119 protein-coding genes, 1 tRNA gene, 1 pseudogene and 2 other annotated features (2 of these 123 cut by a window edge) are annotated in these 115,343 nt (G+C 30.7%); of the genes and pseudogenes, 29 read left to right on the top strand and 92 right to left on the bottom strand.

Going from position 1 to position 115,343, the window contains the following annotated elements; translation table 11 throughout:
- The 3 genes from OC535_RS02205 to OC535_RS02195 all read right to left on the bottom strand — a co-directional run.
- Positions 1 to 411, bottom strand: partial view of an RNA polymerase sigma factor gene (locus OC535_RS02205; protein ID WP_024720941.1) — the 5' portion only. Its footprint begins 69 nt before the window's first position; the window shows 411 of its 480 coding nt (coding positions 1–411); the start codon lies at positions 409 to 411; its stop codon lies beyond the left edge, outside the window.
- Between the two features lie 113 nt (positions 412 to 524).
- Positions 525 to 3,125 carry a cation-translocating P-type ATPase gene (locus tag OC535_RS02200; protein WP_498823040.1) on the bottom strand — a complete coding sequence of 867 codons (2,601 nt, stop codon included), beginning with the start codon at positions 3,123 to 3,125 and terminating at the stop codon, positions 525 to 527.
- 194 nt (positions 3,126 to 3,319) lie between these two features.
- Positions 3,320 to 4,186, bottom strand: coding sequence for a diacylglycerol/lipid kinase family protein (locus tag OC535_RS02195; protein ID WP_034595288.1), 867 nt, complete (start codon positions 4,184 to 4,186; stop codon positions 3,320 to 3,322).
- 136 nt (positions 4,187 to 4,322) lie between these two features.
- Between OC535_RS02195 and OC535_RS02190 the strand changes: the two genes are divergently transcribed.
- Together OC535_RS02190 and OC535_RS02185 are read left to right on the top strand one after the other, a co-directional pair.
- Positions 4,323 to 4,883 carry a hypothetical protein gene (locus OC535_RS02190; protein ID WP_227053324.1) on the top strand — a complete coding sequence of 187 codons (561 nt, stop codon included), beginning with the start codon at positions 4,323 to 4,325 and terminating at the stop codon, positions 4,881 to 4,883.
- 29 nt (positions 4,884 to 4,912) lie between these two features.
- Positions 4,913 to 4,987 (top strand) — tRNA-Arg (locus OC535_RS02185).
- A gap of 106 nt (positions 4,988 to 5,093) precedes the next feature.
- On the opposite strand, the gene OC535_RS02180 is transcribed toward OC535_RS02185, so the two are convergent.
- The 3 genes from OC535_RS02180 to OC535_RS02170 form a co-directional block, all read right to left on the bottom strand.
- Positions 5,094 to 5,258: a hypothetical protein gene (locus tag OC535_RS02180; protein WP_227053323.1), complete on the bottom strand. Its 165-nt coding sequence runs from the start codon at positions 5,256 to 5,258 to the stop codon at positions 5,094 to 5,096.
- 95 nt (positions 5,259 to 5,353) lie between these two features.
- Positions 5,354 to 5,929: a DUF2335 domain-containing protein gene (locus OC535_RS02175; protein WP_227053322.1), complete on the bottom strand. Its 576-nt coding sequence runs from the start codon at positions 5,927 to 5,929 to the stop codon at positions 5,354 to 5,356.
- On the bottom strand, positions 5,889 to 6,164 hold the full coding sequence (locus OC535_RS02170; RefSeq protein WP_227053321.1) for a hypothetical protein: 276 nt from the start codon (positions 6,162 to 6,164) through the stop codon (positions 5,889 to 5,891). The genes OC535_RS02175 and OC535_RS02170 overlap by 41 nt, the downstream gene beginning before the upstream one ends.
- A 181-nt stretch (positions 6,165 to 6,345) precedes the next feature.
- Between OC535_RS02170 and OC535_RS02165 the strand changes: the two genes are divergently transcribed.
- The 7 genes from OC535_RS02165 (at position 6,346) to OC535_RS02135 (ending at position 12,035) form a co-directional block, all read left to right on the top strand.
- Positions 6,346 to 6,507 (top strand): hypothetical protein, encoded by a 162-nt coding sequence (locus tag OC535_RS02165; RefSeq protein WP_227053320.1) that lies wholly within the window; start codon positions 6,346 to 6,348, stop codon positions 6,505 to 6,507.
- Positions 6,508 to 6,762: 255 nt separating this feature from the next.
- Positions 6,763 to 6,942 (top strand): hypothetical protein, encoded by a 180-nt coding sequence (locus tag OC535_RS02160; RefSeq protein ID WP_227053319.1) that lies wholly within the window; start codon positions 6,763 to 6,765, stop codon positions 6,940 to 6,942.
- A gap of 1,014 nt (positions 6,943 to 7,956) precedes the next feature.
- Complete coding sequence (locus OC535_RS02155; protein WP_498823039.1) at positions 7,957 to 8,916, top strand: ABC transporter permease; 960 nt, start codon at positions 7,957 to 7,959, stop codon at positions 8,914 to 8,916.
- Entirely contained in the window at positions 8,913 to 9,890 is a 978-nt protein-coding gene (locus OC535_RS02150) for an iron chelate uptake ABC transporter family permease subunit (protein WP_498823038.1), read from the top strand. The genes OC535_RS02155 and OC535_RS02150 overlap by 4 nt, the downstream gene beginning before the upstream one ends.
- 2 nt (positions 9,891 to 9,892) lie before the next feature.
- Positions 9,893 to 10,645 (top strand): iron ABC transporter ATP-binding protein, encoded by a 753-nt coding sequence (locus tag OC535_RS02145; protein ID WP_498823037.1) that lies wholly within the window; start codon positions 9,893 to 9,895, stop codon positions 10,643 to 10,645.
- Between the two features lie 15 nt (positions 10,646 to 10,660).
- Positions 10,661 to 11,704, top strand: coding sequence for a siderophore ABC transporter substrate-binding protein (locus tag OC535_RS02140; protein WP_227053316.1), 1,044 nt, complete (start codon positions 10,661 to 10,663; stop codon positions 11,702 to 11,704).
- A 7-nt stretch (positions 11,705 to 11,711) separates the two neighbouring features.
- Complete coding sequence (locus OC535_RS02135) at positions 11,712 to 12,035, top strand: hypothetical protein (RefSeq protein ID WP_227053315.1); 324 nt, start codon at positions 11,712 to 11,714, stop codon at positions 12,033 to 12,035.
- A gap of 68 nt (positions 12,036 to 12,103) precedes the next feature.
- Here OC535_RS02135 and OC535_RS02130 read toward each other — a convergent pair whose 3' ends face one another.
- The 6 genes and pseudogenes from OC535_RS02130 to thiC all read right to left on the bottom strand — a co-directional run bounded on the left by OC535_RS02130 (position 12,104) and on the right by thiC (position 17,696).
- A complete protein-coding gene (locus tag OC535_RS02130; RefSeq protein WP_024720951.1) occupies positions 12,104 to 12,397 on the bottom strand; it encodes a PTS sugar transporter subunit IIB in 294 nt (97 codons plus the stop codon).
- Between the two features lie 520 nt (positions 12,398 to 12,917).
- The gene (locus OC535_RS02125; RefSeq protein ID WP_024720952.1) at positions 12,918 to 13,742 is read right to left on the bottom strand and encodes an undecaprenyl-diphosphate phosphatase; all 825 of its coding nucleotides are present in this window, start codon (positions 13,740 to 13,742) and stop codon (positions 12,918 to 12,920) included.
- A 401-nt stretch (positions 13,743 to 14,143) separates the two neighbouring features.
- Complete coding sequence (gene thiD, locus OC535_RS02120) at positions 14,144 to 14,929, bottom strand: bifunctional hydroxymethylpyrimidine kinase/phosphomethylpyrimidine kinase (RefSeq protein ID WP_498823083.1); 786 nt, start codon at positions 14,927 to 14,929, stop codon at positions 14,144 to 14,146.
- Positions 14,930 to 14,974: 45 nt separating this feature from the next.
- A pseudogene (gene thiE, locus OC535_RS02115) lies at positions 14,975 to 15,571 on the bottom strand (thiamine phosphate synthase); the annotation flags it as partial.
- A complete protein-coding gene (thiM, locus tag OC535_RS02110) occupies positions 15,558 to 16,379 on the bottom strand; it encodes a hydroxyethylthiazole kinase (RefSeq protein WP_227053314.1) in 822 nt (273 codons plus the stop codon). The gene thiM and the pseudogene thiE, both read right to left, overlap by 14 nt.
- Positions 16,380 to 16,388: 9 nt before the next feature.
- A complete protein-coding gene (gene thiC, locus OC535_RS02105; RefSeq protein WP_227053313.1) occupies positions 16,389 to 17,696 on the bottom strand; it encodes a phosphomethylpyrimidine synthase ThiC in 1,308 nt (435 codons plus the stop codon).
- 311 nt (positions 17,697 to 18,007) lie between these two features.
- Between thiC and OC535_RS02100 the strand changes: the two genes are divergently transcribed.
- Complete coding sequence (locus OC535_RS02100; protein ID WP_498823036.1) at positions 18,008 to 19,270, top strand: ISNCY family transposase; 1,263 nt, start codon at positions 18,008 to 18,010, stop codon at positions 19,268 to 19,270.
- A 316-nt stretch (positions 19,271 to 19,586) separates the two neighbouring features.
- On the opposite strand, the gene OC535_RS02095 is transcribed toward OC535_RS02100, so the two are convergent.
- The 4 genes from OC535_RS02095 to OC535_RS02080 all read right to left on the bottom strand — a co-directional run bounded on the left by OC535_RS02095 (position 19,587) and on the right by OC535_RS02080 (position 29,282).
- Complete coding sequence (locus tag OC535_RS02095; protein ID WP_498823035.1) at positions 19,587 to 26,000, bottom strand: polysaccharide lyase family 8 super-sandwich domain-containing protein; 6,414 nt, start codon at positions 25,998 to 26,000, stop codon at positions 19,587 to 19,589.
- A 429-nt stretch (positions 26,001 to 26,429) separates the two neighbouring features.
- Positions 26,430 to 26,957, bottom strand: coding sequence for a histidine phosphatase family protein (locus OC535_RS02090; protein ID WP_024720956.1), 528 nt, complete (start codon positions 26,955 to 26,957; stop codon positions 26,430 to 26,432).
- 83 nt (positions 26,958 to 27,040) lie between these two features.
- On the bottom strand, positions 27,041 to 28,258 hold the full coding sequence (locus OC535_RS02085) for an iron-containing alcohol dehydrogenase (RefSeq protein WP_024720957.1): 1,218 nt from the start codon (positions 28,256 to 28,258) through the stop codon (positions 27,041 to 27,043).
- Positions 28,259 to 28,349: 91 nt separating this feature from the next.
- Complete coding sequence (locus OC535_RS02080; RefSeq protein ID WP_227052806.1) at positions 28,350 to 29,282, bottom strand: LysR family transcriptional regulator; 933 nt, start codon at positions 29,280 to 29,282, stop codon at positions 28,350 to 28,352.
- Positions 29,283 to 29,471: 189 nt separating this feature from the next.
- Between OC535_RS02080 and OC535_RS02075 the strand changes: the two genes are divergently transcribed.
- The 10 genes from OC535_RS02075 to OC535_RS02030 are packed head-to-tail and all read left to right on the top strand — an operon-like array spanning position 29,472 to position 37,375.
- Positions 29,472 to 29,963 (top strand): NADH-quinone oxidoreductase subunit NuoE family protein, encoded by a 492-nt coding sequence (locus OC535_RS02075; RefSeq protein ID WP_024720958.1) that lies wholly within the window; start codon positions 29,472 to 29,474, stop codon positions 29,961 to 29,963.
- A complete protein-coding gene (locus tag OC535_RS02070) occupies positions 29,957 to 30,310 on the top strand; it encodes a hypothetical protein (RefSeq protein WP_498823034.1) in 354 nt (117 codons plus the stop codon). Before OC535_RS02075 ends, OC535_RS02070 begins: the two co-directional genes overlap by 7 nt.
- Positions 30,307 to 30,714: an ATP-binding protein gene (locus OC535_RS02065; RefSeq protein WP_024720960.1), complete on the top strand. Its 408-nt coding sequence runs from the start codon at positions 30,307 to 30,309 to the stop codon at positions 30,712 to 30,714. The genes OC535_RS02070 and OC535_RS02065 overlap by 4 nt, the downstream gene beginning before the upstream one ends.
- Positions 30,711 to 31,871 (top strand): [Fe-Fe] hydrogenase large subunit C-terminal domain-containing protein, encoded by a 1,161-nt coding sequence (locus tag OC535_RS02060; protein WP_024720961.1) that lies wholly within the window; start codon positions 30,711 to 30,713, stop codon positions 31,869 to 31,871. The genes OC535_RS02065 and OC535_RS02060 overlap by 4 nt, the downstream gene beginning before the upstream one ends.
- Entirely contained in the window at positions 31,840 to 32,202 is a 363-nt protein-coding gene (locus OC535_RS02055) for an AraC family transcriptional regulator (RefSeq protein WP_498823033.1), read from the top strand. Before OC535_RS02060 ends, OC535_RS02055 begins: the two co-directional genes overlap by 32 nt.
- 1 nt (position 32,203) lies before the next feature.
- Positions 32,204 to 32,905, top strand: a complete 702-nt coding sequence (locus OC535_RS02050; RefSeq protein WP_498823032.1) for a PHP domain-containing protein — start codon at positions 32,204 to 32,206, stop codon at positions 32,903 to 32,905.
- Between the two features lie 2 nt (positions 32,906 to 32,907).
- The gene (locus tag OC535_RS02045) at positions 32,908 to 33,441 is read left to right on the top strand and encodes an ATP-binding protein (protein WP_498823031.1); all 534 of its coding nucleotides are present in this window, start codon (positions 32,908 to 32,910) and stop codon (positions 33,439 to 33,441) included.
- Entirely contained in the window at positions 33,438 to 33,806 is a 369-nt protein-coding gene (locus OC535_RS02040; RefSeq protein ID WP_024720964.1) for a (2Fe-2S) ferredoxin domain-containing protein, read from the top strand. Before OC535_RS02045 ends, OC535_RS02040 begins: the two co-directional genes overlap by 4 nt.
- A gap of 11 nt (positions 33,807 to 33,817) precedes the next feature.
- On the top strand, positions 33,818 to 35,617 hold the full coding sequence (locus tag OC535_RS02035) for an NADH-quinone oxidoreductase subunit NuoF (RefSeq protein WP_227052809.1): 1,800 nt from the start codon (positions 33,818 to 33,820) through the stop codon (positions 35,615 to 35,617).
- A 9-nt stretch (positions 35,618 to 35,626) separates the two neighbouring features.
- The gene (locus OC535_RS02030; protein WP_024720966.1) at positions 35,627 to 37,375 is read left to right on the top strand and encodes an NADH-dependent [FeFe] hydrogenase, group A6; all 1,749 of its coding nucleotides are present in this window, start codon (positions 35,627 to 35,629) and stop codon (positions 37,373 to 37,375) included.
- A gap of 63 nt (positions 37,376 to 37,438) precedes the next feature.
- Here the strand turns inward: OC535_RS02030 and OC535_RS02025 are convergent, their stop codons facing one another.
- Genes OC535_RS02025 through OC535_RS02010 form a run of 4 tightly spaced genes read right to left on the bottom strand, consistent with a single transcriptional unit; the run spans position 37,439 to position 39,995 of the window.
- Complete coding sequence (locus OC535_RS02025; RefSeq protein WP_498823030.1) at positions 37,439 to 38,128, bottom strand: hypothetical protein; 690 nt, start codon at positions 38,126 to 38,128, stop codon at positions 37,439 to 37,441.
- Between the two features lie 31 nt (positions 38,129 to 38,159).
- Entirely contained in the window at positions 38,160 to 38,690 is a 531-nt protein-coding gene (locus OC535_RS02020; RefSeq protein WP_024720968.1) for a DUF5662 family protein, read from the bottom strand.
- Positions 38,677 to 39,267, bottom strand: a complete 591-nt coding sequence (scpB, locus tag OC535_RS02015) for an SMC-Scp complex subunit ScpB (RefSeq protein WP_227052810.1) — start codon at positions 39,265 to 39,267, stop codon at positions 38,677 to 38,679. Before scpB ends, OC535_RS02020 begins: the two co-directional genes overlap by 14 nt.
- Positions 39,267 to 39,995 carry a segregation/condensation protein A gene (locus OC535_RS02010; RefSeq protein WP_227052811.1) on the bottom strand — a complete coding sequence of 243 codons (729 nt, stop codon included), beginning with the start codon at positions 39,993 to 39,995 and terminating at the stop codon, positions 39,267 to 39,269. The genes scpB and OC535_RS02010 overlap by 1 nt, the downstream gene beginning before the upstream one ends.
- Before the next feature lie 485 nt (positions 39,996 to 40,480).
- Between OC535_RS02010 and OC535_RS02005 the strand changes: the two genes are divergently transcribed.
- Complete coding sequence (locus OC535_RS02005) at positions 40,481 to 40,897, top strand: hypothetical protein (RefSeq protein ID WP_227052812.1); 417 nt, start codon at positions 40,481 to 40,483, stop codon at positions 40,895 to 40,897.
- Positions 40,898 to 40,916: 19 nt separating this feature from the next.
- Complete coding sequence (locus tag OC535_RS02000) at positions 40,917 to 41,312, top strand: hypothetical protein (protein WP_498823029.1); 396 nt, start codon at positions 40,917 to 40,919, stop codon at positions 41,310 to 41,312.
- Here OC535_RS02000 and OC535_RS01995 read toward each other — a convergent pair.
- The 3 genes from OC535_RS01995 to OC535_RS01985 form a co-directional block, all read right to left on the bottom strand.
- Positions 41,284 to 41,469 carry a hypothetical protein gene (locus OC535_RS01995; RefSeq protein ID WP_227052814.1) on the bottom strand — a complete coding sequence of 62 codons (186 nt, stop codon included), beginning with the start codon at positions 41,467 to 41,469 and terminating at the stop codon, positions 41,284 to 41,286. The genes OC535_RS02000 and OC535_RS01995 overlap by 29 nt on opposite strands.
- Before the next feature lie 65 nt (positions 41,470 to 41,534).
- Positions 41,535 to 41,750 carry a hypothetical protein gene (locus OC535_RS01990; RefSeq protein ID WP_227052815.1) on the bottom strand — a complete coding sequence of 72 codons (216 nt, stop codon included), beginning with the start codon at positions 41,748 to 41,750 and terminating at the stop codon, positions 41,535 to 41,537.
- A gap of 209 nt (positions 41,751 to 41,959) precedes the next feature.
- Positions 41,960 to 42,085, bottom strand: coding sequence for a hypothetical protein (locus OC535_RS01985; RefSeq protein ID WP_264467750.1), 126 nt, complete (start codon positions 42,083 to 42,085; stop codon positions 41,960 to 41,962).
- A 227-nt stretch (positions 42,086 to 42,312) separates the two neighbouring features.
- Here OC535_RS01985 and OC535_RS01980 point away from each other — a divergent pair, with 227 nt between their 5' ends.
- Both OC535_RS01980 and OC535_RS01975 read left to right on the top strand, forming a co-directional pair.
- Entirely contained in the window at positions 42,313 to 42,780 is a 468-nt protein-coding gene (locus OC535_RS01980; RefSeq protein ID WP_227052816.1) for a prolyl-tRNA synthetase associated domain-containing protein, read from the top strand.
- Between the two features lie 36 nt (positions 42,781 to 42,816).
- A complete protein-coding gene (locus OC535_RS01975) occupies positions 42,817 to 43,065 on the top strand; it encodes a hypothetical protein (protein WP_227052817.1) in 249 nt (82 codons plus the stop codon).
- A gap of 559 nt (positions 43,066 to 43,624) precedes the next feature.
- On the opposite strand, the gene OC535_RS01970 is transcribed toward OC535_RS01975, so the two are convergent.
- The 16 genes from OC535_RS01970 to OC535_RS01895 all read right to left on the bottom strand — a co-directional run bounded on the left by OC535_RS01970 (position 43,625) and on the right by OC535_RS01895 (position 61,111).
- Positions 43,625 to 44,902 (bottom strand): spore germination protein, encoded by a 1,278-nt coding sequence (locus OC535_RS01970; RefSeq protein ID WP_227052818.1) that lies wholly within the window; start codon positions 44,900 to 44,902, stop codon positions 43,625 to 43,627.
- On the bottom strand, positions 44,902 to 45,252 hold the full coding sequence (spoVAE, locus tag OC535_RS01965) for a stage V sporulation protein AE (protein ID WP_024720972.1): 351 nt from the start codon (positions 45,250 to 45,252) through the stop codon (positions 44,902 to 44,904). Before spoVAE ends, OC535_RS01970 begins: the two co-directional genes overlap by 1 nt.
- The gene (locus OC535_RS01960; RefSeq protein ID WP_024720973.1) at positions 45,252 to 46,256 is read right to left on the bottom strand and encodes a stage V sporulation protein AD; all 1,005 of its coding nucleotides are present in this window, start codon (positions 46,254 to 46,256) and stop codon (positions 45,252 to 45,254) included. Before OC535_RS01960 ends, spoVAE begins: the two co-directional genes overlap by 1 nt.
- Positions 46,234 to 46,677: a stage V sporulation protein AC gene (gene spoVAC, locus OC535_RS01955; RefSeq protein ID WP_024720974.1), complete on the bottom strand. Its 444-nt coding sequence runs from the start codon at positions 46,675 to 46,677 to the stop codon at positions 46,234 to 46,236. Before spoVAC ends, OC535_RS01960 begins: the two co-directional genes overlap by 23 nt.
- A gap of 70 nt (positions 46,678 to 46,747) precedes the next feature.
- The gene (locus OC535_RS01950) at positions 46,748 to 47,542 is read right to left on the bottom strand and encodes a folate family ECF transporter S component (RefSeq protein WP_024720975.1); all 795 of its coding nucleotides are present in this window, start codon (positions 47,540 to 47,542) and stop codon (positions 46,748 to 46,750) included.
- Between the two features lie 186 nt (positions 47,543 to 47,728).
- The gene (locus OC535_RS01945) at positions 47,729 to 49,342 is read right to left on the bottom strand and encodes a potassium/proton antiporter (RefSeq protein WP_498823028.1); all 1,614 of its coding nucleotides are present in this window, start codon (positions 49,340 to 49,342) and stop codon (positions 47,729 to 47,731) included.
- Positions 49,343 to 49,414: 72 nt separating this feature from the next.
- The gene (locus tag OC535_RS01940) at positions 49,415 to 51,079 is read right to left on the bottom strand and encodes a GNAT family N-acetyltransferase (protein WP_498823027.1); all 1,665 of its coding nucleotides are present in this window, start codon (positions 51,077 to 51,079) and stop codon (positions 49,415 to 49,417) included.
- A 55-nt stretch (positions 51,080 to 51,134) separates the two neighbouring features.
- Positions 51,135 to 51,461 (bottom strand): cyclic-di-AMP receptor, encoded by a 327-nt coding sequence (locus OC535_RS01935; protein WP_024720977.1) that lies wholly within the window; start codon positions 51,459 to 51,461, stop codon positions 51,135 to 51,137.
- Between the two features lie 69 nt (positions 51,462 to 51,530).
- Positions 51,531 to 52,709 (bottom strand): deoxyguanosinetriphosphate triphosphohydrolase family protein, encoded by a 1,179-nt coding sequence (locus OC535_RS01930; protein ID WP_227052821.1) that lies wholly within the window; start codon positions 52,707 to 52,709, stop codon positions 51,531 to 51,533.
- A 43-nt stretch (positions 52,710 to 52,752) separates the two neighbouring features.
- Positions 52,753 to 54,192, bottom strand: coding sequence for a TrkH family potassium uptake protein (locus OC535_RS01925; protein ID WP_227052822.1), 1,440 nt, complete (start codon positions 54,190 to 54,192; stop codon positions 52,753 to 52,755).
- 4 nt (positions 54,193 to 54,196) lie between these two features.
- Positions 54,197 to 55,558 carry a Trk system potassium transporter TrkA gene (gene trkA / locus OC535_RS01920; protein WP_498823026.1) on the bottom strand — a complete coding sequence of 454 codons (1,362 nt, stop codon included), beginning with the start codon at positions 55,556 to 55,558 and terminating at the stop codon, positions 54,197 to 54,199.
- A gap of 213 nt (positions 55,559 to 55,771) precedes the next feature.
- Positions 55,772 to 56,434 (bottom strand): potassium channel family protein, encoded by a 663-nt coding sequence (locus tag OC535_RS01915; RefSeq protein ID WP_227052824.1) that lies wholly within the window; start codon positions 56,432 to 56,434, stop codon positions 55,772 to 55,774.
- 10 nt (positions 56,435 to 56,444) lie between these two features.
- Positions 56,445 to 57,848: a TrkH family potassium uptake protein gene (locus OC535_RS01910; protein ID WP_498823025.1), complete on the bottom strand. Its 1,404-nt coding sequence runs from the start codon at positions 57,846 to 57,848 to the stop codon at positions 56,445 to 56,447.
- Positions 57,849 to 57,865: 17 nt separating this feature from the next.
- A complete protein-coding gene (locus OC535_RS01905) occupies positions 57,866 to 58,426 on the bottom strand; it encodes a manganese efflux pump MntP (protein WP_024720981.1) in 561 nt (186 codons plus the stop codon).
- Positions 58,414 to 59,997 (bottom strand): NAD(P)/FAD-dependent oxidoreductase, encoded by a 1,584-nt coding sequence (locus OC535_RS01900; protein ID WP_498823024.1) that lies wholly within the window; start codon positions 59,995 to 59,997, stop codon positions 58,414 to 58,416. Before OC535_RS01900 ends, OC535_RS01905 begins: the two co-directional genes overlap by 13 nt.
- Position 59,998: 1 nt before the next feature.
- Positions 59,999 to 61,111 carry an aminoacetone oxidase family FAD-binding enzyme gene (locus OC535_RS01895; RefSeq protein WP_227052827.1) on the bottom strand — a complete coding sequence of 371 codons (1,113 nt, stop codon included), beginning with the start codon at positions 61,109 to 61,111 and terminating at the stop codon, positions 59,999 to 60,001.
- Positions 61,112 to 61,312: 201 nt separating this feature from the next.
- Here OC535_RS01895 and OC535_RS01890 point away from each other — a divergent pair, with 201 nt between their 5' ends.
- Genes OC535_RS01890 through OC535_RS01880 form a run of 3 tightly spaced genes read left to right on the top strand, consistent with a single transcriptional unit; the run spans position 61,313 to position 63,178 of the window.
- Positions 61,313 to 62,047: a YebC/PmpR family DNA-binding transcriptional regulator gene (locus OC535_RS01890; protein ID WP_227052828.1), complete on the top strand. Its 735-nt coding sequence runs from the start codon at positions 61,313 to 61,315 to the stop codon at positions 62,045 to 62,047.
- 32 nt (positions 62,048 to 62,079) lie between these two features.
- Positions 62,080 to 62,757, top strand: a complete 678-nt coding sequence (locus OC535_RS01885; RefSeq protein WP_227052829.1) for an MBL fold metallo-hydrolase — start codon at positions 62,080 to 62,082, stop codon at positions 62,755 to 62,757.
- Complete coding sequence (locus OC535_RS01880; protein WP_024720986.1) at positions 62,747 to 63,178, top strand: acyl-CoA thioesterase; 432 nt, start codon at positions 62,747 to 62,749, stop codon at positions 63,176 to 63,178. Before OC535_RS01885 ends, OC535_RS01880 begins: the two co-directional genes overlap by 11 nt.
- 8 nt (positions 63,179 to 63,186) lie before the next feature.
- Here the strand turns inward: OC535_RS01880 and OC535_RS01875 are convergent, their stop codons facing one another.
- From OC535_RS01875 to OC535_RS01835, 9 genes are all read right to left on the bottom strand, one after another.
- Positions 63,187 to 63,555 (bottom strand): VOC family protein, encoded by a 369-nt coding sequence (locus tag OC535_RS01875; RefSeq protein ID WP_024720987.1) that lies wholly within the window; start codon positions 63,553 to 63,555, stop codon positions 63,187 to 63,189.
- An 11-nt stretch (positions 63,556 to 63,566) separates the two neighbouring features.
- Positions 63,567 to 64,688, bottom strand: coding sequence for an Ldh family oxidoreductase (locus OC535_RS01870; RefSeq protein ID WP_024720988.1), 1,122 nt, complete (start codon positions 64,686 to 64,688; stop codon positions 63,567 to 63,569).
- A gap of 118 nt (positions 64,689 to 64,806) precedes the next feature.
- Positions 64,807 to 65,742 (bottom strand): type I phosphomannose isomerase catalytic subunit, encoded by a 936-nt coding sequence (locus tag OC535_RS01865; protein WP_498823023.1) that lies wholly within the window; start codon positions 65,740 to 65,742, stop codon positions 64,807 to 64,809.
- Positions 65,720 to 66,193 (bottom strand): 2-thiouracil desulfurase family protein, encoded by a 474-nt coding sequence (locus OC535_RS01860; protein WP_498823022.1) that lies wholly within the window; start codon positions 66,191 to 66,193, stop codon positions 65,720 to 65,722. Before OC535_RS01860 ends, OC535_RS01865 begins: the two co-directional genes overlap by 23 nt.
- On the bottom strand, positions 66,177 to 66,830 hold the full coding sequence (locus tag OC535_RS01855) for an HAD family hydrolase (protein ID WP_024720991.1): 654 nt from the start codon (positions 66,828 to 66,830) through the stop codon (positions 66,177 to 66,179). The genes OC535_RS01860 and OC535_RS01855 overlap by 17 nt, the downstream gene beginning before the upstream one ends.
- A gap of 157 nt (positions 66,831 to 66,987) precedes the next feature.
- Positions 66,988 to 67,863, bottom strand: coding sequence for an SIR2 family NAD-dependent protein deacylase (locus OC535_RS01850; RefSeq protein ID WP_227052833.1), 876 nt, complete (start codon positions 67,861 to 67,863; stop codon positions 66,988 to 66,990).
- Entirely contained in the window at positions 67,814 to 68,584 is a 771-nt protein-coding gene (locus tag OC535_RS01845; RefSeq protein WP_498823021.1) for a protein-ADP-ribose hydrolase, read from the bottom strand. Before OC535_RS01845 ends, OC535_RS01850 begins: the two co-directional genes overlap by 50 nt.
- 57 nt (positions 68,585 to 68,641) lie before the next feature.
- Positions 68,642 to 69,271, bottom strand: a complete 630-nt coding sequence (locus OC535_RS01840; RefSeq protein ID WP_498823020.1) for an NAD(P)-dependent oxidoreductase — start codon at positions 69,269 to 69,271, stop codon at positions 68,642 to 68,644.
- A 193-nt stretch (positions 69,272 to 69,464) separates the two neighbouring features.
- Positions 69,465 to 69,908, bottom strand: coding sequence for an Rrf2 family transcriptional regulator (locus OC535_RS01835; protein ID WP_498823019.1), 444 nt, complete (start codon positions 69,906 to 69,908; stop codon positions 69,465 to 69,467).
- 312 nt (positions 69,909 to 70,220) lie between these two features.
- On the opposite strand from OC535_RS01835, the gene OC535_RS01830 reads away from it, so the two are divergent.
- On the top strand, positions 70,221 to 72,650 hold the full coding sequence (locus OC535_RS01830; RefSeq protein WP_498823018.1) for a YhgE/Pip family protein: 2,430 nt from the start codon (positions 70,221 to 70,223) through the stop codon (positions 72,648 to 72,650).
- A gap of 187 nt (positions 72,651 to 72,837) precedes the next feature.
- Here OC535_RS01830 and OC535_RS01825 read toward each other — a convergent pair whose 3' ends face one another.
- From OC535_RS01825 to OC535_RS01805, 5 genes are all read right to left on the bottom strand, one after another.
- Positions 72,838 to 73,707 (bottom strand): Rv1352/Rv1906c domain-containing protein, encoded by an 870-nt coding sequence (locus OC535_RS01825; protein WP_227052837.1) that lies wholly within the window; start codon positions 73,705 to 73,707, stop codon positions 72,838 to 72,840.
- 109 nt (positions 73,708 to 73,816) lie between these two features.
- Positions 73,817 to 74,179 (bottom strand): hypothetical protein, encoded by a 363-nt coding sequence (locus OC535_RS01820; RefSeq protein ID WP_498823017.1) that lies wholly within the window; start codon positions 74,177 to 74,179, stop codon positions 73,817 to 73,819.
- Positions 74,180 to 74,254: 75 nt separating this feature from the next.
- Positions 74,255 to 74,464 (bottom strand): hypothetical protein, encoded by a 210-nt coding sequence (locus tag OC535_RS01815; RefSeq protein WP_024720998.1) that lies wholly within the window; start codon positions 74,462 to 74,464, stop codon positions 74,255 to 74,257.
- 101 nt (positions 74,465 to 74,565) lie between these two features.
- Entirely contained in the window at positions 74,566 to 75,819 is a 1,254-nt protein-coding gene (locus tag OC535_RS01810) for a D-alanyl-D-alanine carboxypeptidase family protein (RefSeq protein ID WP_024720999.1), read from the bottom strand.
- Positions 75,812 to 76,708, bottom strand: a complete 897-nt coding sequence (locus OC535_RS01805; RefSeq protein ID WP_034595294.1) for an EamA family transporter — start codon at positions 76,706 to 76,708, stop codon at positions 75,812 to 75,814. Before OC535_RS01805 ends, OC535_RS01810 begins: the two co-directional genes overlap by 8 nt.
- Before the next feature lie 319 nt (positions 76,709 to 77,027).
- Here OC535_RS01805 and OC535_RS01800 point away from each other — a divergent pair, with 319 nt between their 5' ends.
- Positions 77,028 to 77,321, top strand: coding sequence for a transcriptional regulator (locus OC535_RS01800; RefSeq protein ID WP_024721001.1), 294 nt, complete (start codon positions 77,028 to 77,030; stop codon positions 77,319 to 77,321).
- Positions 77,322 to 77,431: 110 nt separating this feature from the next.
- Here the strand turns inward: OC535_RS01800 and OC535_RS01795 are convergent, their stop codons facing one another.
- The 39 genes from OC535_RS01795 to trpE all read right to left on the bottom strand — a co-directional run bounded on the left by OC535_RS01795 (position 77,432) and on the right by trpE (position 115,075).
- Positions 77,432 to 78,622 (bottom strand): ISL3 family transposase, encoded by a 1,191-nt coding sequence (locus OC535_RS01795; protein WP_498823016.1) that lies wholly within the window; start codon positions 78,620 to 78,622, stop codon positions 77,432 to 77,434.
- 159 nt (positions 78,623 to 78,781) lie between these two features.
- Complete coding sequence (gene ileS / locus OC535_RS01790) at positions 78,782 to 81,511, bottom strand: isoleucine--tRNA ligase (protein WP_498823015.1); 2,730 nt, start codon at positions 81,509 to 81,511, stop codon at positions 78,782 to 78,784.
- Between the two features lie 34 nt (positions 81,512 to 81,545).
- Positions 81,546 to 81,749: a binding site (T-box leader), on the bottom strand.
- The gene (locus tag OC535_RS01785) at positions 81,746 to 82,171 is read right to left on the bottom strand and encodes a DivIVA domain-containing protein (protein WP_024722647.1); all 426 of its coding nucleotides are present in this window, start codon (positions 82,169 to 82,171) and stop codon (positions 81,746 to 81,748) included. It overlaps the preceding feature by 4 nt.
- A gap of 12 nt (positions 82,172 to 82,183) precedes the next feature.
- A complete protein-coding gene (locus tag OC535_RS01780) occupies positions 82,184 to 82,942 on the bottom strand; it encodes a YlmH family RNA-binding protein (protein ID WP_498823014.1) in 759 nt (252 codons plus the stop codon).
- A gap of 28 nt (positions 82,943 to 82,970) precedes the next feature.
- Positions 82,971 to 83,405 carry a cell division protein SepF gene (locus OC535_RS01775; RefSeq protein WP_024722649.1) on the bottom strand — a complete coding sequence of 145 codons (435 nt, stop codon included), beginning with the start codon at positions 83,403 to 83,405 and terminating at the stop codon, positions 82,971 to 82,973.
- A gap of 168 nt (positions 83,406 to 83,573) precedes the next feature.
- The gene (locus OC535_RS01770; RefSeq protein ID WP_227052114.1) at positions 83,574 to 83,813 is read right to left on the bottom strand and encodes a YlmC/YmxH family sporulation protein; all 240 of its coding nucleotides are present in this window, start codon (positions 83,811 to 83,813) and stop codon (positions 83,574 to 83,576) included.
- A gap of 23 nt (positions 83,814 to 83,836) precedes the next feature.
- Positions 83,837 to 84,613, bottom strand: a complete 777-nt coding sequence (locus tag OC535_RS01765) for a SigB/SigF/SigG family RNA polymerase sigma factor (RefSeq protein WP_498823013.1) — start codon at positions 84,611 to 84,613, stop codon at positions 83,837 to 83,839.
- Between the two features lie 48 nt (positions 84,614 to 84,661).
- Entirely contained in the window at positions 84,662 to 85,354 is a 693-nt protein-coding gene (gene sigE / locus OC535_RS01760; protein ID WP_498823082.1) for an RNA polymerase sporulation sigma factor SigE, read from the bottom strand.
- Between the two features lie 2 nt (positions 85,355 to 85,356).
- Positions 85,357 to 86,094, bottom strand: a complete 738-nt coding sequence (locus tag OC535_RS01755) for a sigma-E processing peptidase SpoIIGA (RefSeq protein ID WP_024722652.1) — start codon at positions 86,092 to 86,094, stop codon at positions 85,357 to 85,359.
- A gap of 82 nt (positions 86,095 to 86,176) precedes the next feature.
- Entirely contained in the window at positions 86,177 to 86,953 is a 777-nt protein-coding gene (proC, locus tag OC535_RS01750) for a pyrroline-5-carboxylate reductase (RefSeq protein ID WP_024722653.1), read from the bottom strand.
- 46 nt (positions 86,954 to 86,999) lie between these two features.
- On the bottom strand, positions 87,000 to 88,097 hold the full coding sequence (gene ftsZ, locus OC535_RS01745; protein WP_498823081.1) for a cell division protein FtsZ: 1,098 nt from the start codon (positions 88,095 to 88,097) through the stop codon (positions 87,000 to 87,002).
- A gap of 23 nt (positions 88,098 to 88,120) precedes the next feature.
- Positions 88,121 to 89,380, bottom strand: a complete 1,260-nt coding sequence (gene ftsA, locus OC535_RS01740) for a cell division protein FtsA (RefSeq protein ID WP_024722655.1) — start codon at positions 89,378 to 89,380, stop codon at positions 88,121 to 88,123.
- Positions 89,381 to 89,466: 86 nt separating this feature from the next.
- The gene (locus tag OC535_RS01735; protein WP_024722656.1) at positions 89,467 to 90,228 is read right to left on the bottom strand and encodes an FtsQ-type POTRA domain-containing protein; all 762 of its coding nucleotides are present in this window, start codon (positions 90,226 to 90,228) and stop codon (positions 89,467 to 89,469) included.
- Between the two features lie 3 nt (positions 90,229 to 90,231).
- Complete coding sequence (murB, locus tag OC535_RS01730) at positions 90,232 to 91,146, bottom strand: UDP-N-acetylmuramate dehydrogenase (RefSeq protein WP_024722657.1); 915 nt, start codon at positions 91,144 to 91,146, stop codon at positions 90,232 to 90,234.
- 1 nt (position 91,147) lies between these two features.
- Positions 91,148 to 92,233 carry an undecaprenyldiphospho-muramoylpentapeptide beta-N-acetylglucosaminyltransferase gene (gene murG, locus OC535_RS01725; protein ID WP_227052122.1) on the bottom strand — a complete coding sequence of 362 codons (1,086 nt, stop codon included), beginning with the start codon at positions 92,231 to 92,233 and terminating at the stop codon, positions 91,148 to 91,150.
- Positions 92,234 to 92,261: 28 nt separating this feature from the next.
- Entirely contained in the window at positions 92,262 to 93,338 is a 1,077-nt protein-coding gene (gene ftsW, locus OC535_RS01720; RefSeq protein ID WP_227052125.1) for a putative lipid II flippase FtsW, read from the bottom strand.
- Between the two features lie 1,488 nt (positions 93,339 to 94,826).
- Positions 94,827 to 95,264, bottom strand: a complete 438-nt coding sequence (locus OC535_RS01715; RefSeq protein ID WP_227052126.1) for a cytidine deaminase family protein — start codon at positions 95,262 to 95,264, stop codon at positions 94,827 to 94,829.
- Between the two features lie 24 nt (positions 95,265 to 95,288).
- On the bottom strand, positions 95,289 to 96,230 hold the full coding sequence (locus OC535_RS01710; RefSeq protein WP_498823012.1) for an Ig-like domain-containing protein: 942 nt from the start codon (positions 96,228 to 96,230) through the stop codon (positions 95,289 to 95,291).
- A gap of 101 nt (positions 96,231 to 96,331) precedes the next feature.
- Positions 96,332 to 97,672: a UDP-N-acetylmuramoyl-L-alanine--D-glutamate ligase gene (murD, locus tag OC535_RS01705; protein WP_227052134.1), complete on the bottom strand. Its 1,341-nt coding sequence runs from the start codon at positions 97,670 to 97,672 to the stop codon at positions 96,332 to 96,334.
- 1 nt (position 97,673) lies between these two features.
- Positions 97,674 to 98,663 (bottom strand): phospho-N-acetylmuramoyl-pentapeptide-transferase, encoded by a 990-nt coding sequence (gene mraY / locus OC535_RS01700; protein ID WP_024722661.1) that lies wholly within the window; start codon positions 98,661 to 98,663, stop codon positions 97,674 to 97,676.
- A gap of 95 nt (positions 98,664 to 98,758) precedes the next feature.
- A complete protein-coding gene (locus OC535_RS01695) occupies positions 98,759 to 99,028 on the bottom strand; it encodes an HPr family phosphocarrier protein (protein ID WP_024722662.1) in 270 nt (89 codons plus the stop codon).
- A 74-nt stretch (positions 99,029 to 99,102) separates the two neighbouring features.
- Complete coding sequence (gene mnmM / locus OC535_RS01690; protein ID WP_024722663.1) at positions 99,103 to 99,627, bottom strand: tRNA 5-(aminomethyl)-2-thiouridylate-methyltransferase MnmM; 525 nt, start codon at positions 99,625 to 99,627, stop codon at positions 99,103 to 99,105.
- Between the two features lie 83 nt (positions 99,628 to 99,710).
- Entirely contained in the window at positions 99,711 to 100,358 is a 648-nt protein-coding gene (gene bioD, locus OC535_RS01685; protein ID WP_024722191.1) for a dethiobiotin synthase, read from the bottom strand.
- Positions 100,355 to 101,314, bottom strand: a complete 960-nt coding sequence (bioB, locus tag OC535_RS01680; RefSeq protein ID WP_498823011.1) for a biotin synthase BioB — start codon at positions 101,312 to 101,314, stop codon at positions 100,355 to 100,357. Before bioB ends, bioD begins: the two co-directional genes overlap by 4 nt.
- Positions 101,314 to 101,880, bottom strand: a complete 567-nt coding sequence (locus OC535_RS01675) for a biotin transporter BioY (protein ID WP_498823010.1) — start codon at positions 101,878 to 101,880, stop codon at positions 101,314 to 101,316. Before OC535_RS01675 ends, bioB begins: the two co-directional genes overlap by 1 nt.
- Positions 101,867 to 102,829 (bottom strand): biotin--[acetyl-CoA-carboxylase] ligase, encoded by a 963-nt coding sequence (locus tag OC535_RS01670; protein WP_498823009.1) that lies wholly within the window; start codon positions 102,827 to 102,829, stop codon positions 101,867 to 101,869. Before OC535_RS01670 ends, OC535_RS01675 begins: the two co-directional genes overlap by 14 nt.
- 1,169 nt (positions 102,830 to 103,998) lie before the next feature.
- Entirely contained in the window at positions 103,999 to 104,343 is a 345-nt protein-coding gene (locus OC535_RS01665) for a PadR family transcriptional regulator (protein WP_024722195.1), read from the bottom strand.
- A gap of 581 nt (positions 104,344 to 104,924) precedes the next feature.
- Positions 104,925 to 105,104: a hypothetical protein gene (locus tag OC535_RS01660; protein WP_024722198.1), complete on the bottom strand. Its 180-nt coding sequence runs from the start codon at positions 105,102 to 105,104 to the stop codon at positions 104,925 to 104,927.
- Positions 105,105 to 105,183: 79 nt separating this feature from the next.
- Positions 105,184 to 105,645 carry a hypothetical protein gene (locus OC535_RS01655; protein ID WP_227052143.1) on the bottom strand — a complete coding sequence of 154 codons (462 nt, stop codon included), beginning with the start codon at positions 105,643 to 105,645 and terminating at the stop codon, positions 105,184 to 105,186.
- A 391-nt stretch (positions 105,646 to 106,036) separates the two neighbouring features.
- A complete protein-coding gene (locus OC535_RS01650) occupies positions 106,037 to 107,359 on the bottom strand; it encodes an MATE family efflux transporter (RefSeq protein ID WP_498823008.1) in 1,323 nt (440 codons plus the stop codon).
- A 92-nt stretch (positions 107,360 to 107,451) separates the two neighbouring features.
- The gene (locus OC535_RS01645; protein WP_227052146.1) at positions 107,452 to 107,949 is read right to left on the bottom strand and encodes a DNA-deoxyinosine glycosylase; all 498 of its coding nucleotides are present in this window, start codon (positions 107,947 to 107,949) and stop codon (positions 107,452 to 107,454) included.
- A gap of 71 nt (positions 107,950 to 108,020) precedes the next feature.
- Positions 108,021 to 108,560 (bottom strand): flavodoxin family protein, encoded by a 540-nt coding sequence (locus tag OC535_RS01640; RefSeq protein ID WP_498823007.1) that lies wholly within the window; start codon positions 108,558 to 108,560, stop codon positions 108,021 to 108,023.
- A 145-nt stretch (positions 108,561 to 108,705) separates the two neighbouring features.
- On the bottom strand, positions 108,706 to 109,473 hold the full coding sequence (gene trpA, locus OC535_RS01635; RefSeq protein WP_227052152.1) for a tryptophan synthase subunit alpha: 768 nt from the start codon (positions 109,471 to 109,473) through the stop codon (positions 108,706 to 108,708).
- Positions 109,466 to 110,650: a tryptophan synthase subunit beta gene (trpB, locus tag OC535_RS01630; RefSeq protein ID WP_024722203.1), complete on the bottom strand. Its 1,185-nt coding sequence runs from the start codon at positions 110,648 to 110,650 to the stop codon at positions 109,466 to 109,468. Before trpB ends, trpA begins: the two co-directional genes overlap by 8 nt.
- Entirely contained in the window at positions 110,637 to 111,233 is a 597-nt protein-coding gene (locus tag OC535_RS01625; RefSeq protein WP_227052159.1) for a phosphoribosylanthranilate isomerase, read from the bottom strand. Before OC535_RS01625 ends, trpB begins: the two co-directional genes overlap by 14 nt.
- On the bottom strand, positions 111,223 to 112,023 hold the full coding sequence (gene trpC, locus OC535_RS01620; RefSeq protein WP_227052163.1) for an indole-3-glycerol phosphate synthase TrpC: 801 nt from the start codon (positions 112,021 to 112,023) through the stop codon (positions 111,223 to 111,225). Before trpC ends, OC535_RS01625 begins: the two co-directional genes overlap by 11 nt.
- A gap of 13 nt (positions 112,024 to 112,036) precedes the next feature.
- The gene (trpD, locus tag OC535_RS01615) at positions 112,037 to 113,044 is read right to left on the bottom strand and encodes an anthranilate phosphoribosyltransferase (protein ID WP_024722206.1); all 1,008 of its coding nucleotides are present in this window, start codon (positions 113,042 to 113,044) and stop codon (positions 112,037 to 112,039) included.
- On the bottom strand, positions 113,037 to 113,612 hold the full coding sequence (locus OC535_RS01610; RefSeq protein ID WP_498823006.1) for an anthranilate synthase component II: 576 nt from the start codon (positions 113,610 to 113,612) through the stop codon (positions 113,037 to 113,039). The genes trpD and OC535_RS01610 overlap by 8 nt, the downstream gene beginning before the upstream one ends.
- The gene (trpE, locus tag OC535_RS01605) at positions 113,609 to 115,075 is read right to left on the bottom strand and encodes an anthranilate synthase component I (protein ID WP_498823005.1); all 1,467 of its coding nucleotides are present in this window, start codon (positions 115,073 to 115,075) and stop codon (positions 113,609 to 113,611) included. Before trpE ends, OC535_RS01610 begins: the two co-directional genes overlap by 4 nt.
- 54 nt (positions 115,076 to 115,129) lie before the next feature.
- Positions 115,130 to 115,343, bottom strand: a binding site (T-box leader) (it continues 26 nt past the right edge of the window).

The raw sequence follows: 115,343 nt of genomic DNA, 5'->3' as shown, positions 1-115,343 counted from the left end.
TTTCATTTTAGCAATTTCCCTGATTTTATATCCTTCAATATAATAAAGATGAAATATTTCTTTTTCTTGATCTGTCAATTGCTGTATTTTTTCTTCGATGATCAACATTTGATCAAATTCATATTCTTTATATCCTTGTTTATTTAATATTTGATCATCATATTCAAGCTCCTGCTTATTTTGTTTTAATCTATTATAAGTACAGTTTCTAGCAATCGTTGACAAATATGATTTCATATTCGTTTGAATTTTATTTTGATTCTTCCAGAAAAGATAAAATGTATCAGCAATAATTTCTTCTATATCATGATAAGATAAGCTATCTCCAGCCATATTATAAATAACGGTAAATACATAATGACTGTATTCTTCAATAATCAAATCAATGTTTAATTCAACATTATTCTTCAAATTGATACCTCCTCTTTGAATCGATTCACTATATAGACAACAAATATATTATAAAGGTTACAAAAAAAAGAAAAGTTGTTTTCAACTTTTCTTAATCAACTTTTGTTGATTATTTAGCTATTTTTAATTTTTTTAATTATTTGAATAATTGGTAAATTAGCTAGTGCTAAACCGTAAACAATCATTAATTGTTCAATGTTTAATGTTTGAACTTTAAATACTGTTTGTAAAAATGGCATTGTAACAACTAAAGTAATCAGAATAAAACCAATCAAAAAAGCTCCTTGTAAAAATATATTATTGAAAAAACCTTTTTTAAAGATAACTGGTTTCTTTGACTTACAATTATAACCATGTACTAATCTTGATAAACAAAGCGTTGCAAAAGCCATGGTACTAGCTAATACGGTATTACCATCTTGATATCCAATCGTAAATGCCAGCATTGTCATTAAAGCAATCACAAAGCCCTCAATTCCCACATCAATTAAAAACTGTTTAGTTAAAATTGATTCATTCATCGGTCTTGGTTTTTCTTTCATAACTTCTTTACTGTGAGGTTCCAGTCCTAAAGCAATCGCTGGTAAACTATCAGTAAGTAAATTAATAAATAATAAATGTACTGGCGCAAACGGTACTGGTAAAGCCATGATCGAAGCATATAAAACAGCTAGGATCCCTCCAAAATTTCCTGACAATAAAAATTGAATTGCATCTTTAATATGACTATAAACATTTCGTCCATTTTCAATAGCTTTGACGATTGTTGCAAAATTATCATCGGTCAAAACCATCGCCGCAGCATCCTTAGATACTTCACTACCTGTGATTCCCATCGCAACACCAATATTTGCTTGTTTTAAAGCCGGAGCATCATTGACACCATCACCAGTCATCGCTACAATATTTCCTCTTTCCTGCCAGGCTTTAACAATTCGAATCTTATGTTCTGGTGAAACTCGCGCATAAACACGTTTATCTGCAACAAACTGTTTTAACTGTTCATCAGTTAAATAATCGATCATACTTCCCTCAACTGCTTGCGAATCATCAGTTAAAATTCCGATTCTTCTAGCAATAGCCATCGCTGTGATTTTATGATCACCAGTAATCATAATTGGAATAATTCCCGCTTGAATACATTCTTCAACTGCTTTAGCACTTTCTACTCGTGGCGGATCCATCATAGAAATTAGACCTAGGAAGATCAAATCATTTTCATCTTCAAGCATCAAAACTTTCTCTTGATCAAATTTACGATAAGTGATTGCTAAAACGCGCAATCCATTTTTAGAAAATTCCATATTCATGGCACTAATTTTCTTGATATCATCTTCAGTGATTTCTAAAATTTGACCATTTTTACGAATATATTTAACTCTTTTGATTAAAACATCAACTGCTCCTTTAGTAATCATTGTGTAACCATCTTTTAAAAGATGCAGAGTTGACATCATTTTACGATCACTATCAAAAGGTAATTCACTTAAGCGTGGATAAGCATCTCTAACTCGTTTAGCTGGTACATTTAAACTATCACTAAGATTGATCAGTGCTGTTTCCGTAGGATCACCTATTTCTTGACCATCAGTATTTGTAGAATCGTTACACAAAATACTTAAACGCATTAGATCTTTATGCAATGGATTAGAAGGATCAATATCTTTAGCTAAAATCCTTTTTTCTTCAATATAATAATCTTCGACTGTCATTTTATTTTGAGTTAAGGTTCCTGTTTTATCTGAACAAATAACAGAAACACTACCTAAGCCTTCTACGGCTTGCAGCTTACGAATAATCGCCCCTTCTTTAGCCATTTTTTGCGTTCCGAAAGACAGTACGATCGTTACGATCGAACTCAAAGCTTCAGGAATGGCGGCTACCGCTAATGCTATTGCAAACATAAAAGCGTTACCAATATTACCACCTTGTAAGATGTTTAAAACAAATAATAACGCACAAAATGCCATAATGATAATTGATAATTTTTTACCAAAATTATCTAAATTCATCTGTAAAGGTGTTTTTTTATCAGAAGTACTTTTTAATAATTGTGCAATTTTCCCTACCTCTGTTTCCATCGCTATTTTCGTAACTAAAAAACTACCACGACCATAAGTCACAAAACTTCCAGAATACACCATATTAACACGATCGCCTAAAGGTACTTCGCCTTCAATAACAGCTGTCGCTTTTTCTACTGCCAAACTTTCTCCAGTTAAAGCACTTTCATCAACCTTCATACTTTTATTTTCAATAATTCTTCCATCAGCCGGTATATAATCACCAGCTTCTAAGTAAACTTCATCCCCTATAGTTACCTCTTTACTAGGAATTTCGATAATTTTATTATTGCGTAACACTTTAGCATTAGGTGCTGATAATTCTTTAAGACTATCTAATGATTGATTTGCTTTCACAGTTTGGACTGTCCCCAAGACTGCATTGATTGTAATTACGATCAAAATTACTAAAGCACTTTCAAAATCTCCTAAAAAGCCAGACACTAAGGCTGCTATGACAAGTATAATGACTAAAAAATCTTGAAACTGCTCGATAAAAATCATCGGTATGCTTTTTGGTTTAGTTTCAATTAGTTCATTTAAACCATATTTTTCTTGATTTCTTTTGACTTGTTCATCATTGAGCGGTTTTAATGAGCCATTGATTTCTTTTCTAATTTCAGATATTGATTTGTTGTAATATGCTTTCATCTATTTCCCTCCTATTCGTATACAATAAAAGCGAGTCCCTTTATTGCATACTAAAAATGCAATAAAAGTCTCGCTATTTCATTACGTTCCGGATGACTAGATCATCGTATTGACGAAAGCGTAAACACTATGTGTTAGCTACTCCCTTTTATGTTCCTATATGATAACTAGATTGACAAAAAAAGTCAATCCTTTTATTTATATAATACAACTTTTAACGAATTCTTAACAATTTCTAAATGATAACAGCCTTTAGAATACCTTTCTCCATCGATATTAACATCCTGATTTGTTTTAATATCTAATACTTTTAACTTATTATGATAATATAACTTTCCTTTTTCCAACTGACCTGTAAATAATAAAAACAAATAGTATGGAATTGATCTTTTCTTTAAACTAGAAACTAAGTTAATATCGATCAAACCATCTTGAATATTAGCATTTTTACCTATTTTAAATCCACCGCCAAAATACTTACCATTGCAAAATGCCCCAACAATTAAACTTCCTTCATAAATCTTTTTTTCATTTTGATAAAGAGTCGTGGGATATAAACGATATTTTGACATTCTTCTAACTAAAACATTTGCATACTGCAAAGCTTTTGGTAAATATTTGATTCGGCGATAATTATGAACATTATTAGCTATATCACTATCAAAAGCACAGCAAAACACATTAATACAATAGATATCGTTAGCTTTGATCAAATCAATTGGCTGGGCCTTTAAATGTAATGACATTTCTAAAAGCTCATAGGGATCATTGGTATTAGCAATCGTCCGCATAAAATCATTTCCTGTTCCAGCAGGAATAATAACTAGTTCATTATCACTGCCAATCAATCCCTGAACAATTTCATGAACTATGCCATCTCCGCCAACTGCATAAATACGATGATTATACTTTTGATAGCTTTTTGCAATTTCTGTCGCATGGCGCGAATATTTTGTATATTTTATTTCATAGTCATATCCTTTCATCAAAGAATTGATCATCGCTTCTATTTTAGGACTTTGTGTATTTGGTTTTATTATAAAAATATGCTTTTGTTCCATAGAAATATCACCTTCTTCATTTTAACAAATTTCCCCTTATATAAGCTATATTTTATTAGTTATTTATCAGAATTTATTTAATTAAAAAAGCATAAATGTGAATTAAATCGTAATAATTTATTTAAGAGGTGATTAGATGATCTATATTATTAATATCATCCTTGGAGGAATATTTGTATATTGTGATATTTATCATATCGATAGTAATCTGATCAAATGGTTGATCAGTTTTAATTGTTTTATTTATCTAGTTATAAAAAAAGTTAGTCCACCTGCTATTTTAGCTAGTGCTTTAGCATTTATCGCTGATTATTTTTTGTTATTTACAAATCATTATTTAATTGGTATTAGTTTATTTATTATGGTTCAATTGACGTATATGTATCTGATAAAATATGCTAATTATTTTCCTTTTGTTTTTTTAGGTCTTATTTTAATAAACCCTTTAGTTAGTTTGGCACTTATATATTTAGGTTTTAGTTTATTGAATCTATATCATAGTTTTAAAATTTATAAAAAGCTTTTTATTGCTGTTTTTCTTTTATTATGTTGTGATATTATTATTGCGCTTGTATATCTAAAACTTATCGATTCTGTTTTTGCTATTATGATCTGGATCTTTTATCTGCCTAGTCAGTTATTTTATATTTATAGTCAAACTTTTTTTCAAAAATCTTTTTTTGATATTTATTTTTAGATTTAATAGTGTTATACTTATCGAGTACTGTCCTCATAGTGAAATGGATATCACGTAACCCTCCGGAGGTTAAGTTGTAGGTTCGATTCCTACTGAGGATGCCATACAAGCCAAAACCCGCTATCTAGAGCGGTTTTTTTATTAAAAAAATTGTCGTGCATAACTTTTTTTGTAAAACTATTTTATAATTTTAATTTACACTATCAATTTTCATAAAAGAAAACACCCATTAATTTGGGTGCTTTCTTTTATGATTCGGCTTAAGTTATCTTTTATCTGCTGTAGTTCTTCTACAGCTTTTTTAATGTCTTTTTCTTTCTTTAAATTTTCTACTGTCTTGTTTAGGTCATTAGAAATTTCTTTTAATCCCTTCATTTTTCTTCCCTCTTAAATTATTTTACTACAATATGGAGGTATATTTTGCCAAATTCATATAGACCTATAAGGATTATAAAAAGATATAAAAAAACCTAGCTTGATTGATCTAGGTCTTTATTATTTCTGTCTTCCATTTCTTTTTCTTTGCGTTCTCGCGCATCACTTTTCTGGCCATAAATAAATAATCCTGCAAGAGTTGCAATCGATCCAATAACAACAGAGAGACCTATTGCATCCTTATTCAATGCTATCAATATAAAACCACCAATGGTACAAACTAGCGCAATTATAAAGCCAAACCACTGTCCTCTTTTACTATTTTCAACATCTGATAATATAACAGATTTTTCGAGAGTTTGTCTATGCTCTAATTGTTTTTCGGCCATAGACAAAATTCTATCTGCCGCCCCTGGTAGAACACTTTCATATTGCTGAAAATCACTAGGATGTGGTATAGGACCTGAGTACGAAATGCTCATCATTTGTTCTACTAGAAGTTCTCTTTTTTCTTCTGGTAATTTATTAATCGTTTGAAGAACATTTTCCAGTTCATTATCTTTTCCTATAATCTCGTTATTTGGCTTACTTGTTTTCCTAGTTGGTTTTTTTGAAGAAGTTGACATTCGACTATCCCTTTGCTCTTGCAGATGTTTGTGTCTTGTATTCATCTAACGCCTCCCTCATGTCATCCCCTATAATTTTCCAATCTGACTCAAGGGCTTTTAAATCCGCTCTAGCCACAGATTTTGCAGAATTATGATAAAATCTAATAGTTTTTAAATTCGTTACATCCACAAATTTTGCAGAATTATAATAAACTCTGCCAGTGGCCCCAATATTTAAAACGCTACCTGCGCCTTTTAAAAAAGAAGGTCGAGCAAATAAAAAATTTCTTTTATTCATTTTTCAATCCTCCTTAATCCTATTATACCATACTGAGGTATTAAAAAATAATCTACCCCACACCTATTATATCATGAAATAGATTTTTTACAAATAATAAAAAAACTAGGGCATTAAGTGATATGATAACCTCCTAGTAGACAGTGTAAATAATTAAGCACTGATACGGGAGGTTTTTATATTGGGAAGAGTAGCTGAATATCCAAACAAAGTAAAATTAGAAATTGTAAAGTACTGTCTTGAACATGATTTAGATTATAAGACAACAGCTAAGGTATTTGAAACAACTTGCATAAAAACTAAAAAGTATGCACACAAAAATATATTTCTTAATCTTACCTAAAAAACATCCTAGTTACTGGGTGATCTTTATAATGTCTTGACCTTTTATTATATCTTGATTATGCCTAAAAGATGTGGGATGAATCCATCTAAGTAAACTTTTTTATTCAAAAAATTTCTCCTAATTTCAATTATATTTTCTTTAACTCTTCCACACTTATTCAACAATAAAATAATAGTATACTCCGCTCAATTTATGTAGATCTATGAGGATTATAAATATAAAAATTGTCAAAGATTTTATAAAGGTGATATTTTGAAAAATAGAAAACAAATAGAAGCGGTAAATAATTTAAAAAAATGTGATAGAATATTAAAAATACTACGTAACAGTAACATACCTAACAAAGACGAACAAATAGCCTTTTATGAACGTAAGAAGGTTAAACAGGAACAAATTTTGCGTAATTTAAAAAGATACAAAAAAAATAGGTGATTATAGCCTAGCTATATATTCGTTCTTGAAAAGCAACGTACAAACAGTTAGTCTTATTTCTAACAAAATACTCTTCAATATTTTTTTCATTGTCTTATATCATTTCTTCAATCGTCAATACCCCTACAAAAGTAATAATATTTCAATAATAACCTGTTATATTTTTATCTAACACTATCAATACAAAACCCAAATAATAAAGATTAACGCAATTATAAAACCAAATTATTGTTAAAAATTACTAGAATGCAATATAAGTGCCCATGATCTGATATGTTAAAAATGTTCTCTTTTCTTCTGATAATTCATTTATTGTTTAATAGCCATATTCTATTTCATTATCCTTTTCTATGACCTTATTACCTAAATCATTCACCTTTCTAACTTGCTTTTTTGTTTTGTTTATATTCTGTACTTCTAATATCTCTTGTACATCATTTCCTATAATTTTCCAATCTAAAGCTATAGCTATCAGCTTTAGTTATTGATTTTAACTGAATTACAAACATTGCTAGTAACCCTATTTATAATACTACTTACTTCTTTTAAAAAAGAAAATCGAAAAAATAAAAATCACTTTATTCATTTTTCACCCCTCCTTAATTTCTCATCTCATGCATTAAAAAATTCCTAATCTTACAATCGTATATCATGAAATGTATTTTTTCAAAATTATCAACAACTATAATTCTTTCTATTATATATATTTTATTAAAGACTTGCATATAATATACCAAAATTCATGCATAATTTGTTGCTTTTCAATGAATAGTAACAAATTTTTTATTTAATTAGATAAATAATGTTGACTTCTATAAATTTGTTATGCTACTATATTAGAGCAACGTGTAGTGCTTGGCATGTAAAACCAGTTTGCTGCAAACGTTGTTTTTTTGTTATTATAATGTTAGATTAATCTAACATTATAATGCTGACGCACTGCTGCTTCAACCAATAAGAGAGGAGGAATTTATCATTAAAAAATATTATTCAACAATATGCCTTTTTATCATATTGATCCTATTATCAGGAATATCATTATTTGTTGGTGTAATAGATTTAAATATTGGATCTGTTTTATCTGGTAATTTAGAACAATTAGAAATCTTCTTAATTTCACGGTTACCACGTTTACTTGCAATTTTATGTACTGGTATAGGAATGAGTGTTGCTGGATTGATCATGCAGCAATTATGTATGAATAAATTTGTTTCTCCAACTACAGGAGCAACAATTTCTTCAGCCCAATTCGGGATTTTATTAGCACTACTTTTTATGCCCGCTTCAACATTATGGTCAAGAGCATTTTTTGCATTTATATTCGCAATATTAGGAACATGTATTTTTGTCGGATTCATTCAAAGAATTCAATTTAAAGATGTCGTAATGGTACCTCTAGTAGGAATTATGTTTAGTAATGTTATTAATGGTATCACAAACTATTTTGCATATAAATACGAAATGACTCAAGCATTATCAACATGGTTAGTTGGACATTTTTCACTTGTTTTACGAGGGCGTTATGAAATTGTTTACTTAGTAGTTCCTTTGGTTATTATTGCTTTTATATATGCAAATCATTTTAATATCGTTGGTATGGGAAAAGATTTTTCAAAAAATCTAGGTGTCAATTACCACGTGATATTATTTTTAGGATTGATCATAGCAGCAACAATTACTGCAAGTATCGTAGTTATTGTTGGATCAATTTCATATATTGGCTTGATCGTTCCTAATTTGGTTGCAATGTTTAAAGGTGATAAAATTCGAGGCACAATGATTGATACAGCATTATTTGGTGCAATTTTTGTTTTAGTCTGTGATATGATAGGAAGAGTTATTATTTTCCCTTATGAACTTCCTATTGAACTAATTATTAGAATACTAGGAAGTATTCTCTTTATCTTCTTATTATTTTATCGTTTACAGCATGGTCGTAAAGCTATTCGCTTAAAAAAAGGAGGAACAAAATGAGATTTTCTTTAAACAAAATTCAGAAAAAAAAGTTTATTTGTTTAGGAATTCTAACTGTTCTTGCAATTATAGGATATTTGTTTATTGGCGTTAAGTTTTCAAATCCAAAACTTTTCATGTATTCTATGAAAATTCGTATTACTAAAGTCATTGTTATGATTATTGTCTCATTTTCAATTGGTGGTGCATCCATTGTTTTCCAATCAATTATCAATAATCGTATCGTTACCCCCTGTTTACTAGGAATGAATGCTTTATATTCTTTAATACATACAGCAATTATTTTTGTTGCTGGTTCAACAAGTCTTTTAGCAACCAATGCTAATTATTCATTTGCTGCTGATCTAATAATTATGGCACTTGTAGCAACCATAATTTATAGCTATTTATTTAAAAAGACAAAATATAATATTCTATATGTTTTATTGATTGGAACTGTATTAACTTCATTCTTTTCAAGTATTCAAACAACTTTGACACGAATAATGGATCCTAATGAATATGATAATTTACTGGCATCTTTAGTAGCAAGTTTTAACAATATCAATACTGAAATTATAATTTTTTCAATCATTCTATTAATCATTTTAATTTATTTTTTATGGAAGGATTTAAAATTACTAGATGTATTGACACTGGGAAAAGATCAAGCTATTAACTTAGGTGTCGATTACGACCGTAGTATCAAAAGATTGCTATTAGGTGTAACTCTATGTATTGCTATTGCAACAGCAATGGTTGGACCAATTTCATTTTTGGGATTAATTCTTGCCAATTTATCACGGCAATTATTTAAAACTTATCAGCATAGTCAATTAATTTTAGGGGCAACATTTTTCGGAATGTTCGTTCTTATTGGCGGACAAATAATCGTTGAACGGGTATATAGTTATGCTATCCCTGTAAGCGTCTTTATCTCAGTTGCCGGTGGTATTTATTTTCTTTATTTACTATTAACGAACAGGAGTGTATAAATTTGAAAATAAAAAAATTAACAAAAAAATACGATGGAAAAAAAGTAGTCGATGAAATAAGCTTTGATATTCCTAAAAAATGTGTTACATCTATGATTGGACCTAACGGTGCAGGAAAATCAACGATTTTAAATATGATTTCGCGTTTAATAGCAAGAGATAGTGGTGAAATTGAATTTCAAGGTAAAGATATTAAAGACTGGAAAAGTAAAGAGCTTTCTAAACGTTTAGCTATTTTAACACAGACAAATAATGTACAAATGAAATTAACAGTGCGAGAACTTGTATCATTTGGACGCTTCCCTTATTCAGGCAGTCATCTTACAAAGGAAGATGAAGAAATGATCGATCAAGCTATTAGTTATATGGAATTAGAAGAATTTGAAGATCAATTTATTGATGAATTATCAGGGGGACAACGTCAAAGAGCTTATATTGCAATGGTTATTGCTCAAGATACAGAATACATTTTATTTGACGAACCAACAAACAATCTTGATATTTACCATGCAACAAATATGATGAAAATTGTTCGAAGACTCTGTGATGATCTAGGAAAAACAATTATTCTTGTTCTTCATGAAATTAATTATGCAGCCTTTTATTCTGATTATATTTGTGCATTAAAAGATGCTAAGGTTGCAAAATTTGGAACAGTTAAAGAAGTAATTACTAAAGAAACACTGTCAAAAATATATAATGTAGATTTTGAAATTATGGAAATTGATGGAAAACCATTAACGATTTATTATTAAAATTTGGAGGAAAATATGAAAAAGTTATTATCATTAATTCTAGTATTAGTATTAGCAGTTGGAATAACTGGCTGCTCATCAAATAATGAAAAAGAAGAAGAAAAAGAAACTGTAACAATTACTGCATTAGACGGTAATAAAAAAGAATGTGAAGTTGAAGTCCCATACGATCCTGAAAGAATTGCTGTTTTAGATATGGCTGTTTTAGATATTTTAGATAATTTAGATCTAGGTGATCGTGTCGTTGGTTCATCTACAACATCTTTAGATTATTTACAAGATTATGTAAATAATGATGATATTGTAAATTTAGGAACAATCAAAGAAGCAGATATGGAAGCAGTTATGGAATGTGAACCAGATATTATTTTTATTGGTGGGCGTTTAAGTGCTTCTTATGATGATTTAAGTGAAATAGCTCCAGTTGTATTTTTAGCAACTGATACAGAAGCTGGACTAGTTAAAAGTGTAAGTAATAATGCCAAAATAATTGCTTCTATTTTTGGATTAGAAGATGAAGTAGATGAAAAAATCGATGTTTTCAATTCACGAATCGAAAAACTTGCTGAGTTTGCTGAAGGAAAAACAGCTTTACTTGGTATGACAACAAGTGGAAGTTTTAATTTATTAGGTAATGATGGTCGTTGTTCATTAATTCCTAATGAAATTGGATTTGAAAACATTGGTGCTGAAGCGGCAACTGCTGCCTCTAGTGAAAATAGTACTCGTGGCGGACGTGGCAATAGTAATAGTGATGGATCATCTGATAATTCAACATCTGGAACTACTCCAACTCATGGTAATGAAACATCATTTGAATTAGTTTTACAATTAAATCCTGATTATATCTTTGTTATGGATAGAGATGCTGCAATTGGTACTGATGGTGCTCAATTAGCAAAAGATATCATGGAAAATGAATTGGTTGCAAAAACAAATGCATATCAAAATAATCAAATCATCTACTTAGAACATCCAGCTGTTTGGTATACTGCTGAAGGTGGTATCACAGCATTAGATATGATGCTTAAAGATTTAGAATCTGCTTTAAATATCTAGTAAAAGTATGAAAGAAACACATTGTCCGATATGTCCTAGACAATGTGATTTATCAAAACCACATTGCCCTAGAGGAAAAACATATGCCAAAACTGGGGTTATCCCTCAAATGCCTAAACAACATGACAAACGACTGCATTTTAAACAGCGTGAACATCAGCTTATTATGAAATATTTACATCATGCTATAAAAGCAGCTGATAGCGGTCATATTACACAAAATATGACTGATGATATGTTTAATGTTTTTTCCAAAGAAGAGACAACAGAATTTTTAAAAATGTTAGAGAAATTATCAGATTACTGGATCGAACTTGCTCATAAAGAATAACCTCATCATAATGATGAGGTTATTTTATATCATACTATCAAATCAGCTATAGTTCTTATTTTTTATCATTATAACGAAAGAACATCATCTAAAACCTTTTTAGCATTAAAAGTTCTAAAATCTTCTTCACTAATAAGACTTACTGGCGTTCCTGGTACTGCTAGATCTTTAAATTTCTTTAATGAACCTGCTAGTTGTGGCGTTACTAAAATCAAATCAGCTTGTTCAATAGAATATTCAACTGCTGTTTGAGCCGCAGCCCAGACAATAATTTCCAAATCTCTTTTAGCTGCTTCATCCTTTAATGCTGATGCAAACATATTAGAAGTAACCCCTGCCATGCAGCATAATAAAATCTTCATAATCGCTATCTCTCCTTTCTGCCTACATTTCTTTTCAAACTATTAAGTATTGCAAGCTATTATTTTTGCTTTTTCCAAAAAAATTTCTTAATCAAAATAACTTATAAGCCGCAGCTTTGCTTGATTTTTATAAAGATATTATTAGCACAAGATATTTTTATCTTAAAAGTTAAACATCACGAATCTTATAACTATTAAAATAGAAATTTTTTCAGATCAACATTTTCCTTTACTCTTTTATCATTGTAACATAAATAAAGATATTTTATAATATGATCCCTTTATTATTTCTTAAATAATCGATTTCTTTAATATTTTGCTTTTATTGAAACATTATTATTTTTCTTACCTTCAGTAATTATTTTTCAATTTTATCAAGGTAATCTTTTTTACTTTCAGTATCATTATCTAAATACAAAATATCATAACCACACAATATCAACACCTCATCCTAAGTTATGCATAAAACGATTTTTTTAGCTAAAAAAATACACATATAAAATTTATATGTGTACTTTACTTAGAAAATCATAAAATAAATCAAAACAATAATTCCTAAAATAATTCGATACCAGCCAAACACTTTAAAATCATGTTTTTTAATATAACTCATTAAAAACTTGATCGTTATCATACTGACAACAAAAGCTACTAACATACCAATAATCAATAAAACTAATTCACTGGCAGTAAAAGCGAATCCAAATTTAACTAATTTTAATAAACTTGCTCCAAACATGACTGGTACTGCTAAAAAGAAAGTAAATTCAGCAGCTACTGTACGACTAACTCCAATCAACAAAGCTCCAACAATAGTTGCTCCAGAACGAGAAGTACCAGGAAAAATTGCTGCAATTAATTGAAATATTCCTATAATCAATGCTGTATTATAAGTTATTTCACTTAATGAATTGATTTTTGCTTTTTTTCCTTTATTATAATTTTCTATAATAATAAATAAAATCCCAAAAACAATTAAAGCAATAGCAACAGTTGGAGGATTATAAAATAATTCATTTAATTGATCATCAAATAATACCCCTACTACTGCCGCAGGAATACAAGCTGCAATTATTTTGAACCACATTGAAAATGTATCTTTTTTTATTTTCCAATTATTTTTATAATCAAACGGAAGTAACTTTTGCCAGTACAAAAACACAACAGCAAGTATTGCTCCTAATTGGATTACAACTAAAAACATCTCTAAAAAATCAGCACTAACATCTAATTTTATAAACTCATCCACCAAAATCATATGTCCAGTGCTACTAATTGGCAGCCATTCTGTAATCCCTTCTACCACACCTAAAATTATAACTTTGATTAATTCAATAATATTCATATTTGCCTCCATAAATTATTCTTAGGTATTATAACATTAACTATGATAAAAATCATTATTAAATTAATATATAATAAATTTTCTATACTTGGATATCGTTATCTTGATTAGACAAACCAATATTATCTTTTAACAAACAAAATAATACTAAATATCTGTATAATTGCAAATTATGATTCAAATTTTATCCCCTTAACTAACAAGGTAGGCTATTTTTCACAACCTACCTTGTCAATGACTTATTATTAAATCATCTCCGAATTTCAAGAAATTTAAAAACACCATCATACTTCATTATCTTATGTATACTTTCCATCAGCTATAAGAATTTTTACATCATTATACTCATTAATGTGCATTTTTTACCGCATCAATAACAAATATATATGCATTAGCAACAATCATTTATCTAATACCCAGCCATGATCCATTGGTCCCGAACCACTTCCTAGATCGAGCATCGCTGCTAATGCTTTTGATATATATTTTTTTGCTTTTTCTATAGATTTTTCTAAACTATCCCCTTTTGCTAAGTTTGCTGCTATTGCGCTTGATAAAGTACAACCGGTGCCATGAGTATTGAAATTATCGATCCGTTTTTCTTTAAACCATTGATAATGTCCTTTTTGATACAACAAATCATTAGCATCATTAATAGCATGACCACCTTTGATCAAAACTGCACAGCCGTATTTTTCACCAATTAAAGCAGCAGCTTCCACCATTTCCGGTTCGTTTTTAATTTTCATATCTGCTAAAATTTCTGCTTCAGGAATATTCGGTGTTAAAACAGTAGCCATAGGTAACAAATATTCTTTTAAAGTATCAATTGCTTCATCATCGATCAATTTAGCACCGCTGGTCGCTATCATAACGGGATCAATAACAATATTTCGAGCATTATACTCTTTTAACTTCTTTGCAATCGAAATAATCAAAGCTTGATTTGACACCATGCCAATTTTTACAGCTTCGGGATAAATATCTGTAAAAATGCTATCTAACTGTTGCTCTAAAAATTCATCTGATATCTCATAAATACCCGTAACACCAGTCGTATTTTGTGCTGTTAAAGCTGTTAAAGCGGACATAGCATAAACCCGATTTATCAGCATTGTTTTCACATCAGCCTGAATACCAGCACCACCACTGCTATCACTTCCCGCAATCGTTAAACAAGCCGGTATTGTTTGATGAACTAATCGACTGATCTTTTCTTTTAGTTTTTTTGCTGCTTCTTTTATATCATCTTGGGCAAAAATTGCACCAATCACAGCCACTCCATCTATCCCACTACCTGTTAATTGAATAATATTATCAGCATTAATACCGCCAATAGCTACAACAGGTATATCTATATTTGTACAAATTTCTTTTAAAGTTGTAAACGAAACCGCTGAAGCATCCTTTTTAGTATTAGTTGAAAAAACTGCACCTACACCTAAATAATCTGCACCATTTTCATAAGCTATTCTTGCTTCTTTTAAATCATGAACCGAAACACCAATGATCTTATCCTTACCTAAAATTTCTCTTGCTTTTTTCAATTCACAATCATCTTGTCCTATATGTACACCATCAGCATCAATTTCCTTAGCCAATTCAACATTATCGTTAATAATAAATGGTACATGATATTTTTGGCATAACGCTTTGATCTGCAATGCCTCATCTTTAAAAGTTTCATCGTCTAAATCTTTTTCTCTAAGCTGTAAAAATGTTGCTCCGCCTTTTAAAGCATCTTCTACCTGACTGGCAAGGGATCTATCTTTCAACCAGCTGCGATCAGTTACAGCATATAATAATAAATCCTGCTTATCTAATTTCATATTTTGCTCCTTTTGCTAAAACATCACCCGTCATGTGATAAACAGCATCAATGATTCGATTTCGATAAGTTGCATTCCCTTCATGATCTTGCATCTTTGTCTGGGCAATTTCACCAGCCAATCCCATTGCACATACAGCTGCTGCGGTTGCTTCTAAAATATGATCTTGATTAGCACAAATAAAAGCTGTTGTTAAAGCTGACAGCTGACAACCCGTCCCCGTTATAGCACTCATTTCTTTTGTTCCGTTTCTAATAACATAACAAGTTGTGCCATCACTAACTAAATCTATTGCTCCTGTCACCGCAACGACCGCTTGAACCTGCTGAGCATATTTTTTAACAAATGCAATACAATTATCTAAATTTTCTTCATTGACAGCATCCTCAACATTTGCATCAACGCCATGAACGCTTCCTTGACGATAAGCTAAAACTTTGATTTCAGAAATGTTTCCTCTAATAACACTAAAAGAAACATTATCGATCAATTCAAAAGCTGTCTTTGTTCTAAGCTGACTTGCTCCTACGCCAACTGGATCCAATAAAACCGGATGTAACAATTCATTTGCTTTCTGTCCCGCTTTTTTCATAGATAAGATCGTTCTAGAATTTAATGTTCCAATATTAATATTCAATCCTGTACAAATACTAGTAATTTCTGCTACTTCATTTTCATCATCTGCCATGATAGGACTTGCCCCACAAGCTAAGACCATATTTGCTACATCATTCACTGTTACATAATTCGTAATATTATGAATAAGTGGTTTTTTTATTCTGACATTATCTAACATTTCTTTAAACATAATTTTCTCCTATTCATCAAATATAGAAATATTTTCTCCATCTAATATTCTATTCATATTTTTTACTGCACAAAAATTCCCACACATACTGCAAGTATCTTCTTTTTCTGGTTTTGAAGATTGACGGTAGGCTATAGCTTTATCAGGATCGATTGCCAATGTAAACATTTTTTCCCAATCTAGTTTTTTTCTTGCTTCACTCATTTGATGATCAATATCCATCGCATGGGGAATTCCTTTAGCAATATCAGCTGCATGAGCCGCTATTTTACTAGCAATTATTCCTTCTTTAACATCATTTATATCAGGTAATCTTAAATGTTCTGCTGGTGTCACATAGCATAAAAATGAAGCACCATTGGCTGCTGCTACTGCCCCACCGATTGCACTGGTAATATGATCATAACCAGGTGCTATATCTGTTACGATTGGTCCCAAGACATAAAATGGAGCGCCATGACACAATGTTTTTTGAATTTCCATATTCGCTTGAATTTGATTAAGCGGCATATGTCCTGGCCCTTCAATCATGACTTGGACATTTTTCTGCCAAGCCCGTTTTGTCAACTCACCCAAAACAATTAATTCTTCAATTTGACTAGCATCACTGGCATCTTCGATACAGCCTGGTCGACAGGCATCACCCAAACTCAAAGTCACATCATATTGTTCACAAATATCTAAAATTTCATCAAAATATTCATAGAAAGGATTTTCTTTTCCTGTCATTTCCATCCAGGCAAAAATAATCGAACCGCCACGAGAAACAATATTCATTAAACGTTTATTTTCTTTAAAACGTTTAGCAGTATTTCGATTGATTCCACAATGAATCGTCATAAAATCTACACCATCTTGAGCATGCATTCTTACAATATCGATCCATTCTTTACTTGTAATCTGCATAAGTGGTTTATGATAATAAACTACAGCATCATAAATAGGTACTGTTCCTAGCATTGCTGGACATTTTTCGACTAAAAATTTTCTAAACTTTTGCGTATCCCCAAAAGAACTCAAATCCATAATGGCTTCTGCCCCCATCTTTACTGCCATATCTACTTTTTCATATTCCATCTCTAAATCAACTAAATCTCTTGAAGTTCCTAAATTCACATTGATTTTTGTTTTTAACATAGCTCCGATTCCATTAGGGCAAAGAGCATGATGAACTTTGTTGCATGGGATAATAACTTCTCCTAAAGCCATCTTTTCTCTTAATAACTCAATATCAAGGTTTTCTTTGGCAGCAACAATTTTCATTTCTGGTGTTATCATTCCTTTTCTCGCTGCATCCATCTGTGTTGTATAATTCAATTTCCGTCCTCCTTTAATAAAAAAACAGAGGCACCTGAAAGAACCTTCTGCAAACAATCAAAATTACTGTTTCCCTACGTTGGCATTATCCAAATCAGGTTATGGGTCTAAGTCTAAAGCTTACTCTCAGCAAATGCTCCCCGTTTATTTATTTAATTTTATTATAAGTCTTCTATTTATAAATGTCAAAAATATGCTATTTCTTTGTTAAAATTCAACGATTATGTCACCGCAAAATTCAGCGAAAATGTCACCAGTATTCTCTTTGTTAAAATTATCCTCTATCATGTTATATGAAGGAGGTTTTTTTATTGGACAAAAAAGAAATTGTTGATCTGTTGTCTAAAAAAATAAATGGTGATTTAAATATGTCTTATGATCAATTATCTATTCTTACTGGCTATTCTAGGCGTCAACTTATTCGTATTTCTAAATCATTAAAAGAAAAAGGTATAGATTCCACTTTGATTCACGGCAATAAAGGTTTGGCCGCCAATAACCGTGCTTCAAATACTGAAGTTGACTATATCGTCAATTTCAAAAAACTATACCCTAATATCACTATATCACAATTTAGAGATATTTATCTTGAAGATGTTATTTTCAATCCATCTAAAGAGCTTGATGTTCTAAAATATCAGCTTAAACCTAGAAGTATTTCATTCTTTCAGCGCCTTTATAAACAATTCAAGTGGTCATCTCCGGTAAAACATAGAAGTCATAAAAGAGCTTCTCCTCTACATTTATTAAGAAAAAGAAGTCCTCGAGCTGGTATGCTTATTCAAGTTGATGGAACTCCTTTTGACTGGTTTGGTAATGGTCAGCTCTACACATTACATATGGCTGTAGATGATGCAACCAATGATATACTTGCAGGATGGTTTACCAAAAACGAATGTATGTTTGGATATTGTAAAATAATGGAACTGATTATTAGAAAAAAAGGAATTCCCATAGCGATTTATTCAGACAAACATACTATTTTTAAAAGTTCTGAAGGTAATACGACATCTTTTGGATTAATGATGGAAAAGCTCGGTATTGAAATGATTTTCGCTAATACATCACAAGCAAAAGGATTAATAGAAAGATACAATGGAACCGCACAACGAAGATTACCGAATGATATTATTAGATTTAAAATAAAAGATTATGATCAGCTAAACTTATGGTTCAATGACTTCTATATAAAATATCTAAATGAAAAATTTGCGCATTTACCCATTGATCCAATCTATGAATTTGTAGAATTAACCGAAAATTATGATTTAAATTTAGTATTTACAATTTCAAATAAAAGAAAAATCGTTGAAGGTAATATGTTTTCTTATGAAGGTTATTATTATGTTCCATATGATAATAATGGAGAAGTCATAAAAATCAGATCATCAACGGAAATTACTGTTTTATATTTTGTGTTGGAAAACAAAGTAAGAATGAAATATATAGGTAGAATTTATGATTGTGCAATAGTTGGTACTAATCATAAAAACAGAAAAGTTGTGATTAACAATCACAAAGACTTAAATAATCTCATCCAAGAATTAGACAATAAAACAAAGGGTTCTCACTAGTTGAACCCTTCTTCATTTTTGGTGACATTTTCGCTGAACGTTAACAAAATATGCTATTTCTGTGTCTTTAAAACAAATTATGAAATTTTTTTATTATAGTTTTAATTATAGCTATTCATGATTCTTTAGTTCCATTATATCTATCTCTTAATATTTCTATGGTTATCTGATTAATAAAATTATAAATCTTAGACTTTATTAAACAAACTAAAACTTAATAATCTTTCTACTATAACATTGTTTCTTTAGCACTTTAAAATAACAAAAAAGGAAGAATTAAGCTTATTCTTAAAACTTCCTTATTTATATTTTTGATCTAAGATTCTCTTTTTTTCAATAAAACAATCGTCACTGCCATTAGCATCATTGATCCTAATGAACCATATACAAAACTATCATCACCAGTTTTAATACTTAATGTATCTTCATTACTTTGTTCTATTAAACTGTCGATTGCTTTTGCTAGATCATTTTGAACTGCTATTACCTCAGCTTCTGTTGCTTCTTCATTAGCGTATATTGCTTGAGCATCTGATAATGCTTCTAACATCACCTTATAACTAGCCAAACTATAATTTGCTCGATCTAATCGTTTTGCTTGATCAATTAGTTCTTGTAATAAATCTTTATTTGGTTTTAGTCTTAGGTCTAAATAGGCTTTAACTAGCACATTATATGCAGCATCCACTTGTTCTTGAGTTGCTTCATCATTTTCTAATACATTTTTAGCACTATTTAAAGCTTCTTTGAATCCTGACCATGATGATGCTAAATATTTACTTTCTTCACTATCTTTTACTTTATTGTAGAAAGCTTCTAATAATGTCTTATCTACTTTTTCCACTAATCCTGTTATAGCATTTTGTAAAGCATTTGTTGCTGCATCTACTTCATCCTGCAATGCATTTTCATCAGCAAGTACTTCATTAGCTTTAGCTAGCGCATCAGCTACAACAGCCCATGATTCATCAGTATAATCACTACTATCTAATTTAGCTGCTTGAGCTACTAAAATCTCTAATAATGCTTTATCGCCTTTAATAAAATCCAACATTTGAATTGCTGTTGCTAAGCGATCAAATGATGCATTTACTGTTTCTTGACTAACATTTTCATCTTCTAAGATTGCTTTAGCTTCTTGTAAAGCGGCATTAAATTCGTTTACTACAACAGGAACTACTGCTTCTAAATCTTCATCAGTAATTTTATCAGCTACTTCGACAGCTATTTCTAATCCGCGTTTATCAGCTTTTTTCACCAATTCTTCAACAGCAGTCATCAAATCAGCTAAAACTTGATCAACTTCTTCTTGACTAACACTTTCATTTTCTAAAACATTTTTTGCCTGTTCCATTGCTTCACTGAATCCTTGCCAGCTTGCAGGAGTATAAGTTTCACTTACTTTATCTTTATTTTTATCATAAATTTCTTGTAATGAATCTTTATCAACTTGAGCTTCTTTAACTGTAATCGTTATTTCAACATTTACTCCTGCTGTTGTCTTAGCACTAATTGTAGCTATTCCCATTCCAACAGCACTTAATTTTCCATCAGCATCTATTTTAATAACTGATTCATCACTGCTTGACCAGATAATATATTGATGTGTTGCATTTTCTGGCGTAATATTTGCACTTAATTGATGAATATCTCCTAAAAATAATGTATCGACCGTATTCAATAAAGATAAACCTTCAACTTTAATTACTTTTCCGGCACTAGGTGTAATATTGATCGTACATTCAGCTTTAACAGTCGGATCTTTAATCGAATATGCCGTTATTATTGCCTTTCCTGATTCACCTTTGATCGTAATCTTACCATTATTGTTGACAGATACTAAGCTTGGATCTGATGACTCCCAGGCAATACTAGAAGCCGTTACATTTTCAGGATCAGTTGTAATTACAAGAGTCGTTGTTTGTCCCTTCAACATGCTCATTTTATTATCTACAAATGAGATATTATTGATATCTTGAACACTAGGATTATCAACTGTTGTTCCCATTACCTGGAATTCATAAATAGAATATCCATATCCGGTATTAGCTAAAATTCCCTGCATCCGGACATATCTACCAACATAATCTTGAGAAAATACATGTTTTGTCCAATCATTTTGCACACTATTATTACTAATATGGGCCATGTCGATCCAAGTTTCACCATCCTCAGATATTTGTAATTTAAACTCTTTTGCTGAAGCAACTTCCCATAATATATTGACTGCTTGAATAATACAATCTGATTCTAAATCTACATAAAACCATTCATCATTTGTTCTTCTTGAAGCCCAGCGGGTTGCAGTACTTCCATCTACAGCATATTTTTCAGCTTTTCCAGTTCCATCACTTGGATGTAAACCACTACTATAGGCTGGTTTATTAAGCGCTAGATTCCATGGTTCTAATTCAACATCATTTTCACTTCCAGTTCTTTGTAGAACTCTAAAAGCAAATAATGAATATTGTGATTCGCTTACACCTTGAATCTTTACATAACGTGCCGTTACTGATTCATCAAAATCATAACGAACGTACTGACCATATTTTGCTTCTGTTTCTGATTTAATATTCTTCCAATTTGTTCCATCATTAGAAACCAAAATATCATAACTTTCACCATTTGAATACCATTTAAGATCAATCGCATCAAAAGATGTTTCTTTTTTTAAATCTACCTGAATCCATTCTTTTCCTTGCGAATTAGATTGCCATCTTGTAATATCCATATCACCATCAACAGCATTAGTAACTGCATAACCAGCTGTTGAAGAACTTGCTGTTACTGCCTTTTTTAAAGCCATATCTTTATATACTGTAACTGGTAAAACAGCTGATACATCAGTTCCCTTGACTTGCAGCTCAACTGTAGCACTACCTTGTTTCATAAACTGTAATGTACCATTTTTAAATGTAACAACACTATCATTATTTGAATTATAAATAAGCGTACTTTGGGCATTCATTGGTGCTGTTTTAACTGCTGGAACTACATCATAATCAATAACTCCATCGATACTTTTATCAACAAATCGAATTTGCTGGACATCAGCATTTTCAGGCACATAACTCAAAGTAACATCTGAAATCATACTATCTTTTGATGGTGTTATTTTTAAATAATCGATATTTTCTGCTAATTCTGGAATAATAATATTTATTTTTGTATAACCATCATTAGTATCTACTGCCTCTTTTGCAACAGTTAATGGGGTATAATCTATACCATTATTTGATATCGAAATATCTACATTGCCACCTTCTTTAACGTAAGCTGTGATCGTACCATCTTTAATATTTGTATAACTATATAACAATTCAGCATCATCACTGGTAGCCATTACGACATCATCATCTAAATAAGTTGTAAAATCAACATCAGTAGTTAAATATATTTTACTGTCATTTTGCATTAAATCTTTTAATAATTTAAGATCACTAGCATTTTTCATCGTAGCATCAAATCTAGTAAATTGTGGTGCCCATACTTTAGTTGGATGATCACAAACCTCAATTTTAAGATAATTAGCATCTTCATTAATTCCACTCTCTGGTGTCGATAAATTTTGTTTAAACCAGCCATTTTTAGTATTGACAGCTGGCGAAGTACGATAAGCTTGTTCTTGCCATGTATTACCATCCTGTGATGTATACATGTTGATCGTTCCGATCGAATTATCATAACCATATACTTCTAAAGTAAAATCTTGAAGTCCTGGCAGCATATAAACGATCGACTCAACACTATTTCTATCTGAACCAACGCGTTTAATTCGAGTAGTATCACTTTCAAAATTATTCGCCTGTCCATTTTGTCCCGCATTTGCTGAATCAAAATCCCAATTTGATGTATGACTCAACATCTTATCCATTGTTTCAAATTCATCAAAAAATGAAGTTGTAGCAGTTGTCGTAAAAGAAACTTCGCTTCCGAATTCACTAATATTTTCACCATTTTTAGCTTGAACATTCAAATAATAAGTAGCCCCTGGTGTTAATCCATAGATCCGTGTTGTTAAATCATCAGTTTCTAAAACATTTGTATATTTACCACTTTCATTACCATAGTGAATCAAATAGCTTTTAGCATTTATTTCACGATTTACAGCTACTACTAAAGCATCATCATCCATATAAACATCAGTGATTGAAGTCGGTTTTAAATCCACATCATCATGTGAAAAAGCAACCTGGAAACATTTACCATCTGCATTTTTAACATTAACTTTAATAATCGTCGTTGGTGCCATTTGGATAACTTCAATGCCTTCATCAGCACTAACTAATCCCTGTACCTCACGATTAATTTCTAAAGTTATATAATCATTATTTTGTTGAGTCGTATCGGTAACAGAAACATTCAAGCCATTATCAGTATCATTGATCATAACTGAGGCCGCACTATCACTTGTTACATAATTTTTAACATCACCTAAATCAACTGAATTATATCCATCCTGCCAAAAATTAACACCTAATGTTCCTAAACTCTTTTCATATACTGCATGCACTTTATCATCTTGACGAATAATTTCAATATCACTATTTGAAGCATATGCAGCTGTTTCACTGACTGATTTTCCTGGTAATAATACATATGCATATGATCCATCAGCAGCGCCATTTCCATTTTCACTATGATCTGTCCAAACAGTAAAATAATCGGCATTATATGTCGTCGTATCGCGATTATATTCTCCTAAAGATGACCATGTTCCTGATCTAGTTTCACTTTTTACATTGATGTCTAAACTATTAGGGAAATAAAATCCGATTTCAGAATCTTCAACATTCCCTTGCATATTAAATGTTTTTACATTACTATAAGCAGTTTCTATACCATCCATGCTCATTGTCTGCTCATTACCATCTACATAATATGTTCTATTGTGATCATCAATTTTATAATTTTCAAGTGTTGTTTCTACATCATATTGTCCACTAATATTGCTTCCTAAAGCAACAACTTCATCATCAAACATAAACCATGACTTTTTAGCTTTTAAATTATGAGTTGTCATAGCTAGATCCATCCCTGATACACCATATACACCATCACTTACACCACCAGCAAAGGCATTGAGATTATATTGTGATCCTTGATTTCTGCCATATACTGAAGTTGCCCCAGGAATGCGATACCAATCTTTGGTCGCTTTTTCGACTCCTTCGCTACGTTCTAAATCATTTGTATATAAGTAAGTAGCACCATTTCCAATATACCATCCTTTATTATTAGAATCGCCACCTTCATAAGTTTTAATAGTTGGTGAAGCCATGGCAATCGTATAAGCCCAGCCCTCTTTTGACCAATGGATCGTCCGAGCACCATTATTCATTTGATAAGTTGTTCCATCAAAACTTATTGGCATGATATTATTATCATCTAAAATGTTATTTACTTTAACTACTGTATCTAATGGGAATTTATACCAAGGGGTATCAGCACTAGCATTCATTTGTTCAATCATAAATTCATTGCCAAACCACTGTTTGATACAGCCTTTAAATTGATTTTGAATATTTTCTGGCGCATTTTGACATAACATTAACATCGCATTTGCAATGATCAATGCCCCACGAGGCTGCGTAGTATCAGTTCTTGTAATTTCTCTACCACGAAAAGCATCCATACTTAAACCATTATAAACCATTGGTTCATATGAATCTAAGACCCAGTCATATACAATATTCGCACTATCTTCTCCTAGATCCCAATCTGTTCCTGAAAGCATGTATATTAAATATGCTGTATCTGTTAGACACATCAATCCATATCCACCATTATAAGGAAAAGTTGTATGCTGAATAAATGTTCCATCTTCATAGTAACCGTCAGGGAAAGATCCATCACCCTGCTCTGTATATTTTAATACCGTTGGCATTACTGATTGAATATGACTCATATATGATGAATCTTCTGTTAATAAACCAGTATACATACTCACACGTTCATTCCATGTTGAATTTGCTCCTGTAAAAGATGTCCAGTTAACAAATTCCGCCATTGTTGCAGCGTATTTATCAATCGTCTCTTTATCCAAATCATCATATAAAAGAAGTAATGTTTCTCCTAAATAAACCGGAGCTCCTAAACGCCAAGAAAACCAGTTACCATAAGGGACTGTTTTACTGCCTTGTTTGAATTCTTGATTATAATGATATTCATTCATGAATTCTAATGCCATTTTAATGCTTTCAAACATATCTTCATTTTTATATAATGCACAGCCTTTGGTCTCATATGCTAAAGCCATAGCTCTAAGATATTGATATGTAAATTGAATTGAATTTGCATTAATATACGCATTGCTGCCACTACGGCGTTTACCTAGCGGATACTCAGGAAAAATATAATCATTCGATGGATCTAAATTAGGATCCAAAGCCGTATCCTCAGCATTCATATAATTTCCTTTTATTGCATTAGAGATAGGATTTTTATTCATATTATCCCAATACAACTGTGCTGTATCATTAATAGACTGTAACATCGGTTTTACATCTGGATCATTAATATCATAGCTGCCGCCAACCGCCATATCGTGAAATTTTTCACGCATAAGCGCATATTGATCAACATCATCTTGTGCTTTAATCGTTACAATACCGCTCGTAATCGATGTCATTAATAAAAAAGCACTAACGATCATAATAAATATTTTTTTAATGTGCTGCATTATTTCTCCACTTCCCTTCTTTTTTAATACCATATTATTTATTAACATCCCATTCCCACAATAAATCCTTAATTTTTTAATCATCCAATATTACTACGTTTAACTTTTTTCATTTACAAATTTATTTAATAGCTCATTATTTAAACATAGTAACAATAATAAATCTTATCCTTTTAGACCTATCCTCCTTTCAAAACTATTTATATAAAATATTTTATCATAACCTCTTTTTTACTATAAAGTTAGAATATTTGTAACTTTTTTTTACAAAAATTACAACAAGTTTTTATCGTTAATAACAACATTTTTTAACTTTTAGCCATCATGATAAAACACGTATCTTGTAACAGATTTCACGTATCTTGTAACAGATTTTTTTATATTTACGATAAAAAAAGAAGCGTTGATTTATTATCCAACACTTCCTTATTTCTATTCTTCAACAAATTCTTTCTAATCATATTTCAAAATATTCAATTAATAATCATACTTCAATAATTCACAATTATCAGTTTGATAATTAAAAATATCATCATTGGTCATATCATTAAAATAACTATGAACAGCCCGACAAACTGCACCATGACAAACTAATAAAACATCATTATCAACTGCCTGATTTTTTATTTCATCAAGAAATTCATAGACTCGTTTACACAATTCAATAAATGATTCACCACCTGGATAACGAAACGCTAAATTATGTTTATTATTTAAAAAACCTTCATCTTTACGATGTATTCCTTCATATTTTCCAAAATTAATTTCAATGATACGCGGTTCAACGATCATTTCTAATTGTCGAACATTAGCTAAATTTGCTGTGTCAACTGCCCTTTGTAACGGTGAAACGTAGAGATAGCGATAATTTACTGACTGTAACGACACCGCTAGCTTTTTAGCTTGTTCAATTCCTTTTTCAGTCAATCTAGCATCACTAATACCGCAAACTAAATTTTTAACATTATAATCAGTTTCCCCATGTCTTGTGATATATAAACTCATTTCCTTACCTCCCTATCAAAAGCATTTTAACATAAGATAAAAAAAAGACAAGGTCCCTTGCCTCCTTGTCTAGTTTTTAAAATTTAAAAATCAATTTCGCTATCATAATAGCAAGCTTTTAATAATTTTACCATCTCTTCTTGAGTTGGAATTCTTGGATTTGATCCTGTACATGCATCTTCAATTGCTAGAGCGGCAATATTTTCAACTCGAGCTAAGAAAACATCTTCAGGTACAAACCCTACCTCAGCAGGTAGACCATCTGCTCCATAGTGATTGATTGAATGTGGAATATTTAAATCATCATTCATCTTGCGTAAATATGCAATCAATAATGCTACTTTTTCATCATCACTATTTCCACCTAAATGCATATAATCGGCAATTACACCATAACGTTTTTTTGCTGTTTCATCTTTAGCGTTAAATGCAATTACTTTAGGTAAATACATCGCATTAGCAGCCCCATGAATGATATGACCACCTTGATCAACAAAAGCTGCACCTGTCTTATGTGCCATTGAATGAACAATTCCTAATAAAGCATTAGAAAACGCTTGTCCCGCTAAACATTGAGCATCATGCATATCATCACGACATGCCATATCTCCGTTATAAGATTTAACTAAATTTGCCTGAATCATTTCAATTGCATGAATTGCAAGCGGATCAGTATAGTTACAGTTTGCAGTAGATACATATGCTTCAATTGCATGAGTCATCGCATCCATACCTGTATGAGCTACTAATTTAACTGGCATCGTTTCTGCTAAATCAGGATCTACGATAGCAACATCAGGTGTAATTTCAAAATCGGCAATTGGATATTTTACCCCTTTATTGTAATCTGTAATGATTGAAAATGCAGTTACTTCCGTAGCAGTTCCACTAGTTGAAGGAATTGCACAAAAATGTGCTTTTTGACGTAATTTAGGAATCCCAAATACTTTACACATTTCTTCAAAAGTAATTTCTGGATATTCGTATTTGATCCACATTGCTTTAGCTGCATCGATTGGAGAACCCCCACCCATGGCAACGATCCAGTCAGGCTGAAATTCTTCCATTACAGCTGCACCTTTCATTACTGTTTCTACTGATGGGTCAGGTTCAATTCCTTCAAATAACTTAACTTCCATCCCTGCTTCTTTTAAATAGTCAACGGCACGATCTAGAAAACCATTACGTTTCATACTTCCACCGCCTACACAAACAATCGCTTTTTTACCTTCAAAAGTTTTTAATGCTTCTAAAGAACCTTTTCCATGATATAAATCTCTAGGTAATGTAAATCTTTGCATTAATAAGCACCTCCACTATTTGATTATAGCGCTTACAAATTTAACTTCGAAGTGACAAAAAAGGAATAGCCCTATTCCTTTTTTCGTATACCTAAATAATATCTCTATTAAAACTATGTTTTATCTCATTGATAAATCCCTGGTCTTCCTTAGAGATTCGATATCCTTTACGATTGATCAAGAAATCATAACAAGTAGTACTATTATCCTGACAAATTTTTGTTTTTAAATTATAACGAATCAAAATTTCTTGAGGAATAGGTGAAACCCACATGTATGTATGAGGCAGACGGTTAAGCAGTTCAAACTGAATACCTCTTTCATAAATAGTTATCTGTTTTTTAGCCTGTCTTGTTTTATCATTACAATTTGCTGCCACTAAAGGCAGTGAAGGTAATGAGATATCCCCGTGCGTAATTTCAATCTGATTATTTAAATCATTTAAACTGATTTTTTCTTTATAAGCTAAAGGATTATCATTTGAAACAAGCAATTGATAGTTAAACTGATGAATTTCTTCATATTCGAGCTCTTTAGTCTTTAATAAATTAATAAAATAATTTTTTTCATCTTCAAAAAAACGAATAATTCCAATATTCGCATCTCCTTCATAAACCTCTTTGATCGTTTCAAAAGAATTAGTTTCACGATAATTTACTTTAATATTTTTATCTTTCAGATTTATCATTGATAAATAATTAGTAAATGCATTTGCAATATAACTAGCTCTTGGTACACATATATCTAAATGAATCGATTTATCATCATAGCTATGATACATCGCCTCCATTTCATCAACCTGCATAATAATGCTTTTAGCTCGTTCAATAAATTCAGCCCCTTTTTTAGTTGGAACAACTCCTTTAGAAGTTCTTTCAAAAATAATTATTTGCATATTTTCTTCTAAATCTTTGATCGTTTTACTTAAGTGCGGTTGATTCATATAGAGATTATTGGCAGCTTTACTTATCGAGCCAGCTTTAGCCACTTCAATTACGTATTTTAAATGTAATAAATTCATCATATTACTTTCTCCTTATGAATTTATTTTAACATATAAATAGTAAATTGTGTTTGATTATTCTAAATATATACTTTTTTGTCTATTTATTATAACTGTCAAATATATGGGACTTTTATAATTTATGCTATTTAAAGCGGTTTCAAAACATGTTATAATTATAACATACGATAAAAAGAAAGAGGTGTAAAAATGAAGAAGTTGAAACAAGAGTATTTGGATAAAATTGACGAAATTGTTGAAAAACATAAAGATAAAAAAGGTCCAATGAAATTGATGCTGCATGAAGTTCAAGATGAACTTGGCTATATTCCATTTGAAGCAATGGAAAAAATTGCTGCGGCAATTAATGTGCCAGTATCAAAAGTTTATGGAGTTGTAACCTTTTACTCACAATTTACAACTGAACCTAAAGGAAAACATATTATCTCTGTTTGTTTAGGAACAGCCTGCTATGTCAATGGTTCCCAAACTATTCTAGATTTACTTTGTGAAATGACGGGATGCGAAGTAAACTCAACTAGTCCAGATGGCTTATTTTCAATTGATGCAACACGTTGTGTAGGTGCTTGTGGGCTTGCCCCAGTAGTCAGTGTTGACGGAACAGTTTTTGGATGTTCTAAACAATTAGAAGATTTAAAAATGTTAGTTCTAGATTATTTGAAAGAAGAAGCCCCATGTTAGTTAAAGAGATCGTTGATATTTTAAAGGCTAAAGAAATTTATATCGACGATAAAGATATTTATAAACGAAACTATGATAAGGGCTTTTCTACTGATTTAATGTCAGATGCCCTAGCATTGTTGAAAAATGAAACGGAGGACATTTTATTTATAACTGGTCTTGCAAATGTGCAGTCATTACGTACCGCAGAAGTTCTAGATATTGAAACAATTCTTTTTGTCAGAGGAAAACCTTTAGATATGACAATTGTTGATATGGCAAAAAATTTGCATATCAATCTTTTCCAAACTGATGAAATGATGTTCGAAGCCTGCGGAAAATTATACGAAGCGGGAATGCGACGATGATTAAAACTTATCAAGTAGAAAAAGATAATTACCAGGATGCCGGAAAAGCTTCCAGCGATATCAAAAGAACTTTAAAAGCATTAGGAATAGATCGTAAGGTTTTAAAAGCTGTAGCGATTGCCTGTTATGAAGCGGAAATAAATATTGCTATTCATTCTAATGGTGGTACGGTTACTTTTGAAATTGATGATGAAGGTATCGTTCATCTATCTTTTGATGATATTGGTCCAGGAATCGAAAATCTTGAACTAGCCCAAACACCAGGTTACTCTACTGCTTCTCCTAAAGCTAGAGAATTGGGATTTGGTGCTGGAATGGGACTTTTCAATATGAAAAGTGTTGCATCTTCATTTGAAATAACATCTTCAAGTGAAGGAACACATATCAAAATGACTTTTCAATGAAACCGGTAATCAGCTATTTAGGCAATAGCTGTAAAAATTGCATTAAATGCGTTAAAACATGTCCCATGGACGCTATTTCAATTGTTAATGAACAAGTAATTATCGATAAAGATAAATGTATTAATTGTGATATCTGTATTCAGGCATGTGACCAGAAAGTATTAAAAGTTAAACAAGTTGACTTACAAAAAGCATTAAAAAAATATGATTATAATATTGCTTTGATTCCAACAGCAATTTTATCAGATTTAAAAACTTATCAGGAAATTAAAAATATTGCTCATGCAATAAAGAAATTTGGTTTTGATGAAGTTGTTCAATATAGTGATATTGAAGGAACATTATATAAACAAGCTTTAAAAGATAGTGTTGGTAAACATAAAGTTATGCTCACGTCTTTTTGCCCGACTATCAATAAATTAATTAAAAATGATTATCCTACCCTTATTGATCATTTATTACCATATGATTATCCAATTGAAATTGCTGCAAAAAAATTAAGAGCTAAATATAAGGATAAAAATATTGGTATTTATTCATTATGTGAATGTGTTGGAAAATTAACTTTAGCTAAAAATCCTTTTGGTAATGAAACATCAAATATCGATTATGCTTTAAGCATCTCTCAGATGTTTCCACAAATCAATAAGCTTAAAGATAAAGAACAATCAGACATCGAAATAAATAAATACGGGGTAAAAAGCATTGTCAGTGATCTCTTTGGTAATAGAGATTTATCTGTAATTAGTGTTGAAGGTCTACCACAAATTAAAAAGGTTTTAGATTTAATTGAATTTGACCAGCTAAAACATGCTGACTTGATTGCTTTATTTAATTGTTATCAAGGATGCATTGGCGGTTATTATCTTTGGTCAAATCCATTTGAAGGATGTTTTAATATCGAAAGCATGATTAGCCAATGTCATAAAGATGTTGCTATTCTAGAAAAGACCGATTATCAAAAGACCCACACAATTAATAGTGATGAAAAGAATTTTAAAGAACGCTTAGCATGGTTTAATAAGGTTAATGCTATCTTAGAGACATTACCGCAATTTGATTGTGGCAGTTGTGGATTTGCAAACTGTCGTGGTCTAGCATCAAGAATTGCCAGTGGTGAAGTAGATGATTCCTTATGTCGAGTTAAAAGAAGGTGATTTAATGGAAATAAAAGAAATATTAAAATTAAATATAAAACAAATTAATAACGTTCCATTAACCAATATTGTTGAAGGGGTTTATATTGGTGATCTTTTGAGTTTTGTTATGGCTAATGGTAAAGAGGGTTCTTTATGGTTAACAGTACAAAAACATATAAATGTTATTGCTGTAGCGCAGTTAAATGATTTCGCGGGAATTATTTTTGTTCAAGATAGTTATCCTGATGAAAATACAATCATAAAAGCTACTGAACTAGAAATTCCTTTATTCATTAGTGAAAAAGATGCCTTTTTAGTTACTAAAGACTTAATTTCATTGGGCTTATAAAATGTATTATGATTTGCATATTCATTCTGCATTATCACCATGTGGTGATGATACGATGACAATTAATAATATTTTTAATATGGCCTATATCAAAGGATTAGATCTTATTGCTATTACTGATCATAATTCTTTAAAACAACAGTTTTATTTAGAAGATATAATCAATCATGATATTTTAAAAGGGAAAATAGATTATGTTCATGGTGTTGAACTGCAAAGCAAAGAAGAAATTCATATTCTTGCCTATTTTCTTAAAAACACTGATTTAAATATTGTTCAAAACTGGATCGATAAGCACTTGATCAAAGTTGCTAACAAGCCTGATTATTATGGCAACCAATATATTTTTAATAGCAGTGATGAAGTGATTGATACTGAAAATAATTTATTGATTAGCTCTTTAGACCTAGATGTTTATCAGATCGTTGATAAAATTCATGAATTTAATGGGTCTGCTGTGTTAGCTCATGTTATGGCTAAAAAATATGGTATCTATGAGGTTTATCATGATATTCCTGTTGATTTAAATTATGATGGAATTGAAGTTACTAGTCTTAAAGAATTAAAGGAACTAAAGGCATTATGCCCGCATCTTAAAGATAATTATATTTTCTTTAATAGCGATGCACATAATCTCGAATCAATTAATGAACCAATCAATCAAATTGATAAAGATAAATTTTATCAATTATGGAGGAAATAACGATGCAGGAAATTGCAATGAGTATTCTTGATATTGCCTATAACTCGATTAAAGCTAAAGCTAGTTTGATTCAGATTTTTATTCATGATAGTAGTAAATTAAATATTATTAGTATTCAAATTATTGATAATGGTACAGGAATGGACCAGGAAACTGTAAATAAAGTAATTGATCCTTTCTATACAACAAGAACAACACGTAAAGTGGGACTAGGTATTCCAATGTTCAAGGAAAACGTTGAAGCTACTGGTGGTAAGTTTTCAATTAAATCGGTTCTTAATAAAGGAACTGAAATTTCTGGCGAATTTGTTAAAAATCATATCGATACCCCACCAATGGGTAATCTTGTTGACACTATCATTACTTTAATTCAAGCTGATGATAAAATTGACTATCTATTTAAATATACAAGTGATGATTTTGAATTCATTTTAGACACTAAAGAAATAAAACAGATTCTTGATGGTGTCGCAATCAATCTACCAGAAGTTATTATCTGGTTAAAAAATTATATAAAGGAGGGATTACACAAATGAAATCCTTAGAAGATTTAATGAAAATACGTGACGCTGCCAAAAACAATATGGCAATGCGTAGTGATGATAAACAAAAATATCGAGTTGTTGTCGGAATGGCAACTTGTGGAATAGCAGCTGGAGCTAGACCAGTTTTAAATACATTAGTAGAAGAAGTTGCCAATCAAAAACTGCCAGCTACTGTATTACAGACTGGCTGTATCGGAATGTGTACACTAGAACCAATCGTAGAAGTGTTTGACCGTGATGACAACAAAACAACTTATGTCTTAGTTGATGCCAAAAAAGCGAAAGAGATTGCTGTTCGACATCTAAAAAATGATGAAATTATCGACGAATATACGGTCGGACATTATAAGAAATAGGAGGTTGTAAGATGCCAGCAAAAAGAACCCAAGTATTAGTATGTGCCGGGACTGGTTGTACAATCGGTAATTCTGGTGAACTAATTACAGAATTTGAAAAAGAAATTAAAGCGCTTGGACTTGAAAATGAAGTTGAAGTTTTAAGAACTGGATGTTTAGGATTATGTGGAGTTGGTCCTAATATTTCTATTTATCCAGATAATATTATTTATAAAACAGTAAAACCGGAAGATGTAAAAGAAATCGTTATGGAGCACTTCTATAAAGGGCGTCCCGTTCATCATTTAATGTTAAATGAATCTGATGAAGAAACTAGAGAAATTCATGATATTAACGATACAAAATTTTACAATAAACAAAAAAGAATTGCGCTTCATAACTGTGGCGTGATCGATCCAGAAAATATTAACGAATATATCGGAAAAGATGGATATTTTGCTTTAGCCAAAGTTTTACAAGAAATGACTCCTCAAGAAGTTGTCGATGTTATTAAAGCTAGTGGTCTGCGTGGCCGTGGTGGTGGAGGATTCCCTACTGGTGTTAAATGGCAGTTTGCTTTAAATGAACCTGGCGAAGAAAAATATGTTATTTGTAATGCTGATGAAGGTGACCCTGGAGCATTCATGGATCGTTCTATTCTTGAAGGTAACCCACATAGTGTTATTGAAGCTATGATCATTGCAGGATATGCAATTGGTGCTAATCATGGTTATATCTATATTCGTGCTGAATACCCAATTGCTGTTGATCGTTTAAAAACAGCAATCAGTCAAGCTCAGGAATTAGGTTTATTAGGTAAAAATATTTTTGATAGTGGTTTTGATTTTGAACTTGAAATCCGCTTAGGAGCAGGTGCTTTTGTTTGTGGAGAAGAAACAGCATTAATTAAATCAATCGAAGGTGATCGTGGTATGCCAAATCCTAAACCACCATTCCCTGCTCATAAAGGTGTTTGGGGTAAACCAACGATTATTAATAACGTTGAAACTTATGCAAATATCGCTCAAATCATTCAACATGGTGCTGACTGGTTTAAATCGATCGGTACAGAAACATCACCAGGAACTAAAGTATTCGCCTTAGGTGGAAAAATTGTTAATACTGGATTAGTTGAAGTTCCAATGGGAACAACTCTACGTGAAGTAATTTATGAAATTGGTGGTGGCTGTCCTAATAATAAACGTTTTAAAGCTGTTCAAACTGGTGGACCATCAGGCGGATGTTTAACTGAAGAACAATTAGATACCCCAATTGGTTTTGATGAGTTAGTTAAACTTGGTTCAATGATGGGATCAGGAGGAATGATCGTCTTAGATGAAGATAACTGTATGGTCGATGTTGCTCGTTTCTATATGGATTTTATTGTTGATGAATCATGTGGTAAATGTACGCCATGTCGAGTTGGTACAAAAAGAATGTTAGAATTACTTGAACAAATTTGTGATGGTAAAGGAACAATGGAAACTCTTGATGAGCTTGAGTTATTAGCTTCAACAATTAAAGATACAGCACTATGTGGTCTTGGTCAATCAGCACCAAATCCAGTTCTTTCAACTATCAATCAATTTAGAGATGAATATATCGCTCATATTGTTGATAAAAAATGTCCAGCTGGAGTTTGTAAAGAATTGTTACAATATGTTATTGATGAAGATAAATGTCGTAAATGCGGTCTTTGTGCAAAACAATGCCCAGTTGGTGCCATTCATGGTGAACTTGGTAAAGTACCATATGTCATTGATAAAGAAAAATGTATTAAATGTGGCCAATGTATCAAAGCTTGTCACTTTAAAGTAATTGAAAGAAAGTAGGTGTAAGGAATGTCAAAAATAAAAATGACGATCAATAACCGTGAAGTAGAGGCTTATGAAGGGCAAACGATCTTAGAAGCAGCCAAAAATAACGGAATCCATATCCCTACTTTATGTTATTTAAAAGATGTTACAGGAACAGGAGCCTGCCGTGTCTGCCAAGTTGAAGTTGAAGGTGCTAGAACACTATGTGCTGCTTGTGTTTATCCTGTTAGAGAGGGATTAGTTGTAAGAACTAATTCTCAAAGAGCTTTAGATGCCAGAAGAAGAGTAGTTGAATTAATCGTTTCAAACCACTCTAAAGACTGTTTATCTTGTATTCGTAATACAAACTGTGAATTACAAAGATTATGTCAAGAATTAGGAGTTCGTGAAGATGCCTTTGCAGGTGAAAAAACTACTCCAACTTTTGATGAAATATCTCCTGGAATCGTTCGTAACACTTCAAAATGTGTGTTATGTGGACGTTGTGTAGAAACTTGTGCAAAACATCAAGGTTTAGGAATTCTTGGCTTTATGAATCGTGGATTTAAAACTAAAGTTGGTCCAGTATATGATAAAAGTTTAAATGATGTTAACTGTATGCAATGTGGTCAATGTATCAATGTTTGTCCAGTTGGAGCTTTACATGAAAAAGAAGAAGTCCATGATGTCATCATTGCTTTAAATGATCCAACTAAACATGTCATCGTTCAAACTGCTCCAGCAGTTAGAGCTAGTTTAGGTGAAGAATTTGGAATGCCGATCGGTACTAGAGTTACTGGTAAAATGGTTCATGCATTAAAATTAATGGGCTTCGATAAAGTATATGATACTAATTTTGGTGCTGATTTAACTATCATGGAAGAAGGAAATGAATTTATTAGTCGTGTTCAAAATAATGGTGTTTTACCAATGATTACATCTTGTAGTCCAGGATGGGTCAATTATATTGAACATGAATATCCTGATTTATTAGATCATTTATCTAGTTGTAAATCACCACACATGATGTTAGGTGCGATGATCAAATCATATTATGCAAAAACTAACAACATTGATCCTAAAGATATTTATGTTGTTTCAATCATGCCATGTGTCGCTAAAAAAGGTGAAAAAGAACGCGAAGAAAATCTTACTGATGGTTTAAAAGATGTTGATGCTGTATTAACAACTAGAGAATTAGGTAAATTGATCAAGATGTTTGGTATTAATTTCCGTGACTTAAAAGATGAAGATTTTGATCAAGATATGTTTGGAGAATACACTGGTGCAGGGGTTATCTTTGGTGCCAGCGGTGGAGTTATGGAAGCCGCATTACGAACAGTAGCTGATGTTTTAACCAAAGAAGATTTATCTACGATCGAATATCATGCTGTTCGTGGTGAAGAAGGTGTTAAAGAAGCCTGCATAAAAATTGGTGATCTAACAGTAAATGTAGCTGTTGCTCATAGTATGACTTTAGCTAAACCATTATTAGAAGAAATTAAAAATGGTACTTCAAAATACCATTTCATCGAAATCATGGGTTGTCCAGGTGGCTGTGTCAACGGTGGTGGTCAATCTTACATCAATGCATTAACTCGTAACAGTGGTTTTGACTGGAAACAAGCTCGTGCGAAAGCTCTATATGATGAAGATCTAGCATTACCAGTTCGTAAATCTCATAAGAACTCACAAATTCAAAAGTTATATGCTGATTTCTTAGGAGAACCAAACAGCGAAAAAGCTCATCATCTATTGCATACACATTATTCAAAGAAAGCACGATTTAAATAAATTATTTATTAATAAAAGAGCAAAATTTAATGTCTTTAATTAAGACATTAAACGATGCTCTTTTTAGTTACTAAATAACTTATAAGTACATTTAGTAAGATACTCAAAACTATATATATGAAAAGTACCCCTTTCCATTTCAACATCTAACCATTCTTCCATACTGCTTTTCCAGGGCATCCATTTCTTTTTGCATTTTTGAAAATTATAATCATATTTCTTAATTTTATTTCCTAATCGATACGCTGCCAATGAATAATTAAACATCGTTAAACTATCCTGATAAAGTGATCTTGGTCGCGGATTATTGCGTTCAATCGAAGATGGCAAAAAGTCTTTTTTTAAACCTAGACTCCAATTTAAAAATGGTTCATATAAATAATATGACGAAGAAACATATGGAAATACCAGTTCACCGTATTTATATTTTATAATTATTTTAGTATTTAAAAGTTCTTTTATCGTTATCACTTCAAAAATATCATTTTGTTCTACAATAGTCTGTTTAATACTATCTTTTTCTTTATAAAAATAAAAGATTCTATTATTCCCATAAGCAAATAAATATGCTAACGACTCTTTTATCATCGAACATGCAGGTGCATATACTAAAATATAATCAAAAACATTATCCCCAAAAGCTGTTAAAACCTGCTTTTGAAAATCACTAGGAATATCATTGATATTTTGTATTTCTATCGGCCAATCTGTAATCGTATGCTGATCACCAGTATTTCTTTCAGTATTATTCATTATATTTTCCTCTACCTGGTTTTACAAACTATTATTTATAAGTACCATTTAAATATGTTTCTTTAATATATTTTATTGTTTCATCAAGATTTGAATTTGCTAAATGTTCCAGCATATCCTTAATTATCCGATCAGTATTTTCATTGATTACATAATAGAATCTTGTTTTATTATAATAATCTAAAGGGGCTGTAAAATCAAAATCTTTACCGCGATAAACCATCGTCGCGGCTACGCGATCACAAAACATTTCTACTACATACTTAATTGGCATTTCAATTGCAATAATACCTTGGCTTGTAAAATCGATCCAATATTCCCAATGATGCTTATTACGCCCTTTATGGTGTAACCAGGCACTACTATAACCAATCATTTCTCTTTCATTACTATTAGGTGATTTATAACCTAAATAATATTTAGCACCAGTAGAAAATTCACTCCATGAATATTTTGATAAATCATGTTTTAACCCCTGTTTATATAAACCAAAACGAAAGCATAACTTCATCACATAATATTTATGTTTAGTAATTGTCTTAAAATGTTTAATGGCTTTCATTGTTTGCCTCGTTGTCTTCGCGATATCTTGTTGCAAAGATGTCTTCTTGTTCATCAACTTCAACAATATCTGCTAATGCCGGTAGTTCATCTAATGATGCCAGTCCAAATGTATCCATAAATTCATCAGTCACACCATATAAAATCGGCATCCCTGGACTGTCTTCACGACCAACTTCTTTAATCAATGCCTTAGCAACTAATTTACGGATCATCGCATCACATCCTACCCCACGAATATCTTCGATTCCTACTCGGGTAATTGGCTGATTATAAGCAATAATTGCTAAGGTTTCTAAAGCTGCATTAGATAAATTAGCACTGCTTTGTTCAACCATTTTTTGATAATAAGCAAAATACTCGCTATTAGTAGCTAATTTATAACGTCCCCCAAAGTTAACCAAAATCACACCCTTTATCGCTTTTTTTTCATAACTTTCAACAAATTTATCCATCAATAACACCGCATCTTTACGACTTATCTCTAACACACTGGCAATTTGTTTAGTATCTACACCATCATCCCCTGCCAAATACAGCATTCCTTCTATAATGTCTAAGTAATTAGTTTCTTCCATTAAACCTTCCCCTCTACATATATATCTGCAAATAATCCATCTTGAATTATTTCTACTTCTTTATCCTTAGCTAAAACTAATACCGCAATAAAAGTAACAATAAAATAAAAGCGGTCATATCGATCAAATAATTCTTCAAATTTAACTTTTTTATTTACCCTCGTTTTAAAATAATCTCTAATTTGTTCGGTTCTTTCATCAATTGAAATATCTTTTTTAGCAATATGAGTATCTAATGGCTTCATCAAGGCCTTTCGTTGAAACATTTTTTGCATTGCCTTCATTAAATCGTATACTTCCAAACCTTCAGGTATCATAGAACTAGTATCTATGATATATTCATCCATTGATTCTGCTGGTTTAATGATGATATTTTGTCGCTGTTCATATTTTTCACGAATATCATCAAGAACATCTTTATAACGTTTATATTCAATCAAACGTTTTATTAAAGCTTCTCGAGGATCCTCTTGATAGTCATCGTTGATCGTTACTTTTTCTTTAGGAATAAGCATTTTACTTTTCATTTCAATCAAATCAGCAGCCATGACTAAATATTCTGACATCACTTCCAATAAAGATGGGTCCATTGCATGAATATATTGCAAATACTGATCAGCAATTACAGATAATTCTAACGATTCCAAATCCATTTCTTTTTCTTTGATTAGATGTAATAATAAATCTAAAGGTCCTTGAAAGTCTTCAATTACTACCTGATATTCCATGATGAAACCTCCTAATTACGCATTAGTTATTATAACACATAAATTGCAGTATTAGAAGAATTCTTTTTTCACCCCATGATAAACGCATAAAATGCGTTTATCCTATTCTTTTTTATTATTTTCTTTGACTTTCTATATTATTAAAATAAAATTATCTTTGAATACACATAATCAATATGATTATTTCCCATAAACAGCATTTTTCTTAATAATTACATTTTTTATTCTAGCAGGTTTAATTTTATTTGTTAATCAGTTTTGCAAGTTTCAAACATTTCATATTTATCTTAAAAACATAATAATAAGTTCGCAGGCTTATTTTAAAAATTACTTTATTCAAAAGTAATGCCATTAGTTCAATATAAATTTGTTATTAATATATGAAATTTTTTTCTTGACAACATTACATTTTTATATAGACTTGTATTCAAACAAGAGTCAAACTGATAAAATGATCAAAAGTCAAATTAGGGAGAAGTGAAAAAATGAAAAAGAATTTTCTTTCAATAATAATTATCCTTGAAACATCCATCATTCTTTTAGGCATTATTCTTATGACAAACGATTTCTTCTCTAGTCATCATTTTTTGGATTTATTTATACATCATACACCATCTGAAAATCTACTGATCGAAGAAAAGAATCCAAATTCACAATCAAAAATACGTATATATAAAATAGATACAACATCTTTATTTAGTACACAAATTCGTGTTGATTATATTTTTAATAATAATTCTCAAATATATAGTTATTATACTTCCTGTCTTGCTTATAATGAAGATATTAATAGTTATAATATGCATGGTGAATCAACATATTATTCTATCGAATGGATTGATAATATACCTTATATCAAAATAGTTGGACATCCAACTATTTCAATAGAAATCAACAAATAAAAAACAAGGAGTAAATTCAATGAAGAATAAAATAAAATTTTGTATTTTTATTATAGAAACTTTAATTTTACTTATTTTTATTTTCATTATGATATTAACCCGTATTTATAATAACAGTTTTTTCTCTATTTTTCATATTTACGATGAAACTGAACATTTGATTTGTGAAGAAATTATAAATAATAAAGACATTTCCATCTATGAAATTGGTGAATCATTTTTATTTGAAGAAAATGAAATTATTATAAAAGGAACTATAATAGAGCATTATCCAATACATATCAATGTAGATAATGATGGAAAACCACTGACGAAAAACAATATAAAGATTGTACAAAAACAAAATTCTGTTTCCATTACAATAAAAGCAAAAAATCAAAAACCTATCACTTACAATCTTCAACTAAATGATTAAAACTGGCTATAACCCAATTATTTGGCATTGAAAATTCTAAATTTCCACTAGCATCCAAAACAAATAAATTATCTATTTGTAAATCACTAGATTCATTTTCTTGTAAAATTATACATACATTCCTAGTACCATATACACCAAGCTGTTTGAAAATCATAGCCAACTGCAAAATAAACAGAAACCTGAATTGCAAGCAGAAAGTGGAAATAAGATAAAAAAGTTCTAATTTTTATAGAAAACCGTATTTTTAGTTATACCAATTTTAGCTAATTCTTTGACAAATAGCTGTTCAGCAGGAAGATAACCAAGTATTTTCCTTTTCTTTTGATTGATTTTTTGATTAATATCTAATATTTTTTTATCCACTGTATTAATATCAGTTCCTTTCTTTATAAGTCCTTTAGTTATTGCTATGAAATCTTGTAAAATAATCCACACAGAACACTAGCTGATTATCAACCATCAAATATCCCCACGACCATGATTAACATATTATTTTTATTAAATATGCTCATACCATAAATTACTTATTCTTATTCCATATCCTTTTAATTTATTTATACTTTCTCTTATCTCATCTACATTCAATAATCCTTTATTAAAGGATTGTAATAATCTTCCTACTATTCAAATAATCGTTAATCTATCTATTTAGCTACCATTCTTCCTTTTCGTTCATTCATCAATAACAAATCAGCTTTCTTTTCATTAGCATCCAAACCAGTAACACCTTTAAATATACTTACTAACTTTGTATCTATGACTTTTCCCACAAAAATGTAAAACAGTTTTTAATGATTTAAGCTTTATTTTGAACATTTAAAATTAATTCATTATATACCATCACTAGAATAATAACTTTATGAAACAATTTTCTAGCTAATTTTTAAAATTTGAAAAATAGGCGAGATATATATTTTTATTGTGGTGAATAAATGGAACTGTTATAATTTTAATAAGAAGAAACGAAAAAATGGGAAGTTGTAGTGGAGTTAAAAAAATGAATTTATATAATATTTTTAAAAAATTAGATATTAAATTTGAAGAAATAGAACACGAGCCAGTTTTTACAATAGAACAAGCACAGGCAATAAAAAACAGAATAAAAGGAACAGGTTGTAAAAATTTGTTTTTGACAGATAAAAGAGGAAAATATATTTTAACAATATTGGAAGAAAATAAAAAAGCAAATATAAAACAAATAGAAAAATTGGTTAATACATCTCATTTATCATTTGCAGAAACAACAGAATTACAAAGTGTTTTACAATTAGAAAAGGGAAGTGTTACACCATTTGGAATATTAAATGATATTGATAATAAAGTGGTATTAGTAATAGATACAGATTTAAAAGATAAAATATTATTATTTCATCCTAATACAAATACTAAAACTATTTCAATTACTTATGATAATTTAATAAAATTTATTGAGTTTGGAAATCATAATTATATGTTTATATCATAAAGAAAAATTACAAGTTATAGAAAGCAATATAAAAATATGAATAAAAAAGAATTTAAGAAAAAATATAAACAAGAAAAAACTATAAGTTATAAATTAATGTTATCTGGAAGAATAATATCGATGATAAGTTTAATAGTTGTTCTATTATCATTTTTTATTATTAAAGAATTTATCCCACAAATTATTGGGTTTGTAATAGGTGGAATAATTGCGTTTATTGGAATGATATTAGACTTAACAGGAGAGATAATTATAGCTAAAAATTATAAAAAGCACAATAAATAAAAAATTACAAATTGAAAGGACTATGAATCATTAATAAGAAAAAAGAAGACTTTATAAAAGTGAAGTTCAAAATTTAGTTGATTGGAACGAAGCTAATGAAATCATATCATCATGAATATATAGATATAAAATTATTGTATTTTGTTTTAGTACGGTTTTCCAGCTGCTTTTAGCTGATATCAAATAGATATGGTTTAGCTGTTGCTTAAAAAGTATTTTAACACTGATAAGCCATTTTTCAATAAGTGAGACATTTTGTTATGAATTTGAAAAATATTTATTTATTATGTTTGCATTTTTAAATGAAGAAAACTCAAACAAATTATATAGAATAGATAGTAGAAAAATAAGTTCTTACTCGATAATGAGTAATTAAAAATAAAAGATTTTAATAATGATAGTATTTAGCAAATCATTAAAGAAATCTTTTTTAATATTTACCCTAAAGTAAGAAAGAGCCGAAAAATAAAACTCTCTTACTATCTGTTATATTTAACCCATTTCATTCGTTTATCATATTTTTCATAAAAAAACCTCAATTATATAAATAATCAAGGCTTTATGATCCTCTTTTACTTTTTGGTTTACGAATAATAAAATTAAGCATCTCTTTGCCATCAAAAGGATAAAGTGGATACAAATAAGAAGTACCAAGTGGTTTTAATCTAACCAAATATCCAATTAAAATAATATGAAAAATAATAAAGCCAATCCAGCCTAAAAATCCTGCAAAGATTATCAAAAAAATCTTTAGATACTTATTAGTAAGTGATAATTCATAATTTGGTGTCGCAAAACCACCAACATCACCAATAGCACAAAAAAGTAAAATTTCTTCACTAAAAATACCAAGATCAATCGCAAACTGACCTAACAATACAGCAGCAATCATCCCCATAGCATTAGATAATGACGTCGGAGTATGAATCGTTGCAATTCTAAGCAGTTCGATTGCAAGTTCTACTAATAATACTTGTCCCAAAAAAACTAGATCAAGATTCCCATCATTTGTTAATAATAACCATAAAGGAACTAAATAAAGCGAAATTAATACCGCACTAAAACGAATCAGACGAATAAAAGTACCAATGATTGGGGTTTGACGGTGTTCTTCGACATGTTCTAAAATTTCAAATATCGTCGTTGGAATCATCATTACTGATGACGAAGTATCACAAATTATAGCAATGTGACCATGTAAAATATGTGTCGATACAACATCTGGCCGTTCACTATAACGAACTAAGGGAAAAGGATTGTACCCTTGATCTAAGATCATTTCTTCAACTGCTCGATCTGACATTACTAGATCTTCATTTTTAATTTCTTTGATTCGCTCTAAAATCGTCTGTAGCATAGTTTGATCAACTTCACTATTTAAATAACATAAACAAATATCTAAAGGATTATTTTTTCCAATCGTTTGCTTATTCATAACTAGATCAATCGTTCTGATCCTCCGGCGAATCAATCCGGCACATGTAAGCATTGATTCATTAAAACCATCTTTAGAACCTCTAACACTCTTTTCCGTTTCTGGTTCTTCGACAGAGCGGCTGGGAAAATTCCTTGTATCTAATACATACTGTTTATCACGATAATTTACTACTGCACACCCTGTCAACATCGCATACTGCGCTTTTTCAAGATCTGTTTCTTCTTTTACATCACCATTATTTATACAGTCTTTTAATGTTTTTCCTCGATGATTTGTTATTCCTTCGACTAAATATGCAATTAAATCATCAGAACAAAGGCTTGAGACATAATTGATCGTTACTTCTTCATTTTCAAAATCAAGTGTTCGGGTATTGAGATCAAAAGAAGGATTCTTCATTATGATTTTGGTTTAGTACATACAGCAACAAGAAAAGCAAATAATATCGCACTACTGATTCCAGCAGCAGTTAAATCAAAAACCCCCAGTGCCAGACCAAAAAAGCCATATTCTTTCGTTGCTGCTAATGCTCCATGCATTAATGAATGACCAAAACTAGTAATAGGAAGCAAGGCTCCTGCATGAAAAATTTCAACTAGTTTATCATAAATATGAAATAAATCTAAAAAAGCTCCAATAACCACGAACATACTAGTGATGTGACCAGGGGTCAACTTAGTGTACTCATAAATAAGCTGCGCTACGACACAGACAAAACCACAAAAAATAAATGCTAAAATATAATTCATTATTCTACTACCTCCAAACTAAAGGCGTGACCAATACAAGGGATACTTTGCTTTTGATTAGTCATTACTGGTGATAATAAAGCACCTGTAGTAATAACAAGAATTCTTTTATACTTATGCTTTAACATTTTTTGGTATAAATATCCAAAAGTAACTAAAGCACTACATGAAGGACCACTGCCTCCTTGATTAACATCTTGATCCTTACTATATAATAAACTGCCACAATCATCATATTCTTTATAGCTAATATGACTTTCTTTCATTAATTCCTTCATGATTGCTTTACCATAATCTGATAAATCACCTGTGACGATCAAATCATAATAATTAGCCTGGCGGTTAAGATCAGTTAAATGATTACATAGCGTATCAAAAGCCGCTGGTGCCATTGCCCTTCCCATATCATTAGGATCACTTTGATCCATATCAACAACGCGACCAATCGTTAAAGCTTCGATTCTAATAGCACTAGGATTATTATCAAGAATCACACTTACAGCTCCTGTAGCAGTAGTCGTCATTGTTTCTTTACGCTGCACACCATATTCTACGGGATAGCGAAACTGTCTTTCCGCTGTAGCATTATGACTACATACAAAACAATTAGCATTATGTAAACTATGATTTTCAATCAACATAGCAGCGGTATTTATCACTAGACCCATTGTAGCACACGCACCATACATCGCCATAAAAGGTCTTTGAAAATCCTTAGCGGTATAATTACTAGCAGTAACCTGGTTATTTAAGTCACCACCTAAATATACATTAATATCTTCTTTTTTTAATTTACCTTTTTTTAAAGCAATGCCAAGGGCATCTTGTAACATTGCTATTTCTGCCTGCTCATAAGAATCATTACCAAAGCGAAAATCAGGATAATGCTGATCAAAATAATCACCTAACGGACCATTAAATTCATCAATTCCACAAGTAGTACCAATTGCTCTAATATAAACATTTTTTAAAATCATCGAGCTACCAGATAAGACTGATGACATAACGAATTCCTCCTAAAATAAACGAAGCTACGATTCCAAATGTTATTACTGTACCACCCAGTTTAAACATATTAGCACCGATACCTGTTACTAATCCTTCACTTTTAGCTTCCAGTGCACTAGATGTCATACTATTAGAAAAACCTGTGATTGGAATAAAGGTACCCGCACCAGCTTTTTTACCGATACGATCATAGATTCCCAGTCCGGTTAAAATAGCTGCCGCTAAGACAATCGTAATGATCATCATCGGTGTCGCTTCTTTTTCTTTAATATCAAAAATCGTCATATAAAAATCTAATAATCCTTGACCAATCAAACCTATTATTCCACCATAAATAAAGGCACTTAAACAATGCTTTTTTACCTGCTTTTGCGGTTTTAGCTTTTCTGCAATCTGATTATACTTAGATGTATTCATTAATTTCACCTCACAATATTTTTTCCAATTTTTCTAAAAATAAACAAAAAAGAGCCTTAATTAAAAGACTCTATAATCGTTTCAAAACTTTTAAAACACTATATCCTAAAATGATATCAACAGGAATCATAATACACTCTTTAATTACTCGAATAAATAAAGATAATGTAAACGGTATTCCATACATCACTTGCAACCAATATGGCGTTAAACAAAACGTAATTACCATTTCAACAAGCACTACGGAAATAAGCCATAAATTAAATAAGTGATAATCTGACTCATTTAACTTTCTTTTATAATAATACATTACAATAAATAAAACACTTATCATTACAATACAAATAACACTAATTGCAATTTTATAATTAAATGTAATATTTACCACGTTATTCGAAATAGTTACTTGATCTAAACTAAAAACATAACCACAGGCACTGATTGCTAAAAGCACTAAAATAACTTGAATGATCTTCTCTAAAAAATGAGTATAATTTTCTTTTACCGTTACCACCACTATCGATGGAATCAAAGTTTGTAGTACTGCGCTTAATGTAAATCCTAAAAACGGAAAACCTGTTGGTGTCACGATCAACCCAACTAAATCTACAGCAATCCCGATAATATAACAATAACCAGGTGCCAGCATTATTCCTGCTAACAGCATCGGAATAACTTCAATAGAGATTTTCAAACTCTCAAAACCAAATAACGGTATCATAATTGATAACCTTTTTAATACTGCTGCCAGTACAATAAACAAAGCAGCTAACGTAAGTGACTTCGTGTCACTTTTGATTGGGTATTTCCAAAATACTAATACCCCGATCAAAACTAAAATAAATCCGCAAATAATTTGAATCATAATCTGATTGCTACTTATTTACAATCTTTCCTGCTTCATCCTCATTTCTAGTCCACAGGCGTTAATTCCGATCAATGACCGTACATGCGATTGCTACTAAAAAGTAGACTCCCCCTTTTTCTAAATTATATACAAAAATGTATACAATTAGAATAATACTATAAATAACTGTTTACATCAAGTAATTTAGTTATTATCAACAAAACCTAAATACTCCTTTTTACAAATCACTAAGATATCATCTTGTTTAATTTTCGTTTTACCATTAGGAATAAGAATCTCATTATTACGCTTGATAAATACAACTAAAAATTTATTAGCAGGATTTATCTTCGCCAAAGTTGCTCCAATCCAATGATGTGACTGTTCAATACATATTTCATCAAGATAAATATCATTACCTTCATAACTAGGAGCACACATGATCAAGATATCCTGATACATGATTCTTGTTGATCCTTTAGGTAAAATCATTTGATTATCGCGAATGATCGTTACTACCAACATGTCAGTAGGTGTTATGATCGTACCTAATGTCTGATTGATCCAAGGATGATTTTTATCCAAATATATTTTAACCAGTTCAAAAGAACTATCATTAGTATAATCATTAAATGTCTTCATCGTATCATTTCGATTATCTTCTACATCAAACCATTTTGCCATCAAAGGCAGCAAAGTCCCCTGAAAAGTAATTGAAAGTAAAGCAACTAAAAATACAATATGAAATATATCATTATTTGTATAAGCTGGCGATACAACTGTCATAATTGCAAATACAATCGAAGCAGCACCTCGTAAACCACACCAGGAAATGAATAACTGCTGTTTCAACGGAACTTTAAAAGGAGTTAAACAAATAAATACGGTTAGCGGTCGGGCAACAAAAGTTAAAAATAAAGCAATTAAAATAGCTGGTGAAATAATATCAATGAGCTGTAAAGGAAAGCATAATAGTCCTAATAAAAAGAAAAGTAAGATCTGCATCATATGTGAAATACTATCAAAAAAATGAATTAAAGATGTTTTCTTTTTTAGTTTACTATTTCCTAATATTATTCCAAATAAATAAACACTTAAAAAACCATTACCATTCATTACACTAGGCAAAGCATAAGCCAGTAGCGCTAGAGCCGCTACAAAAATAGATTTTAAACCAACCTCATTTAATCGAATTCGATCCAAAAAATTTCTCGCCAGAAAACCAATCACAACCCCACATAAGCCTCCCAATAGCACCTGGCTTAATATAAGCATAAATATATTAGTCGTTTTACCAGATAAAAGTGTCAAAATAATAACCGTCAACATATAAGCTGTTGGATCATTACTACCACTTTCCATTTCCAATAACGGTGCAATTCCTTCCTTTAAATTTAAGCGTTTCATTCTTAAAATACTAAACACTGAAGCTGCATCGGTGGAAGCTACGACCGCACCTATCAACATTCCCTCAAGCAGACTGGTTTTTAAAATTCCATAACAAAATAATCCTACAAAACCACAAGTTAAAATAACACCTAAAGTCGACATGATCGTTGCTTTAACTAATACGGGTTTGGCAGTATTAAAATTTAAACAAAATCCACCATAAAACATTATATATATAAGAGCAAAGGTACAAATATTCTCACTAATAACAAAATCATCAAAACTGATCTTAAATATCCCATCACTTCCAAAAATCATTCCTAATAAGATAAATATCAACAAAGTCGGAACTCCAAACTTATAGGAAAGTCTTGTAGCAAGGATGCAGATAATGATAACAGCAGCAATAAATAATAAAAATAATGTCATTCACTTATCTCCTTTTTTAGTTTATAAGATTATAACACAATAATTTTAAGCAAACAAAAAAAGATCAGCATTTTATCCTGATCTTTCCATGATATACTCTCTAACTTTAGAAATAAAATATAATGATCCTGTAACAAAAACCGTTCCCTCATGATCAAACGCTTGATCAAGAGCTATTTTATAATCAGGTTCAATTTTAACATCAAAACCATCAGCAAGCGTTTTAGCATCGCTAGCTCTTACGTGTTCAAATTCACAAATCGTAATATCATCAGTTAATTGGAGCAGTTTTTCAATCATATGCTTATAATCTTTATCACGGAGAGCACTAAAAATTATTTTTATTTGATCATACTTTTTAGCACACTCATAAAAAGCATCGATTCCTTCTTTATTATGGGCTCCATCGATGATTATCAATGGTTCAATATTAACGATTTCAAAACGTCCTGCCCAGCGAGCATTATACATTCCTTGTAATAAGTCATCATCACTAAAATCAACGATTTGATGATTTTTTAAATATAACAACGCTTCTAAAGCTAAAGCACTATTATATATTTGATACAAAGCAGGGGTATCCAGGATAATATCATAACCACGATAACGATAACTAACATTATTACTGTCTAAAATATTTGTAATTGGCTGTAAAGTTAACAATTTACTATGATGCCTGCGACATATCTCATTAAACACTTCTAAACATTCTGTTTTCGTCTCACCTGTTAAATAATCGATTCCATCTTTTACAATTCCCGCTTTATTCAAAGCAATACTTTGATAATCATGCCCTAAATAATCTACATGATCTAAACCGATATTAGTATTGATCGCTAGTTTTGGCATAATGATATTTGTAGCATCTAATAAACCGCCTAACCCTACTTCAAATAGTGCTAAATCAACTTTTTGTTCAATAAAATACATTATTGCAATAAATACTTCAATTTCAAACATTGAAATTTCATACTTCAACCACAAATCAACATAGCGATTAGCATAATCCACCATAGTTTGTTCATCGATAAATTGATCATTAATTCTAATAATATCTAATCTTGAATATAAAGCTGGTGATGTAAAAGTGGCAATCTTATATCCTGATTGCTTTAATACTTCTTTAATATAATTAGTTGTTGATCCCTTTCCATTTGTTCCACCAATATGAACACAGTCTAAAATCAACTGCGGATTACCTAGATCTTCCATATAGCGTTTAAAATTATCAAGGCTATAAACACGATTTTTTTGACTACTGATAAATTCCACAACTTCATCATAATTATTAAAGCGTTTTTTTACGCTTCTCATTTTAATCATTGGATAATATGATATTCCCTCTTTTTTTTCTAAATTACCGTTTATTTTAAAACCAAGATGTTCATAAAATAATCTAGTATTAATAGCCGCATTAACTTCAATATCACCTAAAACTAGATTATCAATTATTTCTACTAATCTTTTTCCAATTCCCTTTCTCTGATATTGCTTATCAACAAATAATAAACTTAAATAATTTCCTTTACTTAAACTAACCATACCAATAATTTTATTATCGTTTAAACAAATATATGTAAGATTAGACTTATCTAAATAAAATTCTTTTGTATTTAGCTGGTCAAAGTCTTTTGATCCATTACTTTCTAAATTAGCAAAGATAAATTCTTTAGCAGCCTGTTGAACTAATTTAATTACTGCTTCTATCTCATTTTCTTTTATTAACCTATACTCCATTATTATCACCTTAAAACATTATATGCTAAAAGAAGTAGCATAGCTACTTCTTTTTTTAGAATTTTTCGAACTGATCAATATTAAGTACGAATACAGTGGCTCCACCTACTAGAACATCTACCATGATTGGCGTAAAAAACTCTCCCATTTCAGTTGGAGGAATAGTCGGTTCTTTTTCAACCCGTTTTTTAGCATTAGCCTTAATTATCGAAATACAGTCTTCAACTTTATCATCATTAGTTCCAACAAAAAATGTTGTATTTCCTTTTTTTAAAAATCCCCCGGTTGTAGATAATTTAGTAACAAAATATCCCTTTTCAGTAAGGGCTCCTTGAACAGCTGAACTATCATCAGAATTAACAATTGCAATAATTAGTTTCATAGTAACTCCTCCTTATAGAATTATTATACTACGAATTTAAAAAAGATAATACCAATAAGATAATTTATACTAAATTATTTTATTATGCTGAATTGGTAAAAAAATTGTTTCATACTCATTTAAAACATAAGAGTCTGTCATCATTGATAAATAATCAGCAACGATCAAAGCAGGATCATTACGTTGATACTGCGATGACATTTTAGCGACAAACGCTTTTATTTTACAATCTTTATTTAGTGGATCAGTCAGCTCTTCATAATAAACATCATATAATTGTTTGATCATTCTAATAAGTTTAGTATTTTCTTTAACTAAAACAGGATGTTGATGAACTCTTATCGTTAAAAAATTTAACAAACTTTTTAATGCTTCAAATACTTCATTAGAAAAACGTAAATATGGCAACTCATAACTATGAATTACTAAATCACCAATCAAGCGATTGATCATCGATTTATTATCAAAGCCTAAAACATCAGTAGCCTTTTTAGGAAGATCACTTTGTTTTATAATTCCCACTCTGATCGCATCTTCAATATCTTTGCCAATATATGAAATAACATCAGAAACCCTAACTACACAGCCTTCTAATGTCATTGGGCGGATCTTCTTACTCGTATCACATTTATGCCAACAATCATCATACTCTTGCCAAAACTGTCCAATTGTTTTATTAGTATCAGGAATATATTTTTTCGATAACATCTCACCATTATGACATAAAATAGCATCTAATACCTGTAATGAAACATTATATCCTGTTCCCTTTCTTTCAATAAATAAAATGTTTCGAACACTATTAGCATTATGAGCAAAATAACCGTAACCCTTATCTTGAAGAATTTCATTCAATGCCTTTTCACCAACATGACCATAAGGTGCGTGTCCTAAATCATGGCCTAAAGCAGCAGCTTCAATTAGATCCAGATTCAAGCTTAAACCTCTGCCAATCTGTCTTGCAATCCGACTGACCCATTGGACATGAATTGAACGTTTAGAAATATGAGCGTTACGAAAAAAGGATAAAGCTTGTGTTTTATCGACATAACGCTGATATGATTTACAATATAGAATTCGATCTATATCTTCTTCAAAAGGCCAGCGAATATCAAATTCTTCTTTATCCTTAATAATTTGTTTTATTTTAATACAATCACTATTTTTAGTTGCATAGACAGAAAGATGCTCATCAGCCTCTTTCGTCATTCGAAGGGCATTTTTTATTACAAGTTCTTCCTTTTTCATCAAATCACCTCTCTATAGTCTACACAATTTACCTTTTTTTATGCTATCTACGCCACTGTGATGGAGCAAATAATAATAAAATCGGAAAAATTTCTAACCGTCCTGCCAACATATCAAAAGATAAGACTAATTTTGAGACATCCGATAATGATGAAAAATTACTAACGGGACCAACTACATCAAAACCAGGTCCAACATTATTTAAACAAGTAGCAACTGCTGAAAATGCACTTTTGAAATCTAAATTAAAAATCGTTAAAACCAGCAGTGATAATGCAAAAATAACTAAATATAAAACTAGATATGAATGAATATTAGCGATTACATGATCATCTATTGGCTGTTTTTCAAATTCAACTGTTTGAATACTATGAGGATGTAATAAGTGTTTTAATTCTTTCTTCGCATTCTTTAAATAAATAAAAATTCTTGATACTTTCATTCCCCCACCAGTTGAACCGGAACAGGCACCAACAAACATTAAAATAATAATGATCATTTGTGAAAACATTGGCCATTTACCATAATCAGCGGTTACAAAGCCTGTTGTCGTAATAATGGAACCGACTGTAAAACTTGAATAACGTAACGCTGAAAAAATCGATTCGTACATTGGTAAGATATTGATTGTAATTAGAATAGTTGCACCAATGATGATCAAGAAATAATACCGCAGTTCTTCACTCTTAAATACTTCTTTGAATTTTCCAATAATTACAAAATAAATCAAATTAAAATTAATCCCGAATAAAATCATAAAAATCGTAATCACGGTATCTACATAGACACTATCATAAGCAGCAATACTAGCATTTTTGATTGCAAATCCACCAGTTCCTGCTGTTCCAAATGAATTTAAAAGGCTATCAAATAACGGCATTCCCCCAAACAACAATAAAACCGTCTCTACTAACGTCAAAACAGCATAAATAATATACAAAATTCTTGCTGTTAAGCGAATTTTAGAAACTAATTTACCTACTACTGGTCCAGGAACCTCGGCTCTTAAAATATGTAAAGAACGTCCTGAGGAAATTGGTACGAAAGCAATCACAAAAACCAGGATTCCCATTCCACCAAGCCAATGCGAAAAGCTGCGCCAAAATAAACTAGCATGACTTAATGCTTCAACATCAGACAAAATTGAAGAACCCGTTGTTGTAAAACCGGATACCATCTCAAAAAAAGCATCTATAAATGACGGGATTTCACCGGTTAAACAAAATGGTAAAGCCCCAAAAATCGAAATTAAGATCCAGCTCAAAGCAACGATTACAAAACCTTCACGAGCATAAATATTTTTTTTAGCGGGATGCTTAAATGAAATAATCGTTCCTAAGCCAAAAATCAAAGCTCCAAGAATCGCAAAACTAATTCCTTCTGTTTCTTGATATATTATTGCAACTAATACTGGAATATACATTAGTAATCCTGTTATTTGTAACAGCTTCCCTAATGTAAAAATGATCATCTTTTTATTCATTTGGTTATCTCCTTATAATATCATTCAATGTTCTTAATTTTTCATCACGAGATATAATAATTACATGATCACCTAATTCAATTGTGGTTCCACCTTTAGGAACAATCATTTCATTTCCTCTAGAAATAGCTGCTACTAAAATATGATTTTTTAATTTTAATTCATTTAATGTTTTACCTAAAAAAGAAATTTTATTAGTAACTACAAATTCACTGGCTTCAATTTCCCCATTCACGATCTTATATAAAGTTTTGACACTGGAATCATCATCTTTATTAACCTTAGCCCTTACATAACGAACGATCTGAGCTGCAATCGCACTTTTTGGTGAAATGATCGTATCTACATTAAGACTATTAACTAATCCCGCATAATTCATTCGGGTAACTTTAGCCACTGTTTTTTTATGATACATTTTTTTAGCATACAAAGATAAAATTAAATTTTCTTCATCTAATCCTGTTAATGCTAAAAATGCATCTATATTTTCAATTCCTTCTTCAACTAATATTTCTTCATCACTACCATCTGCATTAATGATTGTAATAAAAGGTAGTTTTTTTGCTAATACTTTACAATGTTCTGTGTTATTTTCAATAATTTTTACGCGCATTCCTAAAACACTTAACTGCTTAGCTAAATAAAATGCGATCTTTCCGCCACCAATGATCATTACTTTTTTTATTTGCTTAGTAATGATTCCAATATCTAAACAGAATCTTGTCAAATCTCGATGAGATCCCGTTATATATAAATGATCACCTGTCTTAATTACATAATTACCATCCGGAATAATTACCTCATCATCACGACTTACTGCACATACTAAGATATTAGCTTTAGAAATATTATTTAACTTACTTAGTTGAATATTATTGAGCTGAGTACTTTCATCAACATTAAATTCCGCAAGTTCGACTTTTCCTCTAGCAAAAGTTTCAACTTTTACTGCTGAAGGAAATGACAACGTTCTTCTAATTTCATTTGCCGCTTCTAATTCAGGATTAATAATCAATGAAAATCCTAATTGATTTCTCATAAAGTCGCGCTGTTTTGAATAATCAGGATTTCTAACTCTTGCAATCGTATGCTTTGTCCCCATTCTTTTTGCCATTAATCCAGCTAAAATATTTAATTCGTCAGAAGCTGTTACACAAATAATCAAATCAGCTTCATCAGCATTAGCCTCCATTAAAATATCATACGATCCACCATTTCCAACAACCCCAATAACATCATATTGATTAACAACATCATTGACCTTAGTTGCATTTTGATCAATAACGATAATATCATGATCTTCATTAGCCATATATTGGGTTAGCGTTTTCCCTACTTTTCCCGCTCCCAAAATAATAATCTTCATCCAAAGATACCTCCCTAATACATTCATTGTAGCTCATTTGTCTAATTTTCTCAACGGCTTTGATACATTCAAAAGAAGTTTATCATATTTTAGCTAAAATACAAGATAATTAACAATTACTTAAAAATCATTTATAAATTTATTTTTTTTAATAAGCAAATAATAAAAGTATGGCTATCTTTTATAGATTTCCATACTTTAATATTATTCTTTCTATTCTGTAAAATAATCAAATCGCTCTATTTCAGTAGTCTTTCCAATCACTAAAAAACGATCACCCTTTTTTACAATATAATCAGCTCCAATATTTAATGACATATTATCTTCACTATCTTTTACCCCAATGACATTCATATGAAAAGCCTTTCTAATGTCTAGATCTTGAACACTTTTACCAGTCCAATCATGTGGTGCATTTATTTCTACCAAAGAATACTCTTCGTCTAATTCAACTAAATCAACAATATTTTTTCTAAGCAATGATTTAGCTACTCTAATTCCCATATCCTTTTCAGCTCTAATTACTTTATTAACTCCAACTTTTTCTAATATTTTAGAAAACTGTTTATTTTTCGCTTTAGCAATTACATATGGAACCCCTAGGTCCTTTACGTTCATCGTCGTTAAAACAGCTTCTTCTAAATGTGTCCCGATTGCAATCACAGCAACGTCAATATCATCCAACCCTAGTGCTCTTAACTGCTCGATATCAGTAGTATCAGCAACAACTGCCTTAGTGACCTCATCAGCAATCCTTTCTACACAAGATTCATCTTTATCAATTGCAATAACTTCACAGTCATACTGCGATAATGTTGTTGCAACAGTTGATCCAAACACCCCTAAACCTAATACTGCATATTGTTTATTTTTCATTTTTCTACTCCTAACCTAGCAAGATATTACCATCGGTATATCTTACTTCTTTTTTTCCTGCATTAATATAAGATTTTCTAGCAAATGATATTATCAAAGTAATTGTTCCGATTCTACCAATATACATTAAGATAATAATTATTATTTTACCAATTACCGTAAGTGAAGGTGTTAACGATGCACTTAATCCTACGGTCGCAAAAGCTGAAACAGCTTCAAACATAATATCAACAAAAACAGCATTCTCACTAATACTTAAAATAAAAATACTTATAAGAGCCAAAGAAAGACCAATCGTAATAATTGCAAATGAACGAATAATTAAACGTTTAGGAATCCTTCTGGCAAACACAGCTACTTCTTTTCTACCATGATAAATATTATAGACCATTAAAATACTGATTGCAAAAGTTACTGTCTTGATTCCTCCCGCTGTACCGGCAGGTGATCCACCGATAAACATAAGAATGCACATCATGAATTTAGTATACGGGTATAAACTCGCCATATCTACAGAAGCAAATCCTGCTGTTCGCAATGTTGCTGATTGAAAAAAAGACACCTGTAATTGATCTAAAAAGTTTAATTTACCAAGGGTATCCGGGTTATAAAATTCACATAGATAAAATAAAATCATTCCCGCAATCAATAGAATAGCAGTCGTCACCAAGACTAGCTTAGTATGTAGACTAAAATTTTTAAATAAATGATAAAAGTTAAATTTAGATGGTTTATGAAACTCTTTTTTTATTGTTTTAGCAACATCAAACCAAACAATAAAACCTAAACCACCCATAATTATTAAAGATGGGATAACAAAATTGATTATTATATTACTTTGATAACCAATCAATGAATTACTTCCTAAAACATCAAATCCAGCATTACAAAATGCTGAAATTGCGTGAAAAACAGCAAAGTATATTCCTTTAACTAAACCATAATCGGGAATGAAGACAAAGCATAATAAAATTGCACCGATTCCTTCGATTATAAAAGTATATTTAATTACATTTTTTACAAATTTGGGAATTGCATTTAAAGATGGTTGATTAAGTGCTTCTTGCAAAACTATTTTATTTGTCAAAGAAATCTTTTTATTGATCATTATTAATAATAAATTTAAAAATGTTAAAAAACCTAAACCACCAATTTGAATCAAAATAATAATGATCAATTGTCCTAACAAATTAAATTGTTCACTTATTACAACCGGTACTAATCCCGTAACACATGTTGCTGAAGTGGCAATAAATAAATTATTTAAATATGACGTGGGACTTGCATTATTGCAAATCGGCAAACTTAATAAAACTGAACCAATAAAAATCACTGCTAAAAAACTAAGCGCAATTTGTCTTGTCGGACGCATTGTATGATGCTCACGTCTTTTTTTTAATATTTCGACTTTCATATCATTTTTCAACCTTCCTAAAAGAATAAGTGATCAAGCAAAATCTTACAGCCCATAATGATCAACAGAATTCCCCCTGTTAATTCAGCCTTACTTTTATATTTTTCCCCAAAAACATTTCCAACTTTTACTCCAATTATACAAATAATAAAAGTAATAAAGCCAATAATTGATGTTGATAAAACAATTGAAACATTAAAAAAAGCAAATGTGATCCCTACTGCTAAAGCATCAACACTTGTAGCAATCGACAACATGATCAAATCACCAAAGTGTAAAGCATCATCTAAACACTCATCATCTTCTTTACCTAAAGCCTCTTTGATCATATTTACACCAATTAAGCCTAATAAGATAAAAGCAATCCAATGATCGATCGCTGCAATCTTAGAAGCAAAAGTAGTACCTAAAACATATCCTATTGCTGGCATCAGTGCCTGAAACCCGCCAAAAAACAAAGCAATTATAATAGCTTTTTGATAACTCATTTTCTTCATTGCAAGACCTTTACAAATTGAGACTGCAAAAGCATCCATCGCTAATCCAATTCCAATGATTGCAATTTCTATGACTGACATTTTTCTTTCTCCCCTTTTAAAATTAATTCACTACATTTTAATCCATCTAAAGCACTTGACATGATTCCACCAGCATAACCAGCTCCCTCACCGATTGGATAGATTCCTTTAATATTACTTTGATATGATTCATCGCGATAAAATCGAACCGGTGCTGAACTTCGTGATTCTACTCCAGAAAGAATTGCATTACTTGTAAACCCAGAAAATTTTTGATTCATTAATTCTAATCCTTCTTTTAAAGATGCATTTATCTCGGGACTAAACAAAGCATTTAAATCTGCTTCTTTCACGCCTGGTAAAACGCTGCACTTAACAGTACTTTCATTGACTTGTTTCATTAAATAATCTTCTACTTTCATCACGGGAATATGATAATTACTACCACCAAGTATAAATGCTTTATGTTCTAGATCACGTTGATAGGTAACTCCAGATAACGGATGATCATCTTTAAAATCATCGGGTCCTACCGTTACTAAGATTGCACTATTGGCATTAGTATCATCACGAGCCTGGTTGCTCATTCCGTTTACTACTACACCTCCTGATTCGCTACTTGAATTAATAACTCGTCCTCCAGGACACATACAAAATGTATAAACACCTCGGCCGCTGCTTGTTTTAACAGCTAATTTATAATCTGCGGCTTTTAATTTAGGATGATTTGCATATTTACCATATTGATGTTCATTAATAAATGATTGCAGATGTTCGATTCTAAGTCCTACAGCAAAAGCTTTCGGTTCCATTTTCAATCCTCTTTGATACAACATTTCATAAGTATCGCGAGCACTATGTCCGATTGCTAAAACTAAGCGATCTGGCTTCATCGTCATGATTTGATCTTGCTGGCGTACTTTAATATTTACTAAGTGCTGATCTTTTATTTCAATATCAACAAGCTGACTATCAAATAACACGGTACCGCCATTTTCAATTATTTTTTCACGCATACTTTTAACGACGTTGATCAAATAGTCTGTCCCTACATGCGGCTTATTCATATATAAAATATCTTCATTAGCACCATGAGCTACAAAAGTTTCTAAAATAAATTGTTTTCTTTTATCTTTGACACCTGTGGTAAGTTTTCCATCACTAAAAGTTCCGGCACCACCCTCACCAAATTGAACATTACTATTTAAAAGCAGTTTACCAGTTTTAAAGAAATTATCAATATCTTCTTTTCTTTTATCTACCTTGCTGCCTCTTTCAATCAAAGTCACTTTTTGTTTAGCTCGAGCTAAGTTATATGCACAAAATAAACCCGCTGGTCCACTACCTACTACTACAATATGTTCATCATTAGCTTTTAAGACTGGATAATGATATGGCTTTACTTGTCTAAGTTGTAATTTAGGATATTTTTTTATTATCATCTCTTCATTGTCTATTTCAAATTCAAAACTACAAACAAAATGAACTTTATTCTTTCTTCTTGCATCAACGGCCTTTTTCACTAACTTTACATTTTTAATTTTATTTTTGGAAATATTTAATTGTTGTGAGATTACCTGTCGATAATCTTTAGTATCTAATGAAACTTTCAAATTATTAATTCTAATCATCTTATCTTCCCTTACTTAATATCGTTTTAGCGATATGATATCCTGAAGCAAACGCAAAATGTAGATTATAACCACCACAGTCGCCATCTACATCTAATATTTCTCCTGCAAGATAAATCCCCGGATATTTCAAACTTTCTAAATTTTCATTGATTTCTACAAGACTTACACCGCCTCGCATTACTTGAGCTTTTTGATAACCATATGTGCCTAGCACTTTAAAGCGAACATCTTTTAAATTTTTTACATTTTTTAATACTTTAGCTAATTTATCATTAAATATTCCTTCAAGATAATAATTACCATATTTCTCTAAGCGCTGTTTTAATAAAATTTTAACTTCTTCATCATCAAGATCTTCTAATAAATCCAAACTGATTACAGCATTATTACAATTACCTGGCAATAACCTTGATAACTGCATAATACAAATCCCTGATAATCCTTGATCAGTAAACAGAACTTCACCAGATTGACTTTCAATTAATTTATTATCGAGATATAAACTAGCTTTACATTTGACTCGTACACCCTTTAATTGCATGTATGCTGGCTTAGTTTTTACTTGAACTAGACTAGGATACAACTTTATCATCTTTAAATCAAGGTCCTTAACCAAATCATAATTATTTTCTCCTGATAAACAAGAAGCTGGTGACCCTGTTGCAATAACAACATTATCACATTCATAATTACCTTTAGTACTTTTGACAAGATATCCTTTTTGTTTTTTGATTATTTTTAAAGCCTGGCACTCTTCAATCAAAGCAACCTGATCAAAATTGTTCATCAACGCATTCTTTATCGTTAAACTCTGATTTGAACGGGGATACAATAATGTCCCAACCTGTCTAGTTAATACTCCAATTTGATCAAAATAAGTCTTCGCATCAAAATCATGAATAATTTTTTCAATTCGTTTATCATTTGTGTTATAGAAACGCATATCTAAATTAGTATTAGAAAGATTACAGCGGCCATTACCGCTAGCTAAGATTTTTCTTCCGGATTTATTCGACTGTTCAAGAATAATTACATTAGCATGATGATCAGCTAATTCATGGCCACATATCAATCCGCTTGCCCCAGCCCCAATAATTACAGTAGTTTCCATCGTTTATCTCCTTGTATAATGCCTAGATTATAGCATAATCTATAATCTTTTAAAATAAATGGTGCTAATAAACTTTAATTATCTAAAATGAACAGTTAATTTCCACTTTAGATGATTATAAGTAATAAAAAGTATACTTGATAATATTAATCGATAAGTGTATAATTTAGAAGGATTTATCACTTTAAGGAGGAATTATTTATGGGTAGAGCACATGAAGTGCGTAAAGTTGCAATGGCAAAAACAGCAGCAAAAAAAGCTAAATTATATTCACGTTATGGAAAAGAAATTTACTTGATCGCTAAAGCTGGAGGTCCTGAACCAGAGGGAAACTTAGCTTTAAGACGAATGATTGAAAAAGCCAAAAAAGAACAAGTACCTGCTGATGTCATTAAAAGAGCAATTGATAAAGTAAAAAGTGGTGTTACTGAAAATTATGAAGAAAAAGTATTTGAAGGATATGCTAACGGTGGCGCTACAATAATCGTTAAATGTTTAACAGATAATATTAATCGTACTATTTCACAAGTACGTCCTGCCTTTACTAAATCTAAAGCTAAATTAGGAAATGAAGGATCAGTTACTTATTTATATGATGTCATTAGTGTTGTTAGTTTCAAGGGATTAGATGAAGAAACTGTTTTAGATGCTTTAGTTATGGCTGAAATTGATGCAAAAGATATTATTAGTGAAGATGATGGTTCGATTAAAATTATTGGTGAGCCAACTGATTTAAATAAAATCAAAGAAGCAATCGAAGGAATTAAAGCAGATGTTGATTTTGACATCGATGAAATTCAAACTTTACCTCAAGATACTGTAGAACTTGCTGGTGAAGACATGGAATTATTTGAACGCTTAATGAATAATTTAAATGATTGTGATGATGTTGACCAGATCTATCACAATGTTGCAAACTATGATGAGGGAGAATAATACTCCCTTTTATTTATATAAGGAGCTAAGATATGAAAATTACTTATTTATATAATAGTGGTTTTATTGTGGAATTAGAAAAACATATTTTATTATTTGATTACTTTAAAGGAAAGCTTCCTAAATTAGATCCAAATAAAGCTTTATACGTCTTTGTTTCCCATTTACATTATGATCACTATAATCCTGTTATTTATGATCTTGATCATCCTAATATTACTTATATTATTGATCATGAAATTGATAATAAAGGCATCAAAGTATATCCTCATAAAACTTATAAGATCGATGATCTTCATCTGCAAACACTACTTTCAACCGATGAAGGAGTCGCCTTTGTAGTCAAAGTTGAAAACAAATATTTATATCATGCTGGTGATTTGCACTGGTGGCATTGGCTGGGAGAACCAGAAACGGATAATGAATACCAGGCCATTACTTTTAAAAAAGAAATTGCTAAGCTGGTTAATATAAATTTTGATCTAATGATGATTCCTTTAGATCCCCGTCTTGAAGAAACAACCTGGTGGGGCATGAATCATATCTTGAAAAATATTAAAACTAAATATGTTTTACCGATGCATTTTGGTGATGATATCAATAAAATGCTCAATTATCTTGACCATGAACCACTGAACCAATATCATAATATTATTAAAATTCATCACCCAGGTGAAATCTTTATCTTAGGAGAAGACTATGAACATTAAACCATACCAGCATCTTGCTAAATACTATGAAACTGATCAAATGGGCATCATTCATCATTCAAATTATATTCGCTGGTTTGAAGAAGCACGAATTGATTTTATGAATCAAATCGGTTTAACTTATAAAACAATGGAGAAAGAGGGCATTATTTCTCCCGTATTAGAAGTATCTTGTAAATACTTGCAAATGATGTATTTTGATGATATCGCTACTATTAAAGTAAAAATTGATGAATACAGCAGTGTTCGTTTTGCTTGTAGTTATGAAATTTATAATCAAAATAATATTCTTTGTACAACAGGCACTTCAAAACATTGTTTTATTAACAAAGATGGTAAACCCGTTAGTTTAAAGAAAATCAAACCAGAATATGATCAGTTATTTAAAAAAGTAAAAAATAAAAATGCTTATCCGTTATAGAATAAGCATTATTTTTTTGGTAAAATTTCAATCCAATAATCATCAGGATCATTAATAAAGTATAATCCCATCGCTTTATTTTCAAAACAAATACATCCCATCTCTTTATGTAATTGATAGGCTTTTTCATAATCATCAACTTCAAAACAAATATGACTTTCATTTTCTCCTAGATCATATGCTTGGGGATGATCTTTTAACCAGGTTAACTCAATTTGAAAATTACTTATCCCATCTCCTAAATAAGTAAGAATAAAACTTCCATCACTAGCTTCTTTTGTTCTTTCTACTTTAAGTCCTAAAGCTTTTTGATAAAACGAAACACTCTTTTCAATATTTGTAATATTAATATTACAATGTACACACTTAAATTCCATAAATTTCCTCCTTAATAAACTGTTTTATAATTTGCATCATCAATATCTAATTTACCAAAATATTTTTCAAAATCAACACCAACAAAATTAGATAAATCTTTCATTTCTAATACCGTTTTTACATCAACTGCAATCCCATTTTCCATCCGATCTTTAACCGCTTCAACTTCTTTTTGACCATGAGTATAAATCCGTGTCTGTCCAGCTGCTTTAGGAGCATCTCTTAATTCCTGTAAAAAAGTTGAAAAATGCGCCTCAATATCTTGAGGATCACCAAATATTTTTGGATCTATAGCAATAAAACCATGACAAGTTCCCCCAATACCATCGGTATGTGTATGATTTGACGTCAATCCTTGAGATAAAATCGAACAGAAAATTTCACAAAACATACCATATCCATATCCTTTATGGCTTCCTAATTGTTCTGTAGAACCACCAAGGGGCATAATACCACCACCAACTTTATCTGTAATATTAGTCAAAACATCAGGTGCATCAGTTGAAGGATTGCCATCTTTATCCAAAGCCCAACCTTGAGGCAGCTGTTTTTCAGCCTTTCGGTACATTTCCAGTTTTCCTCTTGTTACAACGGTTGTCGAAGCATCGAAAAAAAACGGATATGGTTTAGCAGGCATAGCTAAAGCAATGGGATTTGATCCTAGCATTGCTTTACGCGCAAAAGTTGGAACCATGATAGCTTCAGAATTTGTAAAAGACATTCCTATCAGCCCCTGATCACAAGCCATCTTAGCATAATATCCCGCAATCCCATAATGATTAGAGTTTCTAACACTTACAACTGCTATTCCTACATTCTTAGCTTTTTCAATACATTTTTCCATTGCAAATTTACTTATTAACTGACCCATCCCCGCATTTCCATCAATTACTGCAGAAACAGGCGTTTCAAAAACTATTTCCGGCTTAGCATCAACCTTGATCATTCCTTTTTCGATCCCCTTATGGTATCTTGAAAGTCTTTGCATTCCATGAGATTCAATTCCATAAACGTCTGATAATAACAAGACATCGGTAATAACCTTACTTTCTTCTGGAGTGAATCCAAATTTTTCAAAAGCTTCATTACAAAAAGCATTTAAAACATCAAATTTAAACTTTATATGTGCCATAATCTACCTCATTTCTTTTAGATTGTATACATTCTATCATAAACTGTTTTTTCTGTCATTAATAAAATGAAGTAGAACAACAGCTCTACTTCATTATCCTTGATTCATATTAATAGCACTATAATGTACAGATCATCACTGACATATTACCATCATAGTCAACTTCTTTTTGATCGGCACATACAATGAAATTATCACCAATTTTTACATCACTACCAGCAATTTTTCCTTCACCTTTAATTACTGTCACTAATTGGAATGGTTTATCATTAATAATTGTATTTTTACCTGTTAAGTCATATTTATTAACTGTAAAAAATTCACTAGCAATTAATTTTGTAACAGTTCCATTTTCAATTTCTGCAACTACTTGATTCTCATTTGTATATGGCTGATATGGTACTTGTGTTACATCAATTGACTGTTGTACATGCAATTGCCGCTCATTACCATTGGCATCTTTACGATGATAATCATATACACGATATGTAATATCTGATGACTGCTGCGCTTCATAAATTAATGAACCACTACAAATCGCATGAATCGTTCCAGCAGGAATGTAGAAAAAATCACCTTCTTTGATTCCAAACTTATTCAATAAATTATCATAATCATCATTTTCAATTGCCGCTACAAATTCTTCTTTAGTCTTAGCATGATGTCCCATTACCATTTTGGTATTTTCATCAGTTCCTAAAACATACCAGCATTCTGTCTTACCTAAAGAATTTTCATGAACTGCCGCATATTCATCATTAGGATGAACCTGTACTGATAGATCATTGCAGGCATCAATAATTTTAACTAACAACGGAAATTGATCACCTTCGATATTACCAAATAATTCCCGATGTTCAGCCCATAATTCAGATAATTTTTTACCTGCAAATTCACTATTAGCCATTGTGCAATCACCATTTTGATGTGCTGATATCGCCCAGCATTCCCCTGTATGATCACTTGGAATATCATAGCCATAAATATCTTTTAGTTTATGTCCTCCCCAAATCATTTCTTTAAATACCGGATTAACTTTTAAAATATGTCCCATTTTCTACTCTCCTTCTTTCTATAAATTTAAAAAATTCATCAATTTTATCCTCATTAAATACTATTATGCCATGTTTCTCCAATAATTGGCAAGTAATTCCATCACCATTAATTAAAGCATGGCTAAAACTGCCATCATAAATCTTATTCTTTCCACAACTAGGACTATTAGCTTTTAGTAAAACAACATCAACATCATGTTCTTTTAATATTTCTAAAGCCCTTTTAGCCCCTAATTCATATTCTTTTGTCCTGTCTTCACCAGTTATATCAATAACTCGATCTTTTCTGATTTCACAAGGATTTCTAGGAATTCCCAATCCTCCTAATACCTCTGGACAAATCATAACTGCTTTTTTACGATTAACCATTTCTTTTATGATTTCAATTAAATTATCATCTCCACGATAAGTACATTTAACTCCTGCTAAACAACTACTTACTCCAATCATCGAGCACCTCCAATATTTCATTAGCATGATAAACTACATGATCCGCACCACATTTTGTTAATTCCTGGGCTCCTCTAAATCCCCACGCAGCCCCAATTGATTTAACTTTAGTATTTTTTGCTGTTTGAATATCAACATCACTATCACCAATATAAACAACCTGATCTTTTTTGACATCAAATAAATTAATGACAAGATTAGTTAAACAAGGATCGGGTTTTTTAGGATGTAGGTCACTATTTCCAAAGATATATTTAAAACAATCAGGAAATAATGTCTTAGCAATTTTAGAAGCATGAACCTGTGGCTTGTTAGTTACAATAGCTAAATTATAATCATTATTTTTTAAATAATTCAATAGCTCAATAATACCAGGATAGGGTCTCGTTTTATTTAAACAGTTTTGAGCATAAATCTCATCAAATTCCTGCTTAATATCTTTTACTTCATTTTTATGTTCTAATGGTAATGCCCTTTCAATTAATTTAGCTACTCCATTTCCTACAAAATAACGATACTGCTCAAGTTCAAAAATAGGATAACCTCTCTTTTTTAATAACAAATTGGTTGTATCAGCTAAATCCTCTAATGAATTAACTAATGTTCCATCTAAATCAAATATAACTGTATTAATCATCTAATCAACTCCGTAATACATTATAGCATATATTTTGCCTTTATGCGTTTTTGGCGCAAGATAATTTTATCAGAAAATAAGCAATCGATCATAACCGATTGCTACATACTAATTAATTTACAACTATCCAATAAGATTTTTATAATATAAATTATTTCTAACTAGATAATAGATCTTGGAGTGCTTTACCAATATCAAATTGAATACAAATAGATTGTTTTTCAATTTGGACGGGACAAGAAGCATCCTGATAATTGATACAAGCATAAACAGCATGGGGATTATTCTCTGTCATCTTCCAAAAAGGATACTTTATAATTACTGGCGTATTATTCCCAACACCTAATTCTAAAAATAAAATATGAAGATTTTCATGTCGTTTTAAAAAATCATGATATCTGTTGAAAGCTTTATACCAGCCCTCATCTTGAACAAATTTATCATCAATACGTAAATTCATTGTCATATAAGAACCACAACGCGAACAATATGGAATTAAATTAGATGGAATCTTCATTTCTTTTTGTCTCAAAATCATTTCTTTGACTTGCTTTTCATTATCATAAGTCACTTGATGACAGCCCTTAGAACACTGCCAAAGCCCATAATCTCCTTGAGTATAGAATAATCGTTGTTTATCAAAACCGGCTTTTTGAAAGCAATGATCGACATTAGTAGTTAATATAAAATAATCTTTATCTTTAACTAAAGAAAGAAGATCTGTATAAGGCTTTCCCACACTTTTTTGATAGCGATTCAATTCAATATGTCGACTCCAATAAGCCCAATATTCTTCTATCGTTTCAAATGGATAAAAACCGGCTGAATACATATCTTGTAAGCCATATTTTTTAGCAAAATCTGAAAAATTATCAAAAAATCTTTTTCCACCATATTCTAAGCCAGCTGAAGCCGATAATCCCGCACCAGCTCCAATAACGATCGCATCTGCCTGTTCTATCAATCTTCTTAGATTTTTGATCTTATTCCAATAATCGTTTGTAGATCTGCCAATCTGTTTCTTTAAAAACATTAAAAATCACCTCTATTTCTGAGTGCGTTTCATTTAAATAACGCGTGACTGTATCAACTGCAATATATCCAGCAATATCATTAGGAAAGTGAAATTCTCCTGTTGAAATACAGCAAAATGCAACTGATTTTAACTGATATAGGTCTGCCAATTCTAAACATGATCGATAACAAGACGCAAGTAATATTTTATCCTTTTCTACCAATCTTCCATTGATCATTGGGCCCACTGTATGCAGCACATATTTTGCAGGAAGATTGTAGCCTTTAGTAATCTTTGCTTTTCCGATTGGTTCCGGCTTATTTTGTTGTGCCATGATTTTTTGACAATCTAAACGCAACTGGATTCCAGCATAAGAGTGGATGGCATTATCAATACAGCCATGACAAGGAATAAAGCAGCCTAAAAGAGCACTATTTCCAGCATTTACAATGGCATCTACTTTTAATTTAGTAATATCACCTTGCCATAAATATAATCCTTTTTGCACGGGAACTAATTCTTTTATAGAAATTATTTTTTGTTTTTTTAGTTCTTCTTGTAAATATCGGTCTTGGATATTTAAAAATTCTTGTGAAATTGGTTTTGGTAAGCGCACATTCATAAGCGCCCGCAAAAGTTTTTTCTTCTCTATTTCTGTATCCGGAATATCTAAAATATAATTCTGTTCTTCCTCTAACAAATATCTAATTAAATAATCTAAGCGCTCTTCTTGTAACATTTTTCATCTCCTAATTAGTCAAAAGCCCATAATTTCTTATGAGCTTTTATAAATACTTTATTCACTAACAACACTGATTCTTTCTTGAATATGCGTTCCTTCTATAGCTTCATCAACCATAGCGATTGCATAATCGGCATAGCTGATAGTACTTTCCCCTTTAGAATTTAATGTTAACTCTTCGCCACCAAGAATATATTTTCCAGTTCTTTTTCCTTCAGGTTGAAAATCACCAGCTGGACTTACAAATGTCCATTTAACATCAGTTCTTTTTCTTAATTCATCTAATGCTTTTCCTTGAGCATGTGCCAATGGTTTAAAAATATCTGGGAAATCAGGATCATCCATAACCTGCATTGTATGTTCAGGATTTACATACAAACTACCAGCACCACCAACAACTAAAAGGCGTTTATCGGTATTACTAACCAAATCACATAATTTTTCTAATGAAGTACTATGAAGTGGTAATTTTTCTTCACTCCAAGCTCCAAAGGCATCAATAATAATATCAAAATCCGCTAAATCTTCTTTTGTTAGAGCGAATAAATCTTTTTCAATATAATTTTGCGCTACACTTTCATTAGTTCCTCTTGCAATAGCGGTAACATCTAAGCCTCTTTCTACGGCTTCTTTTACAATCAATTTACCAGCTTTCCCATTTGCACAAACAACTGCTATCTTCATTTTAATTTCCTCCTAAATTTTATTTGTTGTAATCTTTATAATTACAACCACAGCATATAACAAATATGTTGCAATTTCAATAGTTACAACTAAATTTTTAAAAAAACTATATACTTTTTGTATATTGCTTCTCCCTATTCAATTTTATACCTGTTTTACACAATTCAAGTAATTTTAATTATATGTAATATTTTCAAGAATTATTTTTTCTTTCTACCATTGCCATCTTTAATGTAATTGTCTTCAACTTTTCCTTATAACTTAATTCAGCTTGATTAAAAGCCTCTAAAATCATTGCCTGCTTCTGTTCTTTTACCTCTTTTAATTCATTTAAAAATACTCGTTCAACTAACCCAGTTGCCTTGGCAAACGGTTCTTTTCCCTCAATTGCTTCAAATATATCTAACAAAGTTATTTTTTCTGGTGGTATTTTTAAAGAGACACCACCCTTTTTACCCGCTTCAGAAGAAATTAAACCCGCTACTACTAATTGACGAATAATTTTTTTTAAATAAGAATCTGAGACCCCAAGACTCTCAGAAATATTATAACTTTTAAGTGGTATTCCCTCATCACTATGCGCAATCATTATTAATAAGCATATTGCTTGTTCGACACTATTTTTAACTTTCATCATTTCTACCCCTAACTTATAAATATTATTAACTTTTCCCTATCATATGCATATATCGGCATTTGACATTCTTGATTATCGCACTTTATTTTCCTTAATCATCTCATTTATATTGTGACATTTTGCATCTACAATATATTGTATCATAAATAAAATAATTTCTGTAAAAATAATTTATAAATTAATTGACAAAGCATATCTATGTGACTAAAATATGTATTTGTTAATAGATAAACTTTATCCATGGATAAATTATATCCATTAATTATTTAGATTTCAAGGATAAACTAAAATCTAATGGAAGGAGAAAAATTTATGATAAAAAAAGAATGGTCAACGTTTTTAAAAAATCGATGGTTAATCATTGTCGCAATAGCCGTCGTTGCAATTCCAAGTATTTATTCGGGGATTTTTCTTGGTTCGATATGGGACCCTTACGGCAATACAAGTAATATTCCCGTAGCAGTAGTAAATGAAGATCAAAAAGTAACATATAATCAAACTGTTTTAGATGTAGGAAAAGAATTAGCAAGTAATCTTGAAAAAAATGATTCAATGAATTTTAGTTTAGTTAGTGCCACTAAAGCTAATCAAGGACTAAAAAATGGCGATTATTATATGATAATTACTATTCCTAGTGATTTTTCTAAAAATGCGACGACATTATTAGAGGAAGAACCGGAGAAAATGGTTTTAACATATACAACTAATCCCGGAACTAGCTATATCGCTTCAAAAATGGATGACTCTGCAATTGCAAAGATCAAAGAAGAAGTCTCTGCAACTGTTACCAAGACATATGCTAAAACTATTTTTGAACAGATTAATAATATTGGTAATGGTATGAATGAAGCCGCTGACGGTTCAAGTCAAATAAACGATGGTGCTAGTCAACTAATTGATGGTAATAACTTAATCACAACAAATTTAAAAACATTAGCTGATAGTACCCTTGTTTTTAACGATGGAGCAACATCACTAAGTTATGGACTTTCTTCTTATCTTGATGGCGTTAGCTCTGTTAATAATGGTGTTAAAGATTTAAATAACGGTTTAAATACATTAGACAGTAACACTCAGGCCATTTCTGGTGGTATTAATCAGCTTGATGCTGGTGTTGAGCAATTAAAAGAAGGTAGTAAACAGTTAGAAACCGCTCTTACAAGTGCTAAAGCAACTTTAGACAATCAACTAAATAGTGAAACAGAAGCTGGTATCAATGCTTTAATAACCCCTAATCCAATAACTGGTAAAACAGCTTTAGAAACTTTAAATTACGGTATTCAAGCATTAAATCAAAGTCTTGAAACAACTAGTAACGACAGTAATAATCCTAATGTAAAGGACTATCTTAATAACATCGATAACACTTTAGACAGTGCTCAAACATCGATAACGGAAATAAACAATGCTTATAATCAAGCCTTACAAAACGCTTTGACTAGCAACGCTGGTAAGATACTTGATCAAGAAACAATCGATAACATTATTTCAAGTATAAAAAACGATCAAAATATTAATGATGCTAATATAAAAGCAGTTACAAATGTAAAAACAGCTAAAGTTACTATCGATACTGTATTTAACAATCTACAGCTTACTGTTAGTTCTCTTGCTGGCGGCTGTGCTCAGGCTTTACCAGGTGCCAATCAGGCAATCAAACAATTATATACTGGTTTAAAAACAGTTCAGGCGGGATTGGGTGACCAAACAACATCAAATACTTTAATTAACGGTGCTAGCTCAATCTATCAGGGAAGTTTAGCACTTAATCAGGGAACAACAACTTTAAGTAATGGTTTTACTGCTTATAGCAATGGTGTAAATAGTGCTAAAACCGGTTCTAATCAATTATTAGCTGGAACTAACACATTAATTAGCAATAATCCAACTATTTTTAATGGTGCTCAGCAGTTAGCTGACGGTGCTAAACAAATCACTTCTGGAGCTAATCAATTATATGAAGGTTCAAATACTTTAAATGATGGCTTATCAACTTTAAAAGATGGTACTACAACTTTAGCTTCATCATTAGGTGATGGTGCTAAACAAGTCAGTGAAATTAAAAGCAGTGATGATACATTTGACATGTTATCAACGCCAGTAAAACTATCTCATCAAGAAATATCTACAGTAGAAAATAATGGTCATGGTATGGCTCCATATATGATGAGTGTTGGCTTATATGTTGCCTGTATGGCATTTACTTTAATGTATCCATTATTTAATGATATTGAAAAAGCTGAAAGCGGCTTAAAATACTGGTTATCTAAAGCAACTGTCTGGTTTACTATTTCTACTATTGCAGCCGTTATGATGATTGGATCATTAATGTTATTTTGTGATTTTGCTCCACAACAATTATTAATGACATTTATCTTTGCTGTTATTGTTGGTGCTGCATCAATGGCGCTAGTAACATTATTAAGTATTGTCTGTGGAAAAATCGGTGAATTTATTTTACTTGTTTTTATGGTAATCAACTTGGGTGGTTCTGCAGGTACGTATCCATTGGAAACATCTTCAGCAATTTTTAAAGCTATTCATCCATTCGTTCCTTTCACTTATAGTGTTGATGGCTTTAGAAAAGTAATTAGTATGCCTAATGTTTCAATAAGTTATGAAATTATTGTATTTATTGGAATTATTGTTATTTGTAGTCTTTTAACGATTCTCGTTTATAATCATCGAATAAAAAAACCTACACCATTAATTCCCCAAGCATTTGAAAATGTAAATGAATAAATTGATAAGAGGCTGTAATTAAAATTGGTTCTTTCTTACTTTAGGGTAAATATGAAAAAAGGAGATTTCTCAAATGATTATTAAATACGATCATTTTTGAAATCTCTTATTTTTAACTACCTATTATCGAGTTAAAACCTTAAAATTATAGCTTCTTTTTATATAAAGATAAAAATATATAATACTATTACTGATTTATTTTACACCCATTTAATTTTAAATACTGACCATTTCGAACTGTAATATATTTTTCTCCAGAAAAATTATCATTACTTACAATTGATCCTAAAGTATGGCTTGATGAATTTGATACTTCACAATATCCTGATGATCTAGTGGCAACTAATTTATATTCACCCGCAGGAATATGAAGACCAACTTTAAACATTCCTTCTCCACTTGTACTTACATCTGGATTTAAATTTATATCATAAAAAACTGCATCCCTTACTGTCAGATATTGTCCTTCACTTACACTAACAATAGAGTTACCACTAAAATTATCATTAGCTATAATACTAGATAATTGCCCACTTGAATCTTTATTAACTGAAAAATATCCACTACCAATCAATACATATTCACCTGCGGGAATATCTATCCCAACTTTATACATTCCTGCACTATGACGATTATTTTCTAAAATTTCTTTTCTTTGACGTTCTGCCTCTTCAGCTGCTTTTGTCACAGCTATTTGTTGTTCTATTTCCTGAACTTTTGTCTGCCATTGATTATACTTTTCTTGATAACGTGGTGCACTGTCGAAGCATGCAACAATCTTTTTCATTTCATTTAATTCCGTTTCTGACTGCTTTTGTGCTATCTCTTCTAAAGCCTCATCAATAGATTGATATAACTGTTCTACCAGTTCATCTAATTGTAGCGACAATTCTTCTACATATTTATCTATCTTCTCTTTATCTTCATTTATTAATTTAGTTATTTGTTTTTTGTCAGGTATATCTTTTTGCTCATATGTTTTGTCTTCTAAAACTGCATCAAAAGCATTTTTATACTTTTTAGCTACCTTTTTATCAACACTTCCAGAAATGATCAATAAAGCATTTCCATTTTTATAAACATGATTTTCTTTAAAGTTATTATCAAATAATGTTAAAAGTTTACTAAATTCTTCACTTTCATAGTTTTCATTAAGTTTTTCATCACTATAAGTAATATAACTGTTGCCGGATCTTAAGATCTTCTACATTGTTAAAAACCTCAATCACACCACTACAGTATTCATCATCTTCCGTTACAGTCTCGTCAGATGAATCCATAAATTTAACTTTTGAAGTATAACGATTATCTTTTCCCAGCATTTCGAGACTATCATCATTAATATTTGTTATTTCAATATCTGAATAAATCATCCCTTCTAATTCTTCATTTTGTTTCATAGCTGTTAAGATCTCGTTAGCTGTTAAATTATCATCCTTTTTATTTAATAATACAGCTATAACAATTCCAATTATAACAATCACACCAGCAATTATTATAGTTTTTTTATTCTTTTTAATAGTTTCCATAATTTTTCCCTTTTACTTACGATCAGTTATTACGTAACCTTTCTCTATTGATATCATTTTTATATATTAATATTATTATTTTCCTTCTAACACCTTATGATTATCAGTATATAATGATATTTCCCCGCACTTAGGACAAACTGCTGCTTTTACTTTACCAAATTCCTCAGTCATAATTCCTTGCCCTTTAGATAACAATACCGGTGCTACTCCCGCCATTAGCGAACTTATTTTCAAGCCATGTTCTTCCAACATTTCGCTACCACAACGATAACATTTTCTCATCTTCATCCCTCTTTTCTTAAATTATTATCATTCAATAATCAAAAATATCTTTTTTAATATCTCTACTTAAAGTATATCATATTTAAAAAAAAGTAACAGTCTTACTTAACTGTTACTTTTCGATGTTTTTTTATTTTAGAGATAAAGAAATAAAGAACTACTAAGAAGATCGCTAATCCATAAGGAAAAATAAAATCCATTATTTTCCCCTTGATATCACTTACAGCATCACGTTCAATCATTATATCATTGAAATACTCTTCTTGATACAATAAATAATCACCATAATAAATGCTTAAATTTCCAACTTTGGTTCCTTTTTTTAAAGGTGCCTCAAGCTTTTCAAAAGAATACTTATACTCTAAATCATCTTTATTAAAATCATTAGGTAAAAAAGCAGAAACATCATTTTGATTTTCAATCAAAATCTTTTGATTATCTTTTGCCACTTTCACATCTAAACTTTTAACTTCCGTTCCTTTAGCCAGAATTGACTGCATTGAATAATTTTGACTAACATAATTTACAATATCTAAAGTATCTTGTACTGCCGCACGAGGTTTAAGATCATTATTGATCGACTTACCTACGATAGTAATAATTTCATTATTACCTACCATATCCAAACTCGATAAACAGTTTTTAGCAGCATCAGTATAACCACTTTTACAACCTAAAATACTGCTAGTATCAATATTGCTTCTATTAGCATTATATATCGATTTATTTACCCATTGATGTAACCCATTTGAAGAAGTAGCAAAACGTTTTGAATATATTTCTCTAAATTGTTCATTTTCAACAGCATATTTAACGATCAATGCCATATCATGAACCGTTGTATAATGATTCTCGTCATGAATTCCTGTCGTGTTAACAAAATGAGTATCTTTTAACTCTAATTTTTCAGCCAACTCATTCATCTTATTAACAAACTCTTCTTGACCACCGCACAAATTATTTGCTAAAGCTCTTGTAGCATCAGCACCGCTTGGTAAAATTGCCCCTAACAACAAATCATTATATGTAACTGTTTCACCTACTTCAAAATTAGCTGATGAAGCCCCTGTTTCCCAAACAGTATCAATATCACTTTGAGTGATTACAGTCGTTGCATTAAAATCTTTGATCATCTCAATAGCAACGATCGTAGTCATAACTTTTGTCATGCTAGCAGGATACATCCGTTCATCCATATTCTTATTGTAGAGTACTAATCCACTTTTAGCATCGATGGCAACTGCATATTGTGCTGTTAAACCAATATCCGCACTATTTTCAAGAGCCTGCAGCGGGGTAATTAAAGCAAGTAAACATAATCCAGCAACAATAAAACTTACAATTTTTTTAAACATTTAATTCACCTTCCCTGGCTTTTATCTTTAAAAAGGATAATTTTGTCTCTGATACAATAATCGCGACAAAAATTATAATAAATCCCAAAAATACTTTTAATGTTAATATCTCCCCATAAAATAAAACTGAAAAAAAGGCGCCAAATACTGATTCTAAACTTAATAATATTGCGGCATTGCACTCACTAACTAAATGCTGTCCTACATTTTGACAAAGCAAAGTAACTGCTGTAGCAAAAAAAGCTAAATAACCAATCTGTATAATAATACTGCTATCAATTTGTTTGATCAGTGAAATATCTTCAAAGAACAAAGATCCTAAAAAAGCTAATACTGCTGTCATCGCAAACTGCAAAGTTGTCAATTTTATTGGATGCATCTCTTTAGAATACTTCTTGATTGCAAGAATATGAAATGCATAAAAAAGACCTCCTATAAGTGTCAATAGATCTCCCATATTAATGGATAAATCACCATCTAAAGAAACTAAACCGACACCTAAAACACATAATACAGCTGCCATAAAATTATAATTATCAGGTCGTTTACGATAAAATATCCAAACCAGAAATGGTACAATTGCACAATACACTGCTGTTAAAAATGCATTTTTACCAGGAGTTGTCATAGTCAAGCCTAATGTTTGCACTAAATAAGCCAAAAATAGACATGTACCAGTAATCATTCCTCCTTTTAGATCTTTTAATTTCGTATCTTTAATATATTTATAAAACATGATACTCATGATTACTGTAGCTAGTGAAAACCTAATAAAAAGTAACACATTAGGTGTTAAAAAATCCACGGCACTTTTCATCACAATAAAAGAGCTGCCCCAAATCATTGCTGCTAATACTAATAACAATGAACCTTTAACCTTATTACTCACAATCACCCCTCCAATATACTTGTACATTTTAACATTTTCGACATCTTTCAACAATATCTATTTTAAATTAATTATTATTTCTAATTTTGATAACTTACATTCCATTTTTAAAATTCAATTCGTTATCGTCTTATCTTTATTTAAACCATTTGGAATCATCAATAATTTATGTTTAATATTTCATTAAACAAAAACAATAAATATAGATATAATCAGCATTTTTTTAATTTTAGGTATTTTCAATTGCAAACAGCTCTAAAATATGTAATAATAATTATAAATTAAATAATTATTTTATATTAAGGAGATTGGTAAACATATGATTAATAGTATTGTAGAAGCTTCTAAGGTATTCGATTCAACTATTAGAATTCAAATTTTAGCTAGTCTTTCTACTTCCAGCTTAACTTACAATCAATTAAAAAAAGTTTGTAAATGTGCTGATGGAGCAATGACTAATCACACTAGCAAACTTGAACAAGCTGGTTACATAACCGTGAAAAAAGAATTCGTTAATAGACGTCCACAAACTACTTATAGTATTACTGAATTAGGTAAACAAGAACTTATAGATTTTGTAGACATCTTAAATAAAGAAATCAGGGAGAAATAATTTTAAATAAAAAGAATTGATAAAAACTATTTTATCGATTTTTTATTTTAAGTCAAAAAGACAATGATTAGCATTGAAGGTTCTTACTCGCTTATGGGTAAATGAACTTATTAGACAGCACAAGAAATTGTGCTGTTTTTGTGTTCTAAAATATCAATTAGCTTAAAATCTTTATTATTCATTAAAAATGGTATGTAACATTTCCTAAAAAGATTGACTATTTTACTTCTTCCATATAAAATACGTTTGATGAGTTTGAATTTGTTGTTGTTTCCTTCAACAAATCCCGAACTATATGGATAAGATATTGCGTTCTTGATCGGGGCAATATCTTTTTCTATACCTTCTATAAATCCTTTTAATACTGATTCTCTATAATTATCAATAAACTTATCTAGCTGATCAGTATCTGCCTCCTTGATCGTGCTGTAAAACGAATCATATATTTTTTCTAGTTCCTTTGAATTTGGATCGATTTTTAATGCCGGAACCTTTTGAGGTTCCTCTTCCAGTACCTTTCCATCTTTTATGAATACTGTTTCCGGTATTTCCGTTTTAAAAATATCTTTTATTCTGTCAATTAAATTTTGAAGAAGATGAAATCTGTCTGCAATCTGGATACATTCAGGTAAAACTTCACTGATTGCAGAAGCGTATGCACTTGCTCTGTCACGTGTGGCAATCTTTATTTTTTGATGATTTTTTAGCCATTCAACAACTGTTTCCTTATCTCTTCCATCTAAAAGCGCAATAAGATGATGATCTTCCATATCATATATGGCAGTTGCATAAGCCTTTCCTTTTCTCATCGCCACATCATCTATTCCAATAGACTCGACATCAGGGTCATCTTCAATAATGATCTTATCAGTCAGGCGTTTGATAGAGTCATTGCTTACATTGACCCCAAGAAGTTTCAGTACTTTACTGGCACCTTCATTGCTTAAAAAGAGAGAAACTGCAAGGATAAGACAGTTAAGCTCATATGTTCTTCTTTGAGAGGGAGAAACAAAAGGAAGATTCTGCATAATAACCTTTCTATTGCATTTGTCATTAGTACAGTCATATTTATAAGCAATCACATCAATAAAAGTTGTTTTATTTCTAACAGGATAAGCCTGAATCATTCTATGATAGGTATTATGTAAAGAACTTGTAGGAGAACCACATACAGGACATACATCATCATGAGAAGTCGCTTTCACATATATTATGATTTTATTATCTGATTCTTTCCAGTCATAGACAATGAAGTCATTACCAAAGATTTTTTCATTCAAACTGATTTCATTATATTTCATATGTATCACCATCCATACATATATTGTATCAAAATGCCCAAAAATAAGAAATATAAACTAAAGAAAAACAGCACAATTTCTTGTGCTGTCTAATAAGTTCATTTACCCATAAGCGAGTAAGAACCGCATTGAATCATTGCCTTTTTATTTATAATAATTTTAACCATTAATTACATCATGACAACGATGACATAATTCGCCTTCCATTTCATCTTCTTCAAAATGATTCCAACAGCGTGGACATTGATGTCCATCGAATTTTTCTACCTTAATATAAGCACTGTCATATTCTTCTAAAGATGAATCATCTACTAATTCAACTTTAGCAACAATAAATAACTGTTTTAAATCATTTAACATTGAAGCCATATCTTTAAATTCATCTTTTAATGAAATAGTTACTTTAGCTTCCATATTTGATTTAATTACTTTTTCATTACGTAATCCTTCTAACGCTTTTAAAACATCTTTACGTAATAATAAGAAACGATCAAAATATTCTTTCAATTCATTACTATTTTCAATTACTACTTTTTCTACATTTGGTTCTAAGAAAACAGATTCAGCTTTTTGATCATCACAATGGAAATGATCATGTAATTCTTCAGCAGTAAATACTAACACTGGTGAAATCAATTTCATCATAGTTTTAGCATGATAATATAAAACTGTTTGTACTTGTCTTCTACGTAAACTATCTGCTTTTTCAATATAAAGAATATCTTTGGTAAAATCCATATAGAAAGAACTTAATAAATTAGTAAAGTAATTTAAGATCTGTTGGTTAGCATCAGCAAAATCATAATTATCATAAGCTTGATGATATCCATCAATTAAATTATTCAATTCTACTAACATATATTTATCAACATCAGTTAATTTTTCAACCGGAACTAAATCAGCCTGTTTAAAATCATTTAAGTTTCCAAGCACAAAACGCATAGTATTTCTGATCTTACGATAGTTTTCAGAAATCTGTTTCATGATTTCATCACTAATACGTACATCCTGCTGATAAGCTACTGATGTTGCCCATAATCTTACGATATCCGCACCATACTGATTAACCAATTTAATTGGATCAACTGTATTACCTAAAGACTTAGACATTTTATTTCCTTTACCATCTAAAACAAATCCATGTGATAAAACTGTTTTATATGGTGCACAGCCATGAGCTGCAGTACCAACGATCAATGATGAATTGAACCAGCCACGATATTGGTCACTTCCTTCAAAATATAGATCTACAGGATATGGGTATCCTCTTTCTAACATACATCCGGTATGACTTGATCCAGAATCAAACCAAACGTCCATAATATCTTTTTCTTTTTTAAAGATACCATTTGGTGAATGTTCATTCGTATATCCTTCTGGTAATAAATCTTTTTCATCACGTTCAAACCAAACATTTGAACCATATTTTCTAAATAAATCAGAAATATGTTTAAATACTTTTTCTTCCATGATTGGTGTACCATCTTCACAATAAATAATTGGAATTGGTACTCCCCAAGATCTTTGACGAGAAATACACCAGTCACCACGTTCTTTGATCATATTATAAATACGAATATGACCCCATTCATTTAGCCAGTTAACTTTATCGATTTCATTTAATAATTTATCTCTAATTTTATCTAATGAGCAGAACCATTGATCAGTTGCTCTAAAGATAATTGGTTTTTTAGTACGCCAGTCATGAGGATAACTGTGAGTAATAAATTCAAGTTTTAATAAAACTCCTAATTCATCAAGTTTTAAAGTTACTGTTTTATTAGCATCATCAACATATTGACCTTCTAACCACTCACCACAATCAGCCATCATGCAGCCATGTTCATCAACATTACAATAAGCTGGCAATCCATATTTTTGACCAACAAAGAAGTCATCAGCCCCAAATCCTGGTGCTGTATGAACACATCCAGTACCAGCTTCAGCAGTAACATGATCACCTAAAATAACTAAAGATTCACGATCATATAAAGGATGTTTACAAGTGATCATTTCTAATTCTTTTCCTTTAAAATGATCAATTACTTGATATTCTGTAATTTCAAATTTTTCCATCAAAGAATCAACCAATTCCTCTAGAACGATCAATTTACCCTTATTTGTTTCAACTAAAGCATAGTTATACACTTCATTTAAACAGATTGCAAGATTGGCAGGAATTGTCCAAGGAGTAGTTGTCCAAATAACAAAATATGTATCATTGTCTAAAATTCCTTTACCATCTTTAACTTGGAATTTTACGAAGATAGTTGGGCTTTTGATATCATGGTATTCAATTTCAGCTTCAGCTAATGCTGATTCACTTGATGGTGACCAGTATACCGGCTTCAACCCTTTAAAAATCAAACCATCCATTGCCATTTTAGCAAATACATCAATTTGATTAGCTTCAAACTCTGGTGTTAAAGTTAAATATGGATGTTTATAATCAGCAAATGTTCCCATTCTGATCAATTGTTCTTTTTGTTTATTAACCTGTTCATGAGCATACTCATCGCATTTTTTTCTAAATGCAGCTGTAGACATTTCTTTACGATTAACACCTAATTTTTGAATAGCATTTTCAATAGGCAAACCATGAGTATCCCAACCAGGAATATATGGTGTATAACGCCCTTCCATGTTATTGTAACGACAGATTACATCTTTGATGACTTTGTTTAACATATGTCCCATATGCATATTTCCATTAGCATATGGTGGCCCATCATGGAAAACAAAAGCATCTTTACCTTCATTTTGTTTAATAACCTTTTCATACATGTTTGCTTCTTGCCAGCGACTTACATACCCAGGTTCTTTTTTAGGAAGATTCCCACGCATTTCAAAGTCTGTTTTTGGCATTAATAATGTGTCTTTGTAATTCATTTTTTCTCCTCCATAAAATTAAAAAACGCCCTTAAAAAAGGACGAATATTTCGCGGTACCACCTTAATTCGTATTTTTCAATACGCACTTTAAAATCTTAACGCGATCAACGGCGACCTCTACTTGAGTTCAAGGCGCTACTCCAGAGTGATTCATTATAATAATAGTTACTGATTTACACCAGCCATCAGCTCTCTATAAACATCTTATTATAAACAGTCTCCTTCATTGTATTTACTCATCTTCTTCATTGATAAGATTAAAGACTTCCGAATTATCGATCGTATCTAAGATGTCCTGTGACATCTTTTGAACTGATGAACGGAATTTAATTGCCTGATCTTTAAAATCATTCATTTCACCTGAAAGTGAACGTACATAATCTAATGATTCTTTCAAAATCATATTGGCATTACGTTTGGCTTTATCAATTAAAGCACTAGCTTCTTTCAAAGCTAAACGAGCTATCTCTTCATTTGTCTTTTCAGTAATGTTGACACGATGCTGCAATAAAGAGTTTTGCTCTTTGGCATGTTCAAGTTCATTCGTTAAAGTGGCTACCTGCCTTTTTAACTTATTGATTTGATCTTCATAATCGATCATCAAATTATCAACTGTCTGCATGTCATAGCCTCTAAACTGCTTTTTTATTTCTTTCATCGTCTCACTCCCTTACTTATAAAAATACCCTTCTACAACATAATTATCCTGTCTTGTTTTTCTTTTAGTATCGATAAACTTAACACGACCATAACGTCGAAGCGATATCACATCACTATTATTACACAAATAACTTATTTCTTCAACTTCTTTGTGATTAACTTTTACAAAACCTGATCGAATATAGCTCACTGCTTTGTTGCGCGGCAGACCATAAAAGCTGCTAACTACCTTATCAAGACGAAACGAAGAAATAATAAAAGTTTTACTCGTATACTGATGAACGATCTCAATTTCTTCATCAGATAAAGATAATTTTACCTTACTTTTTTTAATCATCGTAAGATTATCTTTGACATAATCATAAATTTTTAAATCCATCGCAACATAAAAATCATCATTATATTCGTAAATATCCCCAAACAACTCTCTTTTAATCCCTAAAGACATTAAAGCTCCTAAAATATCACGATGACCTAATTTACCAAAAGGCTTCGCATATGTAATTTTAGCCAGCGCTATTTCAAAATCTGCTTTTTCAATTTGATAAAATGCTGGTGCGATGATCAATCTCTTAGTCTCACTATTGATCAAACCACCATCTTCTAAGACGATTAGATCATCTGATTTACCAATAATACTATAAACAATTGACTGATGATACGGGTTTAAAAACTTTGTTAAAACAATTCTCTGTCGATTTAAAGCTTGATCTTTAAATTCTAGAATCTTTTTAACAAAAACTTCTTCACCTTTGAAATGTTCAAGCATAATTAAAAAGTATTAGTTAAACTAATACTTATAATTCTTCTGAGTCCTCTTCATCTAAATCAATTGTTCCAGAAACACCAATATTTTTAGGTGTACATAAGAATATTCTAGGCCCGATCCGTTGAATATCTCCTTCAATTGCAAAGATTACCCCGCTTAAGAAATCTACAACACGTTTAGACTGCTCTTTTTGTAAACGATGTAGATTTATTACCGCAGCTTTTTTCTGTTTCAAATAATTAGCAATATCTTGTGTTTCCGCAAAAGCTCTAGGTTCAAATAAAATTAATTGACTATCTTTATTAGCATTTAATGCTTTAATGGCATCACTAGTTTTTGAAAATTTAGCTTGTTCAAACAAACTGGTTTTAGGCTCAGTATCGATTTCTACTTCATCATATTCTTCAACTTCATCACCGTCTTCATCAAAGAACCATTTTTTTACTTTTTGTCCGTATCCCATGAAGTGATCCTCCTTATTTCATTACCAGCCCATTATAGCACAAAAAAACGTATCATAAAAGCATAATTAACGCCTCTATTCTAAAAAAACTTAAATTCACATTATCTTTAAACACAAAATCCAAAAAGACAACATAATTTTAAATAAAATTACATTGCCTTCAAACATTTATGGTTCAAGCGAAACTAAAATAACATCACCACCAATACTTACAACACAATCAAAAGGAATAACAATACATGGCGCTTCTTTAAAAAAACAAAACAATTTAAAAAAACTGTATTTTTCTACAACTATTGCCTGGATACTTCTGGTACACCAGTCAATTTCAATATCACTAATAAAACCAACTTTACAGCCATCAACTACATTGACTACATCTTTAGATTGCAGTTTTACAAATCTCATCAAATCACCATTAAAATATATGCTTATTTTAGGTAATTATGTAGATTGTTTAACGCCTTTTTTTCAATTCTTGATACTTGTGCTTGTGAAATAAATAATTCTTTAGCTATTTCGCTTTGTGACAGCCCTTCAAAATATCGCTGTTTTATTACCTGATGTTCTTTTTGATCAAGTAATTTCAACGCATCATACAAATCAATCTTTTCATTAGTTCTTGATACAACCGTTTTATCATCACTTAGAGAATCAATCATCTTTAAATTATTACCATCATCATTTTTCACTTCTTCTTGTAATGAAGCTACACTATTAGTTGATAATAGAGCTTCAATGACGGCATTTTGTTCAACTTCCAATTCATCAGACAATTCTTTAATTGTCGGTTCACGTTTTAATTTAACCAAATACTGATCTTTTACTTTTAGTATTTTATAAGCCAGGTCCCGAATTGATCGTGATATTTTAATTTGGTGATTATCACGTAAATAACGCTTCATTTCACCAATAATCAATGGGACTGCATACGTTGAAAACTTTAAACCATAACTAGTATCAAAGTTTTCAATAGCTTTAATTAAGCCAATCATCCCAACTTGGAACAAGTCATCGCTACTATCATTTCTACCATAGAAACGTTTTGTCATAGAAATGACCAACTTGGTATTATCATTAACTAATCTCTCTTTAATTTTAGGATCTTTAGTCGCCTGATAACGATCTATTAATATATATGTTTCTTCAGTTGTAAGTTTCTTTTTTGGTTCATGATAACCATTTATAATAACTTGATAATTGTTCATATTTGCCTTCTTTCACCCTTATTTTTAGCAAATATGACAAATTTATACTTATTTTATTTCATTATAATTCAATTTATTTCTTAATTTTTTTATAATTTTCTTTTCCAATCTTGATATATATGATTGTGAAATTCCCATCATTTTAGCCACATCTTTTTGTGTCAGTTCATCATAATTCATCAATCCATATCTAAACATCAAAATCTCTTTTTCACGTTTTGATAAATCTTTAAAAGCTTCGTAGAACATCGTTTTTTGATCGCTTTGTTCCAATTCATTTTTAACAATATCACTATCAGTACCAATAATATCTGATAACAGCAGTTCATTACCATCATAGTCAATATTTAACGGTTCATCTAAAGATATTTCATGTCTTAACTTATTATTCTTTCTTAAAAACATCAAAATTTCATTTTCAATACAACGCGATGCATAAGTCGCTAATTTAATATTTTTATCAGCTTTAAAAGTATTGATTGCTTTCACCAAACCAATCGTACCAATACTGATCAAATCTTCGATTCCACCATTTTGACTAGTATCATATCTTTTAGCAACATAAACTACTAAACGCAAATTATGTTCAATCAACAAATCACGAGCTTCACTATCACCTTTAGACAATCTATCCAAAGCTTCTTTCTCTTCTCCGTTTTTAAGCGGTGGCGGTAAAATATCATGTCTTCCGATATAATAAAGATACTTAGTTTTATTTAATAATTTTAAAATAAATTTTATCACTACAAAACTCCTCCCATTAATGCCTTATTTAATAAACAATCATAATGAATCCCAGTAATAATTCCTGCATAAACATCTTCTAAGACTTGATTATTGATGACTAACTGTTCAACTTTAATTATTTCAATCAAATCACTTCTTAAATCATTCAGTTCTAAAATATCAATCATCTCATACTGTTCTATTATCCCCGTTTTTATCAAAATCAGTGGAAAACCTTCATAATAAACTTCATTTCCACTATCCAAAAAACCATCAAATAAATATTTCTGGCCTTGATAACTTAACTCAATTGGATATAAATAACTATTAATTCTTACTTTTCGACGCAAATAAATAATAAACATCACCTGCATCAAAACAACTAATAAGCTAATTATAAATAACATCATTCCACTTGATTTTAATGGTGTGATCAAAATGCCATTATAAATAAATGCTTCAGGGATAAGAGAACTAGCAAAAAATAAAATTGAAAAATAAATAAAAATAAAGCTGGGATAATATAAAAACATCTGTTTATGAAACAAACAATAAAAAATTACTAACCAAACAACCAAAATAAGCCAATTATATTTATCAACATATAATAATAAAACAACTAAACTCAATAAAAAACTTTGTTTCAACACCTCTAAATAAGTCATCTCTTTACTAAGTAATATTCCCATCATTTCTAATGCTGCTAAAACAATCAAAAAATTACTTATATAAGTAAACTCTATATATACCTCCATCTCTTCACCCCTTAGATATCATAGCGCTTCTAAGTTTAAAAATATGTCAGTAAAAGAAAAAGTATCCTAAATAAATAGGATACTAATTCGATTCTTTTATCGCTTTAAAGACAGCATTTCTAAAACCATTTTCTTCTAATGTTTCCACACCTTTGATCGTAATCCCGCCTGGTGAACAAACTTGATCTTTTAAAACCCCTGGATGAAGTCCCGTCTCTTTTTGCATCATTCCAGAACCAATCAAAGTCTGACTAGCAAGTTTATAAGCAACATCACGTGGTAATCCCAAGCTTACACCACCATCTGCCATTGCTTCAATAAACATATATACAAATGCTGGACCACAGCCGCTGATACTTCCCCCAGCTTTCATTTGATACCCTGGCAATATCACTACTTCACCAATACTCGAAAACATTGCTTCAGCAAACTCTAATTCTTCTTTTGTCAGTGAATTTTCTTTTTCAAATAAGGTCATTCCATTTAAGACTAAGGCTGGTGTATTGGGCATGATCGTTAAATGACGTGTTGCTGGTAACAATAATTCATTATATTTATCATTATTATATCCCGCAACGATTGAAATAACAGCTTTATTTACCAAATTATTTTTTATTTTAGCAATAACTCCTTCAACGATATTAGGTTTAACAGCCATAACTACTAAATCTACCTTGTCAACCAATTCACTTTCACTATTGCAACATTGAATTTGATATTCTTCATTCATTTTCAATAATTTTGTTTGATCAATATCAAAAGCATAAACATTTTGGCCCTCAATAAAACCACTTTTAATAATACCACCAGCAATCGCACTAGCCATATTACCCATACCGATAAAACCAATCTTTTTCATTTTATATCCCCCTTTTTAAGAAAATAAGCTAACGATGTTAGCTTATTTAAATTCTTCTATTTTTGATAAACGCTGGTGGAAAGTCTCCATCATCGTCATCATCATCCATATCAAAACGTGCAGATAATGGAACAACATCCTCACTACTGCGTGATTTTAACATATTGGCACGTTGCTCAAATTCATCCTCTTTTTCTTCTTCAAAACCAGTTGCAATTACAGTAACGATAATATCATCATCTAAATTGTCATTAATTGCAATACCTAAATATGTATTAATGTCATCTCCAACTTCTTGAGAAATTGTTTCTAAGGCAATATTAGCATCAAATAATGAAATATTTGGTCCCCCTGTTACATTGATGATCGCATCTTTAGCTCCAGCCACAGATACTTCTAATAAAGGTGAAGAAATAGCCCGCTTAGCTGCTTCTTTAGCTTTATCATCACCAGAAGCCATCCCAATACCAATCAAAGCATTGCCACGATTTTTCATAACTGCTGAAACATCAGCAAAGTCAAGATTGATAAACGCTGGAATTGCAATTAAGTCAGTAATCGTCTGAACCCCTTGACGTAAAACATTGTCAGCCTCTCTAAAAGCTTCCTGCATTGGACGACCACCAATCAACTGTAACAAACGGTCATTTGATACTGTAATAATTGAATCGACATTAGCACGCAACTCTTCAATTCCGGCAATTGCCTGTTTCTTTCTTTTCATCCCCTCAAAAGTAAACGGTTTAGTGATTACCCCTACTGTCAACGCCCCTAATTCACGAGCAATTTTAGCAAAAACAGGAGCAGCACCAGTTCCCGTTCCACCACCCATACCAGCAGCGATGAACACCATATCAGCACCTTCAAGAACTTGACGAATATCAGCCTCTGATTCAAGAGCTGCCTTTTTACCGATTTCTGGTTCTCCACCAGCTCCTAATCCTTTAGTCAAATCACGACCTAATTCAATTTTATTTTTAACTGGTGAACGTTTCAATACTTGTAAATCAGTATTAGCGACATAGAATTCAACTCCTTCTACCCCTTCTTCAACCATTCGATTTACAGCGTTGTTACCCCCGCCACCAACACCAATTACTTTAATTCGTGCTACTTGTTCAAATCCTAATTCTTCACTCATGATAACTTGTTTCCTCTCTTTTTATATTAATCTTCACTAAAAAACGAATCTAATAACTTTGATACTTTGCCATTTTGATTTTTAGGTGCTGTTTTTGTTAGACCCTTAAACCTTATTGACATCGTACTTGTAATATCTGGTAAAACCAGTGATGGTGTATATTCACCAATAATTTGTTTTCTTTCCATCAAATAATAAATCATTCCAATTGCTGCCACTAATGACATGTCACGAGCCCCAATTGTTTCTGGACGATAAATTCTAACTGGACACCCTAGCACTTCGCTAGCAATCGTATCAAGCATTTCTAACTCACCGCCACCCCCGACAATTAGGGTTTCATATTTACCACCATCATCGATCACAGCAATTTTTTCTTTAATTTTATTCATTACTTCATATGCAGTCTCATTTAATAAATCTGCCAGATCCTGTTGCGTATAATCATGTTTTTTTCCATCAATAACAGTAGTATGAATAATATCATTTTGGCCCTTAGTGATATCTAATGAGCCATACTTGATTTTATAAGCTTCTGCCTGATTCATCGAAATTTGCATATTTTGGGCAATATTTCTAGTGAAATCATACCCTCCAACCTGACATACTGTCAAGTATTGTAAATATCCATCTTTATAAAATGATACTGTCGAAGTCTTATAACCCATATCAATCAAGATTGCTCCTTCTTGAAGATACACTGCATCAAAGGCCTCTTTAGCACAGGCAAAAGCATTAATAGTAATATCAAGTACTTCAATTCCACATTTTTCTACTACCGTAATGTATGGATAAAGCAATTCTTTACTAGTTGTAATAACTAAAGAATCGACAATAAGATTTCTCGATACTTCTCCAATTGGAGCTTCGATCGTCGCTCCCTTATCACTATGATATCTAACGGGAATGATCGATACTACTTCTTCATCTTTAGAGCGTTTAAACTTAGATGATAAACGCAATACTCTAACAATATCATCACTTGTGATCTTAGAACCAGCCTCTGAAAGACTGATACTGCTATCACTTTGATATAATTTAGCTTTTATCGTTGGGATCGTTAAAGCAACGCTTGTAATCTTAGTTTCCAAAAAAGCCTCTGCTTCATCAATCACTTTTCGTATATCTCTTGTTAAGATACGATCATCTTCAATAATTCCTTTTTTCACGCCATGACTAGGAATTGTTTTGACAAATAATACATTTACATTAATGTTACTTATTTCGGCAACAAGAAACTTTAATGTTGCGCTACCAATGTCTAAAACAGCGTAAATATCTTTCATCACGTATCTCCTTTTCTTAATATATACACAATTCTAGCATAAAAACAACTATTTTTAAACTCCTTTAATTATCATAAATAAAAAAATTACTTACTGCGATACACATATTTTCCTAAAAAATCATAATATTTATCATCTGGGTATTTTTCCATCAATAAAGCATAATTATTTCCTTTTAACTGCTCAGCCATATCATCATAACGTAAATATAATATTTTAGCATCATCCATAATAAATTCACAGCGGGTTTCATCTGCTGATAACGGTGCATAATTTATATCTGAAATCTGATTGATAACTTGTGAAGGCAGTTTGATAAATTCTTTACTAAATTCCTCTAAGTGTTCATAATCAAAATTATTCAAGCGCGGACATCGCTGGACATAACTTACATATTTACCAGCTTCATCTTTTATGATCCGCCCCGTTTCATCAACAACATATAAAACATTATCGATCGTACATTGGGCAATCGGATCTGCTTCTACTATCTTAATCGTAACATCACCAAATAAATTTTTAGAAACACGAGCACTTTTTACTAAAGGAACTTCTTTTATTCTTGAAACGATCTCATCAGTATTTGTAAAAAAAGTATAATCCTGATGCAGATTAATTTTGGCAGCATCGATAATTTCTTGACGTTCTACCCGATTATTACCACTAACAGTAATCGATTTTAAACGGCTATAATCACTCATAAAAAAGGCAATAATCAAAATAATAATTAAAATTATCAATAATATTTTTAATCTTCTTTTTCTACGTTTTACTTTTCTCTTTTTTAAAATTGCTTTAACTTGATTACGATCATAGTCATTATAAATTGTCTGCTGCTTTCTTGCCATACTTTACTCCCAATTAATCAAACCAACCTCACGTTTTAATTCAACATTAAACTTTTCATGTACTTTTTGCTGTACCAGCATAATTAGATCATAAATATCTTTAGCACTAGCATAACCGTTGTTAACAATAAAATTAGAATGTTTTGGTGATACTTGAGCGCCACCAATTTCATAACCTCTTAATCCACATTCATCAATATACTGCCAAGCCGCCTTATCTTCAGGATTTCTAAAAACACTGCCAGCACTTGGCATATTCCAAGGCTGGGTTGTCATTCTTCGTTCTTTTCGTTTGTCTAAAACAGCTTTGATCTCATTTGGATCTTTAGCCGCTAATTCAAATTCAGCCTCAAGGATAATTAATTTGTGATTATCTTGACAAATAGAATGACGATAAGAAAATTTCATTTGTTCTTTATTATAGGTTACTACTTCACTTTTTTCATTTAAAAGTGTCACTGATTTTACAACACTAGCAATATCATATTTATAAGCACCGGCATTCATAAAAATACCGCCTCCAATAGAACCAGGAATTCCGCCCATAAATTCAAAACCGCTAAGTCCAATTTTAGCTGCCTGATAAGCTAGAGAAATCATCGACACCCCTGCCTGAGCTTTAATAATTGAACCATTTATCTTAACTTTATTAAAATTTTCATTTAAAGAAATAATTATCCCTTCATATTCCTTATCGGAAAACAATAAATTAGATCCCCGTCCAATTATCATATATTTGATACGATGTTTACGACAGTATTTAATCGTCTTTACTAAACTTTCAACATCTTTAACTGCTAAATAAATTCTTGCCGGTCCGCCTACTTTATAAGTAGTATGTTTATAAAGTGGTTCATCCTCAATTATCTTTCCAACATCTAAATCAACCAAATCATCTTTTATTTGTGAAAACTTCATTTTAAGCTCCTAACATTTTTCTTATTAATTTATATATATCATCAAGAGCATTAGGTTTTCCTAATGCTTTAGCATTTTTCTGCATACTTTCTTGAACTATCTGATCATTTAAAATCCGATCTACTTTTTCTACAAAATCCTTACTATTCAAATCATTTTCAAGAATCATCATCGCCGCATTACGATCTGCCAATTCACGAGCATTATATTCTTGATGATTAGCAGCGACATAAGGACTTGGAATTAAAATCGCCGGTATTCCAATTGAAGTAATTTCTGCAATCGTTGAAGCGCCTGCCCTTGATACAACTAGGGTCGAATTCTTTAAAACAGAAGGCATGTCATCTATATAAGGAACCAGCTTAATATTTGGTTTTAGCTTTCCTAGCTTAGCAGTCATTTCTTCAAAATTAGATTTACCTGTAACATATAATACTTGATAATCTTTTTTTTCAAAACTATGCAATGATTCTAGCATCTTTTCGTTAACTGATTTTGAACCCAAAGATCCCATTACGATCGTTACTAATGGTTTGTTTTTATCTAGATCATATTTTTGGAAAATATCTTTAGGTTTAATTGAAGCAATAACACTTGCTCTTGGATTACCTAATTTATAAGTTTTATCTTTAGGAAAAGATTTATAAGCTAGATCATAACAACAAACGATCTTATCAACATGTTTAATTAAAATCTTATTAGTTAAGCCAACGATTGAATTTTGTTCATGGATCATTGTTTTATAACCCAATCTACTAGCAGCCTCAACAACACTAGCACTAGGATAACCGCCAAAGCCAATAACAATATCAGGATCGAATTTCTTTACTATTTTTTTAGCCGTAAAAATAGATTTTACAAAAATAGCTGCGGCAATTCCCTTTTTGATCGGGTTACCTACTAACCCACGTACATTTAAGCCAATATAATTATATCCTTGTTGCGGAACGACAACTGATTCTAAACGATCTTTTGTTCCCACAAATAAAAATTCGCTATCTGGTTCTTTTTCTTTTATATAATCAACTAGTGCCAAAGCAGGATACAAATGTCCGCCTGTTCCACCAGCTCCAACAATCACTTTCATCTTCTCACCTCTATGCAATAGTATATCATTAATACATCGATTTTGAAATATTTAAAACAATTCCTACAGCAATAAGCGTAATCGTCAACGACGATCCCCCATATGACATTAACGGGAGTGTAACACCTGTTACCGGAAATAATCCTACCACAACTCCAAGATTAATTAAAGTCTGAATTCCAATCATTGCAATAATTCCAATCATTAAAAAACTTCCAAACAGGTCTTTTACCTTGATTGCCTGATTGAACACAGTTACAAACAGGTAACCATAAAGACTCACTAATAAGATTCCCCCAATCAAGCCAAATTCTTCTAAAAAGATTGCAAAAATAAAATCTGTCTGGGGTTCTGGTAAATAAAAATGTTTTTGCACACTATTATTAAACCCCACTCCTAGTATTCCCCCAGGGGCGATGGCATATAACGATTGAATAATTTGAAAACCACTTCCTAAGGGATCAGCAAAAGGATTTAAGAATGCTACGATACGAGCTAATCGATAAGGAGCCGAAGCAATCATCAAAATGATTCCAACTACACCAACGATTCCTAACATAATAAAATATTTAAAAGGAAAGGGACTAACGATCAACATCACAATAATTGAACAAGCCATAACTACCCCGCTGCCAAAGTCAGGCTGTAACATAATCAAACCAAATCCTAAGCCTAATATCAACAATAATTTGAAACTGGCTTTTAATTTTTTCAATTCATGATAATGATTACTAATAAAATTAGCACTATAAATAATTAAAGCAATCTTAAATAATTCAGAAGGTTGTAAAGAAATTATTCCTAAATTAAACCAGCTTCTTGAACCCCCTCTTACTGCTCCAATTCCAGGAATCAAGACTAAAATCATTAAAATAAAAGAACCAATTAAAAGCTTATTAGCATTCTTTTGATAAATATGATAATCAATCTTAGAAAAAACAAACATTGCGATTATACCAATTATTGCAAAGATTCCCTGTCGTTTAATGTAATACAATGAATCATTGAATTTATAGCCAGCCCAAATATTAGAAGCGCTATAGACCATCATTAAGCCAATTACTACAATTATCAGTACCGAGATGACTACTCTTTTACTTTTCATATTCTTACCTCCAGTATAAGTATATGACTAATGATTTTAATAAATGAAAGAAGCTTTTATCCAAGACATTTTTATTCTAGTACCTTTTAATACTGATTCTTTATAACTATCAATAAACATATCTAATCGATTAGTATCTGTTTCCATGAACGTGTAGTAAAATGAAGTATATATTTCTTTTATCTTTTTTGACTAGATATTTTTCTTTAATGTTTTTTCAACAGTTTCGTTTATTCTTTTTTTGTCTTTGGCTGTTATGTATTTTAATATTTGATTTCTTTTTATAGCAGTAATATCTTCAACATATCTATATTCAATATACCATCCCATTGAAATAAGGAACGCTAAAATTATTTTTTAATAAATATTATCCAATGCCTTCCATGTACCTTGATATCCTTTTTTATGACATAACTAAAATGATTTCTGGTTTTATTTTATCTAAAAGTATTTTATATATCATATTAATATAATCGTCAGTAGCAGTTACTCTTTGTTTGTATTTTTAGGATTATCTTTTAATTTCTTCTTCATTCATACAAATATATTTTTTACGGTAATCGGGCATATCAGCTGGTATTTAAATATTTAGAAGGATTCTATAAATACAGTAAGAATCCACTCACATTGTGAGTGTTTATCACCGAATGAATATGAGAGGAAACCAGCTAAATTTCTTACATTTAGTTAGTCCGAAATCTTAACATAGGATCAACTTCCGTGTTTGGCAATGTTTTACTTCTGGATTTGGATTTATTTTACTTCTTGATTTGGCAAGAATTTATTTCTGTACTTAGTATTACTTTATACTTTTTTTACATATTTTATTTATGCTTACTTAAACTATTTAAATTTTCTAACTCTTATTACTTTAGTATCATTACTATAAAACAATGATGTAAGATTTTAAATATATTGACAACCGTTTCTAAAACTAAACAATGTTTCAAAGCAGTATTTAAAAAAAGTATCCATATTTAAATTTATATCCTTTAATTATACATTTATTTTAATACTTATTCTCTTTAAATATTCTATTTATAATTAAGATCATATTCATAGTACATTATCACAAACATCACCTATAAAACAGTTAGTATCAATTAATCACCAACATATGATAATCTTTATTTTCTAAATATTATTTCCATTTATTTTTAGCCTATTTATTATACTTTTTTCATAGATAAAAAATTTTTTCTCATATTGATTTCATTATATTTTATATGTATCATCATTCATATACATATCAAAACCCTCAAATATAAATCAAAAAAACAGCACAATTTTTTGTGCTGTCTAATGAGCTGACCAACTTATGTTGCTATTAAACTGGCTGCCCAGATCATGTTGGCATTGTAGAAAAAGTATTTCAATACATCCTATGTTGATATTAAATATGATTTGGATATAGATCTTAATGATATTGATACTGCATTTCAATACATCTGCCATTATATTTATTAAGTTGTAACATATATAATTTATTTACTGATCAGCCTCATTATTTTTATAGCGATAACTTCCCCACCAGTCTGGTAACAGCTCTTTTAATTTAACTGTTTTTCTTTTATCATAATCAACCATGATTTCCATATCTTTATTCTTAATATTTAATTGCATAAAAAATTCTCTGCAGGCACCGCAGGGCATGCCACTACCTTCATCAAAAGGAGCTTTGTCCCTAAATACAATTAATCTTTTAACGATCGTTTGTCCACTATTTACATACATATTCAATGCTGCTGTTCTTTCAGCGCATAGATCAAGAACACCACCGCAGCTTTCAATACAAAAACCAGTATAAATTTCACCATTATCACTTTCTAAAGCACAAACAACATGGTGTGCATATATAAAAGGTGACACTTCTTCAGGATGATATCGTTCTTTTGCTTTGATATATAATTTTTCCCAAATATCCATTATATCACTTTCCTTTTTTATATTTTATGGATTACATCTACTGCAAGGACGATAGCCTTGTGAAACTGCCGCTGCTTTAGATATCGAAATTTTACTTCTAGATAGATAGCCACAATTACTACTATGATAACAATCTCCTGTTTTAGTAATATAGACTGTGTATGAGATATTATCATCTTTAACAGGTGCCGCTTTAGATTCTTGTTTGTCTTTAACAGTAACATCACAAATCACCGATCTTTCATTGATTCTAGCAGTTATTGTCGTATTACCGGCCTTTAAAGCTTTTATATTTCCATCATTATCGACACTTGCTACAGATTCATTACTTGAAGAATATTGTACTGGTACATTGCTATTTGTTTTTATATTTATTTTATTGCTTTGGTTAGCCTCTAAATTTAATGAACTGGCTGAAATTTCCAATTCCAATTTATTAATTGTAACTGGAAGGGTAAGATCTGAGGCATTACCATATTTATCTGTTATTTTTATATTTGCATTATATGTACCAGCTGATGAATAATTTACCCCACTATCATCAATATCAACTTGATAATCAGATAATTCATCTACATCAATATAATTTTCATAATTTACACTATCGTATTCAACAATACTAACATCATTTAATTTGGTCAGTTTTGGTGCGGTAGTATCTTTTACATCTATTTCTAATTCTTTAGCTATTCCATGATATTTATAAGTTATTACATGTTTACCAACTTCAGGATAACGATCATTTTTATCAATTGTATCACAACTATACGAAAGATCATCTAAATCATCTACTTTAACATACGATTTTAAATCATCTAATCTTTCACCATATTCAAGATCAATTACGTCTTTTTTTAACTCCAGTTCAGACTGTCCATTACCTTGTCCAATTATCCCCACTAATAAAACAACTAAAATACATGTCTTAAATTTATTATTTAAGATCCAATTATAAATTTTTTTCATTTCCTTTATCCCTCCATTTAAATTATACAATTATCATCAGCATAATTCTATAATTTAAAACAAAAAAAATAAAATCCTGTAACCTTTGTTACAGGATCATCCTATATCTTATTAACAATATCCTTAAATACTCTACCACGCTGTTCATAACCAGTAAATTCATCAAAACTGCTTGTTGATGGTGATAATAAAACAATATCACCTGGCTGAGCATGATTAATTGCCTCTAAAACTGCTTCTTCAAGATTTTTTACACAAATACTATTTTCAATCTTCATCTCATCTTTAAATCGTTTACCAGCAGCACCAAAAGTAACTAAACGTTTAATTTTATTACTGTAAGTCGCCATCTCTTGAAGATCTAAACCTTTATCGAAACCGCCCATTAATAAAATAACAGGCTGATCAAAAGCTTTTAAAGCAATAATACTAGCATCAGTATTTGTAGCTTTGGAATCATTATATATTTTAATTCCGTTTATTTCTTTTACAAATTCAATGCGGTGTTCAACACCAATAAATGAAGCGATTTCTTGATTAATAACTTCGTTAGCTACACCACATTTTTTTGCGATACAAATTGCAATCATAATATTTTGGATATTATGATTACCTACTATTTTAATATCACTAAGATCGATAATAAATTCATTTTGATAATAAATTGCATTATCTTTGATCATACAATCAGCTTTATCAGTTAATGACATTGTAATTTGTTTACATGGAACTGGATATTTTTTTAAATATTCTGATAAGACAGAGTCGTCTAGATTAACAACAAAATAGTCATTTTGATCAGTATTTTTATAAATATTTGTTTTTGAAGCATAGTATTCATCAAGTGAAGCCATATAATCTAAATGATCTGGTGTTAAATTAATAATCGTTGAAACATATGGTTTAAAAGTATCAATATCTAATAATTGAAAATTACTCATTTCAATGACAATATAATGATTTTCTTCTTCCAATAAATTATGTTCTAAAACAATATCACATAAAGGCGTTCCCACATTACCAGCTAAATGAACATTATCATACTGCCCTTTTAAGATTTTATCAATTAAAGTAACTGTCGTTGTCTTACCATTAGTTCCTGTTACTCCAATATAATTTTGTTTTTTAGCTACTTGAAAAGCTAATTCAATTTCTGTATAAACTGGGATCTTTCTTTCCTTTAGTCTTAGGATAAACGGTTTATGATAATTAATTCCCGGATTTTTAATTACAAAATCAAAATCACGTTCAAATAATTCATCGGGATGTGATCCCGTTATCATTTCAATTCCCATATCAACATAATGCTGATAATCAGGAATATCTTTAGCTTCTTTAAACTCATTTACTGTAATCGTTGCATTTAGTTTATTTAATAACTTAATTGCTGCCCTACCACTTTTAGCAAGACCGATTACTAATACTTTTTTTCCTGTCAACATCTTATAACACTCCAATTACTATTGATAATATTCCACAAATAAATCCAATGAACCAAAATGAGATCGTTACCTGCTGTTCCGACCAGCCTAACATTTCAAAATGATGATGGATCGGCGCCATTTTAAATACTCTTTTTCCACGTAGTTTAAAAGAAGTTACCTGAATGATTACAGATAAAGTTTCCATCAAGAAAACACCACCAACTAAGATCAATAATAATTCCTGCTTAGTAAGGATCGCTAATACCGCTAAAAAACCACCTAAACCAAGAGAGCCAACATCACCCATAAAGATTCTTGCAGGGTGGTAGTTAAACATCATAAATCCAAGTAAAGCTCCTACCATTGCTGTTGCATAACTTGCAAGCGTATAATCTTTGGTCATAATTGCAAAGATGATAAATGGCGCAATCGCCACCATCGAAAGCCCTGTAGCCAAACCATCTAAACCATCAGATAAATTAACACCATTACTTTCACCCGCAAACATAATTAAAATTAAAAATGGGTATAGATATCCAAAATCAATACTTACATCTATTAATGGAATAGTTACTACTGATGTAAATCCTGGAATAAAATTCATTGCATAAAAATAACAAATAACCGCTAAAGCAATTTGTCCTAATAGTTTAGCTAATGGTGGTAATCCTTTATTGCTGTGTTTAACAATGATCAAAGCATCATCGATCAGTCCAATCAAACTATAACCCACTAAAACAATTGTTGTTAAAATCAATTCTGGATTAAAGATATTATTAATATCAAAAATCAATGTACTAATTAATGTCCCTAAAATAGCTGCTAAAACAAAAACAATACCACCCATAGTCGGTGTTCCGTTTTTAGCTTTATGGGACGCAGGTCCTTCTTCACGTTCAACTTGACCAAATTTCATCTTATGTAGAAACGGGATTACTTTAGGCATAGCGATTAAAACTATTACGAATCCTACTCCAAAAGCAAAGATTAATTTTAAAAAATTTTCCATTTTATATTCCCCTTTTTTTAAATTCGCCTTTACTATACCATATTATCAAATAATAGGCAAAATAAAAGGGACAAAGTCCCAATTATTCGACAGTTTTATTCACTAATGCCTAATTCTTTCATTAATTTAGTCACCTTATCAATAGCTGCCTCTTCATCTTCACCATCAGCAATAATTTCAATTTTTGCTTTAGTTGGAATTCCTAAAGATAAGACCCCCATCAATGATTTCATATTCACCGTCTTAGAAGCATAAACTAATTTAATATCGCTGTTAAAAGCCTTCACTCGATCAACCAGTTCGGTTGCGGGAGTAGCATAAAGACCAACGGGATCAGTCACGGTAACATTAATTCTTTTTACCATATTGCTTTCCTCCTTCTGTTACTTTTATTATAACATTGTTTCATAATTATTGCATTATTAATGATAAACTTTAACTACCTTTTCTCAATCTCAATTACATATGGTGCCTTTGCTTTATTCATCATTTTAAACAACGCTACATTATAAATCATATGATCTAAACTACTAACATATTCATCAATTTTTAAACTTTCTTTTTCCCCCTCTGGATGTCCAATATAAACCACAATAAAAAGATGTCCCTTTTTATTTAAACATCTAACAGCTTTATCAATAGCTATCAAAGAAGTTGATACTTTAGTAGTAATTTGATGGTTCCCTTGCGGTAAATAGCCTAAATTAAAAACTCCCATATCAAAACTCTGAAGATAATTATCAAAATTTTCATGACTATCTAAAATAAGTTCTACATTATCAATATCATTGATCAATTTTCTTGTATTGATCAATGCAGCCTCCTGAATATCAAAACTATATACTTTTTTAGCTATCTTACTCAAAGTTAATGTATCATTACCATTTCCCATCGTAAAATCGATTGCCACTTCATATTTTTCATCTAATAATCTGCTTGTTACATATTCTGTCATCGTTTTCATAATTTCACCCTTTTTATATTAACATAAAAAAGACTCTTTTGAATCACCAAAAAAGTCATTACTTATAAATTTTCACAGATTTATTATACTTTTCTAATCCTTTCACCATTTTTTATAAGATATCCTAATACTTTACAGCCACTTAATTTCTCTATCATTTTAAGATTATCGCGATGAAGCAAATTATCTTCTTCAAAATAATTCATTATAAAACCTAATATTTCTAAACCTTGACTTTTCGCATATAAAGCAGTTAAAACCGCACTATTGATACTTCCAAGACCTGATGAAGTGACGATAATCAAAGGATATCCGGCTAATTTCATTACATCGGTCAACATAATTTGTTTATCATCATCACGTAATGGACAAATGATACCACCACTACCTTCAATAACTACTATGTCATGATTTTTTGATAAATCATGCAGGTCTTTTTCTACTACAGTCAATTCAACAGGATCATTTGTTTTTTTAGCCGCTAAATGCGGAGCATAAGCATCTTTATAAAGATAAGATACTTTACAATCTGTTTCTTTTAAATTGGCATATTTAGATACATTCTCTTTATCACCAGGAATCATTATACCATCAACTATCTCAGCCCCGCTTAAAGCTGCTTTATAGTAGCCTACATGATATTGTTGTTTTAATTCTTTGATGATTCTAGATGTCACATAAGTCTTACCAATATCAGTAGCTGTCCCCGTTATAAATAATCCCTTGATCATAATTTGACTACCTCAAAGCCTAATTCTTTAATGATTCTTTGATCTTCATTGATCGTAATCCCCTGAGTTGTAAGCATATCTCCAGTAATTGCAGCATTAGCACCACTTTTAAAAACACTTAGCCCCTGATCCTCTAACAAACCTCTGCCCAAAGCCATTCTAATTGCGGCATCAGGAAGAATAAATCTAAAAATTGCAAAAATGCGTTCAACTTCTTCTTTTGATAAAGGACAAAGATGTTCTAAAGGAGTCCCAGGAATAGGATTTAAAATATTGATGGGAATCGACTTTACCCCTAATTCCTTCAATTCAAAAGCTAAATCGATGCGATCCTGCCATGATTCATTCATCCCCATAATTCCCCCACTGCACACTTCTAATCCGGCCTCTTGCGCCGCTTTTATAGTTTCGATCTTCTGTTGATAACTATGAGTTGTACAAATATTGGGAAAATAGTTACGAGAAGTTTCTAAATTATTATGATATCTTTTTACTCCCGCTGCTTTTAATTTTGTTAATTGTTCCAAATTCAATAGACCAAGTGAGGCACACAAAGATATCTCTGTCGTATCATGAAGACTTTGATATATCTTGATCACGTCTAAAAATTCTTGATCATTTAAACGCCGACCTGAAGTAACGATTGAAAAACGTTTCACGCTTTTATTTTCGTTATGTAAAGCCATATCTTTAATCGTTGCTTCATTAAGCAGATCATAAACTTCAACATTTGTGTGATAGTGAATCGATTGAGCACAGTATTTACAATTTTCACTACAGCGTCCACTTTTACCATTAATAATTGAACATAAATCAAATTTGTTACCACAAAAATGTTCACGAATCAAATCAGCAGCCCGTTTTAACCAAACTATATCAGCATCAACTAGTAAAATGGCATCAGACTTACTAATTTCATGACCAGCTAAAACATCTTTTAAAATCTTTTCCAACATTATCTTCTTCCCTTCTTAAAGACCTTTTCAAACCTAACTTCAGCCATCATCGCTAAAATACTTAAAAATATATCACCTGGTAAATCGATTGGAAAACATGATAATAATACTAACTTCCATGAAACGGCTGTACCTGTATAATAATTTAAAATCATATACTTATAACCTAAACCAATAATATAGGTCACTAGTAACCCTAAAAATACCGCTAACGCATATTTTTTTAAAGATGAAAAAGATGTTTTTTCAATAACTAAACCAGTAAAATATGCCCCCGCAATAAAGCCTAACAAATAACCAAAACTAGGTCTAACAATATACGCTAAACCACCACCGGCAGCAAAGATCGGTATCCCCAGTAAACCGATAACAACATACAATAAAACCGCTAAACCACCTAATTTTGATCCTAACAATATCCCTGCTAATAAAACAAAGAAAAATTGTAATGTAAAATAATCCATGTATGGCACGGGTATTTGAATAAAAGCCCCAATCGCAATCAAAGCTGTAAAAATTGCACACTGAGCCATCTTAGTTGTGGTTAAAATTTTATTTTGTTCCATAATTTCCTCCCACAATACTAACTTCACCAGAACTTAAAATTAATTCTTGATCATTACATTCAACAACTAAATTACCATAATCGTTGATATCCTTTACTACCCCAGTGAACAATTGTCCCTTAATCGTAAATTCAATATTTTTATTTAAAACACATGATAAATTTTTATATTCAACTAAAACCTGTGCAAAGGCTTCATCAATTATCTTAAATAACTGCTTTAAAATTTCTGCGATAAATTGATTTCGATTAGCGTTGTCTAAATTTAATGATGTTGCCTTATTCTGAAGTTCATCAGGAAATTCTTTAGTAGAAACATTTATCCCAATACCAATAATAACAGCTTCAATCATGCCACTTTCAAAATCACTAATTGCTTCTGTCAAGATTCCACAAATCTTTTTGCCATGATAATAAAGATCATTGACCCACTTGATTTCTGTTTTTATACCATATAACTTTTTAATCGCCCGATTTACTGCTACAGCGGTTTTAATTGTAATAAAAGTCGCATCTTGGATCATTTCCTGCCGTTTCAACAAAACACTCATATAAATACCTTTTTTTGCGGGAGAATAAAAACTACGACCAAATCGTCCGCGTCCGGCACTTTGTTTTTCAGCTACGATCACACAACGATCATTACCACCATCAACAGCCAATTTCTTCATTTGGTTATTAGTTGAATCAATACTTTTATAAGCATATATATCAATTTTTTCATCTAAATAACAGGCAATTCCTTCACTTGAGATAACATCGCTATTTTCCAGCAGGATATATCCTTTATTAGGTGTGGCCTCAATATGATATCCTTCATCTTTTAATGCTTTAATTGCCTTCCAAACAGCAGCTCGACTTACATTTAAACTATCTGCCAGTTCCTGCCCAGAAATTGCATTATTTCTATTTTTTTCTAAGATACTAATAATTTCGTGTTTAACACTCACTTTTTTCACCTCGTTATTAGGATAGCAAAACCAGCTACAATTGTAAACTTATTTTTTTATAAAGTTTACAATTGTGACTAATAATAAAAACAGCACTAATTACACCAAAATATTTAAAAATTATTTTAGTATAATTATTATTGATCAATACATGATTAAAAAAGCACAAAAAATCAGGTATTTCATTCACACCTGATTTTTGTTTAAACTAAGATTTTATGCTTTTTTTGTAAGAATTGCTTTGATTTGAGTAGATTATCTAATTAATTTGTGAAATATAAATTTAAAGACAAACGCACATACTAATAACTAAATCATTAATAAGCTTATACCACAAATATGTATTGTAGTACTGTTATCATTTGTTCACGCTGAATAATACTTCTTTATAAACATGTAATTTTCTGATTTTTATTAGAAACAAAGCTCTTATTTATCACTATATAAAGATTTACCAATATCCTTGATTGTTTTGGATCTTACCCAAAATATAAAAGCTAGTCAATTTTCTAAAAACATGATTATTAAAAAAAGCCTATAAATTATTAGTACAACATAATACAAAATGAATATTTATTTTTGCTTATATATATTTGTTTTAGATTTTTACCAGTTGCAATCATAACAAGATCTCTAGCATATCTTTTAAAACTAAAATACATGTTATAATAAATTCTCATTTTAATCACAAGTAAGAACAACTATTTTACTAAGTTACCACTATATCTATAACATTTATTTTTCGTACTGTCTGTACTTGTTTTTACAATTGGAATTCCATGAAATGCACCATCTTCTAAATATTCACAATATATCATTCGTTAATATTAAATTTTAATCCACAAATTTCAACAGGACTAAAGATTAATAAACTATTTAAAAAACTTTTCATTTCTTTTCTCCCCACATATTTTATTTTTCAATAATCTCTATTTCTTTATGCAAATTTGATTCATTTTTTATTTCATCAAGTTAATTCAATCTATACACCTTAAACATAATCACATAATAATTAAAATTAATACCACTCTGTTTTCTTTTTAATAAAACTGTCTGTATCAATTTTTATGATCATGTATCCCATATGGTCTATAAATCTAAAATTTCGTTATTCAAAAAATATTTTTTTGAATTGACGAGTATGATTTTTAATTTCATTTATGTATAGCTTACTCTTCACCTACATTACCTTTTTCACCATACTCTAAAATATCAAAAACACCCTGAATATTTTTTCTAAATTCTTCTCTAACAGTCATTAAATAATCTTTACCTGATTCTTCTAATTTATAATATACTCTGATTCTCTTTCCTGCTATAATGTCATAACTGCTTATATATTCCTTTTTTAACAATGTATGGACAACTGGATATAAAGTTCCTTCTTTTATATCCAAAGCACCATGAGAAATCTCTCTAATCATTTTACAAATCTCGTATCCATAACAATCTTTAACATTTAGGATACTTAAAACAAGCATATCAAAATTAAAAAAAGTATTTGCCTTTGCCATTTTCATCACCCACTTAAAAAATATCATAAATTTCAAATAATAACAACATAAATCGCTTTAAAACATAATAAATATTTGAATATTAATATTATTATATAATTCAATTTTTTGATTTATATCATTTTATACACATATAATAATAGTATTAATGAAGAAAAAATTGTATGATAATAAAAAATATAAAACTAATTTATAATAGATCAACATATAAATTTAAAACTAAATAAAAATAATTTTTCTCAAAATTAAAATCAATTATAAAAAATAGTTTAACAACAATATTAAGATAACATTCTTAAAAATAGATAAAAACTAAATAAATCAGCAAATATTAAATTATATAAAAATTCTTCTTAATCATCAAGGATAAAACCAAACTATGATCGTATATTCTATTAGAAACATTAAGCAAATTATATCAACTTTTAATTCATACTATAAAAAAGCGATGTTATACCCTTTTCAAATTGAAAGATATTTTTTATTAGCATATGTAATATTTTATCAAAACCAGGTACTAATTTATACCTGGCTTTTTGATTTTATATAACTGTCATAAACGTTTTAATATCAAATACAATTTATTCTCTCTTATTATTAAAATATACTGCTATTATCGACATTTGAATAGATAGTGTTAAAGCACTACATAATATCCAAAACAGCTCTCCTGTATAATTCATAAAAGGAATCATCAATATTGCAAACAATGATAAAAAACCGATTATAGTTATAAATACTGCTGCTATATATTTCAACATATAATTCTCGTCCTCTCTATAATTCAAGATTACAATATTATTATTCTGGCTTTGAGTATCAACTTTTCATCACTTTAAATTATATATAATAAGCTAAAGCATATAATTGTTTCTTTTCTGGAAAATAAATTAAATAAAGCTTATCATCTCTATTTGAATAATCTATTTCTTTTGAATAGTAATCATCTGTAAATGAGGGTAAATATTTATTATCAATATCAATCTCATGCAAAATTTTACTTACTTCATTTTCAAATGAAGAATCGCTTTCTTTAACAAAATTTTCTTCAATATCTCCAATATCACTACTACTATAATCCAATATTAAATATCTTTCACCATCTCGATCAAAACCTTTTATGGTATCTACTTCATAAATAACAGATGCGTTTTCATCTAATGATGTTGCAAAAGATTCATTAATCAATTCTTGGATAGAATGATTTTTTAATACAAAATCATATGAGTTTGTAAAAAAGAACCCCACTACTAAAACACATACACCAGCCACAAATAAAATTATCCATTTAATTTTTTTCACATTTAAATTTCTCCTAAAATTATATTTTACTTTAAAACTATTATAAAAGTATCAAGAAATAATCCAATACTTAATTATTTATAATCTTTCTTTATTCCATAAAATATTTTATCTCTTACAAATACTTTCTTTAAATTTCAATAAAATATTCATCTTAAAAATATTTCAAACAAAACTAACAATCGTGATATAAAAATCTTCCCTCCTAACCTATCAAATTAATTGTTGAATTGCTTTTATTTCTTTTTATTATCTTTACATTTATATTATAATCACTAATCATTCATGAGTCAACATATACATTATTTATAATATCATTTTATATATTTGATTATTAAAATCATCATAAAATAAAACATCGAGAAAATAAGTAATCCTTCTCTCGATATTTTTATAACCATTTTTCTTTTTTAATACCACATATTATTCCTATCATATCAGCTAAAAACCAGCCAATTGGTATCGACCACCAAATTGCCCGCGTCCCAAATACCGGTGCTAATAAGTACGCAAGTAAAACCCTAGTACCTAAAGATACTACCGTCAATACAACAGATATCCCCGGTTTACCGATACCGCGATAATATCCATATAATAAAAATAAACAACCAATTCCTAAATAACAAGCACCTTCTATTCTAAGATATGCAACTCCCTCCCTAATTATTTCTACTTTAGATCCATCGATAAATATCATCATTAAATTATCTGCAAAAATAAAAACTAAAAAAGAAATAATTAAACAAAAGATTACTGCTGCTTTAATTGCTGCTTTTAAGCCTTTTTTTATTCTATCTTGTAAATTGGCACCTTTATTTTGAGCAATATATGTTGAAAATGCATTACCAAAATCCTGAACTGGCATATAAGCAAATGAATCAATTTTAACAGCTGCTGCAAAAGCAGACATCGTTATTATTCCAAAACTATTTACTAATCCTTGAATCATTAAAATACCAAAATTCATTACTGATTGCTGGATACACGTCAACAATGAATAATCTTTTATCTTTTTAAAGATTTCATAATCAAAATGGCAATGTTGTTTTTGAGGAATAAGTTCCTTTTTAAAAATCAAGACATATAACATAATACCTAAAGCACTAAAAATTTGGGCAAGTAATGTCGCTAGAGCCGCCCCTGATACTTTCATATTAACATTTACAATAAAAAAGATATCTAAAACAATATTAATAATTGAAGCAATTCCTAGAAATAATAGTGGTATTTTAGAATTTCCTAATGCTCTTAGTAATGAAGCAAAATAATTATAAATAAATGTAAATATAAGTCCAATAAATATAATAATTAAATAATCATATGTTATTTGATAAATATCTTTAGGAATGTTCATAAAAGTTAAAATAGGATGAATTGCAAATATACAGATTCCTTCTAATAATATAGTAATAATTCCTACAGCTATAAAAGAAACAAAAAAAGATATTTTCATTTTATCTATCTGTTTAGCTCCATATAACATCGAAAATAAAATACCACTTCCCATACATAAACCTAAAATAATCGAAGTCAAAAACGTCATTATTGTAAATGAAGATCCTACTGCTGCTAAAGCATCAGACCCGATATACTTACCAACGATAAAAGTATCTGCCACATTATATAACTGTTGCAGTAGATTTCCCAAAATCATCGGTAATGAAAATAATAGTAATGATTTTGTTATATTTCCCTTTGTAAGATCAATTTCCATATTATTACCCCAATCATTTTAAACTCTACTAATTTTGCTTTGACTATTATTAAATATATATTATCTAAGATCATTTGTTTCTATTTATAATATTATTTTATCTTCTGCTCAACATTTCTAATGATCTGCCAATGATCAATTAATTTTTCTAACGAATAACTGGCATTAGCTGGTGAAGATGATGGTAGTTTAATCACCGGCAAATCAATTATATCATCAAAATATCGATGATATAACTTATCTGCTAAATTACCGTTTGTATAAATATGCGTTATTGTGCTTTGGTTAATGATCTTTTCTAAATCATTAACCGTTACATTTTTAATACTACTGTCGCTAGAACCATTTATTTCACAACTAGCAATTACATCCCATAGGGCAAGATGATTTTCTAATAAAAATTGTTTTTTTTGAGATATTGTTTCTAATGGCTCATGATCATAGATATTAGCTAAAATTTTCCAAAAACGATTTTGAGGATGATGATAAAAAAAATTACCCTCTCTTGATTTTACTGATGGAAATGATCCTAAAATCAATATTTGTGATTCTTTATTATATACTGGTTCAATTAAATGATATTCTTTCATAATGCCCCCTAAATTAATTATTTTATACTGTCATAATACCACATTTATCGATTATGTATCAAATATTAAAATCATTGATTGACTGGAGTATAAACAGAAGTTAACCAGCCATCTAGTAAAGGATCAACTAATTCTGGCTTTGAAACTTCGTTATTATTTAAAACAAAGCTGGATAATATATTGGCATTTTTTACATATTCACAAATGTTTTTTTCATATTCTTCATAATCATCGCCCTCAAACCAATAAAATGATACATCTTTACCGTTAAAATCATATTCACTTAAAAAGTTTTTTAATTCTATCGAAATTTGATTATTTTGAATTACACTTCCAATTAAAATCAAATCATATTTTTCTAATGATAATGAATCATTGACTCCTATTTCATATAAATCAACAAGCAGCTTTTTTTGAATCATTGCATTTATTTCATCAAGTAAATCATAAGGATCATAATATAGTACTAATATTTGTTTATTTTCATTTATTTTTTCTAAAAAAATATTAGTTTGTTTTATCTGTTTTATAGCTGCTGGTGGTGTAGGATCTATGGTCCTGCACGCTGTCAAGATCATTAAACTAATAAATAAATTTATAATTTTCTTCATTATAACGCCCCTTTTCAAATGCATATAATAACATATCTTTATTTTAACTATTATTCTCTATGAAATTTGTCACTTGATTTTTTATTGTTATAAAAGATCAAAAAAAGACTAGAAGTCTAACGACATCTAGTCATCTACATATATTTTACATAACATCTGTTAATGATTTTACATAATCATACAATGGTTTATTAGCATCAGCACCATTTTCCTTGATGATATTAACTATCGCACTACCAACGATTACCCCATCAGCAATCGATGCAAAATGTTTTACCTGTTCTTGATTATTAATTCCAAACCCAACCGCTACAGGCGTATCAGTGACTGATTTAATTAATTCTACAATTCCTTCAATATCTGTAACGATCTTACTACGCATACCTGTTACTCCCATTGAAGAAACAAGATAAATAAAGCCTCTAGCCTGTTTTGCAATCTCTAATGTTCTTTCTTTAGATGTTGGTGCAATCATCGAAATTAAATCAACATCATATTGATAACAAATATCACTAACTTCTTTGCTTTCTTCAAAAGGACAGTCAGGAATAATTATCCCATCAATTCCCACTTCCTGGCATTTTTTAAAGAAGTTATCATAACCATAATGAAATACAGGGTTTAAATAGGTCATTAAACATAATGGTATATTGGAAACTTTTCTGATTTCTTTAACGATTTCAAATACTTTATCAGTTGTCATCTTATTTGTTAATGCTCGAATATTAGCTTCCTGGATAACTGGTCCTTCAGCAATTGGATCACTAAAAGGAATACCAATTTCAATTAAAGAGGCTCCTGCTTTTTCTATTTCTAAAATATATTCGATCGTTTTTTCCAGACAGGGATCGCCAGCTGTTAAAAAGCCAATAAAGGCTTTTTTATCTTTAAAAGCTTCATTAATTCTACTCATGAATATTCACCCCCTGATATCTTGCAATAGCTGCGACATCTTTATCGCCACGTCCTGATAAACAAATAATAACAATATCATCTTTTTTCATTGTTGGAACGATCTTACGGGCATGAGCTACAGCATGAGCACTTTCGATTGCACAAATGATTCCTTCTGTTCTCGCTAAGTATTCAAAAGCAGCTACTGCTTCATCATCAGTTACGGGTACATATTTTGCTCGACCAATATCATGTAAATGCGCATGTTCTGGTCCAATTCCAGGATAATCCAAACCAGCTGAAATCGAATAAACAGGTGCTATTTGACCATATTCATCTTGACAAAAATATGATTTCATCCCATGAAATACACCCAATGTTCCAGTATTGATCGTTGCTGCTGTTAAAGCTGTATCAACACCCTTACCAGCTGCTTCACAACCAATCAATTGAACTGAAGAATCATTAATAAAATTATAGAACATGCCCATTGCATTGCTGCCACCACCGACACAAGCCATGACCGCCGTTGGTAATTTTCCTTCATATTCTAAAATCTGGGCTCTTGCTTCTTTAGAGATAACACTTTGAAAATCTCTAACGATCATGGGAAAAGGATGTGGTCCCATAACTGAACCTAAAACATATAAAGTATCATCAACTCGTTTTGTCCATTCACGCATCGTCTCATTAACAGCATCTTTTAAAGTCATCGTTCCACTAGTCACACTATGAACTTTAGCTCCTAAAAGTTCCATTCGATAAACATTTAAAGCTTGCCGATCAGTGTCTTCTTTCCCCATAAAGATTTCACATTCAAGCCCTAAAAGAGCTGCTGCAGTTGCTGTTGCTACCCCATGCTGTCCTGCTCCAGTTTCAGCAATCACTCTCGTTTTCCCCATTTTTTTAGCCATCAACACTTGACCTAATACATTATTAATTTTATGAGATCCAGTATGATTTAAATCTTCACGTTTTAAATATACTTTAGCTCCACCTAAATCTTCTGTCATTTTTTTTGCATAATATAAAAGTGATGGTCTGCCGGCATATTCTTTTAATAATTTATCTAATTCCTGATTGAATTCCGGATCATTTTTATAAAACTCATATGCTTTTTCTACATTATGGATCTCATTCATCAATGTTTCTGGAATATATTGACCCCCATGTATTCCATATCTACCTGTCGCCATTTCTAACTCTCCTTACTATTTCATTAATTTTGTTACGATCTTTAATTCCCTTAGTTTCAACTCCACTACTGACATCTAAACTAAAACATTTTATTTTCAAAGCATCATTTAAATTAGTTAAGTCAATTCCACCAGCGAGAAAAAATGGTTTGTCCAATTGTTTGATCAATGACCAGTCAAAACTTTCACCACTGCCGCTAATTTTATTATCTAATAAATAATAATCAACATCGTAATTTAGATCATCTAAATCACTAGCGTGATCTACTTTGATTGCTTTGATGATGGGAACATCAATAAATTGCTTTAATTGTTGTAGATAAATGTTATCCTCACTACCATGAAGCTGAACTACTTCAATTACTTCTTGATTCACTAAATCGACAATATCTGCAATTGGACTATCAACAAAAACGCCTACTGCTTTTATTTGTTTATCTAACTTTGCTTTTAATTGTTTGGCCTGATCAAAATTTACTTGTCGCTTACTTTGAGCAAAAACAAATCCAGCATAATCAGGTTTGGCTTCATTTACATAATCAATATCATCACTTCTAAACAAACCACAAATCTTAATTTTCATGATCTGGTTTTCTTAACCCCTGTAAAATTTCAAAAGTTTTTCGTTTATCATGACTACGCATCAATATCTCACCAACTAAAACCGCATCAACTTTGTTTTCCTCTAAAATTTTGATATCATCATATGTTTTAATGCCGCTTTCAGAAACAAAAACAATATCATCAGGTACCATCGAACGTAATTCAATACTATTTTTCATATCTACTTCAAAATTTCTTAAATCACGATTATTGACCCCAATAATTTTTGCGCCTACTCGTAAAGCTTTTTTTACCTGCATCGAACTATGTGCCTCGACTAAAGCGCTCATCCCTAGACGCTCAGCTAAATTTAAACAACGCATCAAAGTTATTTCATCTAAAACGCTACATATCAACAATACCGCATCAGCACCTAATAATTTAGCTTCATAGATCATATATTCATCTACTACAAAATCTTTTCTCAACACTGGTATTTTAACAATTTTTGCAATTTCTGCTAAGAAATCATCATCCCCTTTAAAAAAGTCTGGTTCTGTCAAAACAGAAATAGCTGCCGCTCCAATATCTTCATATTCTTTAGCAATTGTTTTATAATCAAAATTTTGGGCAATCACCCCTTTTGAAGGTGAAGCCTTTTTTACCTCCATAATATATGACATTCCTGGTTTACGTAAGGCTTTTTCAAAAGGATAATCTTTGTTGATTGGTTTATCAAAAGCCAATTTTGCTAGTTTATCAATCGAATTTCTTTTTTTATTTTCAGCTACTCTTTCTTTAGTTCTTTCAACAATATCATCAATAATCATTTTCATAACCCCTTTATCTATTAGTTTCTTCAATGAACTGTTCAAGTTTAGCTAAAGCTTTCCCTTCATCAATCAATTTAGCTGCTAATTCAATTCCTTCTTGCATCGTTTCACTACGACCCGCAATATAAATCGCTGCTCCCGCATTCAATAATACCGCATCACGTTGAGGCCCTTTTTTACCATTTAAAATCTCACGCGTGATCTTAGCATTATATTCAGGATCTCCACCAACTAGATCTTCTTTTACACAACGTTTAAACCCAAATTGTTCTGGGGTAATTACATAACGAGTATATTTACCATCTTTTACTTCACAAACACTAGTTGGAGCAGAAAGAGAAATTTCATCTAAACAATCTTGTCCATATACTACCATGGCTCTTTTGACACCTAAATTACTTAAAACTTTAGCCAATGGTTCGACTAATGTCTCATCATATACTCCCATTACCTGTTTACTAGCTCCGGCCGGATTAGTTAAAGGTCCTAAAATATTGAATACCGTCCTAATTCCTAATTCGCGTCTTACTGGAGCTACATATTTCATTGCAATATGATAATTTTGAGCAAATAAGAAGCAGATATTAATCTTGTCCAATATTGTAGCACTTTTTTCAGGAGATACATCAATTTTTACTCCTAATTTTTCTAAAACATCAGCTGCTCCACATTTAGAACTAGCCGCCCGATTACCATGCTTAGCTACTTTCACGCCACTTGCTGCAATTACGATCGATGATGTCGTTGAAATATTAAATGAATTAGAACCATCACCACCAGTTCCAACGATTTCTAAAACATCTTCATCATTTAATAATTTTATACAGTGCTCCCGCATTCCTGCAGCACTTCCCGTGATTTCATCGATCGTTTCACCTTTCAAACTTAAAGCTGTTAAATAACTGCTCATTTGAATATCACTGGCTTCACCATTCATAATTTCATTCATACATTCATATGCTTCTTCTTTAGTTAAATCAATTTTTTTTGATAATTTAATAATCGCTTCTTTAATCATTTTCATTTACCTCCAAAAAATTTTTGATCATTAATTTTCCTTGACTAGTTAAAATCGATTCCGGATGAAACTGTAATCCATAAACCGGATAATCCTGATGCTTAACTGCCATAACTTCACCGTCATCACTTAATGCAATAATTTTTAGTTCTTCAGCTAAAGTATCTTTTTTTACTGCTAAAGAATGATATCTTGCTACTTTAGTATTTTTTTCAACTCCTTCAAAAATCTCATCATCAGTTACCTCAATAATCGAACTTTTACCATGCATTAATTCTTTAGCATAGGTAATTGTACTACCAAAAGCTTCACAGATAGCCTGATGTCCTAAACATACGCCCAAGATTGGCTTTTTATTATAAAAATATTTAATTACTTCTTCTATATTACCTGCCTCACTCGGTTTTCCAGGTCCTGGAGAAATAATAATCGTATCAGGATTCAGTTTTTCAATTTGATCAATTGACATTTCATCATTACGAATGACTTTAATTCTTTCATCAATTGATCCAATTAACTGATATAAGTTATAAGCAAAACTATCATAGTTATCAATTAATAATATCATTGTTCTATTCCTCCATCTGCCATTTCTAGTGCCTTAACAACAGCTTTAGCCTTATTTAAACATTCTTGATATTCATTTTCTGGTACACTGTCATATACAATTCCCGCTCCACTACGAACATGAACTCTATTATTCTTTTTATATGCTAAACGAATTGCAATACAAGTATCTAAATTTCCTGTAAAATCAATATATCCAACAGCGCCACCATAAATACCACGTCGATCATTTTCTAATTCATTAATAATTTGACAAGCTCGAATTTTAGGTGCTCCAGATAAAGTACCCGCTGGAAGTAAAGCGTCGATAGCATCAATAGCTACTAAGTTATCTAAAATTGTTCCTGATACAGTAGAACCAATGTGCATAACATGTGAAAATCTTAAAATCTCCATATATTTTTCTACTGTGACACTGCCAAATTTTGCAATCCGACCAATATCATTTCTTCCCAAATCAACCAGCATATTATGTTCAGCTAACTCTTTTTGATCTGTCAATAAACTTTTCTCAAACTGTTTATCTTCACGTTCATCTTTACCTCTTGGTCGAGTTCCTGCTAAAGGATAAGTATATAGAGTTTGATCTTCAAGCTTTACTAAAGTTTCTGGTGAAGCTCCGGCAATTTCTTGATTATCACTAGAAAAATAAAACATATAAGGTGAAGGGTTTGTGGTTCTTAAAACTCGATATGTGTCAAATAAACTACCAGATGCCTCAGCTTCTAAATGGTTTGATAAAACAATTTGAAAAATATCTCCTTCTTTAATATATTTCTTAGCTTTATTTACCATCGCACAATACTCATCTTGACTAAATAAAGGATTAAATTCACCCTTTAATTTTAATGGTTCAACCCTTGCCTTTGACCCTTTTATGATCAATTCATGTAATTCATCGAGCTTAGCAGTTGCTTTTTGATAACTTTCATCAAGATCTTTGACCTTGGCATTTGCAATCAAAATAATCTTCTGTTTATAATTATCAAAACAAATAACTTGATCAAATAACATTAAATCAACATCATTAAATCCTTCTTTGTCATCACTTTTTAAATTCAATACCGGTTCACTATATTTAAAATAATCATAAGCAAAGTAACCTACTAAACCACCCGTAAAAGTTGGTAAACCAGCAATTTTAGGACTTCGATAACGTTTTAATAATTCTTTTATATATATTCCGGGATGATCAACTTTAAACTCTTTACCATCAACATTCATAACATTATTTAAACAAGTTATTTCACTTTTTGGCTTATATCCCATAAAAGTATAGCGACCCCAGCGTTTTGTATCATCCACACTCTCTAACATATAGCAGTGCTTACTATAATTTTTTAAAATTCGCATAACTTCAATCGGTGTAATACTATCACCATAAATTTCTTTACTAATAGGAACTAAATCATATTCGTTATTTTTTATTATTTCTTTTACCTGATCTAATGTTGGATAATACATCGCTTTTTCCTCCTTCTTTTTAAATAAAAAACCGTCCCGACAGAAAATAATTCTGTCAAGGACGGATAATATAATATTCCGCGGTGCCACCTTGTTTCACGATACACTCGTGCCCTTAGTAGATGCTATCACATCTATGACTACTTACGTAAGTCTCACGTCAAAGAATACTAAGCTAATGCTTTTCACTTTGCCCTCCGTGGTCCATTTAATAGGCTGCGTTCTGCTTGTTTCCACCATCCAAGCTCTCTGTAAGTGCACGATCTAT

Origin of the sequence: Clostridium sp. Marseille-Q5894, from assembly GCF_946902305.1 — a bacterium.
Lineage (GTDB): Bacteria > Bacillota_I > Bacilli_A > Erysipelotrichales > Coprobacillaceae > Thomasclavelia.
This window is presented reverse-complemented; position numbering and strand designations above follow the sequence as displayed.

Bases quoted from the DNA above. Each gene is read 5' to 3' on its own strand.
- OC535_RS02040 (WP_024720964.1), top strand. From the start codon at position 33,438: ATGAAATCCTTAGAAGATTTAATGAAAATACGTGACGCTGCCAAAAAC.
- OC535_RS01865 (WP_498823023.1), bottom strand. From the start codon at position 65,742: ATGGGACATATTTTAAAAGTTAATCCGGTATTTAAAGAAATGATTTGG.
- trpD (WP_024722206.1), bottom strand. From the start codon at position 113,044: ATGATTAAAGAAGCGATTATTAAATTATCAAAAAAAATTGATTTAACT.
- OC535_RS01810 (WP_024720999.1), bottom strand. From the start codon at position 75,819: ATGTTTAAAAAAATTGTAAGTTTTATTGTTGCTGGATTATGTTTACTT.
- OC535_RS02085 (WP_024720957.1), bottom strand. From the start codon at position 28,258: ATGCAAAGATTTACATTACCTAGAGATTTATATCATGGAAAAGGTTCT.
- ftsA (WP_024722655.1), bottom strand. From the start codon at position 89,380: ATGAAAGATATTTACGCTGTTTTAGACATTGGTAGCGCAACATTAAAG.
- trpB (WP_024722203.1), bottom strand. From the start codon at position 110,650: ATGGCGACAGGTAGATATGGAATACATGGGGGTCAATATATTCCAGAA.
- OC535_RS01930 (WP_227052821.1), bottom strand. From the start codon at position 52,709: ATGAAAAAGGAAGAACTTGTAATAAAAAATGCCCTTCGAATGACGAAA.
- OC535_RS02080 (WP_227052806.1), bottom strand. From the start codon at position 29,282: ATGATGAATTTATTACATTTAAAATACGTAATTGAAGTGGCTAAAGCT.
- OC535_RS02045 (WP_498823031.1), top strand. From the start codon at position 32,908: ATGCAGGAAATTGCAATGAGTATTCTTGATATTGCCTATAACTCGATT.
- OC535_RS01855 (WP_024720991.1), bottom strand. From the start codon at position 66,830: ATGATTAATACAGTTATATTTGATTTAGATGGAACATTAGTTAATTCA.
- OC535_RS02070 (WP_498823034.1), top strand. From the start codon at position 29,957: ATGTTAGTTAAAGAGATCGTTGATATTTTAAAGGCTAAAGAAATTTAT.
- OC535_RS01835 (WP_498823019.1), bottom strand. From the start codon at position 69,908: ATGATGAAAGTTAAAAATAGTGTCGAACAAGCAATATGCTTATTAATA.
- OC535_RS01660 (WP_024722198.1), bottom strand. From the start codon at position 105,104: ATGTTGAAATATATAGCAGCAGTATTTATAACTATAATCGGTTTTTTA.
- OC535_RS01795 (WP_498823016.1), bottom strand. From the start codon at position 78,622: ATGAAATATAATGAAATCAGTTTGAATGAAAAAATCTTTGGTAATGAC.
- OC535_RS02020 (WP_024720968.1), bottom strand. From the start codon at position 38,690: ATGAAAGCCATTAAACATTTTAAGACAATTACTAAACATAAATATTAT.
- OC535_RS01665 (WP_024722195.1), bottom strand. From the start codon at position 104,343: ATGGCAAAGGCAAATACTTTTTTTAATTTTGATATGCTTGTTTTAAGT.
- OC535_RS02065 (WP_024720960.1), top strand. From the start codon at position 30,307: ATGATTAAAACTTATCAAGTAGAAAAAGATAATTACCAGGATGCCGGA.
- bioB (WP_498823011.1), bottom strand. From the start codon at position 101,314: ATGTTGGAAAAGATTTTAAAAGATGTTTTAGCTGGTCATGAAATTAGT.
- OC535_RS01625 (WP_227052159.1), bottom strand. From the start codon at position 111,233: ATGAAAATTAAGATTTGTGGTTTGTTTAGAAGTGATGATATTGATTAT.
- trkA (WP_498823026.1), bottom strand. From the start codon at position 55,558: ATGAAGATTATTATTTTGGGAGCGGGAAAAGTAGGGAAAACGCTAACC.
- OC535_RS01950 (WP_024720975.1), bottom strand. From the start codon at position 47,542: ATGATTCAAATTATTTGCGGATTTATTTTAGTTTTGATCGGGGTATTA.
- OC535_RS01785 (WP_024722647.1), bottom strand. From the start codon at position 82,171: ATGAAAGAAATAAAAAAGCAGTTTAGAGGCTATGACATGCAGACAGTT.
- OC535_RS01845 (WP_498823021.1), bottom strand. From the start codon at position 68,584: ATGTTACAAGAAGAGCGCTTAGATTATTTAATTAGATATTTGTTAGAG.
- OC535_RS01815 (WP_024720998.1), bottom strand. From the start codon at position 74,464: ATGAGAAAATGTTATCGTTGTGGTAGCGAAATGTTGGAAGAACATGGC.
- OC535_RS01715 (WP_227052126.1), bottom strand. From the start codon at position 95,264: ATGGATATTTGGGAAAAATTATATATCAAAGCAAAAGAACGATATCAT.
- OC535_RS01995 (WP_227052814.1), bottom strand. From the start codon at position 41,469: ATGATTTTCAAACAGCTTGGTGTATATGGTACTAGGAATGTATGTATA.
- OC535_RS02200 (WP_498823040.1), bottom strand. From the start codon at position 3,125: ATGAAAGCATATTACAACAAATCAATATCTGAAATTAGAAAAGAAATC.
- OC535_RS02005 (WP_227052812.1), top strand. From the start codon at position 40,481: ATGAAAAAGAATTTTCTTTCAATAATAATTATCCTTGAAACATCCATC.
- OC535_RS01935 (WP_024720977.1), bottom strand. From the start codon at position 51,461: ATGAAACTAATTATTGCAATTGTTAATTCTGATGATAGTTCAGCTGTT.
- OC535_RS01900 (WP_498823024.1), bottom strand. From the start codon at position 59,997: ATGATTAGAATTAATAATTTGAAAGTTTCATTAGATACTAAAGATTAT.
- OC535_RS01840 (WP_498823020.1), bottom strand. From the start codon at position 69,271: ATGAAGATAGCAGTTGTTTGTGCAAATGGGAAAGCTGGTAAATTGATT.
- OC535_RS01710 (WP_498823012.1), bottom strand. From the start codon at position 96,230: ATGAAAAAAATTTATAATTGGATCTTAAATAATAAATTTAAGACATGT.
- spoVAE (WP_024720972.1), bottom strand. From the start codon at position 45,252: ATGAATTATATTTTAGCATTTATTTTTTGTGGTTTTGTCTGTGTCGTA.
- OC535_RS02000 (WP_498823029.1), top strand. From the start codon at position 40,917: ATGAAGAATAAAATAAAATTTTGTATTTTTATTATAGAAACTTTAATT.
- scpB (WP_227052810.1), bottom strand. From the start codon at position 39,267: ATGGAAGAAACTAATTACTTAGACATTATAGAAGGAATGCTGTATTTG.
- OC535_RS02050 (WP_498823032.1), top strand. From the start codon at position 32,204: ATGTATTATGATTTGCATATTCATTCTGCATTATCACCATGTGGTGAT.
- OC535_RS01735 (WP_024722656.1), bottom strand. From the start codon at position 90,228: ATGGCAAGAAAGCAGCAGACAATTTATAATGACTATGATCGTAATCAA.
- OC535_RS01875 (WP_024720987.1), bottom strand. From the start codon at position 63,555: ATGGAATTTAAGTGTGTACATTGTAATATTAATATTACAAATATTGAA.
- mnmM (WP_024722663.1), bottom strand. From the start codon at position 99,627: ATGAAAACGATGACAGAATATGTAACAAGCAGATTATTAGATGAAAAA.
- OC535_RS02060 (WP_024720961.1), top strand. From the start codon at position 30,711: ATGAAACCGGTAATCAGCTATTTAGGCAATAGCTGTAAAAATTGCATT.
- OC535_RS02190 (WP_227053324.1), top strand. From the start codon at position 4,323: ATGATCTATATTATTAATATCATCCTTGGAGGAATATTTGTATATTGT.
- spoVAC (WP_024720974.1), bottom strand. From the start codon at position 46,677: ATGAATACATCTAAGTATAATCAGATTGCAGAAAAGCTAAAACCGCAA.
- OC535_RS01860 (WP_498823022.1), bottom strand. From the start codon at position 66,193: ATGATTGGAGTAAGTAGTTGTTTAGCAGGAGTTAAATGTACTTATCGT.
- OC535_RS01675 (WP_498823010.1), bottom strand. From the start codon at position 101,880: ATGGAACAAAATAAAATTTTAACCACAACTAAGATGGCTCAGTGTGCA.
- OC535_RS02075 (WP_024720958.1), top strand. From the start codon at position 29,472: ATGAAGAAGTTGAAACAAGAGTATTTGGATAAAATTGACGAAATTGTT.
- OC535_RS01885 (WP_227052829.1), top strand. From the start codon at position 62,080: ATGAAAATTACTTATTTATATAATAGTGGTTTTATTGTGGAATTAGAA.
- bioD (WP_024722191.1), bottom strand. From the start codon at position 100,358: ATGATCAAGGGATTATTTATAACGGGGACAGCTACTGATATTGGTAAG.
- OC535_RS01970 (WP_227052818.1), bottom strand. From the start codon at position 44,902: ATGAAGAATCCTTCTTTTGATCTCAATACCCGAACACTTGATTTTGAA.
- OC535_RS01915 (WP_227052824.1), bottom strand. From the start codon at position 56,434: ATGAAAAATAAACAATATGCAGTATTAGGTTTAGGGGTGTTTGGATCA.
- OC535_RS01960 (WP_024720973.1), bottom strand. From the start codon at position 46,256: ATGTCATCAGTCTTATCTGGTAGCTCGATGATTTTAAAAAATGTTTAT.
- murB (WP_024722657.1), bottom strand. From the start codon at position 91,146: ATGAAGTTTTCACAAATAAAAGATGATTTGGTTGATTTAGATGTTGGA.
- OC535_RS01775 (WP_024722649.1), bottom strand. From the start codon at position 83,405: ATGGGATACGGACAAAAAGTAAAAAAATGGTTCTTTGATGAAGACGGT.
- OC535_RS02175 (WP_227053322.1), bottom strand. From the start codon at position 5,929: ATGAATACAAGACACAAACATCTGCAAGAGCAAAGGGATAGTCGAATG.
- OC535_RS01645 (WP_227052146.1), bottom strand. From the start codon at position 107,949: ATGAAAGAATATCATTTAATTGAACCAGTATATAATAAAGAATCACAA.
- OC535_RS02150 (WP_498823038.1), top strand. From the start codon at position 8,913: ATGAGATTTTCTTTAAACAAAATTCAGAAAAAAAAGTTTATTTGTTTA.
- OC535_RS02180 (WP_227053323.1), bottom strand. From the start codon at position 5,258: ATGAAGGGATTAAAAGAAATTTCTAATGACCTAAACAAGACAGTAGAA.
- OC535_RS02130 (WP_024720951.1), bottom strand. From the start codon at position 12,397: ATGAAGATTTTATTATGCTGCATGGCAGGGGTTACTTCTAATATGTTT.
- OC535_RS01895 (WP_227052827.1), bottom strand. From the start codon at position 61,111: ATGGAAACTACTGTAATTATTGGGGCTGGGGCAAGCGGATTGATATGT.
- OC535_RS01890 (WP_227052828.1), top strand. From the start codon at position 61,313: ATGGGTAGAGCACATGAAGTGCGTAAAGTTGCAATGGCAAAAACAGCA.
- OC535_RS01820 (WP_498823017.1), bottom strand. From the start codon at position 74,179: ATGGAAACTATTAAAAAGAATAAAAAAACTATAATAATTGCTGGTGTG.
- OC535_RS02035 (WP_227052809.1), top strand. From the start codon at position 33,818: ATGCCAGCAAAAAGAACCCAAGTATTAGTATGTGCCGGGACTGGTTGT.
- murG (WP_227052122.1), bottom strand. From the start codon at position 92,233: ATGAAAGTGATTGTTGGAGCTGGTGGAACAGGCGGACATTTGTATCCT.
- OC535_RS02055 (WP_498823033.1), top strand. From the start codon at position 31,840: ATGATTCCTTATGTCGAGTTAAAAGAAGGTGATTTAATGGAAATAAAA.
- OC535_RS01925 (WP_227052822.1), bottom strand. From the start codon at position 54,192: ATGAATAAAAAGATGATCATTTTTACATTAGGGAAGCTGTTACAAATA.
- ileS (WP_498823015.1), bottom strand. From the start codon at position 81,511: ATGAATTACAAAGACACATTATTAATGCCAAAAACAGACTTTGAAATG.
- OC535_RS01640 (WP_498823007.1), bottom strand. From the start codon at position 108,560: ATGAAGAAAATTATAAATTTATTTATTAGTTTAATGATCTTGACAGCG.
- mraY (WP_024722661.1), bottom strand. From the start codon at position 98,663: ATGGAAAATTTTTTAAAATTAATCTTTGCTTTTGGAGTAGGATTCGTA.
- OC535_RS01755 (WP_024722652.1), bottom strand. From the start codon at position 86,094: ATGGAGGTATATATAGAGTTTACTTATATAAGTAATTTTTTGATTGTT.
- OC535_RS01610 (WP_498823006.1), bottom strand. From the start codon at position 113,612: ATGATATTATTAATTGATAACTATGATAGTTTTGCTTATAACTTATAT.
- OC535_RS01975 (WP_227052817.1), top strand. From the start codon at position 42,817: ATGAATAAAAAAGAATTTAAGAAAAAATATAAACAAGAAAAAACTATA.
- OC535_RS02125 (WP_024720952.1), bottom strand. From the start codon at position 13,742: ATGAATATTATTGAATTAATCAAAGTTATAATTTTAGGTGTGGTAGAA.
- OC535_RS02135 (WP_227053315.1), top strand. From the start codon at position 11,712: ATGAAAGAAACACATTGTCCGATATGTCCTAGACAATGTGATTTATCA.
- proC (WP_024722653.1), bottom strand. From the start codon at position 86,953: ATGAAAAAGATTGGTTTTATCGGTATGGGTAATATGGCTAGTGCGATT.
- trpA (WP_227052152.1), bottom strand. From the start codon at position 109,473: ATGAGTAGAATTAATGAAGCTTTTAAAGATAAAAAAGCCTTTATTGGC.
- trpC (WP_227052163.1), bottom strand. From the start codon at position 112,023: ATGATTATTGATGATATTGTTGAAAGAACTAAAGAAAGAGTAGCTGAA.
- OC535_RS01780 (WP_498823014.1), bottom strand. From the start codon at position 82,942: ATGCTTGAACATTTCAAAGGTGAAGAAGTTTTTGTTAAAAAGATTCTA.
- OC535_RS02095 (WP_498823035.1), bottom strand. From the start codon at position 26,000: ATGTTAATAAATAATATGGTATTAAAAAAGAAGGGAAGTGGAGAAATA.
- OC535_RS01870 (WP_024720988.1), bottom strand. From the start codon at position 64,688: ATGGCACATATAAAGTTTAAATTTGATGTTTTAAATGCTTTTTGTAAT.
- OC535_RS01945 (WP_498823028.1), bottom strand. From the start codon at position 49,342: ATGACATTATTTTTATTATTTATTGCTGCTGTTATCATTATCTGCATC.
- OC535_RS01765 (WP_498823013.1), bottom strand. From the start codon at position 84,613: ATGAACAATTATCAAGTTATTATAAATGGTTATCATGAACCAAAAAAG.
- OC535_RS01850 (WP_227052833.1), bottom strand. From the start codon at position 67,863: ATGTTTTTAAAGAAACAGATTGGCAGATCTACAAACGATTATTGGAAT.
- OC535_RS02090 (WP_024720956.1), bottom strand. From the start codon at position 26,957: ATGAGTTTATATATCACAAGACATGGGGAAACTGATTATAATGTTAAA.
- OC535_RS01980 (WP_227052816.1), top strand. From the start codon at position 42,313: ATGAATTTATATAATATTTTTAAAAAATTAGATATTAAATTTGAAGAA.
- thiM (WP_227053314.1), bottom strand. From the start codon at position 16,379: ATGTTTAAAGAAATGTTAGATAATGTCAGAATAAAAAAACCACTTATT.
- OC535_RS01905 (WP_024720981.1), bottom strand. From the start codon at position 58,426: ATGTCAGTCATAGAAATTGCAATCATTGGAATTGGATTAGCGATGGAT.
- OC535_RS02195 (WP_034595288.1), bottom strand. From the start codon at position 4,186: ATGGAACAAAAGCATATTTTTATAATAAAACCAAATACACAAAGTCCT.
- OC535_RS02010 (WP_227052811.1), bottom strand. From the start codon at position 39,995: ATGGAATATCAGGTAGTAATTGAAGACTTTCAAGGACCTTTAGATTTA.
- OC535_RS02025 (WP_498823030.1), bottom strand. From the start codon at position 38,128: ATGAATAATACTGAAAGAAATACTGGTGATCAGCATACGATTACAGAT.
- OC535_RS02140 (WP_227053316.1), top strand. From the start codon at position 10,661: ATGAAAAAGTTATTATCATTAATTCTAGTATTAGTATTAGCAGTTGGA.
- OC535_RS02170 (WP_227053321.1), bottom strand. From the start codon at position 6,164: ATGAATAAAAGAAATTTTTTATTTGCTCGACCTTCTTTTTTAAAAGGC.
- OC535_RS01650 (WP_498823008.1), bottom strand. From the start codon at position 107,359: ATGGAAATTGATCTTACAAAGGGAAATATAACAAAATCATTACTATTA.
- trpE (WP_498823005.1), bottom strand. From the start codon at position 115,075: ATGTATTATCCAACATTAGATCAGGTAAAAGAAATAATAAAAAATAAC.
- OC535_RS01910 (WP_498823025.1), bottom strand. From the start codon at position 57,848: ATGAAAGTCGAAATATTAAAAAAAAGACGTGAGCATCATACAATGCGT.
- OC535_RS01770 (WP_227052114.1), bottom strand. From the start codon at position 83,813: ATGAGATTTGTAAAACTGCAATCTAAAGATGTAGTCAATGTAGTTGAT.
- OC535_RS02030 (WP_024720966.1), top strand. From the start codon at position 35,627: ATGTCAAAAATAAAAATGACGATCAATAACCGTGAAGTAGAGGCTTAT.
- OC535_RS01880 (WP_024720986.1), top strand. From the start codon at position 62,747: ATGAACATTAAACCATACCAGCATCTTGCTAAATACTATGAAACTGAT.
- OC535_RS01830 (WP_498823018.1), top strand. From the start codon at position 70,221: ATGATAAAAAAAGAATGGTCAACGTTTTTAAAAAATCGATGGTTAATC.
- murD (WP_227052134.1), bottom strand. From the start codon at position 97,672: ATGTTGACAGGAAAAAAAGTATTAGTAATCGGTCTTGCTAAAAGTGGT.
- OC535_RS01940 (WP_498823027.1), bottom strand. From the start codon at position 51,079: ATGGAGTATAGGTTAATAAAAGAAAATGAGATAGAAGCAGTAATTAAA.
- OC535_RS01800 (WP_024721001.1), top strand. From the start codon at position 77,028: ATGATTAATAGTATTGTAGAAGCTTCTAAGGTATTCGATTCAACTATT.
- ftsW (WP_227052125.1), bottom strand. From the start codon at position 93,338: ATGAAAAGTAAAAGAGTAGTCATCTCGGTACTGATAATTGTAGTAATT.
- OC535_RS01695 (WP_024722662.1), bottom strand. From the start codon at position 99,028: ATGGTAAAAAGAATTAATGTTACCGTGACTGATCCCGTTGGTCTTTAT.